This is a genomic window from Sphingomonas zeicaulis (assembly GCF_050433225.1).
Classification (GTDB): domain Bacteria; phylum Pseudomonadota; class Alphaproteobacteria; order Sphingomonadales; family Sphingomonadaceae; genus Sphingomonas_D; species Sphingomonas_D zeicaulis.
In genome coordinates this window covers 226,576-341,260 of the sequence record NZ_JBNPXQ010000007.1, presented here as the reverse complement: position 1 = coordinate 341,260, position 114,685 = coordinate 226,576, and the positions used below count along the sequence as shown (strand labels likewise).

The 114,685-nt window shown below is 66.7% G+C and carries 100 protein-coding genes, 1 tRNA gene and 1 pseudogene (2 of these 102 running past the window's edge); 45 read left to right on the top strand and 57 right to left on the bottom strand.

Translation table 11 applies throughout. The features are described from left to right. A protein-coding gene (locus tag FHS96_RS21865) for a hypothetical protein (protein WP_429596815.1) crosses the window boundary here: on the top strand, nt 1-201 show its 3' portion. Its footprint begins 105 nt before the window's first position; only the last 201 of its 306 coding nucleotides appear in the window; the start codon falls outside the window, past its left edge; its stop codon occupies nt 199-201. Nucleotides 202-241: 40 nt separating this feature from the next. Here FHS96_RS21865 and FHS96_RS21860 read toward each other — a convergent pair whose 3' ends face one another. The 3 genes from FHS96_RS21860 to FHS96_RS21850 all read right to left on the bottom strand — a co-directional run bounded on the left by FHS96_RS21860 (nt 242) and on the right by FHS96_RS21850 (nt 5,823). Further along, nucleotides 242-1,450, bottom strand: a complete 1,209-nt coding sequence (locus tag FHS96_RS21860; RefSeq protein ID WP_429596812.1) for a DUF445 domain-containing protein — start codon at nt 1,448-1,450, stop codon at nt 242-244. 94 nt (nt 1,451-1,544) lie between these two features. Continuing rightward, nucleotides 1,545-4,613, bottom strand: a complete 3,069-nt coding sequence (locus FHS96_RS21855; RefSeq protein ID WP_429596810.1) for an efflux RND transporter permease subunit — start codon at nt 4,611-4,613, stop codon at nt 1,545-1,547. A gap of 31 nt (nt 4,614-4,644) precedes the next feature. Continuing rightward, a complete protein-coding gene (locus FHS96_RS21850) occupies nt 4,645-5,823 on the bottom strand; it encodes an efflux RND transporter periplasmic adaptor subunit (RefSeq protein ID WP_429596807.1) in 1,179 nt (392 codons plus the stop codon). 430 nt (nt 5,824-6,253) lie between these two features. Between FHS96_RS21850 and FHS96_RS21845 the strand changes: the two genes are divergently transcribed. Beyond that, the gene (locus FHS96_RS21845) at nt 6,254-6,991 is read left to right on the top strand and encodes an SIMPL domain-containing protein (RefSeq protein ID WP_429596804.1); all 738 of its coding nucleotides are present in this window, start codon (nt 6,254-6,256) and stop codon (nt 6,989-6,991) included. A gap of 4 nt (nt 6,992-6,995) precedes the next feature. On the opposite strand, the gene FHS96_RS21840 is transcribed toward FHS96_RS21845, so the two are convergent. Both FHS96_RS21840 and lgt read right to left on the bottom strand, forming a co-directional pair. Beyond that, the gene (locus FHS96_RS21840; RefSeq protein ID WP_429596801.1) at nt 6,996-8,048 is read right to left on the bottom strand and encodes a class I SAM-dependent methyltransferase; all 1,053 of its coding nucleotides are present in this window, start codon (nt 8,046-8,048) and stop codon (nt 6,996-6,998) included. Nucleotides 8,049-8,058: 10 nt separating this feature from the next. After that, nucleotides 8,059-8,922, bottom strand: coding sequence for a prolipoprotein diacylglyceryl transferase (gene lgt, locus FHS96_RS21835; protein ID WP_429596798.1), 864 nt, complete (start codon nt 8,920-8,922; stop codon nt 8,059-8,061). Between the two features lie 69 nt (nt 8,923-8,991). Here lgt and FHS96_RS21830 point away from each other — a divergent pair, with 69 nt between their 5' ends. The 6 genes from FHS96_RS21830 to FHS96_RS21805 all read left to right on the top strand — a co-directional run bounded on the left by FHS96_RS21830 (nt 8,992) and on the right by FHS96_RS21805 (nt 18,087). Further along, the gene (locus FHS96_RS21830; protein WP_429596795.1) at nt 8,992-10,689 is read left to right on the top strand and encodes a class I adenylate-forming enzyme family protein; all 1,698 of its coding nucleotides are present in this window, start codon (nt 8,992-8,994) and stop codon (nt 10,687-10,689) included. Between the two features lie 78 nt (nt 10,690-10,767). After that, nucleotides 10,768-13,014, top strand: coding sequence for a molybdopterin cofactor-binding domain-containing protein (locus FHS96_RS21825; RefSeq protein ID WP_429596792.1), 2,247 nt, complete (start codon nt 10,768-10,770; stop codon nt 13,012-13,014). After that, nucleotides 13,011-13,991: a ferrochelatase gene (gene hemH, locus FHS96_RS21820; protein ID WP_429596789.1), complete on the top strand. Its 981-nt coding sequence runs from the start codon at nt 13,011-13,013 to the stop codon at nt 13,989-13,991. The genes FHS96_RS21825 and hemH overlap by 4 nt, the downstream gene beginning before the upstream one ends. A gap of 81 nt (nt 13,992-14,072) precedes the next feature. Beyond that, nucleotides 14,073-14,795 (top strand): acetoacetyl-CoA reductase, encoded by a 723-nt coding sequence (gene phbB, locus FHS96_RS21815; protein ID WP_429596786.1) that lies wholly within the window; start codon nt 14,073-14,075, stop codon nt 14,793-14,795. A gap of 339 nt (nt 14,796-15,134) precedes the next feature. Next, nucleotides 15,135-15,377: a ribbon-helix-helix domain-containing protein gene (locus tag FHS96_RS21810; RefSeq protein WP_429596783.1), complete on the top strand. Its 243-nt coding sequence runs from the start codon at nt 15,135-15,137 to the stop codon at nt 15,375-15,377. 394 nt (nt 15,378-15,771) lie between these two features. Then, complete coding sequence (locus FHS96_RS21805; RefSeq protein WP_429596780.1) at nt 15,772-18,087, top strand: TonB-dependent receptor; 2,316 nt, start codon at nt 15,772-15,774, stop codon at nt 18,085-18,087. A 96-nt stretch (nt 18,088-18,183) separates the two neighbouring features. Here the strand turns inward: FHS96_RS21805 and FHS96_RS21800 are convergent, their stop codons facing one another. The 6 genes from FHS96_RS21800 to FHS96_RS21775 form a co-directional block, all read right to left on the bottom strand. After that, nucleotides 18,184-19,107, bottom strand: a complete 924-nt coding sequence (locus FHS96_RS21800; RefSeq protein WP_429596777.1) for an FAD:protein FMN transferase — start codon at nt 19,105-19,107, stop codon at nt 18,184-18,186. A gap of 86 nt (nt 19,108-19,193) precedes the next feature. Next, a complete protein-coding gene (locus tag FHS96_RS21795) occupies nt 19,194-20,021 on the bottom strand; it encodes a DUF4198 domain-containing protein (protein ID WP_429596774.1) in 828 nt (275 codons plus the stop codon). 19 nt (nt 20,022-20,040) lie between these two features. Then, entirely contained in the window at nt 20,041-20,571 is a 531-nt protein-coding gene (locus FHS96_RS21790) for a DUF2271 domain-containing protein (protein WP_429596771.1), read from the bottom strand. 11 nt (nt 20,572-20,582) lie between these two features. After that, the gene (locus FHS96_RS21785) at nt 20,583-21,227 is read right to left on the bottom strand and encodes a PepSY-associated TM helix domain-containing protein (protein ID WP_429596909.1); all 645 of its coding nucleotides are present in this window, start codon (nt 21,225-21,227) and stop codon (nt 20,583-20,585) included. Nucleotides 21,228-21,441: 214 nt separating this feature from the next. After that, on the bottom strand, nt 21,442-21,738 hold the full coding sequence (locus tag FHS96_RS21780; protein WP_429596769.1) for a hypothetical protein: 297 nt from the start codon (nt 21,736-21,738) through the stop codon (nt 21,442-21,444). 118 nt (nt 21,739-21,856) lie between these two features. Next, nucleotides 21,857-24,769 (bottom strand): M16 family metallopeptidase, encoded by a 2,913-nt coding sequence (locus tag FHS96_RS21775; protein WP_429596766.1) that lies wholly within the window; start codon nt 24,767-24,769, stop codon nt 21,857-21,859. Nucleotides 24,770-25,062: 293 nt separating this feature from the next. Here FHS96_RS21775 and clpB point away from each other — a divergent pair, with 293 nt between their 5' ends. After that, nucleotides 25,063-27,642, top strand: a complete 2,580-nt coding sequence (gene clpB, locus FHS96_RS21770) for an ATP-dependent chaperone ClpB (protein WP_429596763.1) — start codon at nt 25,063-25,065, stop codon at nt 27,640-27,642. Nucleotides 27,643-27,689: 47 nt separating this feature from the next. Here clpB and FHS96_RS21765 read toward each other — a convergent pair whose 3' ends face one another. From FHS96_RS21765 to FHS96_RS21750, 4 genes are read right to left on the bottom strand one after another with little or no spacing between them, the layout of a single operon-like run. Beyond that, the gene (locus FHS96_RS21765; RefSeq protein WP_429596761.1) at nt 27,690-28,292 is read right to left on the bottom strand and encodes an aspartyl/asparaginyl beta-hydroxylase domain-containing protein; all 603 of its coding nucleotides are present in this window, start codon (nt 28,290-28,292) and stop codon (nt 27,690-27,692) included. A gap of 10 nt (nt 28,293-28,302) precedes the next feature. Beyond that, nucleotides 28,303-28,926, bottom strand: a complete 624-nt coding sequence (locus FHS96_RS21760; RefSeq protein WP_429596758.1) for a sulfotransferase family 2 domain-containing protein — start codon at nt 28,924-28,926, stop codon at nt 28,303-28,305. 18 nt (nt 28,927-28,944) lie between these two features. After that, entirely contained in the window at nt 28,945-29,898 is a 954-nt protein-coding gene (locus tag FHS96_RS21755) for an aspartyl/asparaginyl beta-hydroxylase domain-containing protein (RefSeq protein WP_429596755.1), read from the bottom strand. A 15-nt stretch (nt 29,899-29,913) separates the two neighbouring features. Further along, a complete protein-coding gene (locus FHS96_RS21750; protein WP_429596752.1) occupies nt 29,914-30,189 on the bottom strand; it encodes a hypothetical protein in 276 nt (91 codons plus the stop codon). 72 nt (nt 30,190-30,261) lie between these two features. On the opposite strand from FHS96_RS21750, the gene FHS96_RS21745 reads away from it, so the two are divergent. Next, nucleotides 30,262-31,035 (top strand): 2OG-Fe(II) oxygenase, encoded by a 774-nt coding sequence (locus FHS96_RS21745; protein WP_429596749.1) that lies wholly within the window; start codon nt 30,262-30,264, stop codon nt 31,033-31,035. Nucleotides 31,036-31,390: 355 nt separating this feature from the next. Continuing rightward, nucleotides 31,391-31,987, top strand: a complete 597-nt coding sequence (locus FHS96_RS21740) for a winged helix DNA-binding protein (protein ID WP_429596747.1) — start codon at nt 31,391-31,393, stop codon at nt 31,985-31,987. Nucleotides 31,988-32,284: 297 nt separating this feature from the next. On the opposite strand, the gene FHS96_RS21735 is transcribed toward FHS96_RS21740, so the two are convergent. The 4 genes from FHS96_RS21735 to purD form a co-directional block, all read right to left on the bottom strand. Beyond that, entirely contained in the window at nt 32,285-33,763 is a 1,479-nt protein-coding gene (locus FHS96_RS21735) for a hypothetical protein (protein WP_429596744.1), read from the bottom strand. 6 nt (nt 33,764-33,769) lie between these two features. Next, nucleotides 33,770-34,060, bottom strand: a complete 291-nt coding sequence (locus tag FHS96_RS21730) for a hypothetical protein (RefSeq protein WP_429596741.1) — start codon at nt 34,058-34,060, stop codon at nt 33,770-33,772. Between the two features lie 103 nt (nt 34,061-34,163). Next, nucleotides 34,164-35,831 carry a vWA domain-containing protein gene (locus FHS96_RS21725; RefSeq protein WP_429596738.1) on the bottom strand — a complete coding sequence of 556 codons (1,668 nt, stop codon included), beginning with the start codon at nt 35,829-35,831 and terminating at the stop codon, nt 34,164-34,166. An 81-nt stretch (nt 35,832-35,912) separates the two neighbouring features. Next, nucleotides 35,913-37,196 (bottom strand): phosphoribosylamine--glycine ligase, encoded by a 1,284-nt coding sequence (purD, locus tag FHS96_RS21720; protein ID WP_429596735.1) that lies wholly within the window; start codon nt 37,194-37,196, stop codon nt 35,913-35,915. Between purD and xseA the strand changes: the two genes are divergently transcribed. The 4 genes from xseA to FHS96_RS21700 all read left to right on the top strand — a co-directional run bounded on the left by xseA (nt 37,195) and on the right by FHS96_RS21700 (nt 43,007). Continuing rightward, nucleotides 37,195-38,574, top strand: coding sequence for an exodeoxyribonuclease VII large subunit (gene xseA / locus FHS96_RS21715; protein ID WP_429596733.1), 1,380 nt, complete (start codon nt 37,195-37,197; stop codon nt 38,572-38,574). The genes purD and xseA overlap by 2 nt on opposite strands. Nucleotides 38,575-38,604: 30 nt before the next feature. Further along, complete coding sequence (locus FHS96_RS21710) at nt 38,605-38,805, top strand: DUF2093 domain-containing protein (protein ID WP_429596730.1); 201 nt, start codon at nt 38,605-38,607, stop codon at nt 38,803-38,805. Nucleotides 38,806-38,819: 14 nt separating this feature from the next. After that, nucleotides 38,820-39,722, top strand: coding sequence for a M23 family metallopeptidase (locus FHS96_RS21705; protein WP_429596727.1), 903 nt, complete (start codon nt 38,820-38,822; stop codon nt 39,720-39,722). A gap of 372 nt (nt 39,723-40,094) precedes the next feature. Then, nucleotides 40,095-43,007, top strand: a complete 2,913-nt coding sequence (locus FHS96_RS21700; RefSeq protein ID WP_429596724.1) for a TonB-dependent receptor plug domain-containing protein — start codon at nt 40,095-40,097, stop codon at nt 43,005-43,007. A 92-nt stretch (nt 43,008-43,099) separates the two neighbouring features. On the opposite strand, the gene FHS96_RS21695 is transcribed toward FHS96_RS21700, so the two are convergent. Further along, nucleotides 43,100-43,624 carry a hypothetical protein gene (locus tag FHS96_RS21695; protein WP_429596721.1) on the bottom strand — a complete coding sequence of 175 codons (525 nt, stop codon included), beginning with the start codon at nt 43,622-43,624 and terminating at the stop codon, nt 43,100-43,102. Nucleotides 43,625-43,848: 224 nt separating this feature from the next. On the opposite strand from FHS96_RS21695, the gene FHS96_RS21690 reads away from it, so the two are divergent. Both FHS96_RS21690 and FHS96_RS21685 read left to right on the top strand, forming a co-directional pair. Further along, a complete protein-coding gene (locus tag FHS96_RS21690; RefSeq protein WP_429596718.1) occupies nt 43,849-46,908 on the top strand; it encodes a TonB-dependent receptor domain-containing protein in 3,060 nt (1,019 codons plus the stop codon). A gap of 71 nt (nt 46,909-46,979) precedes the next feature. Next, on the top strand, nt 46,980-48,968 hold the full coding sequence (locus FHS96_RS21685) for a sulfotransferase (RefSeq protein ID WP_429596716.1): 1,989 nt from the start codon (nt 46,980-46,982) through the stop codon (nt 48,966-48,968). Here the strand turns inward: FHS96_RS21685 and FHS96_RS21680 are convergent. From FHS96_RS21680 to FHS96_RS21670, 3 genes are read right to left on the bottom strand one after another with little or no spacing between them, the layout of a single operon-like run. Then, nucleotides 48,953-49,264 (bottom strand): hypothetical protein, encoded by a 312-nt coding sequence (locus FHS96_RS21680; protein ID WP_429596713.1) that lies wholly within the window; start codon nt 49,262-49,264, stop codon nt 48,953-48,955. The genes FHS96_RS21685 and FHS96_RS21680 overlap by 16 nt on opposite strands. Before the next feature lie 45 nt (nt 49,265-49,309). After that, nucleotides 49,310-51,841, bottom strand: coding sequence for an HWE histidine kinase domain-containing protein (locus FHS96_RS21675; RefSeq protein WP_429596710.1), 2,532 nt, complete (start codon nt 51,839-51,841; stop codon nt 49,310-49,312). After that, nucleotides 51,834-52,418: a biliverdin-producing heme oxygenase gene (locus FHS96_RS21670; RefSeq protein ID WP_429596707.1), complete on the bottom strand. Its 585-nt coding sequence runs from the start codon at nt 52,416-52,418 to the stop codon at nt 51,834-51,836. The genes FHS96_RS21675 and FHS96_RS21670 overlap by 8 nt, the downstream gene beginning before the upstream one ends. 146 nt (nt 52,419-52,564) lie before the next feature. On the opposite strand from FHS96_RS21670, the gene FHS96_RS21665 reads away from it, so the two are divergent. The 3 genes from FHS96_RS21665 to FHS96_RS21655 are packed head-to-tail and all read left to right on the top strand — an operon-like array spanning nt 52,565 to nt 55,803. After that, nucleotides 52,565-53,026, top strand: coding sequence for a (2Fe-2S)-binding protein (locus FHS96_RS21665; protein ID WP_429596704.1), 462 nt, complete (start codon nt 52,565-52,567; stop codon nt 53,024-53,026). A gap of 3 nt (nt 53,027-53,029) precedes the next feature. Next, the gene (locus FHS96_RS21660) at nt 53,030-55,186 is read left to right on the top strand and encodes a xanthine dehydrogenase family protein molybdopterin-binding subunit (RefSeq protein WP_429596701.1); all 2,157 of its coding nucleotides are present in this window, start codon (nt 53,030-53,032) and stop codon (nt 55,184-55,186) included. Further along, nucleotides 55,183-55,803 carry an Isoquinoline 1-oxidoreductase subunit gene (locus FHS96_RS21655; protein ID WP_429596699.1) on the top strand — a complete coding sequence of 207 codons (621 nt, stop codon included), beginning with the start codon at nt 55,183-55,185 and terminating at the stop codon, nt 55,801-55,803. Before FHS96_RS21660 ends, FHS96_RS21655 begins: the two co-directional genes overlap by 4 nt. A gap of 36 nt (nt 55,804-55,839) precedes the next feature. On the opposite strand, the gene FHS96_RS21650 is transcribed toward FHS96_RS21655, so the two are convergent. Genes FHS96_RS21650 through crcB form a run of 5 tightly spaced genes read right to left on the bottom strand, consistent with a single transcriptional unit; the run spans nt 55,840 to nt 58,925 of the window. After that, entirely contained in the window at nt 55,840-56,529 is a 690-nt protein-coding gene (locus FHS96_RS21650) for an ATP12 family chaperone protein (protein WP_429596696.1), read from the bottom strand. Then, a complete protein-coding gene (locus FHS96_RS21645) occupies nt 56,526-56,762 on the bottom strand; it encodes a hypothetical protein (RefSeq protein WP_429596693.1) in 237 nt (78 codons plus the stop codon). Before FHS96_RS21645 ends, FHS96_RS21650 begins: the two co-directional genes overlap by 4 nt. Further along, a complete protein-coding gene (locus FHS96_RS21640; RefSeq protein WP_429596690.1) occupies nt 56,759-57,415 on the bottom strand; it encodes an HAD-IA family hydrolase in 657 nt (218 codons plus the stop codon). The genes FHS96_RS21645 and FHS96_RS21640 overlap by 4 nt, the downstream gene beginning before the upstream one ends. After that, nucleotides 57,412-58,551 carry an RluA family pseudouridine synthase gene (locus FHS96_RS21635; protein ID WP_429596687.1) on the bottom strand — a complete coding sequence of 380 codons (1,140 nt, stop codon included), beginning with the start codon at nt 58,549-58,551 and terminating at the stop codon, nt 57,412-57,414. Before FHS96_RS21635 ends, FHS96_RS21640 begins: the two co-directional genes overlap by 4 nt. Beyond that, entirely contained in the window at nt 58,548-58,925 is a 378-nt protein-coding gene (gene crcB, locus FHS96_RS21630; RefSeq protein ID WP_429596685.1) for a fluoride efflux transporter CrcB, read from the bottom strand. Before crcB ends, FHS96_RS21635 begins: the two co-directional genes overlap by 4 nt. Before the next feature lie 104 nt (nt 58,926-59,029). On the opposite strand from crcB, the gene FHS96_RS21625 reads away from it, so the two are divergent. From FHS96_RS21625 to rplQ, 6 genes are all read left to right on the top strand, one after another. Continuing rightward, a complete protein-coding gene (locus tag FHS96_RS21625) occupies nt 59,030-60,223 on the top strand; it encodes a phospholipase D-like domain-containing protein (RefSeq protein WP_429596682.1) in 1,194 nt (397 codons plus the stop codon). A gap of 35 nt (nt 60,224-60,258) precedes the next feature. Next, entirely contained in the window at nt 60,259-60,531 is a 273-nt protein-coding gene (locus FHS96_RS21620) for a hypothetical protein (protein ID WP_429596679.1), read from the top strand. Between the two features lie 223 nt (nt 60,532-60,754). Further along, nucleotides 60,755-61,123, top strand: a complete 369-nt coding sequence (rpsM, locus tag FHS96_RS21615; protein ID WP_429596906.1) for a 30S ribosomal protein S13 — start codon at nt 60,755-60,757, stop codon at nt 61,121-61,123. Nucleotides 61,124-61,195: 72 nt separating this feature from the next. After that, nucleotides 61,196-61,585, top strand: a complete 390-nt coding sequence (rpsK, locus tag FHS96_RS21610; protein ID WP_025294989.1) for a 30S ribosomal protein S11 — start codon at nt 61,196-61,198, stop codon at nt 61,583-61,585. A 90-nt stretch (nt 61,586-61,675) separates the two neighbouring features. Continuing rightward, nucleotides 61,676-62,740, top strand: a complete 1,065-nt coding sequence (locus tag FHS96_RS21605) for a DNA-directed RNA polymerase subunit alpha (protein ID WP_429596675.1) — start codon at nt 61,676-61,678, stop codon at nt 62,738-62,740. A 122-nt stretch (nt 62,741-62,862) separates the two neighbouring features. Further along, nucleotides 62,863-63,285 (top strand): 50S ribosomal protein L17, encoded by a 423-nt coding sequence (gene rplQ, locus FHS96_RS21600; RefSeq protein WP_429596672.1) that lies wholly within the window; start codon nt 62,863-62,865, stop codon nt 63,283-63,285. 79 nt (nt 63,286-63,364) lie between these two features. Here the strand turns inward: rplQ and FHS96_RS21595 are convergent, their stop codons facing one another. From FHS96_RS21595 to FHS96_RS21575, 5 genes are all read right to left on the bottom strand, one after another. Next, entirely contained in the window at nt 63,365-64,465 is a 1,101-nt protein-coding gene (locus FHS96_RS21595) for a peptidoglycan DD-metalloendopeptidase family protein (protein WP_429596669.1), read from the bottom strand. 13 nt (nt 64,466-64,478) lie between these two features. Then, entirely contained in the window at nt 64,479-66,095 is a 1,617-nt protein-coding gene (locus FHS96_RS21590) for a sensor histidine kinase (protein WP_429596666.1), read from the bottom strand. Beyond that, nucleotides 66,092-66,799, bottom strand: coding sequence for a response regulator transcription factor (locus tag FHS96_RS21585; RefSeq protein ID WP_429596663.1), 708 nt, complete (start codon nt 66,797-66,799; stop codon nt 66,092-66,094). Before FHS96_RS21585 ends, FHS96_RS21590 begins: the two co-directional genes overlap by 4 nt. 11 nt (nt 66,800-66,810) lie before the next feature. Continuing rightward, nucleotides 66,811-68,472, bottom strand: a complete 1,662-nt coding sequence (locus FHS96_RS21580) for a DUF4153 domain-containing protein (RefSeq protein ID WP_429596660.1) — start codon at nt 68,470-68,472, stop codon at nt 66,811-66,813. Nucleotides 68,473-68,866: 394 nt separating this feature from the next. After that, the gene (locus FHS96_RS21575; RefSeq protein ID WP_429596657.1) at nt 68,867-69,256 is read right to left on the bottom strand and encodes a winged helix-turn-helix transcriptional regulator; all 390 of its coding nucleotides are present in this window, start codon (nt 69,254-69,256) and stop codon (nt 68,867-68,869) included. Between the two features lie 94 nt (nt 69,257-69,350). On the opposite strand from FHS96_RS21575, the gene FHS96_RS21570 reads away from it, so the two are divergent. After that, a complete protein-coding gene (locus FHS96_RS21570; protein ID WP_429596654.1) occupies nt 69,351-69,941 on the top strand; it encodes an FMN-dependent NADH-azoreductase in 591 nt (196 codons plus the stop codon). A 38-nt stretch (nt 69,942-69,979) separates the two neighbouring features. On the opposite strand, the gene FHS96_RS21565 is transcribed toward FHS96_RS21570, so the two are convergent. Then, nucleotides 69,980-72,019, bottom strand: a complete 2,040-nt coding sequence (locus tag FHS96_RS21565) for a beta-propeller domain-containing protein (RefSeq protein WP_429596651.1) — start codon at nt 72,017-72,019, stop codon at nt 69,980-69,982. 27 nt (nt 72,020-72,046) lie between these two features. Next, nucleotides 72,047-72,277 carry a hypothetical protein gene (locus tag FHS96_RS21560; protein WP_429596648.1) on the bottom strand — a complete coding sequence of 77 codons (231 nt, stop codon included), beginning with the start codon at nt 72,275-72,277 and terminating at the stop codon, nt 72,047-72,049. Between FHS96_RS21560 and FHS96_RS21555 the strand changes: the two genes are divergently transcribed. Together FHS96_RS21555 and bglX are read left to right on the top strand one after the other, a co-directional pair. After that, nucleotides 72,276-74,417, top strand: coding sequence for a prolyl oligopeptidase family serine peptidase (locus FHS96_RS21555; RefSeq protein ID WP_429596645.1), 2,142 nt, complete (start codon nt 72,276-72,278; stop codon nt 74,415-74,417). The genes FHS96_RS21560 and FHS96_RS21555 overlap by 2 nt on opposite strands. A 126-nt stretch (nt 74,418-74,543) precedes the next feature. Continuing rightward, nucleotides 74,544-76,835, top strand: coding sequence for a beta-glucosidase BglX (gene bglX, locus FHS96_RS21550; RefSeq protein ID WP_429596643.1), 2,292 nt, complete (start codon nt 74,544-74,546; stop codon nt 76,833-76,835). Between the two features lie 26 nt (nt 76,836-76,861). On the opposite strand, the gene FHS96_RS21545 is transcribed toward bglX, so the two are convergent. Then, entirely contained in the window at nt 76,862-77,746 is an 885-nt protein-coding gene (locus tag FHS96_RS21545; protein WP_429596640.1) for a bestrophin family protein, read from the bottom strand. A gap of 20 nt (nt 77,747-77,766) precedes the next feature. Further along, nucleotides 77,767-78,006: a hypothetical protein gene (locus FHS96_RS21540; protein ID WP_429596638.1), complete on the bottom strand. Its 240-nt coding sequence runs from the start codon at nt 78,004-78,006 to the stop codon at nt 77,767-77,769. Between the two features lie 234 nt (nt 78,007-78,240). On the opposite strand from FHS96_RS21540, the pseudogene FHS96_RS21535 reads away from it, so the two are divergent. Both FHS96_RS21535 and FHS96_RS21530 read left to right on the top strand, forming a co-directional pair. Then, nucleotides 78,241-78,420 (top strand): annotated as a pseudogene (locus FHS96_RS21535) (helix-turn-helix domain-containing protein); the annotation flags it as partial. Between the two features lie 12 nt (nt 78,421-78,432). Beyond that, on the top strand, nt 78,433-79,176 hold the full coding sequence (locus FHS96_RS21530) for a LysR substrate-binding domain-containing protein (protein ID WP_429596903.1): 744 nt from the start codon (nt 78,433-78,435) through the stop codon (nt 79,174-79,176). 22 nt (nt 79,177-79,198) lie between these two features. Here FHS96_RS21530 and FHS96_RS21525 read toward each other — a convergent pair whose 3' ends face one another. The 4 genes from FHS96_RS21525 to FHS96_RS21510 all read right to left on the bottom strand — a co-directional run bounded on the left by FHS96_RS21525 (nt 79,199) and on the right by FHS96_RS21510 (nt 81,829). After that, a complete protein-coding gene (locus tag FHS96_RS21525; protein ID WP_429596635.1) occupies nt 79,199-80,062 on the bottom strand; it encodes a sigma-70 family RNA polymerase sigma factor in 864 nt (287 codons plus the stop codon). Next, on the bottom strand, nt 80,059-80,517 hold the full coding sequence (locus tag FHS96_RS21520) for a carboxymuconolactone decarboxylase family protein (protein ID WP_429596632.1): 459 nt from the start codon (nt 80,515-80,517) through the stop codon (nt 80,059-80,061). The genes FHS96_RS21525 and FHS96_RS21520 overlap by 4 nt, the downstream gene beginning before the upstream one ends. Nucleotides 80,518-80,613: 96 nt before the next feature. After that, nucleotides 80,614-81,360 carry an isocitrate lyase/PEP mutase family protein gene (locus tag FHS96_RS21515; RefSeq protein WP_429596629.1) on the bottom strand — a complete coding sequence of 249 codons (747 nt, stop codon included), beginning with the start codon at nt 81,358-81,360 and terminating at the stop codon, nt 80,614-80,616. 136 nt (nt 81,361-81,496) lie between these two features. Continuing rightward, a complete protein-coding gene (locus FHS96_RS21510; protein WP_429596626.1) occupies nt 81,497-81,829 on the bottom strand; it encodes a UrcA family protein in 333 nt (110 codons plus the stop codon). 109 nt (nt 81,830-81,938) lie between these two features. Between FHS96_RS21510 and FHS96_RS21505 the strand changes: the two genes are divergently transcribed. Then, the gene (locus FHS96_RS21505) at nt 81,939-82,865 is read left to right on the top strand and encodes a LysR substrate-binding domain-containing protein (protein ID WP_429596623.1); all 927 of its coding nucleotides are present in this window, start codon (nt 81,939-81,941) and stop codon (nt 82,863-82,865) included. Between the two features lie 28 nt (nt 82,866-82,893). On the opposite strand, the gene aac(3) is transcribed toward FHS96_RS21505, so the two are convergent. The 3 genes from aac(3) to FHS96_RS21490 all read right to left on the bottom strand — a co-directional run bounded on the left by aac(3) (nt 82,894) and on the right by FHS96_RS21490 (nt 84,980). Next, complete coding sequence (gene aac(3) / locus FHS96_RS21500; RefSeq protein ID WP_429596620.1) at nt 82,894-83,697, bottom strand: aminoglycoside 3-N-acetyltransferase; 804 nt, start codon at nt 83,695-83,697, stop codon at nt 82,894-82,896. Then, entirely contained in the window at nt 83,694-84,257 is a 564-nt protein-coding gene (locus tag FHS96_RS21495) for a hypothetical protein (RefSeq protein WP_429596617.1), read from the bottom strand. The genes aac(3) and FHS96_RS21495 overlap by 4 nt, the downstream gene beginning before the upstream one ends. A gap of 87 nt (nt 84,258-84,344) precedes the next feature. Continuing rightward, on the bottom strand, nt 84,345-84,980 hold the full coding sequence (locus tag FHS96_RS21490; RefSeq protein ID WP_429596614.1) for a VOC family protein: 636 nt from the start codon (nt 84,978-84,980) through the stop codon (nt 84,345-84,347). Between the two features lie 373 nt (nt 84,981-85,353). Between FHS96_RS21490 and FHS96_RS21485 the strand changes: the two genes are divergently transcribed. The 4 genes from FHS96_RS21485 (at nt 85,354) to guaA (ending at nt 90,335) form a co-directional block, all read left to right on the top strand. Then, nucleotides 85,354-86,373: a bifunctional nicotinamide-nucleotide adenylyltransferase/Nudix hydroxylase gene (locus tag FHS96_RS21485; RefSeq protein WP_429596611.1), complete on the top strand. Its 1,020-nt coding sequence runs from the start codon at nt 85,354-85,356 to the stop codon at nt 86,371-86,373. A 112-nt stretch (nt 86,374-86,485) separates the two neighbouring features. Continuing rightward, a complete protein-coding gene (locus FHS96_RS21480) occupies nt 86,486-87,898 on the top strand; it encodes a nicotinate phosphoribosyltransferase (protein WP_429596608.1) in 1,413 nt (470 codons plus the stop codon). 53 nt (nt 87,899-87,951) lie between these two features. Then, complete coding sequence (locus FHS96_RS21475; protein WP_429596605.1) at nt 87,952-88,707, top strand: hypothetical protein; 756 nt, start codon at nt 87,952-87,954, stop codon at nt 88,705-88,707. Nucleotides 88,708-88,772: 65 nt separating this feature from the next. Then, the gene (gene guaA / locus FHS96_RS21470) at nt 88,773-90,335 is read left to right on the top strand and encodes a glutamine-hydrolyzing GMP synthase (protein ID WP_429596603.1); all 1,563 of its coding nucleotides are present in this window, start codon (nt 88,773-88,775) and stop codon (nt 90,333-90,335) included. Between the two features lie 103 nt (nt 90,336-90,438). Here guaA and FHS96_RS21465 read toward each other — a convergent pair whose 3' ends face one another. Beyond that, complete coding sequence (locus FHS96_RS21465; protein WP_429596600.1) at nt 90,439-91,323, bottom strand: LysR family transcriptional regulator; 885 nt, start codon at nt 91,321-91,323, stop codon at nt 90,439-90,441. A 117-nt stretch (nt 91,324-91,440) separates the two neighbouring features. Here FHS96_RS21465 and FHS96_RS21460 point away from each other — a divergent pair, with 117 nt between their 5' ends. From FHS96_RS21460 to FHS96_RS21450, 3 genes are all read left to right on the top strand, one after another. After that, a complete protein-coding gene (locus FHS96_RS21460) occupies nt 91,441-91,902 on the top strand; it encodes a VOC family protein (protein WP_429596597.1) in 462 nt (153 codons plus the stop codon). A 30-nt stretch (nt 91,903-91,932) separates the two neighbouring features. Next, nucleotides 91,933-92,886, top strand: coding sequence for an SDR family NAD(P)-dependent oxidoreductase (locus tag FHS96_RS21455; protein ID WP_429596594.1), 954 nt, complete (start codon nt 91,933-91,935; stop codon nt 92,884-92,886). A gap of 193 nt (nt 92,887-93,079) precedes the next feature. Continuing rightward, nucleotides 93,080-95,674: a TonB-dependent receptor plug domain-containing protein gene (locus tag FHS96_RS21450; protein WP_429596591.1), complete on the top strand. Its 2,595-nt coding sequence runs from the start codon at nt 93,080-93,082 to the stop codon at nt 95,672-95,674. Nucleotides 95,675-95,722: 48 nt separating this feature from the next. On the opposite strand, the gene FHS96_RS21445 is transcribed toward FHS96_RS21450, so the two are convergent. The 9 genes from FHS96_RS21445 to FHS96_RS21405 form a co-directional block, all read right to left on the bottom strand. Further along, nucleotides 95,723-96,361 carry an FMN-binding negative transcriptional regulator gene (locus tag FHS96_RS21445; RefSeq protein WP_429596588.1) on the bottom strand — a complete coding sequence of 213 codons (639 nt, stop codon included), beginning with the start codon at nt 96,359-96,361 and terminating at the stop codon, nt 95,723-95,725. Between the two features lie 39 nt (nt 96,362-96,400). Continuing rightward, nucleotides 96,401-97,945: a nickel ABC transporter ATP-binding protein NikE gene (gene nikE / locus FHS96_RS21440; RefSeq protein WP_429596585.1), complete on the bottom strand. Its 1,545-nt coding sequence runs from the start codon at nt 97,943-97,945 to the stop codon at nt 96,401-96,403. Then, a complete protein-coding gene (locus FHS96_RS21435) occupies nt 97,942-98,724 on the bottom strand; it encodes an ABC transporter permease (protein ID WP_429596582.1) in 783 nt (260 codons plus the stop codon). Before FHS96_RS21435 ends, nikE begins: the two co-directional genes overlap by 4 nt. Continuing rightward, nucleotides 98,725-99,645, bottom strand: coding sequence for an ABC transporter permease (locus FHS96_RS21430; protein WP_429596579.1), 921 nt, complete (start codon nt 99,643-99,645; stop codon nt 98,725-98,727). It abuts the gene before it with no gap. 134 nt (nt 99,646-99,779) lie between these two features. Continuing rightward, nucleotides 99,780-100,196 carry a DUF3035 domain-containing protein gene (locus FHS96_RS21425; protein ID WP_429596576.1) on the bottom strand — a complete coding sequence of 139 codons (417 nt, stop codon included), beginning with the start codon at nt 100,194-100,196 and terminating at the stop codon, nt 99,780-99,782. Continuing rightward, nucleotides 100,196-100,696: a signal peptidase II gene (gene lspA / locus FHS96_RS21420; protein WP_429596573.1), complete on the bottom strand. Its 501-nt coding sequence runs from the start codon at nt 100,694-100,696 to the stop codon at nt 100,196-100,198. The genes FHS96_RS21425 and lspA overlap by 1 nt, the downstream gene beginning before the upstream one ends. Then, on the bottom strand, nt 100,689-103,544 hold the full coding sequence (gene ileS, locus FHS96_RS21415) for an isoleucine--tRNA ligase (protein WP_429596570.1): 2,856 nt from the start codon (nt 103,542-103,544) through the stop codon (nt 100,689-100,691). Before ileS ends, lspA begins: the two co-directional genes overlap by 8 nt. A 51-nt stretch (nt 103,545-103,595) precedes the next feature. Next, complete coding sequence (locus FHS96_RS21410) at nt 103,596-104,534, bottom strand: bifunctional riboflavin kinase/FAD synthetase (protein WP_429596567.1); 939 nt, start codon at nt 104,532-104,534, stop codon at nt 103,596-103,598. Nucleotides 104,535-104,590: 56 nt separating this feature from the next. Further along, a complete protein-coding gene (locus FHS96_RS21405; RefSeq protein WP_429596911.1) occupies nt 104,591-104,806 on the bottom strand; it encodes a hypothetical protein in 216 nt (71 codons plus the stop codon). A 35-nt stretch (nt 104,807-104,841) separates the two neighbouring features. Here FHS96_RS21405 and FHS96_RS21400 point away from each other — a divergent pair. After that, a tRNA-Thr gene (locus FHS96_RS21400) sits at nt 104,842-104,916 on the top strand. Nucleotides 104,917-105,026: 110 nt separating this feature from the next. On the opposite strand, the gene FHS96_RS21395 is transcribed toward FHS96_RS21400, so the two are convergent. Next, entirely contained in the window at nt 105,027-105,776 is a 750-nt protein-coding gene (locus FHS96_RS21395; protein ID WP_429596564.1) for an SDR family NAD(P)-dependent oxidoreductase, read from the bottom strand. Between the two features lie 128 nt (nt 105,777-105,904). Here FHS96_RS21395 and FHS96_RS21390 point away from each other — a divergent pair, with 128 nt between their 5' ends. After that, on the top strand, nt 105,905-106,807 hold the full coding sequence (locus FHS96_RS21390) for a LysR substrate-binding domain-containing protein (protein ID WP_429596561.1): 903 nt from the start codon (nt 105,905-105,907) through the stop codon (nt 106,805-106,807). Nucleotides 106,808-106,825: 18 nt separating this feature from the next. On the opposite strand, the gene FHS96_RS21385 is transcribed toward FHS96_RS21390, so the two are convergent. Continuing rightward, entirely contained in the window at nt 106,826-107,230 is a 405-nt protein-coding gene (locus tag FHS96_RS21385; protein ID WP_429596558.1) for an SRPBCC family protein, read from the bottom strand. Nucleotides 107,231-107,351: 121 nt separating this feature from the next. Then, the gene (locus FHS96_RS21380; protein WP_429596555.1) at nt 107,352-108,698 is read right to left on the bottom strand and encodes an FAD/NAD(P)-binding protein; all 1,347 of its coding nucleotides are present in this window, start codon (nt 108,696-108,698) and stop codon (nt 107,352-107,354) included. A 446-nt stretch (nt 108,699-109,144) separates the two neighbouring features. Here FHS96_RS21380 and FHS96_RS21375 point away from each other — a divergent pair, with 446 nt between their 5' ends. The 4 genes from FHS96_RS21375 to FHS96_RS21360 form a co-directional block, all read left to right on the top strand. Continuing rightward, nucleotides 109,145-110,182 (top strand): ABC transporter substrate-binding protein, encoded by a 1,038-nt coding sequence (locus tag FHS96_RS21375; RefSeq protein WP_429596552.1) that lies wholly within the window; start codon nt 109,145-109,147, stop codon nt 110,180-110,182. Nucleotides 110,183-110,274: 92 nt separating this feature from the next. Continuing rightward, nucleotides 110,275-112,698 (top strand): TonB-dependent receptor, encoded by a 2,424-nt coding sequence (locus FHS96_RS21370; RefSeq protein ID WP_429596549.1) that lies wholly within the window; start codon nt 110,275-110,277, stop codon nt 112,696-112,698. 14 nt (nt 112,699-112,712) lie between these two features. After that, a complete protein-coding gene (locus FHS96_RS21365) occupies nt 112,713-113,765 on the top strand; it encodes an ABC transporter substrate-binding protein (protein WP_429596546.1) in 1,053 nt (350 codons plus the stop codon). Nucleotides 113,766-113,833: 68 nt separating this feature from the next. Beyond that, a protein-coding gene (locus FHS96_RS21360; RefSeq protein WP_429596543.1) for an ABC transporter substrate-binding protein crosses the window boundary here: on the top strand, nt 113,834-114,685 show its 5' portion. It continues 282 nt past the right edge of the window; 852 of the gene's 1,134 nt are visible here — the first part of the coding sequence; its start codon is at nt 113,834-113,836; the stop codon falls past the right edge of the window.

The following is a 114,685-nucleotide window of genomic DNA, read 5'->3' as shown; positions in this document are numbered from 1 at the left end:
ACCGACCTTTCGGAAGAGAGCGAACATGGCGGCCGGCCCAATCCCGGCGCCGTAATTCCCGACGACACGCCCGATCTGGTCGACAAGATGAATGAGATGGTCCGCAGTGGCCGCATCGACAATGATGCCTATGCCGGCGAACCGCAGCATGATGACGAGGAAGATATCCTCGGCGAGACGGATGACGAGGATGAGGATTGAGTGAAGCAAACCCCCTCCCCTCCAGGGGAGGGGCTTGTTTTCACACCAACAACCCGATCGCGTGCAGCGTCAGCCCCACCAGTCCGCCGACCAACGTGCCGTTCACCCGGATATATTGCAGATCGCGCCCGACCGCGTTTTCGAGTCGGTTGGTGATCGTCTGCGCATCCCAGCCGCGCACCGTGTCCGACACGAGCCGGACGATGCCGTCGCCATAGCTGGCGGTCGCGCCCACCGCGGCGCGGCGGGCGAAGCGATTGATCGTGCGGCCGAGGTCGGCGTCCTGCTGCAGGGTCGTGCCCAGCTGGGCTAGCGCCTCACCGAGCTTGCCTGCCAGCGCCGCATCGGGATCACGCGCGGCCCTGAGCATCGCCTGGCGCGCCTGTTCCCACAATCCGTCGATCCAGCGTTGCATTGCCGGATTGGCGATCATCTCCTCCTTGATCGCGGCGACGCGCTCCCTGAGTGCCGGATCACGCTGCAGGTCATGGGCAAGGTCGGCCAGCGCGTCCTCGGCGCGGATGCGCAGCGGATGGCCGCTCTGCTCGCTCATTTCCGTCAACAGCCGTTGCAGCCCGTCGACGATCGCATTCGACAATTTTTCGTCGAGCCCGGTCCAGCGCATGATCGAGCCGGCACGGTCGTGTACCATCGCCCGAATCAGATGCTCATTGGCGTCGAGCGCGCGTGAGGCCCAGCGGATGAAGCCGTCGAGCAGCGGCACGTGGCGGTCGTCGGCGATCGCGGCGGCCAGCGCCTGGCCCAGCACCGGCGCTGCGTCGAATGCACTCAGCCGTTGCGCCAGCATCGATCGCACCATCCCGCCCAGCCGCGCCTGATCGAGCGCCTCGAGGATGTCGGCAGCCAGGCGAGAAGCGCCGCGGCGCAGCCGGCCCTCGCCACCGACATCGGGATTGGCGAGGAAGCGGCCGGCGGCGGCGGCGATATCCAGCTTCACCATCCGGCGCGCGACCACAGATGGGGTGAGGAAATTATCCTTGAGGAACAGGGCCAGCGTGTCGCCGATACGGTCCTTGTTCCGCGGAATGATTGCGGTGTGGGGGATCGGCAGGCCCAGCGGGTGACGGAACAGCGCGGTCACCGCGAACCAGTCGGCAAGCCCGCCGACCATCGCCGCTTCCGCAAAGGCGCGGACGAAGCCCCAGGCGGGGTGGCCGGCCTCGAGGCTGCGCGCGGCGACGTAGACCGCCGCCATCACCACCAGCAATCCGGTTGCCACCATGCGCATCCGCGTCGCCCCGTTCTGGGCGAGACCGCGCCGGTCGAGGCGGGGGGACGAGGATGCGCTCACGCGGTCAAGAATGAACCGCAGGCGAAATGGTTCACTCTGCGGGGTGGGCCTGCGGCGATTCTTCGCCGCCATTGGTCAGCAGCTTGCGCAGCTTCGGCCCCAGCCAGTTCTCGAAGCCTACGGCCAGGCTGAAACCGGCCGGCACGATCACCAGCGTGAGGAAGGTCGACAGGATCAGGCCGCCGATCACGAAGATGCCCATCGGCGCGCGCCAGCTGCCGTCTCCGGACAGGCTCAGCGCGATCGGCAGCATGCCCGCCACCATCGCGACCGTGGTCATCACGATGGGCTGCGCGCGCTTGTGGCCGGCATCGTTGATCGCGTCCTTCTTTGGCACGCCCGCCGCCATTTCCTCCAGCGCGAAATCGACCAGCAGGATCGAGTTCTTGGCGACGATGCCGAGCAGCATCAGGAAACCGATCATCACCGGCATCGACAGCGGGTTGCCGGTGATGTGCAGCGCGAGCAGGCCGCCGAGCGGGGCGAGCGCCAGCGATCCCATGTTCACCAGCGGCGGCAGCACGCGCTTGTAGAGCAGCACCAGCACCGCGAAGACCAGGAAGATGCCCGATGCCAGCGCGATGAAGAAATTGGTCAGCATCTCCGCCTGGAACTTGGCATCGCCCAGCTTGGCGCGTTCGACGCCCTGCGGCAGGTTGGCGACTGACGGCAGCGCATCGATCTTGGGCTGCGCGTCGCCGCTGACGAGGCCGGGGGCGAGGTCGGCACCGATCGAGATGCGGCGTTCCTGGTTGTAGCGGCGAATCGCGCTTGGGCCGGCGCCGAAGCCGATGTCGGCGACCACTTTCAGCGGCACCGATCCGCCGTTGGCGGTCGGCACCGGCAGGTTCTCGATCGTCGAGAGGCTGCGCCGACTGTCTTCCGCCAGCGCGACGCGGATCGGGATCTGCCGGTCGGAGAGCGAGAATTTGGCGACGTTCTGGTCGATGTCGCCCAGAGTCGCGATACGGATCGTCTGGCTGAGCGCAGAGGTCGTGACCCCGAGGTCGGCCGCGAGGTCGAGGCGCGGCTTGATCGTGATCTCGGGGCGCTGGACGTCGCCGTTGATCCGAGGCGCGCGGACCTCGCGCAACGTGCCGAGTTCCTCGACCACCTTCAGCGCGTGGTTATAGAGCTTTTCGGGGTCGCTGCCGACAAGCGTGATGTTCAGGTCACGCCCGTTGAAGCCGCCCTGCGACTGGAAATTCACGCGGGCATCGGGAATGTCGGCGAGCAGCGGCGCGGTCTCGCGCTCGAATTCCACGCTCGTCCGCTTGCGATCCTTGTGCAGGGTCAGGAAGATATTGGCCTCGCCGACCTCCTCGATGTCGGCAAAGGCAGCCGCGACCTCGGGCTGTTCGCGCAGCAGCGCGGAAACGCGGTTGGCGGTGTCGAGCGTCTGCTTGAGCGTAGAACCCGGCGGCATTTCGATCGACACCTGGCTGTAGTCGGTGTTGATCGAGGGCTGGAAGGTCATCGGCAATGTCGCGATCGCCGCCGCGGTAGCGAGCAGCGCGCCGACGCCGATGCCCATCGTCGCCCACCGGTAGCGCAAGGTCCACCCGAGCACCGCCATGTACCAATCCATCAGGCGGCCTTCGCCATGGCTGGCGCTGCCGTGCGCCTTCAGGAAATAGGCCGCGACCATCGGCGTGATCATGCGCGCAACGGCAAGGCTCATCAGCACCGCGACGACCACGGTGAGGCCGAAATTCTTGAAGAACTGGCCGGAGATGCCGGGCATCAGCCCCACCGGCAGGAACACCGCGACGATCGACATCGTCGTCGCCAGCACCGCGAGGCCGATCTCGTCGGCGGCATCGATCGAGGCCTGGTATGCCGATTTGCCCATGCGCATGTGGCGCACGATATTCTCGATCTCCACGATCGCATCGTCTACCAGCACACCGGCGACGAGGCTGAGCGCGAGCAGGCTGATGCCGTTCAGCGACAGCCCCATCAGGTCCATGAACCAGAAGGCGGGGATCGCCGAGAGCGGGATGGCGAGCGCGGAAATCACTGTCGCGCGCCAGTCCCGCAGGAACAGGAACACGACGAGCACAGCGAGGACCGCGCCTTCCCACATTGCGCTCATCGCGGAATGGTACTGGCTCTTCACATAGTCGACGGTGGTGAAGAGCTGGGTGAACTTGACCTTGGGGTTCTCCTTACGGAGCTTGTCGATCACCTTCATCGCATTGTCGTAGACGGTGACGTCGGAGAAGCCCTTCGACTTGATGATCGCGAAGCTCAGCACCTGGCGGCCGTTCATCGTCGAAAGCGCGCGCTGCTCCGCATAGAGATCGCGAACGTCGGCGATGTCCTTGAGCTTCACCGTGCGGCCGCCGCCGATCGCGATCTGCCGCTCGCCCAGCGCATAGGCATTCTCGGCATTGCCCAGCACGCGCACCGACTGCTCGGATCCCGCGATCTCGGCGCGGCCGCCGGCGGCGTTGAGGTTCATCTGGCGGAGCTGCGCATTGACCTCCACCGCGGTGATGCCGAACGATTGCAGCTTGGCGGGATCGAGGATGATGCGGATCTCGCGGCTGACGCCGCCGCCGCGGCGCACCTGCGCCATGCCCTCGACGTTGAGGAGCCGCTTGGCGACGGTATCGTCGACGAACCAGCTCAATTCCTCCAGCGTCATGTCGACGGCTTCCACCGACATATAGGCCAGTGGCCCGCCGGAGATATCGATGCGTACGACCTGCGGTTCGAGGATGCCGTCGGGCAGGTCACCCCGAACCCGCGACACCGCCTCGCGTACGTCGTTCACCGCACGGTCGACCGGGGTACCGATCACGAACTGCACGGTCGTGTTGGAGGTGCCTTCACCGACGTAGGAGGTGATCTCATCCACGCCGGTGATGCCGCGCACCGCCGCCTCGATCCGCTGGGTTACCTGCGTCTCGAGTTCGGTCGGCGCGGCGCCCGGCTGGCTGATGATGATCTGCGCGGCGGGGAATTCGATGTCGGGATTGTCGTTCACGTCCATCCGCATGAACGCGACGATGCCCGCCAGTGTCAGCGCGACGAACAGCACGATCGGCGGAACCGGGTTCCGGATCGACCAGGCGGAGATGTTACGAAAGTTCATGATCGACCGCCTTTGCCCCGCCTGTCGTTCTTCAACCCGCCGCCTTCGCGCGGACCGGTTCCACCTTGTCGCCCGGATTGAGGAAGGCGCCCGCGGAGAGCACCACCTTCTCTGTGCCGTTCAGCCCCGAAAGCACGGCGATGCCGGTGTCGGTAACGCCGCCGGTGGTCACGTCACGCCGGGCCACCGTGTTGTCTGGATTGACGATATAGACGTAATTGCCCTTCTGGTCGCTCAGCACCGCCGATTCCGGCAGCAGCGGCGCTTCGGTCGAACCGCTGCTGATCGAGGCATGCGCGAAGCCTCCCGGGCGCAGCGCCTGGTTGTAGGGCAGCGCGATGCGCACCGTGCCCTGCCGGGTCTGCGCATCGATGATCGGCGCGAGCTGCCAGATCTTGCCGGAAAAGCTGGTGCTGGTGCCGACGGGGGTGACGGTGGCGCCGAGGCCTACCGACATGCGCGCGAGATCGCCCTCGGCTAGCCGTGCGAGCAATTCCATCTCGCCGCCCTTCGCCATGCGGAACAGCGCGCCCGAGCCGGAGCTGACGACCATGCCCGGCTCGGTCGCGCGGGTCAGCACGAGGCCGGCGGCAGGCGCGCGAATGTCGAGGCGGCCGGTGCGCGCACGCGATTCGCCGAGCTGCGCGCGGGCGACGCGGACGCGGGCGACCTCGGCGTCGCGCGTCGCGGTCAGCCGGTCGACGTCGGCGGTGGAGATGAAGCCGCGCTTCACCAGCCGCTCGGCGCGTTCGAGGTTGGATTGGGCGAGGCGGGCATTGGCGTCCGCCACCGACACCGAGGCGGCAAGCTGGCTGTTCTGCTGGGCGAGTACCGCGCGGTCGATCGTCGCCAGCACCTGGCCGGCGGCAACCCACTGGCCGGGCTCGACATAGACCGCGGTCACCATGCCGCCTTCGCCCTGCACGCCCACCGGCATCTCACGGCGCGCGGCCAGCGTGCCGGTGGTCGAGATCATGCGATCGACGGTCTGGCGACCGGGAACGACCACGGTGACGGTGGGCACCTGCTTGGCGTTCGGCTTGTCCGCCGCGGTGCCATCCTTCTTGCCGGTGAACGCCATCACCGCCGCGATCACGGCGATCACCGCCAGCGCGGCGACGATCCATGGCCAGCGGCGACGCGGCCGTGGGCCTGCATCGACAGCATCGTCGCCACCGACCCCACGGTCGAAATTCCGCTCGAAATTCATGCCGCTCACTTCCCGCCCTGTCTAACCGGATGACGCTGGATCATCGGCGACTGTATTACCGTAATAACTCACCGGTCTCAAGCCGCCATCAAGCGCGCCATATTCGGCGTTCTTAAGCGGCTTGCCTACGGCAACACGGCCGCTCAAGCGTGGCTCGACGAACGACGGGCTTTTCTGCGAACGGCATTGGAGCGGCCGGGGCGGAACCGCACGGGGGCGGGGGCGTTGGCCAGGCGATGGTCGCGAATCGGGAAAAATCCGGATGCTGCTCTACCCGGATGGCACCGTCACAGGCGGGCGGCATCATGCGCATGCTATGGCTGAACGCCGGCCGACGAGCATGTTCAGAAAGGGTGCAGCACGCCGGCGCCACAGCGGGCCGGTGATCGCAACGGGGCCCGTCCGGGTCGAAACCGAAGGAAGTCATGCCATGAAGTCCCTCTCTTCCGCCTTGTTCGCACCCCTGATGTTCGGGGTCGCGGCGGTGTCTTTGGGCGCCGTTCCGGCGGCGGCGCAGACGGTGAATGTTCCGATCCAGACAATTTCCGGCACGCGGCTCGACGTCTCGGCGCGCGGTGCCGTCACCCGGGTGCCCGATCTCGCGACGATCAGTGCAGGCGTCGTTACCCAGGCGGCCACAGCCGACGTGGCGATGCGGGACAATGCGACAAAGATGGCGGGCGTGCTCGCCGCGCTCAAGAAGGCCGGCATCGCCGAGCGCGACGTCGCCACTGCGACGCTCAGCCTCAACCCGCAATATCGCTATGCCGAAAACCAGCCGCCGGTGATCACCGGCTACCAAGCCTCGAACAGCGTCACCATCCGCTTCCGTGACCTGACCAAGGCCGGCTCGATCCTCGACGCGCTGGTGCGCCAGGGCGCAAACCAGATCAACGGCCCGAGCCTGTCGATCGACAAGCCCGAGGCGGCGCTCGACGAGGCGCGCCGCGCCGCGATCAAGGACGCCCGCGCCCGCGCCGAGCTTTATGCGGCCGCAGCGGGTCTGCGGGTGAAGCGCATCCTGACGATCAGCGAATCGGCGGATTACGGCCCGCCGGTGCCGATGTACGCGGCGCGTGCGATGAAGGCCGAAGCTGCCGACACCCAGGTGGTTCCGGGTGAGCAGGACGTGTCGGTGGTCGTCAACCTGAGCTTCGAGCTGGAATAAGCCGCTAAAACCCCGCAGGCTGCGGCCATCCGGGGGCGGTGAGGGCGAGCGCCTTGAACAGCGTTCCCATCGCCTCCCCCCCGGTCAGCCGCGCGCGGGCGGCAGCGATCTCCGCCGCGCGTGCCGGCTGGGCGCGGCCAAGCGCGGCGCTGCGCGCACCGATTCCCAGCGCCTCCAGCCATCCGCCCTGGCTGACCACTCCGCTCGCCGTCACGCCAGCCCGGCGCGCGGCCGTGGCGAGCGACGCGAAATCGACATGCGCGGTCAGGTCGCGCTCGCCGGGCGCCTCGAACGGGTCGGCGAAGCGGTGCGCGCTCAGCGCCTGCAGCGTGTCGCCCGCCGCCGGCCCCTCATAGCCATAGTCGATCGCGATCATCGCGCCGCCCTGCGCGGCCAGCCGCCGCGCCAGCGCATCGATGATCGCCACCGCGGCGGGGCAGGATTCGACGATGCTGCCCTCGCCCGCGCCCAGCAGCCCGGCGGGCACCGCGCTGTCGAACGGCACCGTGCCGGGCAGCGGCACGAAGCGGCCTTCGCGGCGACCGACCAGCAGTTCGCGCCAGCCGGCAGCGGTGCGCATCAATTGGCGGATCGGCAGCGCGTCGAAAAATTCATTGGCGACGATCAGCAGCGGCCGGTCGTCGGGCAGGCTCTCCACCCCTTCGTGCCAGGTCGCGTCAGGCAGCCGGCTGTGTTGCGCGGCGATCAGGGTCGGGCTGGTCTCGACGAGATGGACGGGGGGCGCGAGCCCCGCCGCGCGCGCGGCGCGCAGCGCATCCACCGCCAGCGTGCCGCGCCCCGGCCCCAGCTCCACATAATGCGCCGCGGGGCGCCCGGCGCGATCCCACAGGTCGGCGAGCCACAGCCCGGTCAGTTCGCCGAACATCTGGCTGATCTCGGGCGCGGTGGTGAAATCGCCCGCAGCCCCCAGCGGATCGCGCGTCGCGTAATAATGGGTATTGGCCGCCGCCATGAACTGCGCAACCGGGATCGGCCCGGCCCTGTCGATCATCTGCGCCAGCCGGTCGGCCAGCGATGTGCCGCTTCCCGCGCTCATCGCCGCCCGATCAGGCGACGCTCGTCGTCCCGGCGACCGGCTCCACCCGCTTGCGGCGCCCCTTGGCGGTCACGATCAGGAAGAGGCCGCCCAGGATCATCGGCACGCACAAGGTTTGCCCCATAGAAAGGCCCCAGGAGAGATTCTCCAGCCCCGCGTCGGGCTGGCGGAAATATTCAACGAAGAAGCGGAACGCGCCATAGCCGGTCAGGAAGATGCCGGTGAGCTTGCCCGGCTGGTAGCGCGCGTCGGTCTTCCAGAAGAACAGCGCCAGGATCAGGAACAGCACAACGCCCTCCAGCCCCGCCTCGTAGAGCTGGCTGGGGTGGCGCGGGATCGGGCCGCCCTCGGGAAACACGATCGCCCACGGCACGTCGGTGGGGCCGCGGCCCCACAGTTCGCCGTTCACGAAATTGGCGAGGCGGCCGAAGAACAGCCCGAACGGCGCGCAGCAGGCGACATAATCATGCACGCGCAGCCAATCGAGCTTCTGCCGCCACGACATCCAGATGATCGCCAATGTCACGCCGAGCACGCCGCCGTGGAACGACATGCCGCCTTCCCACAGCTTCAGCACTTGCAGCGGATAGACCAGCATCTCGGGCTTGTAGAACAGCACATAGCCCAGCCGGCCGCCCAGGATGATGCCCAGCGTGGCGTAAAACACGAAGTCATCGGCATGGCGCCGCGTCATCGGTGCGCCGGGCTGCGCTAACAGCCTCAGCAGATACCACCAGCCGATGACGATGCCGGCGATATAGGCCAGCGAATACCATTTGATCTGGAAGATACCGAGATCGAGCGCCACCTTGCTCAGCCCCAGCGATTCGAACTGGATGGCGGAACTGGCGGCGGCGGTGAGCGACAGGATCAAGGCTTTTCCCTTCGATTTCGCGCCTTCATAGTGGCGCCAAACGACAAGACCAAGAGGAAGGAGAGGGATATGCCTTCTGCACTCGACCTGCGGATCGAGTCGGCTGCCGACGCGCTGACCGCGGCGGACGGCCCGCTGCCGGTGGCGACGCTGCCGACACGCTTCGGCGTGGCGCTGCCCGTGATCGCGGCGGCCCCGCCCACGCTCACCGCCTATTTCGCCCATTTCTGCGGGCTCCACGGCGATGCCGACTTCCTCGTCAACGGTGAGGAGCGGGTCAGCTTCGCGGCCGCTCATGCCGCCGCTAGCCGCGCCGCGCACGCGCTCGCCGGGCGCTTCGGCGTGCGCAAGGGCGATCGCGTGGCGATCGCGGCGCGCAATGGCAGCGCCTGGATCATCCTCTACATGGCGGCCCTGATGGCAGGCGGCGTCGCGACCTTGCTCAACGCGTGGTGGCAGGGCGACGAACTGGCCGACGCGATCGAGGATGCCGGCGCGGTGCTGCTGTTCGCCGATCCGGCCCGTGCCCGCCGAATTGCCGATGCCGGCCGTGGCGCGCCGGTGACCGTCGTCATCGACATGGCGCTGCCGCTCGATGACGCGCTCGCGCCGTTGTTCAACGGGGCAGACGCGGCGACTGCTGCATTGCCCGCGCTCGCACCGGAGGATGATGCGACGATCCTGTTCACCTCGGGCTCCACCGGGCGCAGCCGGGGTGCGATCAGCGACCATCGCGCGGTGGTGCAGGCGACCTTCTCCTACCTCGCGCAGACATTGATCGTGCTGCAGATCGCGACCGAGGACGGCGATGCGCCGACCCGGCCGCCCGCGACCCTGCTCAACCTGCCGCTGTTCCACGTCACCGCCGAGGTGCCGGTGATGCTGCAGAGCTTCGCGCTCGGCCGCAAGCTTGTGCTGATGCCGCGATGGGATGCTGCGGAGGCGATGCGGCTGATCGAGGCGGAGCGGATCACCTATTTTGTCGGCGTGCCGCTGATGAGCTTTGAGATCATGACGCATCCCAACCGGCATCGTTATGACCTGTCGTCCTGCCGCGATTTCGCCGCAGGCGGTGCACCGCGCCCGCCCGAACATGTCGGTCGCATCGCGCGCGAGATCGCCGGTGCACGCCCGCTGATCGGCTATGGGCTGACTGAGACCAACGCGGTCGGCTGCGGCAATTTCCGCAGCAATTATCTCGACAAGCCGCAAAGCACCGGCCGCGCCTCCCGCCCGCTGGTCGACATGGCGATCCTCGACGATGCCGGCCGGCCGGTGCCGCAGGGCCACCGCGGCGAGGTGTGCTTTCGTACGATCTGCAACATCCGCGGCTATTGGGGCGATGCGGCGGCGAGCGCGGCTCTGTTCACCGACGATGGCTATCTGCGCACCGGCGATATCGGATTCGTCGATCCGGATGGCTATCTATTCATCGTCGATCGCAAGAAGGACATCATCATCCGCGGTGGCGAGAATGTGAGCTGCCAGGAGGTGGAGGCCGCGCTTTACGGCCATCCCGACGTTGCCGAGGTGGCGGTGTTCGCGGTGCCCGACGAGCGGCTGGGCGAGGCGCCGGCGGCGGCGGTACATCTGCGCAAGGGCACCACAGTCGATGCGGCGGGGCTGGTCGCCTTCCTCGAACCCCGCCTCGCGGCGTTCAAGATCCCGTGCCGAATCTGGATCGAGCCCGATCCGCTGCCGCGTCTGGGCACCGAAAAGATCGATCGGGTGGCGCTGAAGGCGCGCTACGCCTCGGTTCCTGCCTGATCGGCAGGACAAGCGGCTTCATTTGCCCGGCGCATCCGCCTATCTGGCAGCGATGACCTCTCTTTTTCGCCGCCGCCGATGCCGATCGACCGCCGCCGGCTGCTGATCGGCGGCGGCGCGGGTGTTGGCCTGCTCGTCGGCTGGCTCGCCTGGCCGCGGCGCTATCCGCCCAACCTCACGGCCGGTCCGGGAGAGGCCGTGCTCAACGCCTGGCTGAAGATCGGCGTCGACGGGCGCGTGATGGTGGCGGTGCCGCAGGCCGAATTCGGGCAGGGCAGCTATACCAGCCTCGCGCAGATCGTCGCGGACGAACTGGGGGCGGACTGGCGGACGATCGGCGTCGAGGCCGCGCCACTCAACCCGCTCTATGCGAATCCGCTGCTCGCCGCCAGGTTCGGGCTCGTACCGGGCGCGGATCTCGCCGCCCGCCTCGGCAGCGCCGCGGCGGACGAATATGCCGAGACGGTGGCGGAGCGCGAACTGCTGATGCTGTCCGGCGCGGGTACCACCATCCGCGGGTTCGAGGCGCGCTGCCGCGCGGCGGGCGCCGGCGCGCGGGCGCTGCTCTGCAAGGCGGCGGCGAACCGCTGGAAGGTGGATTGGCAGGCTTGCGACACGCTCGAAGGGTTTGTCGTGCGCGGTGAGGATCGCATCCGTTTCGCCGATCTTGCCGCCGAGGCGGCGACGCTTGGCCTGCCCGATCCGATTCCTCTGCGCGAAGGCGATGAGAATCGGCTGACCGGCAAGCGCGTGCCGCGCATCGACCTGCCGGCGAAGGTCGATGGATCTGCCAATTATGCCGGCGATGTCCGCCTGCCGGGGCTGGTGCATTGCGCGGTGCGTCGCGGCCCGCGCGGCGACACGCGATTGGCGGCGATCGACAAGACAGCGGGCGAACGCATCACCGGTGTGCTCTCAGTGATCGAGCATGAGCGCTGGGTGGCGGCGGCGGGCACCAACTGGTGGGCGGCCAACCGCGCGCTCGATGCGATGCGGCCGCGCTTCGAAACGCACGGGCCTCTGGCGAATAGCGGCGCGATCGAGGCCGCACTGGCGACCGCGCTCGGTGGCGCCGGTCACCGCATTGCGGAGAAGGGTGATCTGTCGGCCGCCTTCCGGGGGCAGCAGGTACTGACCGGCGAATATCGTGCGCTGCTGGGGGTGCATGCCGCCGCCGAGCCGCCGGCGGCCACCGCCGAACTGGCCGATGGCACGCTGCGGCTGTGGATCGCCACGCAGGCTCCTGCCGCTGTCCGCCGCGCCGCGGCCGTCGCTGCCGGGCTTGCCGAAGAGGCGGTGGTCGTCCACCCGATGCTTGGCGCCGGCGGCTTCGGCGACGGTTATGAGGTCGAGCTCGCCGGCCAGGCCGCCCATCTGGCGCTGCAACTCAAGCGCCCGGTGCAGGTGCGCTGGTCGCGCGTCGAGGAATTTCTGCAAGACAATTATCGCCCCGCCGCGTCGGCGCGGATGGCGGCGCGGCTCGACGATCGGGGCCAGATCCTCGGCTGGCAGGCGAAGATCGCGATGCCGGCCACGGTGCGCCAGTTGCGCGCGCGGATGGGTGGCCTGCCGGCGCACGCTGCACTCGTCGAAGCCCGGACCAGGGCAGACGCGCTGGCGATCGAGGGCGCAGTGCCGCCCTATGCCATGGGGGCGTTCGCGATCGACCATCATCCGGCGGATATCGGTGTGCCGGCGGGCTATTGGCGTGGCGGCGGCCATGCGCTGACCAGCTTCTTCACCGAATGCTTCATCGATGAGCTGGCGCGGGCACGCGGGATGGACCCGTTCGACTTCCGCCTGCCGCTGCTCGCCGGGGAGCGGCGGCTCGCGCATTGCCTCTCCACCGTCGCCGCGCTGGGCGGATGGGATGGCGGCGGCGCGGGGTCGCACCACGGCATCGCCTGCCACAGCATGCGGGGCAGCCATGTCGCGTTGTTCGCGGAGGCGCATCTCGAAGGCGCGCGGCGTATCAGGGTGGACCGGCTGGTTGCCGTGGTCGATTGCGGACGGATGATCCATCCTGATCTCGTCCGTCAGCAGGTGGAAAGCGGGCTGGTGACCGGCATGGCCGACGCGCTGGGTATGGCGACCTATATCGAGGGCGGGCTGGCGACGGCACGGCGGTTGCGCGATCTCGCAATGCCGCGGCTGGCGGACATGCCCGAAATCCAGGTGGAACTGGTGATGAGCAATGCATTGCCGGGCGGCGTCAGCGACATCGTCGCCCCAGCGGTGGCGCCGGCGATCGCCAATGCGCTGCGCGCCGCAACCGGGCGGCGTGCGCGCACCTTGCCCCTGATCATGATGGAGAATGCGAAATGACGGCGGGCAAGATCGGGGTGCTGCTCACCAATCTGGGCACGCCCGATGCGCCGGAACCGGCGGCGGTGAAGCGCTATCTGCGCGAATTCCTGTCAGACCGTCGCGTCGTCGAGATCCCGCCGATCGCGTGGCAGCCGATCCTGCGCGGCATCATCCTCAACACCCGCCCGGCCAAGTCGGCACGCGCTTATCGGGAAGTGTGGACCGAGGCCGGCTCGCCGCTGGCGGCGATCACCCGCGCACAGGCCGAAGCGTTGCAGGCGATGTTCGGCGATGCAGTGGTCGTCGATTGGGCGATGCGCTATGGCCAACCGCCGATCGCTGCGCGGATCGATGCGCTCATGGCGAAGGGGTGTGACCGGATCCTGCTCGCGCCGCTCTATCCGCAATATTGCGCGGCGACGACCGCGACCGCCAACGATGCGGCATTTCGCGCACTCGGGGCGCTGAGGCTCCAGCCAGCGGTGCGCACGGTGCCGCCCTGGTATGACGATCGCGCCTATATCGACGCGCTCAAGGCATCGGTGGAACAGGAACTCGCCGCGCTCGATTTCGCGCCGGACCTGATTCTCGCCAGCTTCCACGGCATGCCCCAGCGCACGCTGGATCTCGGCGATCCCTATTATCATCAATGCGTCGAAACCACGCGGCTGTTGGCGGCAGCGCTCGACCGACCGGTGGAGATCGCCTTCCAGTCACGCTTCGGCCGCTCGAAATGGCTGGAGCCTGCTACCGACGCGACGCTGGAGGCGCTGCCCGCGCGCGGCATCCGCCGGGTGGCGGTGCTCTGCCCCGGCTTCGTCGCCGACTGCCTGGAGACGCTGGAAGAGATCGCGCTGCGGGGCCGCGACAGCTTCCTTGAGGCGGGCGGGGAACGCTTCGCCTATCTTGCGTGCATGAATGACACCCAGTTTGGAATGAATTTATTACACGCAGTGGTGATGCGTCAGCTTGAAGGCTGGATTGGTCCTTCGTAGAGCCGCGCTGCTGGGGGGAATATCGAAGGCGCGGAGACGGCAGGCCCTGCCGTTTTCGTGCACCATGCAGGAGGCAGACTGATGGCCAAAGTCGCGATCGTAACTGGTGGAACCCGCGGCATCGGCGAGGCGATCAGCCTCGCGCTCAAAGATGCCGGGGTGACCGTCGCCGCCAACTATGCCGGCAACGAGGAAAAGGCGAAGGCTTTCACCGAAAAGACCGGCATCGCTGCCTACAAATGGGACGTGGGCGATTATGACGCCTGCCAGGAAGGCGTGAAGCAGGTTCAGGCGGAACTCGGCCCCGTTGACATCCTCGTCAACAATGCGGGCATCACCCGGGATGGCACCATCCTGAAGATGACCTACGAAATGTGGGACGATGTGATGCGGATCAACCTCGGTGGTTGCTTCAACATGAGCAAGGCCGTGTTCCCCGGCATGCGTGAGCGCAAATGGGGCCGCATCGTCAACATCGGCTCGATCAACGGCCAGGCCGGCCAATATGGCCAGGTCAACTACGCCGCCGCCAAATCGGGCATCCACGGCTTCACCAAGGCGCTGGCGCAGGAAGGCGCACGTGCCGGCGTTACCGTCAACGCGCTCGCGCCGGGCTATATCGATACGGACATGGTCGCGGCGGTGCCGGCGGACGTGCTCGAGAAGATCGTCGCCAAGATTCCGGTCGGCCGCCTCGGCCAGGCACATGAGATCGCGCGCGGCGTTGCCTTCCTGTGCTCGGACGATGCCGGCTTCATCACCGGTACCACGCTGTCGCTCAACGGCGGCCAGCACATGTATTGAGGCCTTGGGGCGCGTGCCGCAAAGGCCGCGCCCCTTTGCCGCCGGCATATCATGTCGGGCACTGCCGCTGCGCTCGGGTGAACGCATGTGGCGCCAACATGTCCGTCATCCCGGGTTGAGCCGGGATCCCGCTTCTTCGATCTCTGAACGGATTGATCGCCCCCAATAAGTCGCGTCTGCGCGCATCCGCCCACTTTGCAAAACAGAAGAAGCGGACCTCGGCTGAAGGTCGGGGCAGCGAATTGGAGGTTTTGTATCCAGCTCACGCTGGTACTCACGGGCTTTCGTCGGCGAGCAACGGCACTGAAAGCTGCGCAAAGATGAGAGGATGCCGCCGTCATGACCGACTTTGACTGGCGCGGCCCGATCAAGCGCTCGGTGACGATTGCCGGCCACCAGACCTCGATCAGCCTCGAGCCGATCTTCTGGACGGCACTGCGCGATGCCGCGGAAGCCGAGGCACTTCCGCTCAACGCCTTGATCGCGCGCATAGATGCCGATCGCATCCGCGCCGATGATCCCCCAAACCTCGCCAGCGCGATCCGTATCTGGCTCTTGATTAAAGCGAACTCCTCGCAATAAGCGCTTGACGGATGTGCGAATAAGTATCAATAGCGGTGCTAGGCCTTACAGGCTTCTGACCCTGAACGGGGTGGATTGAGAGCCCCGCGTCGAATGGCTGGCGACGCGCTTGTTCTTATCCCATAGCTCCCGGGTCGTGGGGGCGGTCGGCATCCTGGGCCGGCCGCCCCTTTTTTTATGACCCCGCGGCCGCCCATCCAAGCATTTGGGAACGTCGGCAACGACGTCGCTCGGATAGTGGCCCTCGCAAGCAGGCGCTGCGCCGCATTGTTCTTCGAAAACAACAGCTGAATACAAAAGCGAAGCAGTCGCATTAGCTGGATTGACAAGGTTGCGAGTCACTATCAATAGCGCCCTCACGTCGACAGAAACACTATGAGACGAAGGGGAAAACATGCTTCGATCCGAACTTTGGGCGTCCGTGTCCGCTAGTGCGACTCCGGCCTTGCTCGCCCTCTCCTGCGTTGCGCTCGCCGCGCCCGCGCATGCCGAAGAGGCCGCCGCTCGGCAGCAGACTGAACAGGATCGTGAAAACCCCATCGTCGTCGACGGCGCGCGTGAGCGCGAAGTCGAATCGCCAAAGGCGACTGCGCCGCTGCTTGATACGCCGCAGACTATCACTGTGATCTCGGCGCAAACGATCCAGAAGCAGAACCTGCTTACGTTGCGCGACGCGCTGTCGACGGTGCCCGGCATCACCTTCGGCGCCGGCGAAGGCGGCGGCGGTTACGGCGACTCGATCAACCTGCGTGGCTATTCCGCCAACAATGACATCACGATCGACGGCATTCGCGATAGCGCGCAATATACGCGCTCCGATCCGTTCAACCTGCAGCAGATCGAAGTCTATAACGGCGCCAACAGCGTCAATAATGGCTCGGGCTCGCTGGGCGGTACCATCAATCTCGCCTCGAAGACGCCGACCTCGGAAAACCTCACGGTGATCCAGGCCGGCATCGGCACCGACAATTATTATCGCGGCACCGTCGATTCGAACATCGTCGTGAATGACCTGATCGCGGTCCGCCTCAACGCGATGTATCACCACAACGACATTCCCGGCCGCGACGTCGAGAAGAATGAGCGTTGGGGCGTCGCGCCGTCGATCACGATCGGGGTCGACGGGCCGACCAGCCTGACGCTGGCCTATGTCCACCAGTCCGACAACAATGTGCCGGTCTATGGCGTGCCCTATTATGCGGTTGCCGGCGGCCCGCTGCAGGGCGTCGACGACAGCAACTATTTCGGCATCGAGAATCTCGATTCGCAGAAGCTGCGGCTCGATCGCGTGACCGCGACCTTCAGCCATGAGATCAGCGACAATGTCACGATCCGCAACCTGACCCGCTACCAGCGCGTCTACCAGCCGACCGTGACCAGCGCCCCGCAGGGGACTTATTGCCTCGCCAACGGTCGGACGCCGCTCGGCGTCGCCTGTACCGCACCCGGCTTCTACACGCCCAGCGGCCCGCGCGGGCTGGTGCGCGACCAGACCAATGATCTGCTCTACGATCAGGTCGATCTGCGCGTCGTTTCGGGCTCGGCCGAAGGCATCCGCAACACGATGGTGATCGGCGCTTCCTACGCGCAGGAGGATTACAAGATCGAGAATGCGCAGCTCCTGCGCAATCCCGGCGGCGCGCTGCCCGTCCCCGTCCAGCCGAACATCTCGATCACCGATCCCAATACGACGTGGACAGGGCCGGTGAACCGGATTCTGACGGGCCAGTCCTTCGGCGACACTCGCAACATGGCGATCTACGGCTTCGACACGCTCGAACTGAACCAGATGTTCGAGGTCAATGTCGGCCTGCGCTACGAAGATGTCCGCACCGTCTTCCGCGCCGATACGGTTACAACGCCGGTCACGGGCTCGGTCTATACCCGTGGCGCCGACCAGATCAGCGATGAGAGCCTGTTCTCCTATCGCGGCGGATTGGTGTTCAAGCCATTGCCCAACGCCAGCCTCTACGTCTCCTACGCCAACTCGAAGACGCCCTCCTCGGCAACGGTGCGCGCGGGCTGCGGCACCAACTGCGATGTCGCGCCGGAAAAGGGCCGCAGCTACGAAGTGGGCGGCAAGCTCGACTTGTTCGGCCGCAAGCTACAGCTCACCGCAGCGCTGTTCCGCAACGAACGAACCAATTTCCGTATCGCTTCCAACGACCCGATCGCGCCAACCATTCAGGTGCTCGACGGCCATTCGCGCGTAGACGGCATCGCGCTCGGCGCGTCGGGCAACATCACCCCCAACTGGACGGTGTTCGCCAACTACACCTACCTGGATGCGTCGATCCGACAGAGCGTGTCGGACTTCTGCCTGGCCAATCCGGGCACCACGGGCTGCGCCAACAGCACGGCGAACCCCGACCCGCAGCGTGGCAATGATCTGATCCAGACGCCCAAGCATGCGGGCAGCCTGTTCACCACCTACAGCTTCCCGTTCGGGCTGCAGATCGGTTACGGCTTCACCTATCAGGGCAGCTTCGCGCTCAATCAGTCGACGCTCGCGGACAGCACCCAGTTCCGCTCCAAGGACTGGATGACGCACCGCGCCTTCGCGTCCTATGCGCTGGGCAAGGGCATCACCGCGCAGGTCAACGTCCAGAACTTCACCAACGAGCGCTATTTCACCAGCATCCGCAACAATGGCTGGGCGGCACCGGCCGAGGATCGCTCGGCGGTGGCGAGCATCTATTACAGCTTCTGACCCGATAAGGGCCGTCATCATCGACCAGCAGTCGGATCCGAACAAAGGGGTGGTCGGCACGGCGCCGGCCACCCCTTTTTTTCGTCTATGCGGCGATCAACCGCACATCGCGGCGAGCGCCGTCGACATGAACTCTTCCGGCCGCGGGTCGCGCACCAGCATGCGCACTGCCAACCCCCGCTTTTCCGCTAACGCCATGCCCGCCTCCGCGCCGAGCACGGTCAGCGCGGTCGCCCAGGCGTCGGCATACATGCAATGTCGATGGAGCACGGTGACCGAGGCGACGCCATTGGTCACGGGCGTGCCCGTGCGCGGATCGATGCTGTGCGCATGGCGCTGGCCGTCATGCTCGAACCAGCGGCGATAATCGCCCGAAGTCGCGATCGACAGGCCATGCAGCGCGATGCGCAGCGGCGTCGCCTCGGTGAAATCCGGATGCGGCTCGGCGTCGACCCACCATGGCTGGCCGTCGTCGCGAATGCCGGCGCCATTGAGTTCGCCGCCGATCTCAACCAGCGCATGGCCGATGCCAAGTCGCCGCAGCGCCTCGGCGACCGCATCGACCGCATAGCCCTTGCCGATGCCCGAGAAATCGAGCGCGACGTCCGCTGTGCGCCGGGCGAACTGGCCGCGCCGTTCGATCGCCCGCCAGCCGCGCGGCGCCAGCATCGCGGCAAGGCGGCGCGGTTCCGGCGGGGCGGGTTGGCGGCCTTCGGGGCCGAAGCCCCAGGCGGCGGCCAGCCGCCCGATCGCCGGGTCGAACGCGCCCGCGCTGGCATGCGCCACCTCCAACCCGGCAGCGAGCACGCGGTCGAGCGCGGGCGTCATCGCCTGCCAGGTGCCGGGGGCGGTGCGGTTGAAGCGACTGATCTCGGTATCGGATCGCCAATGGCTGAGTTCATCGACGACCCGCGCGAGCGTCGCCTTGATCGCAGCCTCGACATCGGCCGCGTCCATCCGGTTGCCCGGATAGGCCTTTACGGACCAGTTCGTCCCCATGGTTTCGCCGGCGAGCGCCATGACCGGGCCGGATGGCCGGTCAGCGAACGCACGCGGCGAAACGATCGGGGGAATCGCGATCCGTGGTTCGAGGCGCGGTCCGGGCGTCAGGGCGCCAGAACCTCCAGCGTCGTCACATAGCTCATCCGCCGCTCGGTCGCGCCGGGCAGCGTAGCGCCCTTGTCGGATGTGCTGGCGTTCAGCCAGTACATGCCCGGCTGCGCCCAGTTGACCTGCACCTTGCCTTGCGCGTCGGTCTTCAGGTCCATCTGGCCCAGATCGCTGCGATAGCGGATGCCACCGGGGATCACCGTCACCGCCAGCCCCGCGGCGGGCTTGCCGTCGACCAGGAACTGGAAGGTGGCGGCCTCGCCCGCGACAAGATCATTGGGGTGCGTGACCGGCACGAGCTCGAGTCCCTTGCCCGTCGGTTTGAGCACGGTGTCGGTGGGGGCGCCGACCGTCACGAACACCTCGTTGCGGTTGACTGTTTCCATCAGTTTCACGTCGGTCGCGCCCGCCGGGATCGCGCCCGCCAGCTTGTCCGCCGAAAGCCCGCGCGGCAGGCGTTTTTCCTCGCCGTTCAGCTTGTACGAACCGAACGCGCCCTGCCCGCCCGATACGATCTTGTAGGTGCCGGGCTTGGTCAGGTGAACGTCGAAGGTGGAGCGGTAGCGGCCGGTGGCGCCATTCTCGATCGCCACCTCGGTGCCATCGGGCGCAACCGCCTTCACATTGTTCAGCCGCATCGGCTGATGCTCGAAATAGAAGAGGTCATTGGAAACGGCGGCATCCACCGTCACCCACACATCATTGCCCGACAGCACTGTGGCCGAGGGCATCATCCATTGCCGGTGAGCCTGCAGCGCCACCGGCGTCACGAAGGCAGCACCTGCGGCGACCAGCGCCAGCGTCCGCATCATCCTGTTCTTCATCTCCCGCTTCCCTTCCCGCTCACTTTACCTTGAGAGTGACCGCACCGAGCTCGGTCGTGCCCGCGGCGCGCAGCACCTGCCCGGACTTGATCGGCCAGGTGAACGGCACCCTGACGAGCTCGCGGCCGCCCACCTCGCGCGCGGCCTCGATCACCAGCGTGTAGCTGCCCGGCGCGATCGGCCCGAAGGGCGGGCGCGCGGCGGGGAAGGCGATGGTCTGCACGCCCGGTGCACGCGTCGCACCGGTCACGCCGTTCGCCGGGAAGGTCATCGTGCGGCCCGAGACGCGCCACCACTGGCGCACGTCGCGCAGCCACTTGGTGCCCTCGTTGTTGCGCATGTCATAATCATACCAGACCGAGACGGTCTTCGCGGGCGTACCCTGCTTTTCCAGCCACATTGCCACATAGGGGCGGTGATATTCGGCCACGGTCAGCCGCGGGATGGTGACGGCGATCTCCACCGTCTGCGCCGCGGCCGGCACGGCGAGGCCGGCGGCGCCTGCGGCCAGCGCCGGTCCGGTGACCATGATCCTGTGTGCGATCTGCATGTCTCGACCCCCTAGTGGATGAAGATGATGGCGATGAGCGCCGGTATGGCGAGGCCGGCGGCGACCAGCGGCCAGGTGCTCGGTCGCTTCGCCGCGTGGAGCTGCAGCAGCACCAGCCCGGTAAGCGCGAACACCAGGCATGCGCCGGCGAAGATGTCGATGAACCATTTCCATGCGGTGCCGGCGTTGCGGCCCTTGTGGAGGTCGTTGAGGTAGGAAATCCAGCCGCGGTCGGTCGCCTCGCCGGTGACGTCGCCGGTGGCGCGGTCGATTGAGACCCAGCCGTCGCCGCCGGGGCGCGGCAGCGGCACGTAGATCTCGGCGGCAGACCATTCGGCGTCACCCGCCGGGCGCTGGCCATAACGCCCTGACACCCATATCGCCACCGCGTCGGGCAGCGGCTTCTTGGTGTCGGCTTCGTCGGGGCTAGCGGCCGCGATCGACGGGCGCAGCGACGCCGGCAGGGCGGCCTTCTGCTCGGTCACGATGGGCGCCGCCTCGATCTCGGCGGCATGGTTCAGCGTAAAGCCGGTAATCGCGAACAGCAGCAGCCCGATCAGGCTGATCGCCGAGCTGATCCAATGCCATGTATGGAGTTGCTTGAGCCAGAAGGCTTTGCGGGTGCGCGACTTCCTGCCCTGAACCGGCGCTTTCATACTGCTCATCAGGGGCTCAGCGATTCCCATACGGTTGATGGGCACGCTATATCGAGAACGATTCGCAGTTTCAATGTGAAGCGCGCGATGAAATGTCGCGCCCGTGCGCCCAATCGCGGGCTCATGCCGTGGGCGAATAAGGGAAATCCGCCGCGCTAATGGCAGCGGGTGCCGCCCCCCCCCCCCCCCCGCGGGGGGTGACGGGGCGCCAAGCTTACTGACGCGTTCCGATCATCGGAAAGCTGCCGAACGCACCGGCGCTCACGGTGCCTTTCAGGCTGTCGCCTTCCACCGTCGCAGTGCAGTCCAGAGTCATCGGGAAGGGCGAGGTCATCTGCATCTTCCAGCTCAGCTGGTTGCCGTCGACCTTGCCGTCCTGCACCTCCAGCGTGCCCGGATCGCCGGCATTGGTGCCGGAGAAACTGTCGCCATCGGTCACCACCGTGAACACAGACTTCATTTCGCCCATCGGGGACTTGGTGATGCAATCATATGCGCCGTCGAGCGACATGGTCTGTTCTCCTGCAGGGCGGCTTTCGTGCCGCCAGGGGGTTTTAGAGGGGGTGGGGCCGCGGCGAAAGGGGGGCGGAAGAGGGGTGAACATAGCCCCTTTTCCGCCCGTCCGATCCTTACTTGCCCTGGATTTCCACCACCTCGACCGGCAGCCCGAGCCCGTCGAGCTGCGGCTTCACCTTGGCGGCATCGCCCACGACCACCCACAGGAACTTGTCTGGCTTGATCGCGGCACGCGCGGCGGCGTCCATCTGCGCGGCGCTCATGCGACGATACTTGCCAGCCAGCGTGTCGTAATAATCGTCCGAGCGGCCATAGAGATCATTGGCCTGCATTGCGCCGAGCACCGCCGCCGAGGTCTCGAAGCTACCCGGAAGCTCGCGAGTCAGCCCGTTGATCGTGCGCTCATGCTCTTCCGCGCTCACCCCCTTGGGGCCCAGGAAGCTGGCAAGCTGCTCGCGCAGCGCCTTGATCGCATCGCCGGTGCGATCTGCCTGCACGGGCGCGCGGATGGCATACATCGGTTCGCCCACCAGCCGCGTGACGCCGCCAGCCACGCCATAGGACCAGCCCTTGGTCTCGCGCAGATCCATGTTCATCCGCGAGAGGAAGCTGCCGCCGAGCACATCATTGGCGGCGGTGAGCAGATCGAGATCGTCGGTGCCCTTCCCCGGCAGCAATTCGCCAGCATAGATCATCGACTGCGGCGAATCCGGCCGGTTGACCAGCACGATGCGCGGCTGTGTGGCCGGCGGAGTCGCACCGACATTCTTGGTGCCGGCGGTGCCCACGCCCTTCCAGCTGCCGAAGCTGTTCTCCAGCTCTGCCTTCACCTCGGCGATCGGCCGGTCGCTGGTCACGAAGATCTTGACCTTGTCCGGGCGGATCCAGGCGTTGTGGAAGGCGACCAGCTCGTCGCGCGTCACCGCCGCGACCGCCTTGGGATCACCGCTGCCAGTGAAAGGGATGCCATAGGGATGCTGCGTGCCGTAGAGCAAAGGCGGCAAGGTGCGCAGCGCCAGCGATCGCGGATCGGTCATTTCCTGCGCGATGCCGGCGAGTTGCTGGCCGCGCAGCCGCTCCACTTCGGCCGGCGCGAAGGCCGGGTTGCGCACGATGTCCGCAAAAAGGTCCAACGAACCGCCGAGATTGGCAGAGAGCGACGACATGGTGAGCGTGGTACGGTCCATCGACGCGCGCGGGCTGAACGACGCCCCCAACCGCTCGAGCTGTTCGGCGATCTGCACCGAGTTGCGCGTCTTCGTGCCCTCGTCCAGCAGCGACAGCATCAGCGCCTGCGTGCCGAGTCGCGCCTTGGGATCGGCGGCGTTGCCGGCGTCGAAGCTCAGCGACACCCAGCTCATCGGCACCGCGGTGCGCTGCGCATAGACCAACTCCACACCGTTGGAGAGGCGGGTGCGCTCGACCGCCGGGAACTGAAGATCGGCGATCGTGCCGACCTCGGGCAGTTTCGAGCGGTCGACCGCGGCAACCGGCGCGCGGCCGGCGCCGCCTTCCAGCGAGCCGCGGGTTTCCGCCGCGGCGTCGGCCGCCGGGATTTTGGACGGCGGCGCCAGCGGCTTCTCGCTCGGTGCGGGCACGCGATAATAGGAGGGCGCGAAGGAAGAGGGCTTCTTGTCCGCGGCCTCCTCATAGGCGCCGCGTTCGCCCGGGCTCACCGTCAGCGCATAGACCGGCCGCGAAAGCCACTTTTGCAGCGCCGCCTGCACCGTCGCCGGGCTGGTCGTGCCATAGGCGGCGAGGTTCTTCTTATAGAAGCCCGGATCGTTGGAATAGAGCAGACCCTGTGCCAGCGCGGTCGCCTTGCCGCCGAAGCCGCCCACCGATTCCAGCCCGCCGATGCGGCCGGCAACCTCGGTGGTCGCCACGCGCTTCACCTCGTCAGCGGTCGGCCCCTTTTTGATGTAATCGGCCAGGATCGCGTCGAGACGCTTCTCGACCGTCGCCGCGTCGACGCCGGGCTTCACGTCGACGGTGATTTCGAACATGCTGATCTGCGCGAACTGCTGCAGGCCAGCGGTGACGCCGACCGCGAGCTTGTCGTTACGCACCAGGATATTGTCGAGGCGGGAGCTGGCGAGGCCGCCGAGCACCGAGGCGCCGATGTCCAGCGGCACCGTATCCGTGTCGTTGAGGCCGGGCACGATCCAGTCACGATAAATCCGCGTTGTGGCGACACGATCCTTCATCTCCTCGCGGACCGGCGCGGGCAGGGTCGGCACCGGCGCGTTGACCGCGCCCTGCTGCGGACCTTGGGCGATGTCGCCGAAATATTTCTCGACCAGCGGGCGCGCTGTTTTCGCGTCGATGTCACCGGCCAGCACGAGGATCGCGTTGTTGGGGCCGTAATGCTGGCGGAACCAGTTCTTCACATCCTCGAGGCTGGCACCGTCCAAGTCCGCCATCGAGCCGATCGTCGAGTGGCGATAGGGATGGCCCTCGGGGAAAAGCGCCGCGAGCTGGGCATATTCGACGAGGCCATACGGCTGGTTATCGCCCTGTCGCTTCTCGTTCTGGACGACGCCGCGTTGGTTATCGAGCTTCTCCTGCGTCACTGCGCCGAGCAGATGGCCCATGCGGTCGCTTTCGAGGAACAGCGCGCGCTCCAGCGCGGGCGTCGGCACCGTCTCGAAATAATTGGTGCGGTCGAACCAGGTGGTGCCGTTGAAGTCGGTCGCGCCGACTTGCTGCAGCGGCTCGAAGAAGTCGCCCGGCGCATTCTCCGATCCGTTGAACATCAGATGCTCGAAGAGATGCGCGAATCCGGTCTTGCCCTTGGGCTCATGCTTCGACCCGACATTGTACCACACCGACACCGCGACGATCGGCGCCTTGCGATCGGTATGGACGAGCACCTTGAGCCCATTAGGCAGGGTGAACGCCTCATAGGGGATGTTCACCGCCTGCGCGAGCTGGCCGACCGGCGCCTGCGCGACCACGGGGGTCATCGCGCTGGTGCCGAGCAACAATACGGGTGCAAGCAGCAAAGCTGCGGCGGTACGACGCATGTACGGGGATCCTTCTGAAAGGCAGCCATGGGCAATGGCCCAGCATAGCCGTGACGGTTACGCACGCAACGATCGGCGTGCATAGCGGTTGCGGATGTCGCTGGGACGGGCATTGACGACAGTCAGCCAGGGATGTCGCAGACGCCTGCAATTGCCGTTCGACCAACGGCGCTTGGAGGTCGACGAAGGGCGGTTGCGGCGCCGGGCTGCGGGGCGTCACAAGAATTTCGCACCCAACCCCTTCTTGTTGCATAATTGCAACACTACATCTCGCCTAACCGAAGGGAGGCATGATGAACCTCGAGAAATTTACCGACCGGGCGAAGGGGTTCCTTCAGTCCGCACAGACCGTGGCGATCCGCATGAGCCATCAGCGGATCAGCCCCGAACATCTATTGAAGGCGCTGCTTGAAGATGAGCAGGGCATGGCATCCGGCTTGATCCGCGCAGCGGGCGGTTTGCCCGAAACCGCGCTGCGTGAGACCGACGCCGCACTGGCGCGCGTGCCCTCCGTCTCCGGCAGCGGCGCGCAGTCGACGCCGGGGCTCGACAATGATCTCGTCCGCGTGCTCGATCAGGCCGAACAGATCGCGCAGAAGGCGGGCGACTCCTTCGTCACCGTCGAGCGGCTGCTGCTCGCGCTGGCGCTGGCTTCCACCAGCACCGCCGGCAAGGCGCTGGCTGCCGCGGGCATGAAGCCCGAGGCGCTGAACGCGGCGATCAACCAGATCCGCAAGGGCCGCACCGCCGACACCGCGGGCGCGGAGGATCGCTATGACGCGCTCAAGAAGTTCGCGCGCGACCTCACCGAGGCGGCGCGCGACGGCAAGCTCGATCCGGTCATCGGTCGCGACGAGGAGATCCGCCGCACCATCCAGATCCTCGCCCGGCGCACCAAGAACAACCCGGTGCTGATCGGCGAACCCGGCGTCGGCAAGACCGCCATCGCGGAAGGGCTGGCGCTGCGCATCGCCAATGGCGACGTGCCCGACGGCCTCAAGGACCGCACCTTGATGGCGCTCGATATGGGCAGCCTGATCGCCGGCGCGAAATATCGCGGTGAGTTCGAGGAACGGCTGAAAGGCGTGCTCGACGAGGTGAAAGCTGGCGAGGGCGACATCATCCTGTTCATCGACGAGATGCACACGCTGGTTGGCGCGGGCAAGTCCGAGGGCGCGATGGATGCCAGCAACCTGCTCAAGCCCGCGCTGGCGCGGGGCGAACTGCATTGCATCGGCGCGACCACGCTCGATGAGTATCGCAAGCATGTCGAAAAGGATCCGGCGCTGCAGCGGCGGTTCCAGCCGGTGTTCGTCGGCGAGCCGACGGTCGAGGATACGATCTCGATCCTGCGCGGGCTGAAGGAAAAATATGAGCTGCACCATGGCGTGCGGATCACCGATGGCGCGCTGGTTTCCGCCGCCACGCTCTCCAACCGCTACATCACCGATCGCTTCCTGCCGGACAAGGCGATCGACCTGATGGACGAGGCGGCGAGCCGCCTGCGCATGGAGGTCGAATCCAAGCCCGAGGAGATCGAGAATCTCGATCGCCGCATCATCCAGCTCAAGATCGAGCGGGAAGCGCTGAAGAAGGAAAGCGACGACGCCTCGCGCGATCGCCTCGCAACCCTTGAAGGCGAACTTGCCAATCTGGAGCAGCAGTCGGCCGAAATCACCACCCGCTGGCAGGCGGAAAAGGAGAAGATCAACGCCGAGGCCAAGCTCAAGGAGCAACTCGACGCCGCGCGCGTCCAGCTCGAACAGGCGCAGCGGCAGGGCGATCTCGGCAAGGCCGGGGAACTCAGCTACGGCGTGATTCCCGGTTTGGAGCGCCAGCTTGCCGAGGCGGAAAACGCCGCGGCCGGCGCGATGCTGCGCGAGGAGGTGACCGCTGAGGACATCGCCTCGGTGGTCAGCCGCTGGACCGGCATCCCCGTCGACAAGATGCTGGAGGGCGAGCGCGAGAAGCTGCTGGCGATGGAGCAGATGCTCGGCAAGCGCGTGATCGGCCAGGCCGACGCGGTCTCCGCGGTCAGCCGTGCAGTGCGGCGTGCCCGCGCCGGCCTGCAGGATCCCAACCGGCCGCTCGGCAGCTTCCTGTTCCTCGGGCCGACGGGTGTCGGCAAGACGGAACTGACCAAGGCGCTCGCCGGCTTCCTGTTCGACGATGACAGCGCGATGGTGCGCATCGACATGAGCGAGTTCATGGAGAAGCATGCGGTTGCGCGGTTGATCGGTGCCCCGCCGGGCTATGTCGGCTATGAGGAAGGCGGCGTGCTGACCGAGGCCGTGCGGCGGCGGCCCTATCAGGTCGTGCTGTTCGACGAGGTCGAGAAGGCGCATGGTGACGTCTTCAACGTGCTGCTGCAGGTGCTCGACGATGGCCGCCTTACCGATGGCCAGGGCCGCACGGTCGACTTCTCGAACACCTTGATCGTGCTGACGTCGAATCTCGGCAGCCAGTATCTTGCGAACCTGCCGGACGGCGCGAGCGCGGACAGTGTCGAGCCGCAGGTGATGGAGGTGGTGCGGGCGCATTTCCGCCCCGAATTCCTCAACCGGCTGGACGAGATCATTCTCTTCCACCGGCTCGCGGCGGACCATATGGGCCCGATCGTCGACATCCAGGTGGCGCGCGTCGGCAAGCTGCTCAAGGATCGCAAGATCCGCCTCGACCTGACCGACGCCGCCCGCGCCTGGCTGGGCCGGGTCGGATATGATCCGGTCTATGGCGCGCGACCGCTGAAGCGGGCGGTGCAGAAATATCTGCAGGACCCGCTCGCCGACCTCATCCTGCGCGGCGACGTGCGGGACGGCGGCGCGGTGCAGGTTGACGAAGGTGACGGCGCTTTGATGCTGTCGCCGGAGTAAAGGCTAAACCCGAAGGGGCGGCGTGACGGGCTCGCGCCGCCCTTTTTCTATGCGGATGCGCGCGCCGAAGCGTCGACCCAGTCGGGCGCCGGCTGGTCGAGATCATAATATTCGAAGATCAGGTGGATGCGATCGGTGGTCCCCCGATTCTCCACCGAATGAAAGCCCATATTGTTGACCTCGGCGGCTTCTCCCTCGGGCAGATGGAAATGCGCGCCATCGACGGTGAAGCGGACATCCTGGTTGGTCAGCAGTGGCACATGGATCTTGTGCGGCCATTTCGCAGCAGGATTGGCATCCCGATGCGGCTGGATGATGCCACCGGCGCGCATCCGGGCGAGCATCACCCGCGGATACCCGCCACGGACATAGCCATAGGCCGCGGTCGCCTGTGCCAGTACGGGTTCGAGCAGGGCGCGCCATTCCGCCCAGAGCGGGCGATCATAGGATTGACGCCAGTCGCGATAGCCCGAGACGAAGCGGAAGACGATATGACGGGTGACGTCCAGCGCCTCGAAGCGGTTGGGCTTGTCGGCATTTTCGGCGTCCCACAGCGCCTCGGGGATGGCGAGCACCGCAGCGGTGAGCGCGGCGGCGTCGACGCCGCCGAGCCGGCGGATCGAAGCGGTCTTGCGCGGATTGGGAAACATCGCGCCCTCCCTAGAAATCATAGCCGAACAGTTCGAGGTCGCGCGCGTAGAGCGCGGCGACGCCATCGATCAGTTCCTGGTCATAATAAGCGCGATAGTCGCCGCGACGCGAACTATTCTCCCGCCCGAGCGTAGTGGTCGGAATGCTCAAACGGCCGCAAATGCCATCATAGCTCGCCTGCATCTCCTCCACCTTGCCCAACATGTCCGCCTGAAGGTTGCCGTTGGGGTCGACGAGGAAGCTGTGTTGCGGGCGGAACACCATGTGGTGATGGGGCGGCGCCACGAACAGGAAGTGGCGCATCACGCCTTGCGGATCGCGGTCGAAGCTGCCCTGTTTGCTGGTCGCGAAGGCGCAGTAGGAGATGAAGCGGTCGAACGGATTGCGGACGAAAGCGAACTTCAGATATCGCGCGAACGCCTCATCACCGATGAAGGGGCGCACCTCCTCGAAGCTCAAATGACCATGGCCGACGCGCGCCAGTTCAGGAAAGGGGAACTGTTTCTCAACGAATAGCCGCGCCTGCTCGATATCATCTGGGCCCATGTGCGCGCGCAGCGCATGGCGCACCGAATGGGTTCCGGTCTTGGGCACGGCAACGAAGATGAAGCGGTGGCGATGGGAAACGATCATTGGCTCAGGCTGCGGGATTCAACGATGCGCGGCAAGGGCAATCGAAGGTGGAACTGCTGGCACTGCAACCTGAAAGACGAGTTCGGCAAGCGCCCGATCGAGCGGCACGAGGTTAGGCAGAACGATGGTCGAGGCCCGCAACGCCTTCAATTCCTTGCGCACATCATCGATCAGCCGACGAAATTCGGCAATGCCCGCGTCGCTCCCGCCATGTTGCGCCCATGCGGCCATCCAGCCATGGGCGAAACGATCGAGCCGAGCAGATATCGCGTCGAGCTCAGCACTGGCGGGGGCCTGCCGGACAAGATAGTCGATATGGCTGCGCACCTCCCAGCCCGACATGATGTGCGGGAGGTTATGCTGTTCGAAGGCCAGTGGCGCCGCAGATAACGTCCCAGGCTTTACGAAGCGCACTTCCGGGGGGGCACTCGTCTGTGCTTCGGCAACCAGGTCCCACAATGTTTCACCGCCCACCGTATCAAGCACCAGATGGACGCGCTTGTCGTCGCCGCCGTTGCGCACGCAGTGCATCTGGAAAGTGTCAAACACCCAGCATTCGCCCGCCGCCATGTGAACGGTCTCGCCTGCGCAGGAGAAAGACACTGCCGGGCTGGTAATGATCGGCACGTGCACACGCACATGCGTTCGCCAGTAATAGCCGACATCGACATGCTCCGGCACTTCGGCCGCGGCCGCGAGCCCCATCAGTCGGCTGCGCCCCCAGACAGCGCCGAGATCCGCCATCACCTCCATGATATAGGGGCAGGCGAGCAATGCTTCGGTCGGCGCCATCGGGCCAGCGAAACCATTGACCATCTGGCCGCCGGGCGTGATCAGCGGTACCGCATCATTGCCGGCTAGGCGGCCCGGATGCGGTAGCCACGCTGCGCGCGGCAGTGCGGCGATTTCGGCGGCGAGCGTTTCGGCGCAATAGCGGCGCGGCAGCCGGAGCAGGGGTCGGTTGAGACGCATGTCGGGCGGTGGCCTTCAGCCCGGGTTGCCATCGCCGCTGCGTGTCTCGACGATGCCGCGGTTGATCTGCTCTGCTGCGGCACGGCGGCTGTCTTCGGCGATCTTCTCCCATTCGGCGGCGGTGCGGCAGGTCTGCTTCTTGAAGCGCGTGCCGGTCTGCGGCCGCGTCTTGCAGACGCGCTTCTCGCCTGCGGCCGTGGAATCGGCGGGAGCTTGAGCAAGTGTGGGTGTTGCAGCGATCAGTGCAGCGACCGTGAAGCCGAGGTGCATCGAACGGACGAGAAGAATCATGCCATACTCCGAGAATATTGATCGGTTTCTAACCATGCGTTGCTGCTGTATCAACGGCGCCGCATAACGATGATGGCAGAAGAGAAGCAGCCCCGCATGACGATGCCGCAAGACGGATCGGGACATCGTTTCACCGTCTCGCCGAACCTTGATATCATTGCGTTGCAAGCAGCGTTTCGCCGGACCGGTCGCGTGGAGATCGTCGATTTCATCGCGCCGGCCGACGCACAGGCGTTGCGCGCGCATTTGCAGGCACGGGCCGACTGGCGGCTGGTTCTTAATGCCGGCGTTGCCGTCTATGAATTTCCGCGCGCCGGTGTCGCCCAGTTTACCGAGGCGCAGCGGCGCGAACTCGATTCACGCATTGCGGTCGCAGCGCGCGATGGTTTCCAATATCGGTACGAGACCATTCGTGTACCCGATGCATCAGAAAATCGTGGCACGACGATGCTCGATTCTTTCGTCGCTTTTATGGGATCGCCACCGGTGCTAGCGGTGGTTCGCGCCATCCTGGGTGAGGACCGCGTTGCTTTTGCCGATGGGCAAGCCACGGCCTATTCACCTGGGGACTTCCTGACGCGGCACGATGACGACGTCTCCGGCAAGCATCGCCATGCCGCATACGTACTGGGGTTAAGCCCCGGCTGGCGCGCCGAATGGGGCGGGTTGCTGATGTTCCATCGCGATGACGGCAATATTGACGAAGGCTTTGTGCCGGCGCTCGGCGCGTTACGCCTGTTTGCGGTGCCTGCGCTGCACAGCGTCAGCTATGTTACACCCTCCGCCTCCGAACCCCGATTGGCCGTAACTGGATGGTTCCGTGAACATCCCGGTCTAAGCGATTGATCGCAGTGGGATTTCGCTATCAACATCTCTGATAGTTGAATCTGGGTATTTTACTGCCGCGATGAGATCAGCGCACGTATCATCTCAGGTAAAAGACGCTCTTTCCTTTCCCCTGATCTGTGTTAAATTGACTTCGCAGTTTGCGGAAAAGCCGCGGTGCGTATCGTCGAAGATGACATGGTGGATACCGCCACGCTTTCCGACGTTGTCGTAGCCGGTTTCGAGTCGAACAACGGAATCGAGATAAATCTTCCTCGGCTTAACTTTTTTAATAGGATCGGCGCGCGAGCCTTGGTGGATAACGATGTTACCGTGAAAAAAAAGGTAACGTAGGAAGGGACCTGGATTAATGGGGATGCAGACCATCCTGTCGCCGCAGGATTGCTCAAGGCTGATGAAGCTGGCCAGCACATTGGCGGCACGTCATAACGTGGGTTCGGCGGAAGCGGTCAATCTCATCGAAGCAGCACTCATGCAGGCTGAGGCTGCGCCGCGACGGCGCTCGATCGCCGATTTCGCGGCGGGAATGCTGGCCGTGCGCAGCCGGCGCAACGACGCTATCGGTGCCGACATATTTCGCGATCCGGCGTGGGACATGATGCTCGACCTGCTCGCGGCGGCACATCAAGGCCGGCAGGTCTCGGTATCAAGCCTGTGTTACGCCTCGGGCGTGCCCAATTCGACGGCGCTGCGCCATATCGAGCATCTCGATCAACTCGGCCTCGTCGAGCGGACGCCCGACCCCGAGGATCATCGGCGCGCCTTCATCCGTGCGACCGACACGGCGATCGAGCGGATGTCGGCGTTGCTTGCCCGCATGCAGGATGCCGCGGTCGGCATCGAACGCACGCGGCCGCATCCCACCGAAGTCCAGCCCGTGCAAGGCGAGCCAGCCGCGATCCAACTCGATGCGGCAATGCTGCAAGCGGTGATCGCAGGCGGCCGCGCCTGAGACGCGGGCCGGCGCAACCGGCCTGCTGACCTCCATTTCTGTTTAAGCGCGGCTTGGGGCAGAGCCTCGGCCAGGCAGCGCTCACTTACCCTCCGCCTCCTACCACGCGGCAGAACCCCGGATGAATGACGGAGCCACAATCCGTTCAGCGGCGTTGTGCGACCAACGCTCTACATTCTTGTCCCAAAGACTTGGGGAGTGGGGGCGAACTGGAGGGATTGGTTGCCAATGTCGAGGCTCCGTCACCATTTGCGCGCAACCGTCGCGCTGTCCGTCGCAGTCGCGGCGGCACTTTCGCTAGCCGGCTGCAACAAGGAGCCGGCAACGATCGAAGATCAGCTCGCGCTGGCCAACGAGTCGTTGCCGGCGTTGCCCAAGTCGCTGCCGCTCGAGGCAGGCACGCCGCCGGCGCCGCTTGTCGCCGCGCCCGCCGCTGAGGCGCTGCCGGCTCCAGCGCAGCCGATCGCGCATGGTCGGGTCGCGGACGCAGGCGACAGCTATGGCTATATCGATCGAGCCACCGCATTCGTCGATGCGATCGGCGATGCCCCGCCTGACTATGCCTATGATGACTCGAGCGATGTCGAACCTTGGGCGTGGGAGGGCAGTGACGACTCGGTCTATTTTGCCGAACCGGTCGACGACGGTTATCGCGGCTATTTCTATGAGGCCGGTGCGGACGAACCCTATCTCGTGCGGGATGATGATTATAGCTATGGCTATGACGATGGTCGCCTGGTTGCGGTCTATGACAGCTATGGGCAGGTGCTTCCCTATGATCGGTGGCCGCGCAACGACTATGCCGGGCGCTATTATGCGCGCGGGCGCGACCTCTATCGCCTGTCGCGCCAGCGCGAGCGTCGCGGCGTCTATGCGGGACGCTGGGCGGAGCGCCGCCGGACGCTGGCAGAGGACCGTCGGCGCTGGCAGCAGACTCGTCGCGAGAATGCGGCGTGGCAACGCTATCATGCGGCGCGGGCCGACCGCATCGACCGCCATTGGCGCGACGAGCGCGTGCTCCGTCAGGCCGAGGCACGGCGTTATGATGCATGGGCGGCGCGCGATTTCCGCGGTGACCGGCCGACGCTGATCGCTGCGGCGGCGCGCGACGACCGCAACAACGCGCTGATCGAACGCCGCGCCGAGCAGGAACGGCGCTATGCCGAACGCCAGCGGCTCTTGATCGAGCGACGCCAGCAGCAGGTTGCTGAGCAGCGGCGGAATGCAGAGCGGCAACAGCGCGAGGCGCTGGCCGGCCGGCGCGACGCCATTCGCGAGCAGCAGCGTGATCGTACCCAGGCGGTGCAGGCGCAGCGTGCTGCCGAGCAGCGCCAGCGGCAGGCCGAAGCGCGTCAGGCGCAGCAACAGCAACGTCGGGATACGCAGCAGGATCGCCAGCAAGCGCAGCGGCAGGCGCAGGTCGAACGCCAGCAGGCGCAACGGCAGGAGCAACTCCGCCAACGACAGCAGGCGCAACGCCAGACACAGGTCGAACGTCAGCAGGCCCAGCGCGAGGCGCAGGTCCGCCAGCGTGCCGAAGCGCAGCGTCAGCAGCAGGCGCAACGCGCCGAGGCCAGCCGTCAGGCTCAGCAGCAGCAGCGCGAACGCGCAGCGGCACAGCGTCGCGACGCGGCCCAGCAGCGTCAGCAGCAACAACAGCAGCAGCGCGCTGCCGCGACGGAACAGCGCCAGCGTCAGCAGGCGGAGTCGCAAGCCGCTGCGCGACGCCAGGCGACCGAGCAGCGCCAGCAGGCGGCTCGCGCCCAGGCGGAGCAACGCGCCTCAGCCGCGCGCGAGCAGGCGCAGGAACGCGCCCGGGCGCAGCAACAGGCGCGTGCCGAACAGCAACGCGCGCAACAGCAGGCACGTTCTGAACAGGCACAGCAGGCGCGTGCCGAGCAGCAGCGCGCCCAACAGCAGGCTCGCGCAGAACAACAGCGTGCGCAGCAGCAAGCGCGTGCCGAACAGGCGCAGCAGGCGCGCGCCGAGCAGCAGCGCGCCCAGCAACAGGCCCGGGCGGAACAGGCTCAGCAGGCACGGGCACAGGCGCAGCAGGCCCGTGCCGAAGCACAAGCCCGTGCGCGCCAGGCGCGTCAGGCGCCGAACTAAGCGCTGTCGACCTTGGTCGATCGTCGCGAGAGGGGCGCCCGCACCACGGTGCGGGCGCCCTCTTGCATCACCGCGCGCCGGCGCCAGCGCCAGGTTGCGCCTGCGTTTCAGCGAGGCTGGTGAGCCGCAGGAATTCCTGCCGCCAATAATTGCTCTGCGGCCCGGCGAGCGCGCGAATGTCTGCGAAGCTGAAGCTGCCGAGATATTTGTCGTCGCGCAGCCGCTGGCCGAACGCAGCCACCGCCACCGCGAACGCCATGTCGCCACGCGGCGCGCGCGCACCAGCGACGAGTCTGGCAGGCACCGCGCGCTCGATCAATGTCGAGTCGCTGGCAGCCGGCCGTTTGTAGCGCAGCTTGACGAAGGCCAGTTCGCTGCCCGTGCCTGCCGCAGCAGCGGGGCGATTGCCTCCATAGCGGCGCTCGGGCAACCAGCCGGGGGCACCAGCGGGGACGATCTCGTAAAGCGCCGTGACCTGATGGCCCGCGCCGATATCTCCCGCATCGACCGCGTCATTGGCGAAATCCTCTTCCGCCAGCGCGCGATTTTCATAGCCGATCAGACGATATTCGCTGACCTGCGCGGGATTGAACTCCACCTGCACCTTCACATCCTTGGCGATGGTGAAGAGCGTGGAGGCCAGTTCGTCGTCGAGCACCTTCTGTGCCTCGCTGGCGCTGTCGATATAGGCATAATTGCCGTTGCCGACATCGGCCATGCGCTCCATGCCGGCCTCGTTGTAATTGCCTTGGCCGAAGCCGAGCGCGGTCAACGTGATGCCGTCGTCGCGGTTGCGTTTGACGAGATCCTCAAGCTCCTTCGTGCTCGAAACGCCGACGTTGAAGTCGCCATCGGTCGCCAGGATCACGCGGTTGATGCCGCCTTCGATGCGATTGGCCCGCGCGGTGGCATAAGCAAGTTGGATGCCGGCACCGCCCGCGGTCGATCCGCCGGCCTGCAGCCGGGCGAGCGCCCCGCGGATCTTCGCTGGATCACTGGTCGGCTCCAGCACGACGCCCGCCGCGCCCGCATAAACGACGATCGACACGCGGTCGCGTGCCGTCACCTTGTCGGCAACCATGCCGAGCGCCGCCTGTACCAGCGGCAGCTTGTCCGGGCTGTTCATCGATCCCGAGACATCGACGAGGAAGACAAGGTTGGCCGCCGGCCGCTGATCGCGCGCGATATCATAGCCGCGAATGCCGATCCGCAGCAGCCGGGTGTTCGGGTTCCACGGCGTCGTCGAAAGGTCGGTGGTGACGGAAAAGGGCGTGTTGCGGTCCGCCGGCCGGGCATAATCATAGCGGAAATAGTTGATCATCTCCTCGGTGCGCACCGCGTCCACGGGCGGCAGCCGGCCGGCGTTGAGGAAGCGACGCGCGTTCGAATAGGCGCCGGTGTCGACATCCACCGAGAAGGTCGAAACCGGTGCGTCGGCGACGCTGGCGATCGCGGCGACCGCCTTGCCGTCATAGCGTTCGCGCGGCTGTGGGCGAGGCATCGGGATTGGCCGCCGCACCAGCAGTCGCGTTCCGTGCGCCGCGAAACTGTCGCTCTCGCGGGTCCGGCCGGAGGGCGGCGGAGGAGCGGGCGTGGGCGGCATCGCTAAGGGTTCAGCCGGCGGAGGTGGTGGTGGAGCTTCCGCCGCGGGATCGCTCGGCGTGGCCGCGCAGCCGGCCAGCAGCAGCGCCCAGGCGGCAGCAAGGGAAAGGCTGTGCTTCGTATCCCCAATCATCCCGGCACTCCCTCATGTGACGATGTCACATGAGGTACGAAGCGCACTGAATTATGGATGAACTGGCCGGGGAAGACGCGATCAGCCGTCCTCGCGCTCGCGCGCGACCTCACGCCAGCCGATGTCGCGGCGGCAGAAACCGGTCGGGAAATCGATCGCATCGACAGCGCGATAGGCGGCCGCCTGCGCCTCGGCCACGGTGCCGCCGGTCGCGGTCACCGCGAGCACGCGACCGCCGCTCGCGGTCAGCGCGCCGCCGTAGAGCGCAGTGCCGGCATGGAACACCTTGGCGCCATCCGCCTCGGCGGCGGCGATGCCCTCGATCGTGCCGCCCTTCGCAGGCGTGCCGGGATAGCCATTGGCGGCCATCACCACGGTCAGTGCCGCATCGGCGATCATCCGCGGCGCCTCGGCACCCGCCAGGCGACCCTCGGCGACAGCGCGCAGCAGCACCAGCAGATCGCCATCGAAGCGCATCATCAGTACCTGGCATTCGGGATCGCCGAAGCGGACATTATATTCGATCAGCTTGGGGCCGCTCGCGGTCAGCATCAGCCCGGCGAACAGCACGCCGCCGCAGGGCGTGCCTTCCGCCGCCATCGTCCGCACGGTCGGCTCGATGATCTCGGCCATCACCTGCGCCTCGATCTCGGGCGTCAGCACCCGCGCCGGGCTATAGGCGCCCATGCCGCCGGTGTTGGGACCGACATCGCCGTCACCCACCCGCTTGTGATCCTGCGCCGAACCGAAGCGCAGCGCGGAAATGCCGTCGGTCAGCGCGAAGAAGCTGATCTCCTCGCCTTCGAGGAATTCCTCGATGACCACCTCGGCGCCGGCCTCGCCGAAGGCGCCGCCGAAGATGGTGTGGCATGCCTCCTCCGCCTCCTCGGCGGTGGTGGCGATGATCACGCCCTTGCCGGCCGCGAGGCCATCGGCCTTCACCACCACTGGCAGCCCGAACTGCGGCAGCGCTGCCAGTGCCTCGTCCAGCGTGGCGGCGCGCGCATAGCCGGCGGTCGGGATGTTGGCACGGTCGCACAAACCCTTTGTGAAACCCTTCGACCCTTCAAGCTGTGCTGCCGCCTTGCCGGGGCCGAACACCGCGACGCCGGCGGCGCGCAGATCGTCCGCCACGCCCGCGACCAGCGGCGCTTCCGGCCCGACGATGACGAGGCCGATGTCATGCTCGGCGCAGAAGGCGGTCACCGCCGCCCCATCGGTCGGCTCGAGGGAGACGATCGTCGCATGGTCGGCGAGGCCGGGGTTGCCCGGCGCGGCGAACAGCGTATCGAGCAGCGGCGATTGCGTGAGCCGCCAGGCCAGCGCATGTTCGCGCCCGCCCGACCCAAGCAGCAGGACATTCATGGTCGACCCCTTTTTTCCCGACGAAACCGGGCGGCTGTTAGCCGACGTACCGCCGGGCGACAACGCAGCGCCGCTCAGCGTCAGTGAACTCTCGCAAAGTCTGAAGCGCGTCGTCGAGGATCGGTTCGGCCATGTTCGTCTGCGCGGCGAGATTTCGGGGTGGAAGCGCGCGGCCTCCGGCCATGCCTATCTGGCGCTGAAGGATGACCGTGCGGTAATCGACGCGGTGATCTGGAAGGGCAGCGCCAGCGGGCTTGCTTTCTCGCCGCAGGACGGCGTGGAGGTGATCGCCAGCGGGCGGCTGACCACCTATCCGGGTCGCTCCAAATATCAGATCATCATCGATCGCATGGAATTGGCCGGCGAAGGCGCGCTGATGGCGCTTCTGGAAAAGCTGAAGGCGAAGCTGGCGGCCGAGGGACTGTTCGACCGCGAGCGCAAGCGCCCCTTGCCTTTCCTGCCAAAGGTGATCGGCGTCGTCACCTCGCCGACCGGCGCCGTGATCCGCGACATCCTTCACCGGCTGGAGGATCGCTGCCCGACGCGCGTGCTGGTGTGGCCGGTGCAGGTGCAGGGCGAGGGCGCCGCAGCGCAGGTGGCGGCGGCCGTGCGTGGCTTCGATGCGATCCAACCGGGCGGGCCGGTGCCGCGTCCCGACCTCGTCATCGTCGCGCGCGGCGGCGGCTCGATCGAGGATCTCTGGGCGTTCAACGAGGAGGTCGTCGTCCGTGCGGTGGCCGCCTGTTCGATCCCGACGATCTCGGCGGTCGGCCATGAGACCGACACCACCTTGTGCGATCATGCCGCCGACGTCCGTGCGCCGACGCCGACCGCCGCCGCCGAGATCGCGGTGCCGGTGCGCGCCGACCTGCGCCAGCAGTTGCGCGAGATGGGGCTTCGCTCCGAACGATGCGCGCGCCGCTATCACCAGCGCGGGCAGGAACGGCTGACCGCGCTCGCCCGGTTGTTGCCGACGCCCGACCGGCTGCTCCAACCGCAACGCCAGCGCGTCGACGATCTGGGGGACCGGCTGCGGCGCGGGCTCGGCCGGCGATTGGCGGATGCGCGCGGCGAGCTGGCACGCGCATCGGGCGCGCTGCGGCCGGCGATGCTCGACCAGCGGCTCGATCGCGCGCGGGAGCGGCTGAACGCGACTTGGCGGCTCGTCCAGTCGCTCAACCCGGAAAAGCCGCTGGAGCGCGGCTATGTGTTCGTCACTCGCCGGGTGGGCGGTGCGGTGGTCAAGGATTCCACCGACGCGCGCGCCGCGGGCGCGCTCGTGCTGCACTTCGCTGACGGCCCCGTCGACGCGAAGGTTGAGCGGCCGGGGGGGGGCGCCTATGTTCCGCAGGGAGACCGGCAGCCCAAGCTGCTCTAGCGCGACACCGGTTCAATGGGATTGTTCGATATGCTGATGTCACAGGCCAGCCGCCCGGCGCGGCTCCACTATATGGCCAACGGGTTTCGCGTGCTGGCAGCGGGCGACCATGTCGTCTGCGCAGTGAGCGGTGATAAGATCCCGCTGGAAGCGCTCCGCTACTGGAGCGTCACGCGCCAGGAGCCCTATGCGTCCGCAGAGATCTCGGTTCAGCGCGAGCTTGCGCAGTGAGGCATGGCGGCTGGTTGCTTGCCCACTGGCCGCTGATCCTGTTGACACTTTGGCCTGCGATCCCCGCAGCCGCACAAAATTCGCCGCGCATCGAGGCGGGGGTTCTGCCGCCGACGCCGCCGACTCTGTCGCAGCGGGCCACCGAGGGGCCGGAGACGGCCGACTTTGCGCTTGAGGGCGCGGTTAGCCAAGGCGGCGTCGTACTCGGCACCGCGCCCGCCGGCACCACCGCGCTGACATTGGACGGCAAACCGATCCCGCTGGCGAAGGACGGCCGCTTCCTGATCGCGTTCGGCAGGGATTTCGGCACCAGCGCCGAACTGGTCGCAACCACCGTCGCCGGCCGCACCCTGCGGCAGACGCTTTCCGTCGCGCCGCGCGCATGGCGGATCGAGAACCTCTCGACACTGCCCAAGGTTTCGCAGCCCAGCGCAGAATTCCAGCGCCGCCGCCCACCGGAACTGGCGCGGATCAACGCCGCGCGTTCGGTCGATCATGATGTCGATGGCTGGCGCCAACGCTTCCTGTGGCCGGCGCGCGGGCGCATCTCCGGCCTGTTCGGGGCGCAGCGCATCTATCGCGGCGAGCCCGGATCCTTCCACAGCGGCGTCGATGTGGCGGGCGGCGCCGGCGCGCCGGTGGTGGCGCCCGCGGATGGCGTCGTCACGCTGGCGGCAGAGAGCGATTTTACGCTTGAGGGCCGGCTGCTGATGCTGGATCATGGCATGGGCCTCAACAGCGCCTTCCTCCACCTCTCCAAGATCGACGTGAAAGAGGGCGATGTGGTGCGGCGTGGTCAGAAGATCGGTGAGATCGGCAGCACCGGCCGCGCTACCGGTCCGCATTTGCATTGGAGCATGAAGTGGCGCGACGCGCGTATCGATCCACTGCTGCTGGCGGGACCGATGGCGCGCTGAGATCTGGCGCGGAATTTGAAGCAGAATTTGATCGATTTTTATCCACTTTGGATAGGAAGTTATTATTAATCCAGGATTGCGTTTATTTGCTGGTTCTAATTTGTTATACTTAAAGCGCCGGTCGCCAAGTGTTCAATGTGCACGTAATATAATTACAAAGATGCGCCGGTCCTGTTGCACATTCGTCACAGGTCGTAACCAATGTCACGGTTTTTGTTCGAAACCGTTTACAGCATGGAACCATTCCGCGCACACACCCCGCATCCGTGGTCTCCAACACAAAAATGTCGCAGCGGCCGCGGTCCGAAAGGGGGCGGCAGGTAAGCCGCGCCTCGGAACTATGTTTTGAGGGTTTAGCGTAGAATGAATGCTATGAGTTTGAAGGGCCGGCTGGGCGCGGGTGTTGCGCCGCTGGTCCTCGGTTTCGCGTTGGTTGCGTCTCCCGTTTTCGCCCAGGAAGCCCCGGCTTCGGATCCCGCCGCCACTGGCGGTGAGGAAATCATCGTCACCGGATCGCGCATCCGCCGCACGGATCTTGAATCGGCGTCGCCGGTTGCCGTGCTCGGCCAGGAAGCGCTGCGTTCAACCGGCGCGACCAACGTGCAGGATCTGCTGAACCAGCAGCCGCAGGTCGGCATCGGCAACAGCCGCACCAACTCCAACTTCCTCACCTCGGGCAACGGCGTCGCCACGATCGACCTGCGCAACCTGGGTGAAAGCCGCACGTTGGTGCTGGTCAACGGCCGCCGCTTCGTTGCGGGCCTCGCCGGCACCTCCGCGGTGGACATCAACAACATCCCGACCGACTTCATCGATCGCGTCGAGATCGTCACCGGCGGCGCCTCGGCCGTTTATGGGTCGGACGCGATCGCGGGCGTCGTCAACTTTGTCCTCAAGGATGAGTTCGAGGGCTTCTCGGCGCGTGCGCAATATGGCCTCACCAGCCGCGGCGACAATGCGCGCTACCTCGCGAGCCTGACCGGCGGCACCAGCTTCGGCGCCGACGATCGCGGCCATGTGATCGTGAACTTCTCCTACGACAAGGATGAGGGCCTGCTGTCGCGCAAGCGCCGTATCTCGTCGCAGGATTGCCTGTATGACCTCTGCGGCCCAGCAGCCTACAGCAGCTACTCGGCCCAGGGGCGCTATGAGTTCCTCGACAGCGCGGGTGATCCCGTCTCGCTGCTCAACGGTGGCTCGCTCTTCTCCTTCGACCCGCAGAACAATGTGGTCGCGGGCGGTGGTGCCGGCTTCAACCGCAATGGCGTGCGTCGCATTTCGACCCCGGTCGAGCGTTACCTGACCAGCGCGATCCTGAACTATGACGTGACGGACAACATCCGCGCCTATGCGGAAGTCACTTACGCCAAGGTGAAGTCGAGCTCGCAGCTTGAGCCGACCGCACTCGACTATACCGATCTCTATTCGGATGGTCAGGGCATTCCGATCACCAATGCCTTCATTCCCACCGAGATCCAGGCACTGATCGCGGCCCGCAACGGCGATGCGGATCCGAGCAACGACGTGACGTCGCTGGGCTTCCGTCGTCGCCAGAACGAGGTGTTCAACCGCAGCAACACCAACGATCGCGACACGTGGCGCGTCGCCACCGGCTTGACCGGCGACATCAGCGAAAGCTGGAAGTTCGACGTCGGCTATGTCTTCGGCCAGCTCAAGGATTCGACGCGCAGCCAGGACATCGACAGCGCGCGCTATCGCAACGCGCTCGATTCGATCATGGTCAACGGTCAGGCCGTCTGCCGCAGCGAAGCGGCGCGTGCCGAGGGCTGCGTGCCGATCAACATCTTCGGCTACAACACCGCGTCGGCGGCCGCCTCCTCCTATGTGCAAGCGGTGGTTCCGAAGTCCGAAGACATCAAGAACACCCAGCATGTCGTGACCGCCAGCGTCTCGGGCACGCTCGCCAAGCTGCCCGCGGGTGACCTCGCGGTCGCGCTCGGTGGCGAATATCGCCGCGAGTCGAGCGTCGACGATCTCGACATCCTGACGAACACCGGCGGCAATTCGGGCAACATGATTCCCGACACGCGCGGCAAGTTCGACGTCTGGGAAGCCTTTGGCGAAGTCAATGTGCCGTTGCTCGCGGATCGGCCCTTCTTCAACTATCTCGGCCTGACCGGCGCGGCGCGCTATTCCGACTATTCGACGGTCGGCGGCGTGTTCAGCTGGAATGCCGGTGCAGAATGGTCACCGGTCGAAGGCCTGCGCTTCCGTGGCAACTATGCCGAAGCAAACCGTGCGCCGAACATCTTCGAGCTGTTCTCCGCGGCCTCGGAAACCTTCCCGACCGGTATTTCCGATCCCTGCATCGGCGTGTCGGCGAATGGTCGCCCCGGCGGGACGACGGACGCACAGGCGGCGGCTTGCCGTGCCCTCCCGGGCTTTTCGGCTAACCTCGCACAGTCGGCCAATGGCACCTTCTTCTACAACCAGGCCGATCTGCAGAGCATCAACGGCTTCGACGGCGGCAACCTCAACCTGAAGGAAGAGACTGCCAAGACGCTGACTCTGGGTGCTGTCATCGCGCCGCGCGCGATTCCGGGTCTCAGCCTGACGCTCGACTATTTCGACATCAAGGTCGAGAACGCGATCGACACCGTGCCGCGCACCGTTTCGATCGGCAGCTGCCTTGAAACCGGCGATCCGGCGTTCTGCAACAACGTCATTCGCGACGCGCGCAATGGCCGCCTGCTGACGATCAACTCGCAGCTGATCAACGTGGCTGATCTGCGTACCAGCGGCGTCGACGCCAACCTGCGCTACATGCGCGGGCTGGGCCTCGTCGAGAACGACCGCATCGACTTCAACCTGGGCTACACCTACCTGATCAAGCTCGAAAAGCGTTCCTTCCCGGGTTCGCCGCTCGAGGAGAACAAGGGGCAGCTCGACGGGGACGGCCGTCTGGGCGCGGGCTTCAAGCACAAGGCGACGGCGCGGACGGTCTATTCGGCCGGCCCGTACACCGTCAGCTGGACCGCAACCTACCTCAGCAAGATCCAGGATACGCTGGGCGGCTATGGCGATGCGGCGCTCGACGAACTGAACAGCGTGAAGGCGAAGCTTTACAACGACGTGCAGTTCCGCGCCGGCATCGGCGAAGATCGCAAGTTCGAGTTCTTCATCGGCGTCGACAACCTGTTCGACGTCAATGCGCCGTTCCTGCCGAGCGGTTTCGCTTCGGACATCACCGGCACGGAAACCGCCGCGGATACTTATGATCCGTTCGGTCGCCGTTATTATGCGGGCTTCCAGGTCAAGTTCTGATCTGAACCTGCATAATCGAACTCCTGAAGGGAGGCGGCGTTGCCGCCTCCCTTTTTTGTTCACTGCGGCCGTTGCTCCGACTGGGGAACGTCTCAGCCAGTCCGGCGTGCGGGAATCAGTCGGCCACCGCCGACCTTGACGAAGTAGTTCGTCACTGCGCCGCGAGTGATCACGATCGACTGGCTTTTGCGCGGCACGAAGTTTGCAATATTCTCTGTCGTTTCCCACACGGCCCCGTCCTCGATGACGATGCGCCAGCGGCCGAAGCCGGTCTGCGAGACGCTCGTGATCTTCGACTCGATCTTCTTGGGCGTTTCCTTCTCGTCGTCGCCGTTGCCAAAGAAGGGTAGGCGAACCGTGCCAAAGCCGAACAGGCCGCGTCGGGTGCGGCGCATGTCCTCGCGATCGAGGATGACGACCTCCTTGCGGTCGCGCGCCTCAGTAAGCGCATCCCACGCACCATCATAGCAAGCGGCACGTTCTGCGACGTCTGTGATGGCGCGGCAGCGCGCCATCACGTCGATCAGCGGCGAGGGCTTTGCCGAATCTTCCGCAACCGCCGGAGACGACAGCGTCGCGCAAGCAATCAGCACCGTTCCGGCCAGCCTTTTCAGCATCATATCCTCCTTATCGGGGCGAATAGTTGTGCCGATCGGCCCCCGAAGCGCAATACTGTGGCAAACGCGCTACAGTCCCGCCGCTTTGTGCGGTGCAACCCTCGGGGATCATTGCCAAGCGCTTTCGGCAGACTCTAGACCTTAACCCATGACGAACGCGCGACTGCGTTCGACGAAATGCTTTGACCTAGGGGGGCAGCCCGTTGGTCGAAAAGGGGATGACAATGCTGAACAAGTCTCTGCGCGAGAAGCTTCTCGCGTCTACCGTCTTGACGTGCGCGATTCTGGGCGCGGCTCCTGCCGCCGCGCAGGAAGTCACGTCGCCCGAGGCGGCCGATGAATCGAGCGATACGATCATCGTCACCGGTTCGCGCATTGTGCGCCCGAACCTCGAATCCAACAGCCCGGTCGCTGTGGTGACTGGTGAGCAGGTCGTCGCCAACGCTGACATCACGCTCGACACCTTCCTGAATACTCTGCCGCAGGTGAATCCGGCGGGTACAACCACGTCGAACAACCCCGGCAACAACGGCCAGTCGAACATCAACCTTCGTGGCCTGGGTTCGAACCGCAACCTGGTGCTGGTCAACGGTCGCCGCCCGATGGTGTCGGCATCGGACCAGACGGTCGACCTCAACACCATCCCGCAGGGCCTGATCGAGCGCATCGACGTGACCACCGGTGGTGCCGGCGCCGCGTATGGCGCGGATGCCATCGCGGGTGTCGTCAACGTCATCATGAAGGATGATTTCGAAGGGCTCGATCTGCGTGCCACCTATTCGAACTCGATCCCGAAAACCGACGCGCGCGAATATCAGATCAGCGGCACGATCGGTGGCAACTTCGCCGATGGTCGCGGCAACCTCGCTTTCTCGGTCGAATATTCGAAGCGTGAATCGCTGATCAAGGCGCAGCGCGCCTTCGCCTCGCAGGCGACCTCGACTACGGGCACCTTCCCCACCGGCCGCTACACGGCGGTTGCCGGCAACCCGATCGCGCAGTCCGCGATCAACGCGCTGTTCGCCGGTTACGGCGTTGCCGCGAAGGACATTCCGACCGAGGGCCTGATCGGCTTCAACTCCGATCAGTCGGTGTTCGGCATCGGTACGTTCAACAATCCGCGCGATGTGGCGAACTTCCGGTATGACCTCGCTTCGGCAGCTAACCCGAACCTGAACTTCTTCCCGGATTTCTACACCTACAACTTCGATATCGTGAACATCCTGGTCCTGCCGCTGGAGCGCAAATCTGCGTTCCTGCAGGGCCATTATGAGATCAGCCCCTCGTTCGATTTCTTCGTCCAGGCCGGCTACACCGACTACACGTCGTTCAGCGCGCTCGCGCCGACGCCGCTTGGCACCAATATCAAGGCGCCCGGCGAGAATTCCGCGCTGCAGGCGAGTTCTGCGCTTGTGTTGCCCGGCGGTACGTTCTCGGGTCTTGTCGTCCCGACGACCAATCCGTTTATTCCGACCGATCTTCGCACGCTGTTGAACACCCGTACCGGCGATAACGCGTTCCTGGCCGGTTCAGGTGCGAACGAGGCTTTCCCGCTCAGCTACCGCTTCCTCGGCACCGGCCTGCGCGAGCAGCAGTTCGACAACGAGGTTCTCCAGGGCCTCGTCGGTCTGCGCGGCGAAATCGCCCAGGGCTGGCGCTACGAGGCGTATTACAGCTGGGGCGAAACCACGATCGACCAGCAGGCGAGCGGCAATGTCAACGTGCAGCGCGTGCAGGAACTGCTCGAGGCGCCCGATGGCGGTGCCAGCATCTGCGAAGGCGGCTTTAACCCCTTCGGTATCCAGCCGCTTTCGGCAGAGTGCGTTGCCTATGTCGATGAGACCGGCTTCACCTCTACGAAGTTCACCCAGAAGATCGCCCAGGCCTATGTCTCGGGTGAACTCGCCCAGCTTCCCGCCGGCGCTCTCTCTATGGTGCTAGGCTTCGAGCAGCGTCAGTTCCGCTACTCCTTCGATCCGGGTGCACTGTTCGGCCCGATCGCCGGCTTCAACACCAGCACGCCCGACCTCGGCACCAACAAGTTCACCGACTTCTTCGGCGAATTGCTGGTTCCGATCGCCAAGGACCAGAGCTGGGCCGACACGCTCGAACTGTCTCTGACCGCGCGCCATTCGAAGAGCGACTTCAACGACATCCAGAACGGTGTCGATGGCGCGCCCTCGAAGGATTGGGCTTACGGCGGCACGCTCACTTGGGCGCCGATCCGCGAGGTTCGCTTCCGCGGCAGCTACCAGCATTCGGTTCGCGCACCGAACTTCGGCGAGTTGTTCTCGGGCGGCGGTGGCTTCCCGCAGATCTTCGATCCCTGCTCGACCAACACCCAGTTCCGCCAGAATGGCGGTACGGCGGCCGCCGCGCTCTGCCAGGCGACCGGTCTCAACTCGTCCCTGCTTAGCAGCTTCGTTGCAACGCCGGGCGCGCAGGCGTTCATCACCACCACCGGCAACCCGAACCTTAAGCCGGAAACCTCCGATGCGTTCACCATCGGTACTGTGTTCACCGCGCTCGGCTTCACCGGCTCGATTGATTATTACAACATCAAGATCAAGGACACGATCTTCCAGCCGGACGTGAACGAGATCATCGCGTCCTGCTACGGGTACAACAACATCAACGCAGATCTTGATACCGAAAGCGACTTCTGCAGTGGTATCTTCCGTCAGGGTGGCAACATCGCTGCGATCTTCCTGCCGGAGGCGCTTGGCGGCGATCCGGCAACGGGTTACTTCCAGAATGTCAACCAGGGGTCGGTTAAGACCTCGGGTATCGACTTCCAGCTGGGTTATCGTCTCCCGACGGCTTTCGTGAACGAGGATTCGGCGCTGAACCTCAGCCTGATGGTCAACTACCTGATCGACTATAAGGTCGAGGGTCTGGGTGGCTTGAAGACCGACTATGCCGGCACCGCTTCCTACTTCGGCGCTGGTCTCGGCACGAGCTTCCCGCGCTGGCGCGGTACGGCGAACGTCGCCTGGGCGCTCAACCCGATCACGCTTAGCAGCCGCATCCGCTACATCGACTCGATGCAGAACCGCGCTGCCAAGCAGTTCATCGGGGAGAGCTTCGACGGACCTGGCACCGTCTGGTATTTCGACTTCGCCGCGGAGACGACGATCGACAACCTGACCTTCCGCATCGGCGTCAACAATGCGTTCAACCGCCAGCCGCCGACCTATGCGCCCAACGTGCAGTCGGGTACCGACCCGTCGCTGTACGACGTTATCGGCCGTCGCGGCTATGTGTCGGCGCGCCTGCGCTTCTGATCGCAGCCGGACGTGAATACCGTTGGGGGTGGGGACTGGTTCTCCGCCCCCTTTTTTATTAGGGCCGAAGCATGACATTGACTTCCGACCGGCTGACGGCGGCGATCGCAGCCTTCAACCGCGGCGATATCCGTACCGCCCGCATCGAGGGGGAGGCGGCGCTGCGTGATCGGCCTCGCGATGCTGCGGTGCTGCAGCTGCTCGGTGTTGCTTGTGCGACCGCTGGCGATGCCGCAGCGGGAATCGATTATTTTCGCCGCGCTATCGCTGCCGGCGCTGACACGCCCGACAACCGGATCAATCTCGCCAAGGCGCTCGCCGCGCTCGACCGCTTCGACGAAGCGCTTGCTCTTTGCCCGGTGACACCGGGTACATCGCCCCAATTGCTGCGGCTGCGCGCCGAATTGCTCAAGGCGCAGGGACGACAATACGAGAGCGCGGCCAGCTATGAACAGTTTGTCGATGCCAATCCAGGCGATGTAGAGGGCTGGAACAACCTGGGCAATGCGCGGCATGAGATGGGCGATCTGGAAGGTGCGCTGGCGGCGCTGAAGCAAGCGCGAGTTCTTCAGCCGGCATCGTCGCTGATTCATCTCAACATGGCGCGCGTGCTTGTTTCGATGGACCGGCATCAGGATGCGTGCCTCGTCTATGAGGAGGCTGCCAAGCTCGCGCCCAAGGATCCGGTGCCGTTGCTTGAACTCGGGCGGACGTTGATCGCGCTCGATCACGCGCCAACGGGGTTGCGTGCGCTCGGCGCGGCGGCGCGTCTCGATCCGCAGAACCCCAAAATCTTCCTGGCGATCGGCCTTGCCTTTGCGGACCTTTCGGATTTCGCCCAGGCCGAGAAGGTCTATCGCATCGCGTTGCAGTTCGCGCCGCGCTTCACGCCTGCCTATCTCAACCTCGGCATTCTGCTTGAACGGGGCAATCGCGTCACCGAACTCGACGCGCTGATTGCGCAGGCCGTGGCCGCAGGCGCCGTGGGTGGTGAGATCGACTATTTGCGTGCGCTGTCCTTGCGGCGGCGCGGCGCTCTTGCAGAGGCGCTTGCGCTGGCAAGCAGCATCCGCACAGATGCGCTCGATCCGACGATGCTGTTTCATTTCATTGGCGAACTCGCCGATCGTATGGGCGAGGTCGGTAAGGCCTATCAGGCGTTCGACGAGATGAACCGCGCGGCGGCGCAGAGCCCGCTCGGCATGGCGGTCGATCGCGGCGCCTATCAGCGCGATATCGAGCGGATCGAGCGACTGATCACACCCGAATGGTTCGGGTCATGGCAGCCCGCCGCACCGGCTGCGGTGCCGCCGTCGCCGGTTTTCCTCGTCGGCTTCCCCCGTTCGGGCACCACCTTGCTGGATACGATGCTGATGGGCCACAGCGCGACGCATGTGCTGGAAGAGGTTCCGATCCTCGACCATATTGCCGCAAAAGTGGACGACGTCAGCAGTATCCCCGCGCTGGATGCAGCGGCCGTCGCTTCGCTGCGCGCGAGCTACTTCACCGAACTGGAAAAGCGCGCGCCCGGTGCCTCGGCCAAGCTGGTGATCGACAAGAATCCGCTGTCGATGCTGCGGCTGCCGCTGATCCACCGCCTGTTCCCGGATGCCCGCATCATCCTGGCGTTGCGCCATCCTTGTGACGTCGTGCTGAGCTGCTTCATGCAGAACTTCAAGCCAACCGAGGCGATGGCGAGCTTCCTCGACCTTACCAACGCCAGCCGAACCTATGACCGTGTGTTCCGGCATTGGGAGACGTGCCGGTCGATCCTTCCGGTTGATGTCCATGTGCTGCGTTACGAGGATATGGTTGCGGATACGGAAGGCACGCTGCGGCCTTTGATCGACTTCCTCGGTCTTGACTGGGAGGAGCGGGCGATGAACCATCGCCAGACCGCGCGCGATCGCGGCCATATTCGTACGCCTAGTTACGCGCAGGTCACCGAGGCGGTCTACGCGCGCGCCAGCGGGCGGTGGACGCGCTATCGGGATCAGATGCGTTATGCGCTGCCAATTCTCGCACCCTGGGTGGAGCGTTTCGGCTACAGCCTCGACTGACCGCTACGGATCACCGGAACAGCCTCACGGCCACACCACTGCTCGACCGGTGCGCATCTGGGCCGCGCGGTCGGCGCTTCCGCAGCGATCATGTCGGCCTGTTCCTGCGTTGCGGCATCGTCGCCGCCATCGGAGTTGCCCCCATCGGGTTGGAGCGCCAATGCCCGCTCCAGCCCATAGGCCTCGACATCATCCGCCGATAGGCCGACCTCGTGCGGCACGGCGGGGCCGTGCCCCGTTTCGCTGCACGCCCCGAGCAGCACCAGCGGCGTCGCGAGACAGAGAATACGCACCATGCGGGAAGCCTACCGCCGACGGCGCGGCACGGCCGGTGATTCAGATCACAGCAGTGCTGCGATCTGTGTCGTGCCATAGGGTTTGGAGAGCGTCCGGACTCCGGGGAATCGCGTCTCGTCCGACACCGCCTCGCCATAGCCGGTGGCGAAGATGAAGGGCAGGCCCGCGGCCACCAGCCGCTCGGCGACCGGGGCGCTGGTCTCGCTGCCCAGATTATAGTCGAGCACGGCAAAATCGATGGTCTCCGTGTCGAGCACTGCCATCGCTTGGCGGACGTTGGCGGCGGTGAGCACGCGGGCGGCGCCCAGCGCGCGCAACGCATCCTCGCCATCGAGCGCGATGATCATGCTGTCCTCGATCAGCAGCACCGTCTTGCCGCCCAGCGGTCGCGCTACCGGTTGCGGCGCGGCCGGCGCGCGACGTACATCGGTTGCGGGAACGACGCCGGCGATGTGGCGCGGGGGGATCATGAACGATGCCTCCAGCCCCTGCAGCCGATAGGTCAGGCTGGCCTCGCCGCCGAGATCATAGGGCACCGACCGTTCGATGATCGTGCTGCCGAAGCCGCGGCGCTTGGGGGCCTGCACCGGCGGGCCATCTCGCTCGGTCCAGTCCAACCGCATCGCGCCCTCGCCGTCCACCGTCCAGCGGATCGTCACCGTGCCATTGTCGCACAATGCGCCATATTTGGCGGCGTTGGTCATCAGTTCGTGAATGACCAGCGCCAGCGTCGTGAATGCGGTCGGGTGGAGCAGCACGTTCGGCCCATCGAGATGGACATGGTCGCGCCGCAGCCCCGCATAGGCGCCCAGCTCGATCTCGATCAGATCGGTCAGCCGCGCCGGGCCCCAGCGATCGGCGGTCACCTGGTCATGCGCGCGCGCCAGCGCCTGCACCCGATGCTCCAGCGTCGCGGTGAACTGCTCGACCGTCTCGGCGCTGCCGCGGGTCTGCGAGATCAGCCCGCGGATCAGCGAAAGAATGTTGCGCACGCGGTGGTTGAGTTCGGCGATCAGCAATTCCTGCCGCTCATGCGCGCGCTGGCGCTCGCTGCCGGCCTCCTCACTCATCCGGATGAGCACTTCGAGCATGCCGGTGCGCAAGGTTTCCGCCACGCGCCGCTCGGCGACAGTGAACGGTTGGCTGCTGCCGCGGACCAGCTCGCTCCACGCGTCGAAGCTTTTCCGTGGCGTCAGGCGCGGGCCGTTGGGGCCGAAGTCGAGCGCCTTTTCGGGCTTGCCCGCCCAACGAACCGAGCGGAGCCGCTCGCTGCGGAACAGCAGGATATAGTCGCGCGGGCTGCGTGACAGCGGGATCGCGATCAGCCCCGCGGCGACGTCCGCATAGTCCGCCGCTTCTGGCAGGATGGTCTGGATGCTGTCGGTGGCGAACACTTCGCCTGAGGCGAGCTGGTTGAGCCGCTGGATGAGCCGGGTGAACTGCGCGGCGTTGGGGGTGAGCCCGCTCAGCGCCGCGGCGCCGTTGAGATAGACGCCGACACCGTCCGAAGGGATCGTATCCGCCACGATCTCGCCCAGCCAGTCGGCGTTGGCGAGCAGATCGCCATGTTCGGCGACGGTCGCCATCAGCCGGTCGGTGACGCTGCGCGCGCGGGTTTCATAGTCCGCCGCTTCGCGCCGCTCGCGGCTCTCCAGCATCAGCGCGAACATCTGCCCGAACAGCTCGGCCGCCGTCCGGTTGGCAAAGCTGGGCAGGCGAGGGGCATGATGGTGGCAGGCGAACAGCCCCCACAATTTGCCTTCGACCACGATCGAGATCGAGAGCGAGGCAGCCACGCCCATATTCCTCAGATATTCGACATGGATCGGCGAGACTGCGCGCAGCACCGACAATGACTGGTCGAGCGGCCTGCCCAGCGCGTCCAGCGTTGGCGTGATCGGCGCCGGCGTGGCGCCGACATCTGCGATAATCCGGAAGATGCTGCGCAGATAGAGCGTGCGCGCCTGCGCCGGAATGTCGCTGGCCGGATAATGCAACCCCAGGAAGCTGTCGACACCGGGGCGCAGCGCCTCCGCCACCACTTCGCCGGCTGCCTGTTCGTCGAAGCGATAAACCATCACCCGGTCGAAGCCGGTGACCGCACGCACCTGTCGTGCGCCTTCGCGCAGGAAAGCGTTCATCCCATCGGCCTGCGCCAGCCGGCCCACCATGGCGCGTACCAGCCCGGCCGCCTCGACATCCTCGGGGATCGCCGGTTCGGCCTCTATCACGATCGTGCCGGCGGAAAAATGGATCGCGACGTCGAAGGGCGGCCGGTCCGCCGCGAACTCGACGTCGAACAGCCGCTCCACCGCGTCGGGCCCGCGCAGCATCGACATGCGGTTACGGATCGCGTGGATTGCCTCGGGCTCGATCACCGCGGTAACCGGCTGTCCGAGCACTGCTTCGGCATCGATGTCGAGAAAGTCGCCGATATTGGCGGAAACGCGCGCAACCAGCCAGTCAGCGGTGAGCGCGATCAGGAAACCGAAGGGCTGGACGAGCGCAGGGATGTGGATGGGCTCGCGGTCGCAATTGGTCAGGTCGACCTGGAAGCCGGCGGCAATCTCAGCCACTGAGATCATCCATCAGCGCGGCGCGGGCATATGCGCCGAACATTGCATGCGCGCCTCGGGTCGCGGCCGCGCGCCAAGCCGGGCCATCGTCCGCAGCGTCGAGCGTCGCGAGCAGGTGCTTCCAGCTGCCGGACGGGTGTGCGGCCGAGAGATAGGCGGCCGGCAAGCCTTCGGGCACCGATCGTGCCAGCATCACGCCGCCCAGCCGCGATCCCTCGATCACATAGAGCGCACCCCAGCGCTCGGCGGTGCCGGCGGGCGGCGGCAGATCGATCGGCGCGGGCATCGCGGCGCCCAGGTCGGCGAGATCGGCCGCGAGCCGATCGGCGCGCGGCTGCCAACCCGGCACCAGCGACGCGGGGTCTATCAGCCGTTCGGCGATGGGCAGGATGCGAGCATGCGCGATCAGGAAGCGGCGATAGGCGTCAGCCGTCTCGAACCCGAACGCGCCAAAGGCGGCATCCACCGCATCATGGTCCGCGCGGGTCGCCTGACGCAGGTGGAGGTGGCAGGCTATCGGGGCGGCATCCCCACCGTCATGTCCAGATCTGTTACGCGCCGCAGCCATCTCGTTCATCGCGGCGGACCCTAGCAGAGGCGCCTGACGTGTAAACCGCGGCGGCCTTGATCGTGATCAAGGGGGTAAACCGCGATGGCAGGATCATGCTTGTTCCGGAGCCTAGCTCCGGTTAACATCTTGCGACAAAGATCGGAGGTGCAGCCATGGCCTACACGATTCACGTAAATGGGACCGAACGGACGGTGGATGCGGAGGATGACACGCCTCTGCTTTGGGTGCTTCGCGATGAACTCGGGCTGACGGGCACTAAGTTCGGCTGTGGCGTTGCACAATGCGGTGCGTGCACCGTCCACCTCGATGGCAAGCCGTTGCGCTCCTGCGCGCTGCCGGTGTCGATGCTGGGCGATCGCAAGGTCATCACCATCGAGGGCGCGAAAGACAGGGAGGCCGAGGCGGTGAAGCGCGCCTGGGTCGCGCTCGACGTACCGCAGTGCGGCTATTGCCAGTCTGGCCAGGTGATGAGCGCTGCGGCGCTGCTGCGCCGCATCCCCAAGCCCAGCGACCGCGACATCGATCTCGCGATGAACGGCAACATCTGCCGTTGCGCCACCTATGTCCGCATCCGCGCCGCGATCCACGCGGCCGCGAAATCGCTGGAGGGCTGATCGATGCGCATGCTCATCGAAGCCGAACTCAGCCGCCGCGCGGTCATCGCGGGTGCGGGCGGGCTGGTCATCGCGCTCAGCCTGCCGCCGATGGCGGCGCGTGCGCAGGCGCCAAAGGCGCCGCCGCCGCCCGATCCCAACGCCTTCGTCCGCATCGGCACCGACGACAGCGTGACGGTGATCGTCAAGCATATCGAATTTGGGCAGGGCCCCTATACCGGCCTCGCGACCTTGCTTGCCGAGGAACTGGATGCGGACTGGTCGAAGGTGAGCGCCGTCTCCGCACCCGCCGATGTGCGGCTCTATGCCAATCTCAACATGGGCATTCAGGGCACCGGCGGCTCCTCGGCGATCGCCAACAGCTTCGATCAGATGCGCCGCGCCGGCGCGATGGCGCGCGCGATGCTGGTCGCGGCCGCTGCGGCGAAATGGCAGGTCGATGCGGCGTCGATCAGCGTCGCCAACGGCGTGATCCGCCATGCGGCATCGGGCCGCCAGTCCGGCTTCGGCAACTTCGCCGAGGCCGCGGCGAAGTTGCCGCCCCCGCCCCACGTCACGCTGAAGGATCCCGCGCGGTTCGCGCTGATCGGCAAGGATCGCACGGGCATCAAGCTGGACAGTGCGGCCAAGAGCGATGGCAGCGCAAAGTTCGGGATCGACATCCAGGAACCGGGCATGCTCACCGTGGTCGTTGCCCGGCCGGACCGCTTCGGCGGCAAGCTGGCGCGCTTCGATGGGGCCGCGGCGCTCGCGGTGAAGGGCGTCGTCGCGGTCAAGCCGATCCCCAGCGGCGTCGCGGTCTATGCCCGCAACAGCTGGGCGGCGCTGAAGGGCCGCGCCGCACTGACCGTCGAATGGAATGATGCTGCCGCCGAGACGCGGGACAGCGGCGCGATGTTCGCCGACTATTCCGCCTTGTGCCGCACCCCCGGCCGCCAGGTGAGCGCGCATGGCGATGTCGAGGCGGCGCTCGCCACCGGCGAGGTGATTGAGGTGGAATATCAATTCCCCTTCCTCGCCCACGCCCCGATGGAGCCGCTTGACGGCGTTCTGAACTGGGATGGCAAGCGTGCGCGTGTGCGCACCGGCAGCCAGCTCCAGACCGGCGATCAGGGCACGGTCGCCAGGGTGCTCGGGCTCAACCCGGAGCAGGTTGAGATCGAGACCTTGCTGACCGGCGGCAGCTTCGGCCGCCGCGCGCAGCCCGATTGCGAACTCGCGGCCGAGCTGGCGGAGGCGGCCAAGGCCTATGGTCCGGGCACACCGATCAAACTCATCCGCACGCGCGAGGATGACATCCGCGGCGGCTATTACCGGCCGATGTTCGTCCATCGCCTGCGCGGCAAGGTGGAGGGCGGCAGAATCGCCGCCTGGTCGAGCACGCTTGCCGGCCACAGCTTCATCAAGGGATCGCCCTTCGAGGGGATGATGAAGGACGGGCTGGATCCGACGATGACCGAGGGCGCCTCGAAGCCGCCCTATGCAATCCCGGCGTTCCGCTGCGGAGTCCACGCGCCGGAAACGAAGGTGCCGACGCTCTGGTGGCGTTCGGTGGGGCACACCCACACCGGTTACGCCGTGGAATGCTTCGTCGACCAGTTGCTCGCCGCTGCAGGCAGGGACCCGGTCGAGGGGCGGCTGGAGATGATGGCTGAGGAACCGCGCGCCGCCGGCGTGCTGCGCGCAGTCGCGAAGCTCGCCGGCTGGAAGGGCCCGAAGCGTGGTGAGGGTCGCGCGGCGGGGGTCGCGGTGGTCGAAAGTTTCGGCAGCTTCGTCGCGCAGATCGCCGAGGTGTCGCTCGACGCCGATGGCACCCCCAAGGTCCATAAGGTCTGGTGCGCGGTCGATTGCGGGATTGCGGTCAATCCGGACGTTATTCGCGCGCAGATGGAAGGTGGCATCGGCTATGGGCTCGGCCATGCGCTGTTTGGTGAGATCAGCCTCTCCAGCGGCCGGGTCGAGCAGGGCAATTTCAACGATTATCGCTCGCTGCGCATCCATGAGATGCCGGAGGTGGAGGTGGTGATTCTCCCCTCGACCGAGAAGCCGACCGGGGTCGGCGAACCCGGTGTGCCTTGCACCGCCCCCGCGGTCGCCAACGCAATGGCGGCGCTGGGACGACCGAGACCCAGCCGCCTACCGATGGTGAGGCAGGCATGATGGCGCCCCGCATCATCGCGCTCATGGCCATGACTCTTGGCCTGGGTCTCGCCGGTGCCGGGATCGCGCGGCAGGCGGCGGCGCCCGTTCCCGCGGCGGGGCTCAAGCCGGTCTCTGCCTTTTCCGGCATATCCGATCGCAAGGCGCGCTCGCTGGCGCTGTTCGAGGAGGCCGGCAAGGTCATCCAACACCCGCGCTGCGTGAACTGCCATCCGCGCACCGATCGCCCGCTGCAGACCGATGCCGGCACGCCGCACCAGCCGCTGGTGGTGCGCGGCGCGGACGGCCATGGCGCGCCCGGGCTGGAGTGCCAGACCTGCCACCAGGTCGCCAATGTCGATTCCGCACGCGTCCCCGGCAATCCGAACTGGCACCTCGCGCCCGCCTCGATGGCGTGGGAGGGCAAGTCGCTCGGCGACATCTGCCGCCAGATCAAGGATCGCGCGCGCAACGGCAACAAGTCGCTGGCGGAGATCCACCATCACATGGCGGAGGATTCTCTCGTCGGCTGGGGCTGGGATCCAGGCGCCGGCCGCACCCCGGCGCCGGGCACGCAGGCGGAGTTCGGGACGCTGATCAAGGCGTGGATCGATACCGGAGCGGTCTGCCCGGCGTGAGCCAATCCCCTCCCGCTAGCGGGAGGGGAGTAAGGGTCAAACCAACGCCAGAAACCGTGCGCCCGCGTCGAAATCGCCCCGCCGCGCGGCGCGGGCGCGGGTGGCGAGTTCGTCCTCGCCCCATTGTTCTTCCTGCCACAGTTCGTCGAGATGCGTGGCGTTCCACGCGCTTTCGGCGTCGATCACGCCCTCATCGAGCGCAAGCGCGGTCACCAGCGAGCCGCCGATCGTGATGATCGGGGAGAGCGCCGCGAGGCGGAAGGCATCGCGCGCGCGAATCGCGTCGGCGAGGCGCTCGACCGTGGCCGGCGGTTGCGCGCGATGGACGATGCCGGTCGCGCGCGTGAAGCCGATGTCGTAGCGACCCGCCGCCCAGTCGAGCAAAGGATCCCACACCGCTGCCTGTCGCGCGACGAGCGCGGCGGGGCTGTCGGCGCGGTAGCAGAGCAGGTCGGTCTCGGCATAGTCGGCGAGACCGTCGGCGAAGCTGCGCGGGTTGGGCGCAATGCGCTCGACCGCGGCGTTGGCGAGGCCGGTCAATCGCATCGCGCGTGGGTCGATCTCGCCGGTCACCGCGCGCCACTCCGCGGCGATCGCTTCGGCGAGGGCGGGGGTCGGCACGATCAGCGGCAGGCGGCCGGGGGTGCGCACCGGCCGGCCGTCGAGCCTGATGCCATGGCCGCTCTCGTCGGTGGCAACCGCCACGTCGGTCCAGAAGCGCTTCATGGCTGGCGCTTCCAGTTCCGGACAAGGATGGCGGGCAGCAGGATCACCTCGAATGCGCCCAGCGCGAGCATCAGCCCGCCGATGATTTCCGCGGGCTCGATCAGCCGCCGTCCGACCACCACCGCGCCGGCAAGCGCGATGATCGCGCCGCTGAAGCGGATCAGGCTGAGCAGCACGAAGCGCGCGCGCGCGCGCATCTCGGCCTCGGCGGCGGTGTCTTTCGGGCTGTTCATCGTTGGTCCAGCAGATCGGCGAGTTGGGCGGGATGGTCGGCAACGGCGTGCGCGCCGAGCGCGGTAAGTTCGGCGGGCGCATGATAGCCCCAGCTCACCCCCAGCGCTTGCGTGCCGGCGGCCAGCGCCATCAGCACATCATAGCTGGTGTCGCCGATCATCGCGCTCGTCTCCGGCGTGGCGCCGGCATCCGCCATCGCCTGCGCAATCATCGACGGATGCGGCTTGGAGGGGTGGCGATCGGCGGTCTGCAGCGAGATGAAGTGGCCGGTCAGGCCATGATGGTCGAGCACGTGCGCGAGGCCGCGATCGGACTTGCCGGTCGCCACCGCGAGCAGCCAGCCATCGTCGCGCAGCCGGTCGAGCAGGTCGGCGATGCCGTCGAACAGGGGCTCTTCCACCAGCCCCTCGGCGCGCAGCCGCCAGAACGCCGCCTTGTAGTCGGCGGCCAGCGCGAGATGCAGCGCATCCTCCGCATCGGGCAGCAGCGCCTGCATCGCCTCGACGAGGCTCAGGCCGACGATGCGGCGCGTTGCCTGCCGCGCGGGCGCGGGCAGGCCGGCGCTGGCGAAGGCTGCTTCCATCGCGAGGCAAATATTGGCCTGGCTGTCGACGAGCGTGCCGTCGCAGTCGAAAATCGCGAGCCGGTTCACTTCTTCCTGCCGCTCCCGGTCTCGCTGCCCGACCCGCGCGAGCGACGCTCGCCGCGCCGTTCCTTGCGCACCGTCTTGGCGTGCGCCTTGGCCTTGGCCTTCACCTGCGCCCGCGTGGGCGCCGGCGGCCCGTCGTCGAGCGGGATGTCGCCCAGCGTGATGTCGAAGCCCAGGCTGGACAGCGTCTCGGCGAAATGGTGCGGCAGATTCGCGGTGACGTCGACGCGGCCCTCATCGGGATGGTCGACGCGGATGCGGCGCGCATGAAGGTGCATCTTGCGGCTGATCGAGCCGCTGAGAAACGCTTCCGGGCCGCCATATTTGCCGTCGCCGACGATCGGATGGCCAATCGCCGCCATGTGGACGCGCAACTGGTGAGTGCGGCCGGTGAAGGGCTGCAGCTCCACCCAGGCGGCACGATTGCCGGCGCGCTCGATCACGCGATAGCGGGTGCGCGCCGGGCTGCCTTCCTTCTCGTCGACATGCATCTTTTCGCCGCCGCTGCCCGGCTGCTTGGCGATCGGGAGTTCGACCATGCCGTCCTCGATCGAGGGCACGCCGGTGATGATCGCCCAATAGACCTTGCGCGCGGTGCGGCTGGAAAAGGCCTTGGCGAAATGCGCCGCCGCGCGCGCCGTCCGCGCGATCAGCAGCGCGCCCGACGTGTCCTTGTCGAGCCGGTGGACCAGCTTGGGGCGGCCCTCGAGGTCATAGCACAGCGCGTCGAGCAGGCCGTCGACATGCTCATGCGTCTTGGTGCCGCCCTGGGTCGCGAGGCCGGGCGGCTTGTTGAGCACGATCGCCTGCTTGTCCTTGTGGATCACCATCGACTGCGCGAGTTCGATCTGCTCCGGACTCAGCGGCGTGCGTACACGCTTTGGCCGTGCGCTCCCCGCGGCCGCGACGGGCTCCGCCGGGGGAACGCGGATGGTCTGGCCGGCCTCGATGCGGTCGCCTTCCTTGGCACGCTTGCCATCGACGCGAAGCTGGCCGGTGCGCGCCCAGCGCGAAACCGTGCCGAAGCTGATGTCGGGCAGATGCCGCTTGAACCAGCGGTCGAGCCGGATGCCGTCATCGTCGTCATTGACGGTGAACTGGCGGACGTCGCTGCTGTTCGGGGTCGTGGCGCCGCTCATGCCAGCGCCCTCGTCGCCTGAAGGCCGACGAACAGCGCGACGAGCGCGCCCGCGACCGAAAGCAGTGCATAGCCGATCGCGGCGCCGGTCTGCCCTCGCATGATCATGTTGGCAGTCTCCAGAGTGAACGCCGAAAAAGTGGTGAAGCCGCCGAGCACGCCGACGCCGAGCAGCAGCCGCCACGGTTCCGCCGCCGCCGTGCCGCGCGCGAGGACGCCCGCCAGCATCCCCATCAGCAGTCCGCCGATGAGGTTGGCAGCGAGCGTGCCCAGAGGATAGCCGGGGCCGAACCAGCCGAGCGTGAGGCGGCCGAGATGATAGCGGGCAGCGGATCCGATCGCGCCGCCCAGCATGACGAGTAATGTGGCCTGCATCCCTGGCCCTTAGAGCAAGTTGTGCAAGAAATGAACAAGCTCGGCGCACAAGCGTCGGTCGCGGCCTTGCCACCCGTGTCGTCAGCCGTCATTGCCTCGGTGCGATGGCGGTGGCGGACACATCCGAACCCGGGGGCGAACCTTGGTTCACGGTCGACGGCAACCGGCTGCGGCTGCTCGACAACGGGCCGTTGCGGCTAGCCGCGCTGCTGCGACTGATCGCCGGCGCGCGCGAGTCGCTGCGGATCCTCTATTACATCTATGAGGATGACGATGCCGGGCGGCAGGTGCGCGATGCGCTGTTCGAGGCCCGCAACCGCAACGTGCAGGTTTCGCTGATCGTCGACGGCTTCGGCAGCGATGCCGCATCGGATGCCGATTTCTTCGATCCGCTGCAGGAGGCGGGCGTCCTCGTCTGCCGCTTCATCCCGCGCTTCGGCCGCCGCTATCTGCTGCGCAACCACCAGAAGCTGGCGCTGGCCGATGGCGAACGCGTGATCGTCGGCGGGTTCAACATCTCCAGCGATTACTTCGGCACCCCCGAACAGCAGGCGTGGCGGGATCTGGGATTGTGGCTGGAAGGGCCGGCGGCGGGACGGCTGGCGGGCTATTTCGATGCGCTGGCGGATTGGTCCCGCCGGCCGAAGCCGCGGCTGCGGGATCTGGGCGCTGCGCTGGAAGGGTGGAGCGAGCCGAGCGGGCAGGTGCGCTGGCTGCTGGGTGGCCCGATGCGACGCCTGAGCCCCTGGGCGCGCGCGGTGAAGCGCGACATGAAGCGCGCGCGCCGACTGGACATGATCGCGGCTTATTTCGCGCCCAACCCGGCGATGCTGCGGCGGCTCGATCGGATCGGCAAGCGCGGTCAGGCACGGGTGGTGACGGCGGCGAAGTCCGACAACACCGCAACCGTCGCGGCGTCGCGCTTCACCTATGCGGGGCTGCTGCGCAAGGGCGTACGGATCTATGAGTATCAGCGCACCAAGCTGCACACCAAGCTCTTCGTGATCGAGAACGTGGTCTATCTGGGCTCGGCCAATTTCGACATGCGCAGCCTCTATATCAATCTCGAACTGATGCTGCGGATCGACGACAAGGTCTTCGCCGATCGGATGCGCGCCTATGTCGATCAGGAGATCGCGTCGAGCGCGCCGGTCGATCCGGGATGGATGAAAGCCAACGGCGGGCCGCTCAATCATGTCAAATGGGCGATCGCCTATTTCCTGGTGGCCGTACTCGACTACAATGTCACCCGGCGGCTCAACTTCCGGGTCTCCGGCAAGCCGGGGGATGAAGGCTGAAGCTCCTGCGGGAGCATGAGGTAAAGGTGTTGGTCATGAACGGAACTGGTCGTCGCATCCTGCCGCTGGCGGCGCTTGGCATTGCGGCCGTGCTGCTGTCCGCCTGCGTCGTGCGCACCGCGGCGAACGTCGTCACATTGCCGGTCCGCGCCGGCGCGAAAGCGGTCGACTGGACGACGACCAGTCGGGACGAGGCCGATCGCAATCGCGGCCGCGAGATGCGCAAGCAGGAAGAACGCGAGGCCAAGGAGCGCAAGCGCGCCGAGCGCGAAGCCCGTAAGGCGCGGGAACGTGACGAGGATTATTGACGCGGGCCGGCGAAGGCGGCACCATCGCTGGCTCCATCATCATTCGTCGCGTGGCGCTTGACAGACTCAGAACCGGGCTATAACGCCCCCTGACCCCGAAACTCCGGCCTACCCGGCGGCGACTCCGTGCGCCCGTCGGTCGTTCGTGCTGGATGGCTTCGGGGTGGCAAAGCGTCGAGATGGAGTGGTCGCCAACCGCTCCGTGGAGCAGGAGAAGTATACAGTGGCACGTATTGCGGGTGTCAATATCCCGACCAACAAGCGCGTTCTGATCGCGCTGACCTATATTCACGGCATCGGCCCGGCGAAGGCCAAGGAAATCACGGCGAAGCTGGGCATCACGCCCGAGCGTCGCGTGCAGGACCTGTCTGACCAGGAAGTCCTCCAGATCCGCGAAGCGATCGACGCGGGTTACACCGTGGAAGGCGACCTGCGTCGCCAGACCGCGATGAACATCAAGCGTCTGATGGACCTGGCCTGCTATCGCGGCCTGCGCCATCGCAAGGGGCTCCCGGTCCGCGGCCAGCGCACGCACACCAATGCGCGCACCCGCAAGGGCAAGGCGAAGCCGATCGCCGGCAAGAAGAAGTAAGCCGCCCCAGGGTGGCTTACTGCGCCGGACACAGGATTTCCGGCTCTCCAGAGATATAGGTAGGACCGAAAAATGGCACGCGAACCCCAGCGCATCAAGCGCCGCGAGCGGAAGAACATCACCTCGGGCGTCGCGCATGTGAACGCCAGCTTCAACAACACCATGATCACCATCACCGACGCGCAGGGCAATGCGATCAGCTGGTCGTCCGCCGGCATGATGGGCTTCAAGGGCAGCCGCAAGTCGACCCCGTACGCTGCGCAGGTCGCCGCCGAGGACGCTGGCAAGAAGGCCGCCGAACATGGCGTCCGCACGCTCGAAGTCGAGGTCAAGGGCCCGGGTTCGGGCCGTGAGTCGGCTCTGCGCGCGCTGCAGGCCGTCGGCTTCCAGATCACCTCGATCCGCGACGTGACCCCGATCCCGCACAACGGCGTGCGGCCGTCGAAGCGCCGCCGCGTCTGATCTGAACCTTGAGGGGGCCATGTATGGCCCCCATTTTCCCGTATCCGGCCGGTGTCCGCCCAACCCCGGCCCAACCCCAAGGGGAAGCCAATGTCCGTGAACGCCAAGAATTGGCAGGAACTGAAGAAGCCGAACAGCCTGGAGAAGAAGGCCGGCGGGGGTGATTCCCGTCGCAAGGCCACCTTCATCGCCGAGCCGCTCGAGCGTGGCTTCGGTCTGACGCTCGGCAACGCGCTGCGTCGCGTGCTGCTGTCGTCGCTGCAGGGGGCCGCCGTCACCTCGATCAAGATCGAGAACGTGCTGCACGAGTTCTCGTCGCTGGCCGGCGTGCGCGAGGACGTGACGGACATCGTCCTGAACGTCAAGCAGATTGCGCTCAAGATGCAGGGCGAGGGGCCGAAGCGGCTCCAGCTCTCGGCGACCGGCCCGGCCGAGGTGACTGCGGGCATGATCGCGGTTTCGGGCGACATCGAGGTGATGAACCCCGAACTGGTCGTCTGCCATCTCGACGAGGGTGCGACGCTCAACATGGAGCTGACCGCCGACATCGGTAAGGGCTATGTGCCCGCCGCTGCCAACCGCCCGGCCGATGCGCCGATCGGTCTGGTGCCGGTGGACGCGCTCTACTCGCCGGTGCGCCAGGTGGCCTACAAGGTGGAAAACACCCGCGTCGGCCAGGAACTGGACTATGACAAGCTGACGCTGACGGTCGAGACCGACGGCACCGTCACGCCGGAGGACGCGGTCGCCTATGCCGCGCGCATCCTGCAGGACCAGCTCCAGCTCTTCGTCCACTTCGACGACGCGATCGCGCCCGTCTCGCAGCCGGTCGGCGTTGCCGCGCAGGCTTCGGGCGAGACCGAAGGCGACAGCAACCAGCTCAACCGCTACCTTCTCAAGAAGGTGGACGAGCTCGAACTGTCGGTGCGCAGCGCGAACTGCCTCAAGAACGACAACATCATCTATATCGGCGATCTGGTTCAGAAGACCGAGGCGGAGATGCTGCGGACCCCGAATTTCGGCCGCAAGTCGCTCAACGAGATCAAGGAAGTCCTCTCCAGCATGGGCCTGCGCCTCGGCATGGAGATCCCCGGCTGGCCGCCCGAGAACATCGAGGAAATGGCCAAGAAGCTGGAACAGGACATCATGGCCTGATCGGATCGGACCGGAGGCCGCGCGTCCGGTCCGGTTCAAAAGGGGTTTGGGCGGCACCCCATATTGCCGCCTGGCCGGGCGTACCTGATACGGCTCCCGGACGAACGTGAAGGAAGAAGACCATGCGTCATCGCGTTGGCGGCCGTAAGCTGCAGCGTACCTCGTCCCATCGCGCGGCCCTGTTCCGCAACATGGCGGCGTCGCTCATCAAGCATGAGCAGATCACCACCACCGTGGCGAAGGCGAAGGAACTCCGTCCCTACGTCGAAAAGCTCGTCACCCTCGCCAAGAAGGGTGGCCTTGCCAACCGTCGCCTGGCCCATGCGCGCCTCCTCGACGACGCCCAGCTCGTGAAGCTGTTCGACGTCCTGGCGACCCGCTATGCGGACCGCGCCGGTGGCTACACCCGCGTCATTAAGGCCGGCATCCGCGCGTCGGACGCCTCGCCGATGGCGATCATCGAGTTCGTCGATCGTGACGTCAGCGCCAAGGGCCAGGATTCCGGCCCGGTGCAGAACGACGAGGAGCTGGACGAAGCGGCCTGATCCGCATCGTCGGCTTTACGAACAGGAAAAGGGGTGTCGCGAAAGCGGCGCCCCTTTTTCGTTGCGGAGCGCGGGGCATTCAATCCCCGAACCGGACCACCACATTCGACCCAGGTCGTTCCCCGTTTCGCACCGTGGAAACCCCCTCAACACCCTCCCATCGCCCCGTTCCAAGCCGCCCGAGATCGCGATAGCGGCCCTCCAGCCGGAACCGGTCGATCACGAACGGCAAGCCCTCGCCGCCCAACGGGTCCGCCCGGTCAGCGACGTGGAAATGCAGATGCGGCCCGGTTGAATCGCCGGTGAAGCCCAACGCCCCCATTATGGCCCCGCGCCGTACCCGATCGCCGACCCGAACGCGCGGGCTGCCCGGCTTCAGATGCTCGTAGATCGCATAGCGACCCGGCCCGATCTCCAGCGCGACATAATTGCCCGGAGCATCCTCCAGCGAATGCGCCGGGTTGGCGGAGACCGTCGCACTCTCCCGAACATCGCCGCGAACGGCGGCGACGACGCCATCGGCGACCGCGAGCACCGGCGCGCCATAGCCGAGCGCGGCATCGGTGCGGTCGACATCGCCCGCCGCGATCCGGCCATCGGCGTCGAGGCGGACCCAGTCAATCGCGAAGCGGCCGGGGATGCGCGCGCGGCCGTCAACGGCGTAGACGACGCGGCGATGGCCGCGCGGCCAGTCCGGATGATGGATCGCCACCCAGGGTCCGCCAGCGAGGGGCGGGCCGACGATGATCGGCGCGGCCTGCTCGACCGGGATGTCGGGCGGGGTGATGGACGAAGGGGAGGCCTCCTCGACGATGCTGTGGCGCAGCCGCCGGGGCGCAGTGCCTTTCGGTCGGTCGATCTCGATGTAGACAATCGCCCTGCCGCCCGGCGGGATCGCTTCGCCACCCCCCACCACCTGGATGCGCGCGGCAAGCGCCTTGCCCGCGAAATGCGCGAGCGGGGCGCCGCTGTCCGCGTCGCTCACGGTGAGGCTGCGCAGCCTCGCTGGCCGGTCGCCGAACTGGGTGACGTGAAGCTCGTAGACGAGCTGGTCGCGACCCTCGACCGTCACGGGTGCTGGGGGCTGGGGGACGGCGACATCCAGCGACTGGCGCACCTCCGCACCGGCGGGTGCAGCGAGCAATGCAATCGCCGGCAGCAGAAAAGGGCGGATCGGCATCGCGGGTCTCCGGTCAGGCTTGCTGCAACAGGATCTCGAATGCGGCGCCCGTGCCGGCATCGACCAGCCCGATCTCGCCGCGCGCCGCCTCGATCAGCGAGCGGGCGATCGGCAGGCCGAGGCCGGTGCCGCCACCGGTGCGGCGGCTGGTGAAGAAGGGTTCGAAGATGCGGTCGCGGTCGCCGGGCGGGATGCCGGGGCCATTGTCCGACACGGCGATCCGCAGCCGGCGGGGCAGCGCGGTCGCCGCGATCCGTGCTTCGGTGGCGCCCGCCTGCCGGCTGTTCTCGACGAGGCTGACCAGCACCGCGGAGAGCGCGCCCTCGGGGATCGCGGCCAGCGGCAGCCCGTCGTCGACGGCGAGATGCACGGCGAAGTTCGGCGTCGTACAGGCATCGGCGACGCGGTGGAGGACGGGGCCGAGCGCGGCTGCCTCGTCCTGCCCCGGCCGCGCCATGTCGGCACGCGCGAGGTCGAGCAGGCGGGTGACGAGCAGTGACAGCCGCTGCGCGTCGGCGGAGGCATTAGCGAGGAAACGCTGGCGATCGGCGTCGCTCATCGTGTCCTGATGGTCCTGCAGCAGTTCGATGGCGCCGGCGATGCCCGCCAGCGGCGTCTTGAACTCATGGCTCACCGCGTGGGCGAAGTCGCGGAGATAGCGGGAGCGGCGCTCGATAGCCGCCGCCATTTCGGCGAAATCGGCATAGAGCGCCCGGATCTCGATCGCGGCGGTGGCGGGGGGCGCGGGCACGGTGCCGCCGCCATGCGCCACTTCGCGCGTCGCCTGGCCAAGCACCTCGATCGGCCGGGCGATGGCGCGGCTGAGCAGGCCGGCGAGGCCGAGCAGCACGAGGAAGATGAGGACAATGCCGAGCAGGATCTTGCCGCGATCCTGATAGATGCCGACGAACAGCCCGCGCGGGCTGCGCGAGAGCAGCAGCACGCCGACCACCTTGCCATCGACGATCACCGGCCGCGCATGATGGACGCGGATCCCGGCGGCGCGGCTCAGCAACTCGCCCATATAGCGCGGCTGATAGCCGGCATTGGCGCGCAACAGGGTCAGGGTGCGGCCGGCGAGCGCTGCCTTCACCTCGGGCAGGTCGCCGAGCCGGATGCCGCGATCGGGGCCACCGGCGGCGACCACGCCGGCGCGGTCGAGGAGCCGGATCGAGGCGAGCGTCGTGCGGCTGGTGGCGCGCATCGAGGGGGCAACCTCTGCCGCCGCCGCCGCTGCATCGGGCGCAGGCTCGGCATCCGGGCGGCGGCGCGGGCGTTCGGGGAAGACGCGGCTCGATCGCAGGTCGATGGTCAGCGGCTCGGGGCGGTAATAGTCGGTCTGCAGACCGCGCCGGTCATAGGAAAGGCTGGCGGTTACCGGCACGGCGGGCGGGCTGGCCGGATCGGGGCTGGCGCCGGGCCAGCGGCTGGCGGCAAAGGCGCCGATCGCCGCCCCCTGCGCGATCAGTTCCGCTTCGGTCTGGCGGACCAGCGTGTTTTCATAGACCCGCAGGAAGACCGCGCCGACGCCGGGCAGCGCCGCGGCGAAGACGAGCACGGACAGCAGGATCATCCGCAGCCGGATCGGCGGCCAGCGCCGCTTCGCCCAGGCCTTGGCGGCGCGGATCACGGCACCTCGCCGACGCAGGCTCCCAGCCGGTAGCCGATGCCCGGGCGCGTTTCGATCAGGTCATGCCCGCCCGCGCGTGCGAACTTGGCGCGCAGGTTGCGGACATGGCTGTCGATCGTGCGGTCGGTGATCGCGAAGCCGGGGCCATGCAGCCGATCGATGATCGCGTCGCGGCTGAAGACCTTGGCCGGCATCGTCGCCAAGGTGCGCAGCAGCGCAAACTCGGTCACCGTCAGTGGCACCTCGCCCCCGGCCCAGTCGGCACGCCAGCCTTCGACATCGAGCTGCAGCAGGCCGTGGCGGATCGGTTGCGCGCCATCTTCCACCACCGGCGGCCGCGCGGCGGTACGGCGCAGGATCGCCATCACCCGCGCGACCACCTCGCGCGGGCTGAACGGCTTCACGACATAATCGTCCGCGCCCAGTTCGATGCCGAGCACGCGATCGATCTCGTCGTCGCGCGAGGAGAGGAACAGGATCGGGATCTCCCCGGTCGCGCGCAGCCGGCGGCAGACCTCCAGCCCGTCCATCCGCGGCATGTTGATGTCGAGGACAACAAGGTCGGGCGCGTGCGCCGCCACCTGCGTCAATGTCGCCTCGCCATCCTCCGCCTCGCAGATGTCTAGCCCGGCCTTGGCGAGCGCGAAGGCCAGCAACTGGCGGATGTGGGGATCGTCGTCGGCGATGAGGATCGTGCGGGGCATGGGGCACTGAATCATTGCCGCGGCTCCTGCGTCAACGGGCGATGGGCGGGCGACGGGGCTTCGCGCGGCGTGGCGAGGGTGGGTGGGGGCGCGGGCGTGACGGTTGGGGTTGGCGTTGCCGCTGGTTGCGCTGCCGGTGCCGGTGCCAGTGTCGATTGCGCAGGCGCGGGCTGCGGCGTGGGTTCGGTGCGCGATTCTTCTAGCCAGTCGAGGCACGCCGCGCGTGGGGCGACAGGCGCCGGGTCGGGGCCGAGCAGCGCTCGCGCCTGGGCGAGGCGGCGGGCATTGCGCCAGGTCCAGGTCTTCCAGTTTTCCTGCGTGCGTTTGAGGTTGGCGATGCTGATCACGCGCTGGCCGGCGACTTCGGTGCGAAAGCCGGTGCTCATCGCGCCTTGCTCGAGCCGGATTAGCGGCACCACCGCGGCGTCGCCGAGCCGGGCGAGATAGCAGATGTCGGCCGCGGGACCGTTGCCGCCGGCCTCGCGGGCGTGGCTGACATTCCAGTGCGCGGCGACGGCGCCGAGATCGACGAAGCAGGCGCCGGTCAGCAAAAGTCCCGCTGTGGCCACATTGGCGTTGACCAGCCACGCCACCGTTCTGCCGCGCAGGATCGTCCAGCAGATCAGCACCAGCCCGACCCCGACCAGCAGCATCCACAGCAACGCCGAGATGCGCAGTTCGGTGAGCGAGAAGGCTTGGACATAGTCGATCGTGCGCAGCATCGAGGAGGCGACGAGCAGCAGGTTCTGCACCACCCACAGCACCAGCAGTGCGCGCGCCTTGCCATTGGCGGCGACGGCGCTGCCCGGCCGCAGCATCCATAGCGAGAGGACGCCGGCGATGAGGGCGGTGGCGATCAGCGAATAGGCGCCGCGATGGGCATAGTCGGCCAAGGTGACTTTGCCCGGGAGCGGCGCGCCGCTCCACAGGAAGGCGATGTCGAGGCCGTTCTGCACCGCGAAGATCACGTTGAAGGTGGCCAGCGCGAGCAGGACGGAGGTCAGCGACGCGCTGGGCAGGTCGATCGCGGGCGCCGTTCCCGGTGCCACGCGCAGGCTGAATGCCCAGGGGCGCAAGAGCGGCCAAGCCGCGCAGAAGGCGGCCGCGATGAAAACGAAATGGACCGGGCCGGGCAGGCGGATGGTGCGCAGCCCGGTTTCGATCACCGGGTTGGCGATGGTGAACAGCGCGAGGAACAGCAGGCCGCCGACCACCGGCAGCGCCAAAGTCGCGACCAGCCGGAACGCGCCGGCACCGCGCTTGCGGCGGCGCAGCCGGGTCAGCGCGATCAGGTCGCGCAGCGGACGGAACGGGCCGGCGAGCGTGTGGACGAGCAGGGACGGGATCCAGCCCAGCGCACTGGCCGGCCGGTGCCGCACCGCCAGCACCGCAATCGACAGCGCCAGCCAGCCCAGCGCCCACGCGAGCGGGCCGGGGTTATCGAACAGGGCCGCGGCATAGATCAAAGCCAAGGCCGCGGCGGCAAGCACCGGGCGGTGGCGCAGGGTCGGCGCCCGGGCGAGCAGCACGAGCACCGTGCCGACGGCGGCAAAGGCGCCGAGCGTCGAGCCGGGGTTGGTGTTGATGAAGATCTGATCGGCGAGCAGCGCGATCAGGATGGCGGCGGCCAGCTTCAGGAACAGGCTGTGTCGCGCTGAAAGGCTCGGGAACATGAACGTCTCCTTCGCCCGCCGGTATCGCGGCGGGGCGTGGACGACGTGTCGTGATGGGGGTGAGGCTTTGGTGGGGCGGTCGTGCAGATTTGGTGCAGGGGCGTGCCGTCCTCTCACACGAATCGTGGATAGATTGAGAGGGGCTGCCGCCGCGCCCCCTCGCCCCTACGGGGAGAGGGACGGGGAGAGGGGAAAGTCGCGCGAGGCGTAATGGCTTGGAGGGCTCAGTAATGCTGCTCGGCCGGCTCGTTTTCAGAGCGAACGCGTCGGACCTTTACGCTTGGCGCGACTGCCCCTCTCCCTGGTCCGCTGCGCGGACCGGTCCCTCTCCCCGTAGGGGCGAGGGCAAAGGGCGTCGCGAGCGAGATGTATGAATGGCGGGAGGGACAGAAGTTCAGCCTTCCGCCCGCGCGTCGAACGCTGCCTGCGCGGCCTCGATCTCGCCGACATGCGCGCTGGCCCATTGACCGAGCGCGATTACCGGGCCGCACAAGGATCGGCCGAGGTCGGTCAATGCATAGTCCACGCGCGGCGGCACGCTGGGCGTTACCGTGCGCAGGACCAGCCCGTCGCGCTCCAGCCCGCGCAGCGTCAGGGTCAGCATGCGTTGCGAGATTCCGTCGATGCGGCGCTTGAGTTCGTTGAACCGGCAGGGCTCGCGGGAGAGCAGCATCACCACCAGCACGCTCCATTTGTCGCCGATGCGCGCCAGCACGGGGGCGACGACGCGGCAGCCTTGATGCGTCGGCTCATGCTCGAGCAGCGCGTCATCGGTCACATCCATGTGCCCCTGTATCAAAATTGTGCCTCCTTGCGGCCGATTGGGGCAGTCACATATCCCGCCCTGGTTACTATCCTATACCGGAAGGTCGGGTTCCATGAAACTGCTCCACATCGACTCCAGCATCCTCGGCGACAACTCGGTCAGCCGCACGCTCAGCGCCGCGATCGTCGGGCGGTTGCGCGGCGAGAACCCCGCGATAGAGATCACCCAGCGCGACCTCGTTGCTGCTCCGCTCGGCCATCTGACGCTCGCCGGCCTTCCCGCCGACGCCGCTGAACCCGGCACCGACAGCGCCGCCAGCCGCGACGTGCTCGACGAATTTCTCGCCGCCGACATCGTCGTGATCGGCGCGCCGATGTATAATTTCACCATTCCCAGCCAGTTGAAGGCGTGGATTGACCGCATTCTCGTTGCCGGCAAGACGTTCAGCTATTCCGCCGAGGGCCCCAAGGGGCTGGCGGGCGGCAAGCGCGTGATCCTCGCGCTCTCGCGCGGCGGCCTCTACGGCGCCGGCACCCCGGCGCAGGCCTTGGAGCATCTGGAAACCTATCTCGGCCATGTCTTCGGCTTCATCGGCATCCAGCCGGAGGTGATCATCGCCGAAGGCATCGCAATCAGCGCCGAAGCGCGCGAGGCCGCGGTCAACGACGCGCTGGACAGTGTCGCGGCCCTCAAGGCGGCGTGATGAAGCGGGGGCCCGCCGATGCGGGCCCCTGTTTTCGCTCAGCGGGTGAGCGGCGCCGTCAGATCGAGGCGACGGAGTTCGCGGATGCTACCCGCCTCCACCTTGGCTTCGACCAACTCGCTGCCGATCAAGCCAAAGGTGCGACCATCGGTGAAGATCGGTCGTGCATTGCCGTACCAATCGATGCACGACACCTCGCACTCATAATCTTCGTGGGTGTCCTGCTCGCCCTCTTTCATCCGTGCGACGATCTCGCCGACCGATGCCAGCTTCATGCGCCGGCTGAGCGACAGGAAACTGATGTCGGATGCGTTACTGTGCCAGGGCAACCGATCCGCATCGCCCCCGCGTAGCACCGTCGGGATTCCGATCAGCCCGTTGCCCTTCTCGTCAACATTGCTGTTGAAGGCATGGCTGCGGCTTTCGCTTTCGTAGCGCGATTTGAGGAACAGGCTCGCACCGAGCCGCGGATCGCCTGAGAGGTTGACCAGCGTCACCTTGAGGCCGCGATGGTCGCGATAGCCATTCAGGATGATATCGTTGCCCATCCGTTCCGTCCGGATGATGTTGTGCGGCAGGCTCAGTTCGACCGCGTCGGCCGGGTGATCGACAGGGACCGCGACGGCGGTCGTCGACAACGGCCGATCTCCTTCGTCAGGTACGCTGCCCGACCAACTGTCGCGGCCGCCATAGACCAGCCAATTGTCGGCAAACCTGTTCTCTACATAGCGATTGGGCAGGGATGGAACGGCAGTGATGCGGTGATCGGGAACCTTGAGGAATCGCGTGCCGAACGCCGACATGGGAAGATCGAGGAAGGCGGCGTGCCGAACCTCGTAGTCGGGATCGCAGCGAAACATTTGCCAGTTCGCCAGCGCATGAAGATTGCCGCCAAAATCGTCCATCGAGAATTGATCGAACGGCGCGCCGTTGACGCCGGCCACGGCCACGTCGCCGCTCTCGATCACCAGCCGGACAATCGCCGACGGTACGACATCGGTACGCCTGGGGCGGCGGTGATTGGTGCAGTCGCGATATGTGCCAGTTTCGTCCCAACCCGGTGACATCCACAGAAAGACGGCGTCCGGCGATACATACATTTCGGCTTCCGAAGGCCCGACGAATCCGGTCGTCCGGCAATTCAGATCGCGGCCGGCAGACCATTCGCCCAGTGGGCAGATCGAGACGGTGTGGATGGCCGGATCGGAGGTGCGAAGAACCGGCCGGAAAATATCCTTCGCGTTCAGGAGGTTTTTGCCGGTTTTGTTGGCCTCGTTGCGTTGGTCCTCGGGCAGCCAGCGCCGAATGGTGGGGCGATCGTCCGGATCTTCCAGAGAATCGATGTCATAGGGTGTGTAGATGACGAGCTTGTCGCCGACGATGCGCGTCGCATAGTTATCAGTATCATAATAATCGTCTGACGAGATGAGAAAGACTCCTTGGCCAGTCAGGCGGCCGGTGTCGCGCGCGAGCCGAAACACCGACACTTCGGTCGCATCTTCCTCATAGCTGTAGGCGGTGATGATCACATGGTCACCTTGGACCAGCATCTCGTCATACCAGGTGTCGCTGTCAGATTCTCGGTACACATTCACCCGATCGGCAAGGCGCAGGCCGTTGCGCGTATCGATCGAGAAAATTCTGCCGTCCTGTAGAACAAGCAGGAACGGACCGATCTGTTTGACGATGTCGCCTTCATCGACACCGGCGGTCTGATTGTTCGTGATCGATTTGGGCGCCGTCGCCCGAGAGCCGGTGACGATGACATTGCCGACGTCGGATTCGGTTTCTGGGCAGTCAATACCGGGCGTGCACGGCACGTCCTGTGCTTGCGCATAACGGAGTTCGCGGCGATTGCGGCCAACCCAGCGGTCCTTGCGTCCTCGCTGGATCACCCCAAGCATTTCGATGTAGCGTTCGAACGCGTCGTCATCTGAAAACCGCGACAGGATGGGCGCGGTCACAAGATCGAGCGATCGATCCTCAAAACTATAGATCTTTTCATCGCCGGCTGCAGATGCCGGCGTTGCCACCGCCCCCAGCAGCGCCAGCACCGTAATCGCAAAGCGCCTGATCATCTTTCCCCACTCCCTGTAGAGCGGACATTAGGGCAGGGTGGCGGCATAGAAAATCCATACGGCATGGAGTTTTAAAACCGCTTCGGAGCCAATCCCCTCCGATCCGGAGCAGCCCGCCGCCACCCGACGCTCGTCGAAACGGTGCTTATCGTCGGCGGATCGGGGGTCTAGGCTGGGTGCAATTTCCCTATCTTGCGGAGTCACCCCGTCCATGCGCAAGGCGCTGATCTTGTCCTCTCTTTCGATCGCAGCATCCATGACATTCGCCCACGCCGCTGAGGCGCAGACCGCGGCGACCGCCGCGGCCAAGCTCAACTATCCGGTCACCGCCAAGGGCGAGGTCGTCGACGAGCAGTTCGGCATCAAGGTGGCCGATCCCTATCGCTGGCTGGAGAATGACGTTCGCGTCGACCCGAAGGTGCGGGAGTGGGTGACCGCCGAGAATGCGGTGACCGACGCCTATCTGGCGAGCCTGCCGGGTCGTGACATCTTCAAGGCGCGGATGGCCGAACTGTTCAATTATGAGCGGTTCGGGCTGCCGGTGAAGAAGGGCAAACGCTATTTCTACGCGCGCAACGACGGGCTGCAGAACCAGTCCGCGCTGTTCGTGCGCGACGGGCTCAACGGTACGCCGCGGCTGCTGATCGATCCCAATCGCTGGGCGACCGACGGCGCCACCGCGGTGGGCGACTGGGTGCCGTCCGACGACGGCAAGCTGCTGCTCTATTCGGTGCAGGATGGCGGCACCGACTGGCGGACGGTCAAGCTGATCGACGTCAACACCGGTAAGGACCTGCCGGACATGCTGGAGTGGGTGAAATTCTCCGGCTTCTCCTGGGCGAAGGATGGATCGGGCTTCTATTATTCGCGCTTCCCGGCGACGAAGGAGGGCGAGAAGTTCCAGGCGCTGAACGAGAACCAGGCGATCTATTTCCACCGGGTCGGCGATCCGCAGAGCGCGGACAGGCTCGTCTATGCGACGCCGGATGCGCCGCGCCGCGGCCATGGCGGCACGGTGAGCGACGACGGCAAATGGCTGGTCGTCACCTCCACCGAGGGCACCGACGATCGCTATGAGATCACGCTGATCGATCTCGCCACGCCCGATGCGAAGCCGCGCACATTGGTGCCGGGGCTGGTCAACAACTGGTCCTATATCGGCAACCAGGGGAGCAAGTTCTTCTGGATCACCAACAAGGATGCGCCGCGGCTGCGGGTGGTGACGCTCGACATCGCCGAGGCGGATCCGAAGCCCATCGAGATCGTCGCCGAGGATAAGGCGACGCTGGATGGCGCCGCGATCATCGGCGGCACCTTGATCGCCAATTATCTGGTCGATGCCCGCACCGAGGTCCGCCAGTTCGCGCTCGACGGCACGCCGAAGCCCAAGCTGGCGTTGCCGGGGATCGGCACCGCGGGCGGCTTCAACGGCAAGGCCGACGATGCCGAGACCTTCTACAGCTTCACCAGCTTCGCGACGCCCACCGCGATCTACCGCTATGATGTGAAGAGCGGAAAATCGAAGCTGTGGGCACAGCCCAAGGTGGCGTTCGATCCGGCCAACTTTACTGTCGAGCAGCGCTTCTACACGTCGAAGGACGGCACCCGCGTGCCCATGTTCCTCGTCCACAGGAAGGGGCTGGACCTGTCTGCGGGCGCGCCGACGCTTCTGTACGGCTATGGCGGGTTCAACATCTCGTTGACCCCCGGCTTCTCGGCGACGCGCCTTGCCTGGATCGAGCAAGGCGGCGTACTCGCAGTCGCCAATCTTCGCGGCGGCGGCGAATATGGCAAGGCGTGGCACGATGCCGGCCGGCTCGCCAACAAGCAGAACGTGTTCGACGATTTCATCGCCGCTGGCGAATATCTGGTGAAGGAAGGCATCACCACCAAGGAGAAGCTGACCATCCAGGGCGGCTCCAACGGCGGTCTGCTGGTCGGCGCGGTGGTCAACCAGCGTCCGGACCTGTTCGCTGCGGCGCTGCCCGCGGTGGGGGTGATGGACATGTTGCGCTTCGACCGCTTCACCGCCGGGCGCTATTGGGTGGACGATTATGGCTATCCCGCGAAGGAGGCCGATTTCAAGGCGCTCTACGCCTATTCGCCCTACCACAACATCAAGGCGGGCACCGACTATCCCGCGATCCTGGTGACCACTGCGGACACCGATGATCGCGTCGTGCCGGGGCACAGCTTCAAATATGCAGCGGCGCTGCAGGCAGCCAACATCGGCGACAAGCCCCATCTGATCCGTATCGAGACGCGCGCGGGCCATGGCAGCGGCAAGCCGACCGACAAGATCATCGAGGAAGCGGCAGACCTGTGGGCCTTCGCGGCGCGGTGGACGGGGATGGTGGTGACGCCGCCGGCGACGGCGGCGGTGAAAGCGGTGCGGTAAGGGGGGCTGCTCCCTCTTCCCCGAGGGGAAGGGGGTTTTCGATCACCATCTGTCGCATGCCTGGGGCAGCTCGTGGCGCGTCGTGGTGCGTCGTGGTATCGGCAGCATTAGCTTCGATATCACCTCATGCCGCCCTCTCCTTCCATCGATCGTCGCTCCCTGCTTATCGGCTCGCTCGGCGGGGCGGTGGCGCTTGCCTTTCCGCGGCTGGCCTTCTCGAAGACCGAGGTTGAGCGCGTCGATGCGCTGATCGGGCGGATGACGGTGGAGGAGAAGGCAGGGCAGATGAGCTGCCTTGCCGACAGCTTCCGGCCGTACAATCCGCCCAATCCTGTGGTAGGCGTGCAGGACAAGGGGCGGCTGTCGGAGATTATCCGCACGTCGGGGGTCGGCTGCCTGTTCAACGGCATCGGCGCCGCCGGCGCGCGTGAGGCGCAGGATCTGGCGGTGAAGGAGAACCGGCTCGGCATCCCGATCCTGTTCGCCGGCGACGTGATCCATGGACTGCGCACGATCTTCCCGGTGCCGCTGGGCGAGGCAGCGAGCTTCGATCCCGAGCTGGCGCAACGCACCGCCCGCGCCGCCGCGCTGGAGGCGACCGCCGCCGGGCTGCATCTCACCTATGCGCCGGTGGTGGACGTCGCGCGCGACGAGCGCTGGGGCCGGGTGGTCGAGGGCGCCGGCGAGGATGTCTATCTTGGGCGGCTGTTCGCCGCCGCCCGCGTGCGCGGCTTTCAGGGCCGCAACCTGCGGCGCGACGACAGCCTGCTCGCCGCACCCAAACATTTCGCCGCCTATGGCGCGGTGCTCGCCGGGCTCGACTATAACAATGTCGACATCTCCGACGAGACGCTGCGCGAAACGCACCTGCCGCCGTTCCGCGCTGCCTTCGATGCCGGCGCGCTTGCGGTGATGTCTGCCTTCACCGAGATCAACGGCATCCCTGCTACCGCCGACCGCGCGCTGATGACCGACCTGCTGCGCGGCGAGATGAAATTCGGCGGCTTCGTCTGTTCGGATTACACCGCCGATGCGGAACTGATCGCGCACGGCTTTGCTGAAGACGAGCGGGATGCTGCGCGCCTTGCCATCCTCGCCGGCGTCGACATGAGCATGCAGAGCGGCATCTACATGCGCTATATTCCGGAACTGGTCGCATCGGGCGCGGTGCCGATGGCGGCGATCGACCTTGCCGTGCGCCGCATCCTCTATGTGAAGACCGCGGCGGGGCTGTTCGACGATCCCTATCGCTCGATCGACGAGAAGAAGGCGGCGGTCCACATCAGCTCGCCCGACAAGATCGCGCTTTCGCGCGAGGCCGGGGCGCGATCGATCGTGCTGCTGCGCAACGATGGCGACATCTTGCCGCTGCGGCGGGAGAGCCAGCGCCGGATCGCGCTGATCGGCCCCTTCGCGAACGATGTCGACAATGTGCTCGGCCCCTGGTCCTTCTACGCGGACACAAAGCTGAACGTCTCGATCGCGGACGGCATCCGTGCGCAGATGACCTATCCCACCCAACTCAATGTCGAGCCGGGATCGGGCATCGAGGCGCCGATCGACGGCGGCATCGAGCGCGCGGTGCAGGCCGCGAAGACCGCGCACATCGTCATCCTCGCAGTCGGCGAGGGCGAGGATATGTCGGGCGAGGCGACCTCGCGCACCGAGATCGTCATCCCGCCCGCGCAGCGCGCCCTGGCCGACGCGGTGGCGGCGGTCGGCCGGCCGATGATCGTGCTGCTGCGCCACGGCCGCGCGCTGGCACTGCAGGGCTCGATCGCCAGCGCCCCGGCGTTGCTCGCGACCTGGTTCCTCGGCAGCCAGTCCGGCAATGCCATTGCCGACGTGCTGTTCGGCACGGTCAATCCCTCGGCGCGGCTGCCGGTGAGCTTCCCCTGGGAATCAGGGCAGGAGCCCTTCTATTATGATCGCAAGTCGACTGGACGGCCGGTGATCCAGAACCAGTCGACCGAGTATAAGACGCGGTTCCGCACCACCGACAACACCGCGATGTTCCCGTTCGGCCACGGCCTCAGCTACACGCGTTTCGAGCTGGTCGACCTGCTGCTCAGCGCCGCCAAGCTGCCGTGGGACGAGAAACTGGTGGTGCGCGCCACGGTGCGCAACATTGGCCAGCGCGCCGGCAGCGAGGTGATCCAGCTCTATATCCGCGATCGCATCGCCAGCCGCACGCGCCCGATCCGCCAGTTGAAAGGCGTGCGCCGGGTGACGCTCGAACCCGGCAGCAGCGCCGAGGTGCGCTTCGAACTGGACCGTGAGGATCTGGAGTTCATCGGATCGGGCAGCCAGCCGGTGACCGAGCCGGGCATGTTCGACATTTGGGTCGGTCAGTCGTCGGTCGGTGGCCTCGCCGGCAGTTTCGAACTGCTGGGGGCGGGGCAGGCCGCGCCGCGCTGAGCGCGCCGGCGCGGCCTGCCCCGCCTTTACCAGAGGACGCCGTTCTCCGCTTCGGGGATCGTCGGCCCCTGCCGCCCGATCGCCTGGAGCAGATCGACCTCGATCATCGTCGTGATGTTGGTCAGCGGCAGATCGTGGATGGTGTTGGCGAAGGGATCGACCAGATCATCGCCGATCTGAAGCACCGCCAGATACATGAACCCCGCCACTGCCGAGCCGATCGGGGTCGCGACACCCAGCGTCTCCACCAGCCCGATCGGCAGCAATATGCAGAACAGCCGGGTGAAGAATTTGGGGAAGGAGCGATATTGCGCTGGCAGCGGCGTGTTTTTCAGCCGCTCCATCCCGCCCTGCGAATTCGCCATGTCGACGAACATGCGCTCGATTTGGGTCTGCTGGATGGTGTCGATCCAGCCGTTGCGGGTCGCCTCGGCCAGGCGCTGGTCCGAACCATCGAGGATGCCGTTGGCGGGGTTGCGCCGGTCGAGCTCGGGAATGTCCCCATCGCCGAGCACGCGGCGCACCTCGGTTGCCGGATCCTGCCGGCGGAGCTGGCGGCGTAGCGCGTGGACATAGGCGATCTGCCGTACGACCAGCTCATGCTTTAGCGCTGTGCCGGCCGCATCGCCGGGCAGGAAGGCCAGCACCGATCGCGTGTAGCTGCGCGACACATTGACCATCAGCCCCCACAGCCCGCGCCCTTCCCACCAGCGCTGGTAGGCCGAATTGACGCGGACGCCGAGGAACAACGCCAGCGCCGTGCCGAACACGGTCAACGGCAGCGCCGGCGCCCTGAACGGCGACAGATAGTAGAAGATGGTGACCGCGACATCCCACACGAACAGCGCGATCAGCGTCTGCCAGGCGAGGTTGTAGGTCAGCCGGATACGCGGCGTACGTCCAACGATCATCGGGGAACAACCCTATCCGATCAGGCCTGCGCTTCTGGCTCTTCGTCGAGCGTCAGCCAGGCATGGCGCAGCGCCACGCAGCCGAGGATGCCGACAGCCTTCAGCAGCATGAGCTGGAGAACGGGGGTAAGGTCGCTGATCGTATACCACAGGAAGAACAGGCCCATGGCGATCGCCGCATAGACGGGCAGCGCTTCGATGTCGTTCCACGCCAACGGCGGTTCGGCCTTGGTACGGGTCGCGGGGGCAGGGGCCGTCATGGCGGAATTCCTTTCGCGTTGTGAGAAGATCGACCGCAGTCGCCCCAAAAGTTGGTGCGATGCACAAGCTGGTCAACCGCGAGTCAAATTTCGCAACCCAGCCTTGCGACGAGGGAAAACGCAGCAAAATTCCGACATTTTTCATACACTCGCGAGAGGCATGGAAAGACTTTAACAAGGTTCGGCAACGCAGAACGTGTTGCGCCGCAGCATTCGCGCACTAGCTCTTCATGCATGCGTGACCGTTTTTCCGAGACGTTGTCGTTCATCCGAATCGCCGAGGCGCGGAGCCTTTCCGTCGCCGCGCGGCGATTGGGGTTGTCGCTTGCGGCGACGAGCAGACGTTTGTCGCAACTCGAAGCGCGCCTTGGCGTGCCGCTGGTCCGGCGCAACAGCCGGCACCTGACACTGACTGAGGAGGGACGCATGTTCTACGAACGCGCCGGCCGGGCGCTATCCGAGATGGAGGATGCCGAACTGGCGGTGATGCGCAGCGCCACCGATGCGGCGGGTGCGCTGCGTGTCGTTACCACCATCGCCTTCGGTCGGCGGCGGCTGGGGCCGCTGCTCCAGCATTATGCGATGCTGCATCCCGAGGTGAAGGTGCATCTGGAAACGACCGAGCAGAATGCCAGCGTGATCGAGGGCGGCTATGATCTGGCGATCTGCTTCGAGCCGCCCGCGGATTCGACGCTGACGATGAAGCGGCTCGCGGACAATCCGCGCGTGATGTGTGCGGCGCCTTCCTATCTCGATCGCCGCGGCCGTCCGCAATCGGTCGCCGATCTCGCGATGCACGATCAGATCGCGGTCGATGCCGGGCACCACAAGCTGTGGCGCCATGTGAAGACGGAGGATGTCACGCCACGCCGCACGCTCAGCACCAATGATGGCGAACTTGCGCGCATCTGGGCGATCGACGGTGCCGGCATCGTCGTGAAGACGCTGTGGGATGTGGCCGAGGATATTGAGGCCGGGCGTCTCGAAAAGGTGCTGCCGGCGCTCTCCCTGCCGAGTTCGCCCATCGTCGCGCTTTACACACCGGCGCAGGGCGATACCGCGAAGGTGCGCAACTGCCTGCGCTTCCTTGCCGAACAGTTGCGCGGCGATCGCGCGCGGCCCGCGGCGGCGGCGAACGATCAGCCCAACATCGCCCGGCTGGGGCGCTGACCATCCGCGCAAGGCCCCGCGATCAGTGCAGGTGGCGCAGCTTGTCCGGGTTGCGCATCACGTAGATCGCGTTGATCCTGCCGTCGGCAATGTCGAGCGCCGTCGTCTGGAGTTCGCCATCGCCCTCGCGCGTCACGAAGCCGGGCAGGCCGTTGATGAGGCCGACGTGGACGAGTTGCGAGCCGTGGCGGGCGAACAGGATCGCCAGCGCCTTGTGCACCTTCATCACATTGGACCGGCCGAGGATCGGCGCGGGTGCCGCCGGGCGCTTGCCGCCGCCATCGGAATGGATGCTGACGTCGGCGGCGAGCATCGCACCCAGCGCCGTCATGTCGCCGCTGCGCGAGGCGGCGAAGAAGGCCTCGGCCAGCTCCAGGCCGTGCCGGCGTTCGATCGCGTGGCGCGGCCGCGCCTCGCGGACATGCGCGCGGGCGCGTGCCGCAAGCTGTCGACACGCCGCGGGGTCGCGCTGGATCGTCGCGGCGACCTCTTCGAAGCCGAGGCCGAACACGTCGTGGAGCAGGAAGGCGGCGCGCTCCAGCGGGGTCAGCCGCTCGAGCGCGAGCAGCAGCGGCAATGTGACGTCCTCATCGGCATCCTCCTCCGTCTCGACGACGGGATCGGGCAGCCAGGGGCCGACATAGGTCTCACGCTGCGCCCGCGCCGATTTGAGCTGGTCGAGGCACAGCCGGGTGACGGTGCGCCGCAGGAAGGCCTCCGGCTCGCGCACCGCCGCGCGGTCCGCCCCCATCCAGCGGATGAAGGCGTCCTGCACGATGTCCTCGGCATCCGCGACCGACCCCAGCATGCGATAGGCGACGCGAATCAAGCGGGGGCGCAGCGGATCGAAGCTCGACGCGGCGTCGTCGGATGCCGGCAGGCTCATGCCGCCGCCCGCGCCTTGGCCGGTTCGATCCACAGCCCGAAGCCCACGGCCAGGCGGTTCCAGCCATTGATGATATTGATCATCAGGGTGAGGTTGACGCGTTCCTCCTCGCTGAACCAGGGCGTCAGCGCCGCATAGGCGGCGTCATGGTCGACGCCTTCGGACAGGCGCGTCAATGCCTCCGTCCAGCCGAGTGCGGCGCGCTCGCGATCGGTGTAGCATGGTGCGTCGCGCCACGCCGAAAGCAGGTAGATGCGCTGCTCGGTTTCGCCCTTCGCGCGGGCTTCCACCGTGTGCATGTTGATGCAGTTGGCACAGCCGTTGATCTGCGAGGCGCGGATCTTGACCAGTTCGATGAGGCTTGCTTCAAGGCTGGCGCCAACAGCGATGGATGTGCCCATCCAGCTCTTCATCAGGGCGGGCGCGGCGGTGAAGGGATCGAGCCTGGAAGTCATGGTTGCGTTCCTTTCGTCGGTTACGCTGCCATGACGAGACGCGATCCGCGGATGTGACATCGCCGTCGAAAAAAAAGGCCGCGGGTGGGCGCGGCGTCAGGGTTCGAACCCTCTCAGCTCGGCCGCCGCCACGTCGAACCCCTTCCACGCCGCGTTCGCAAGCGATCCGCCGACGCTGCAACGGCGCACGCCCAGCGCGGCATAGGCGGGAATGCTGTCGAACCTCTGCACCACGACGTTGACCGGCTTGGGGGCGACTGCCGCGACGAGTTCGGCGACGGCGCCATGATCGAGGATGAAGGGCACGAAAAGGCAATCGGCCCCCGCCTCGGCATAGGCGACGGCGCGGGAAATGCTGTCCGCAGCGCTCATCCCGGGCACGCGGAAATTCTCGCTGCGGCCGATCAGCATCACCGCCGGATCGCTCGCGTCGATCGCCGCGCGCGCCGCCGCGATCCGCTCCGCGGCGTGGCCGGCCTCATACATATGGCTGCCCGACCAGTCCTCGATCGAGATGCCGGCAACGCCGGTCGCTACCGCCAGCGTCACGTTCGCGGCGACGCCTTCGGCGTCGTCGGCGAAGCCATTCTCGAAATCGGCGTTGATCGGCAGGTCGGTCGCTGCGACCAGATCGCCGAGATGCGCGAGCACCGCGTCGCGGCCCAATTCGCCATCCTCCTTGCCCGCCGACCAGGCGGCACCCGCGCTGGTCGAGGCGATCGCCTTGAACCCCAGCGCCGCCAGCCGCTTCGTGCTGCCGACATCCCAGGCATTGGGAATGATGAAGAACCCGCTTTCGTGCAGCGCGCGAAACTGCGCCCTTTTGTCCGCAATCGTCGGCATCCCCTGCTCCTTCGCTTCGTCATCGGCGCGCGTGCCTGCGCACCATAGGGACTGCCTCCGACCGTCGCCAGCGATCATCCCGCCGGCGTCGGTCGGAGGCAGCCAGTTATCAGCTCAGCTTGCAATTCCATCCCGCTCAGCGGGCGGCGGCGACCTGGGTGCCGGCGCGGCTTTTCGCCACTGCCCGGTCACGCTGCGCGGCGACCTCCTGGATCTTCGCGCGGCGGCAGGCGGCGAATTCGGTGCGGCGCTTCAGCGTGTCGGCCGACCAGTTCGCGCAGGCGCGGTCGACCGCGGTGCGGATGCGGCGGTCGAGCAGTGCCACGCCCTGCGCGCTGGACAGGTTGAGGTCGCGATATTCGACACGGATCGGGGCGGCATGGTCCTGCGCGAGCGCGGGGGAGGGCAGCACCGGCAGCGCCGGCGAGGCGATCAGCAGGAGAAGGGTGGAGGCGAGAAACTTCGTCATCGGATCACTCCTTGAAAGATGTTCGTGATGCGCGGCTTTTGGCCGTCCGGCGCCAGAAGCACCAACAAAGCGATGGACGCGATCCGAAAGCTGACCTTATATTTCCCCGATGTCCCGCCTGCCGCCGCTCGCCGCCGTTCGCGTGTTCGAAGCCGCCGCGCGTCATGAGAATTTCAGCCGCGCCGCGGAGGAACTGGCGATGACGCAGGCGGCGGTCAGCTATCAGATGAAATTGCTGGAGGAGCGGCTGGGCGCGCCGCTGTTCGTCCGCCGCGGCAGGGGCATGGCGCTCACCGATCTCGGCCGGCGGATCGCACCGCGGATCACCGACGCGTTCAACGCGATGGGGGAGGCGTTCGCGATCGCCCGCGCGGAAAGCGATACGGTACTCAGCATCACCGCGCCACGCACCTTCGCCACCAACTGGCTGTCGGGCCGGCTGGGCGAGTTCCACATCGCGCACCCTGATCTGGCGGTGCGGCTGGATGTGAGCGACGCGATGGTCGACCTCGCGGCCAGCGAATTCGACGTCGCCATCCGCACGCTGCCGGCGCCACCCACCGAGTTCATCGGCCATTTCCTGATGCGCATGCCGGTGACGCCGCTTGCCAGCCCCGCCTTCCTCGCCCGCCATCGGCTGAACGAGCCGGCGGACCTGCTGCGCACGCCGCGGCTGTCACCCGATGACGAATGGTGGGATCTGTGGTTCGACTCGCTGACCGATCTCGACACCAAGGGGCGCGTCCACACCGGTATCCGCTTCGAATCGCAGGTGCTGGATGGCCATGCCGCGATCGCCGGGCACGGCATCGCCGTGCTGAGCCCGCCGATGTTCCAGACGGCGCTGGAAACGGGGCAACTCGTCCAGCCCTTCGCGCAGTTCGCGACCTATCGGAACGGCTTCTACCTCGTCTACGCCGAGCATAAGCGCAACCTGCCCAAGGTCCGGGCGCTGCGCGACTGGCTGATCGATGCGGTGCGCCGTGCGGCGGGGGACGATCCCTATGGCATGCTGGAACCGATGCCCGCGCGCTGACGCGGCGCGGATCCCGCCTCGCCGATGCTCAGGCGAGATCCTGCCGCTCGATCCATTGCACCGCGAACGCCACCAGCGGCGCCGCTTCCAGCAACAGCGACGGCGCCTTGCCGATCAGCCCCTCGCGCCCGCCGCCGGCCGCGACGAAATCATCGACGATCGTGCCGAAATAATCGTCGGCCAGCTCGATATGGACGGGATCGGCGGTGTCATATTCCTCGGTCATCCGCCATTCGGTGCCCGCCGGCGTCGCGAACGGTACCTCCAGCCGCCGGATCCGCTTGCGCGGAATGTCGGCGAGATGCTCGGCGTGGTGGAGCAGGGTCAGCGTGTCGCGCGGTGCGCCCAGCATCAGCACCTTGGCTTCGGCCTCCACCAGCTTCGCGAAGGGGGAGGCGGGGCCATAGCCATAGTCGATCGCATGGTCGGCGGTGAGCCACGCCGCCCGCGCGCCGCGCGCGACCACGCCGGCGCCGGGATTGGCGCTGCGCATCGTGCCGGGCCAGCCGCGCAGGAATTCGGGGAAGCTGCCATTGTGGCGGATCGCACGGGCGCAGGCCGGATCGAACGGCAATATGCCGGTGCGCCATTCGGCGGGCACCCGGCCGTCCGCATCGGCCAATTCCTCATAATCGGTGTTCCAGTCGGCATAGCCGACCAAGGTGCCCTCGGCGCCCAGCACGTCGAACAGCGCGGCGATCAGCGTGTCCGGCCCCTCGATCATCCGGCCGACACGGCTGACTGCGGCGTGGACCATCACCGTGTCGCCATGCCGCACGCCGATCGCGGCAATGTCCTGAGCCAGCCGCTCGCGGGCGATGAAGTCGGTCATTTCCAGCACCCCAGATATCTGCGCGCATATTTCGGGTCGGGTTCGTGGAGCACGAGGTCAAGTGCCGCCTGCCGTACGCGGGTCGCCTCTGCCTCGTCTTCGGCACGGTCGTGAAGCGCGCGCAGTACCATCTGGATGTCGAGCCGGATCAAGGTGGCATTCTTCTCGCCGGCGCAGGCGACGAAGCGGTCCGCCAGCAGCGCCGCGAGCCGCGCGCGAACCTCGGCCGGTGCCATGCCCAGGCGGGCCAGCGCCTGCAGGATATGGCGGCCGGTCACGAACTGCGGGTCGTGCGTCGCCGTGACCAGTCGGGGCACATCGGCAACGACCGTCGCAACCGCCACCGCAGGTGCGATCCGGGCGAGCAACTGCCCGGCAATCGCACGGGTGCGGTTGTTGCGGTGATCGAGCAGCGCCAGCAATTCGCTCCACACCGCCGGCGCCCATGCCGGCGGCACCTCGGTCAGCGCGCACAGCCGCATGAACGCCGCCCCCTGCACCTCCCGTCCGGCATCGGCAATCGCGTCGAGCAACGCGCGGATGTCAGGCGGTGGCGGCATATGCGCATCATTTCGAAGCCAAGCTACGCTGGCAAGCAGGGCTTGAAGGGCGTGCACCCCGACCATCGGACGTCGGGCGGCGTGTTCTTATGACTCGAACAGCTCGATGATCTCGCCATTGGGCCCCTCCACATGCGCAGCCCGCACGACGAAGGATCGTTGGAACGGCGGCCGCGCCTTGAGGCGGATCGTCGTCGGCCCGTCCCACACGCCGCCTGATCCGTCCTGGATCGGGTGGGGCTTTGCTCCCGCCGCCAGCGCCCGGACGTAGGTCTCTTCCAGGTTAGAAACGCGCAGGCCGATATGGTTGAAACTCGACGCGCGGTCGTCGGGGCGTATGGCGGCGTCAGGCGCGGGGATCAGCTCGAGGATTTGCCCGTCGCCCATGTCGAGATGCGCGCCGCGCAAGGGGTTACGGAAATAGACCTGCCCTTCCCGCATGGCATCGACGCCATCCCAGCGGAACAGAAGGCGGAATCCGAACGCCTGCTCGTAGAATGCGATGGTCTTGTCCATGTCGAAGGCGCGCACATTCACATGGTGAAGGCCCGAACCATGGAGGAGGTGGATATCCCTGCCACTTTCCGAAGCGGGAACCTGCCGTGTTCTGGGCGCGTCCCGCTGAGGGGCGCCATCTGCGGCCTCGACCACCGACGGGCTGACCATCGCAAGCGCCGCAAAGAGATGCGTGATCTGCCTGTTGATGTTTCGATGAGTGCTCATGATCGGAATGCACGCCTTTCGCTGTCAGGAATCCGCTTGCACTCGGGGTTCAATCCGGCCGTGTCGCCTTCGGGCTGCGCGACCGGTTGCCGTGCAAAGGCGCCTGGCATCAGCGCCACCTGCAAGTTCGCGCGTGCAGCCCGACAGGTTACAATGCGCGCCAGAAAACGCGCGAAATCCATCATAAGCTCACCGCCGGTCAACCGCGCCGCTCCGCGCGGCCTAAGTGGGTAAAAGCACGAGGGCTATGACGATCCCGCAGCTGTGACGGCGATCATATCCCTACGAGTTTCCGGGAACTATCCCGGCGCTGCGGCGTCGATACGTCGTCACCTGGGCAGACCGGGTGTGTCACGCATGAGGGAGCCTCATGATGCGCTACGATCACGCCGTCTACATCGGGCGGTTCGAACCACTGCATATCGGCCATCGCGCCGTCCTCGAACGCGCGTTGCGCGAAGCCGAACATGTCATCGTTCTCGTCGGTTCGGCCGGCGCGCCGCGCACCACGCGCAACCCCTGGTCGTTCGCGGAACGGCAGGTGATGATCCGCGAGACGCTGGGCGCAGATGCCGCGCGCGTCACGATCGCGCCGCTGGTCGATCATCTCTACAACGACACCGCCTGGATCGCCGAGGTGCAGGCGCAGGTCATGGCGGCGGGCGGCGACAGCGGCAAGGTCGCGCTGATCGGTCATCTAAAGGATGCCAGTTCCTATTATCTCAAGGCCTTCCCGCAGTGGGACCTGATCGATGCCGCCGCGGTGCCGATGCTGTCGGCCACCGAGATGCGCGGCCATCTGTTCGCGGGTGACGCCGGCGCGCTCGGTCTTCTGGAAGCCAATGTGCCGCCGATGGTGTTCGCGATGCTCGATGCGTTCCGCGCAACCGATGCCTTCGCTGCCCTGCTCGACGAGTATCGCCACCTCCAGACCTATCGCGCGGCGTGGGACGCGGCGCCTTATCCGCCCACCTTCGTTACCGCCGACGCGGTCGTGGTCCATTCCGGCCATGTCCTACTCGTGGCGCGCAAGGCCCAGCCTGGTCGCGGGCTGTGGGCGCTGCCCGGCGGCTTCGTGCGGCAGGGCGAGACGGTGCTGGAGGCGGCGCTACGCGAACTGCGCGAGGAGACCCGGCTGCGATTGCCCGAACCGGTGCTGCGCGGCAGCATCCGCGGCCAGCAGATCTTCGACCATCCCGATCGCTCGGCGCGGGGTCGCACCATTACCCACGCCTTCCACTTCGATTTCCCGTCCGGCGAACTGCCGCCGGTGCGCGGCGGCGACGATGCCGCGCGTGCGCGCTGGGTGCCGGTGGCAGAGGCGCGGCGGATGCGCGATGCCCTTTTCGAGGATCATTTCTTCATCCTCGAACATTTCCTCGGTGCCGCATGATGTGATGCACGGCACTGAAAAGCGCTGCCCGAATCGGCTTTAGGGGCAGCGTTCACCCGAACCCCGAGGGGAGAGACCCCGAGGGTCAATCCGACGAGAAGGAGCTTCCGTCATGTTCAATCCGATCCTGAATACCGACAGCTACAAGATCAGCCACTTCGTCCAGTATCCGCCGCAGACGAGCCGCGTGTTCGCCTATGCCGAAAGCCGTGGAGGCCGTTACGACGAGACCTTGTTCTTCGGCCTGCAGGCGATCCTGAAGGCGGAGTTCGGCCGGCCGATCACCCGCCGCGATGTCGATGAAGCGCATGACATGCTGCGCGACCATGGCGTGCCGTTCAACACGCGCGGCTGGGATCTGCTGCTTCACCGACATGACGGGCGCCTGCCCCTGGAGATTCGCGCGGTGCCCGAGGGCACGGTGGTACCGACGCACAATGTGCTGATGACGGTGGTCAACACCGATACCGACTTCGCCTGGCTGCCGAGCTATGTCGAAACCGCGCTGCTGCGCATCTGGTATCCGGTGACGGTGGCGACGATCAGCTGGCAGGTCCGCCAGATCATCCGCGACGCGCTGGTCGAGACCGCCGACGATCCCGAGGCCGAGCTGCCCTTCAAGCTCCACGATTTCGGGGCGCGCGGCGTCTCCAGCGAACAGAGCGCGGCGCTGGGCGGGCTCGCCCACCTCGTGAACTTCAAGGGCACCGACACCTTGTCCGCGATCGTCGCTGGCCGGCGCTTCTACAATGAGCCGATGGCGGGGTTCAGCATCCCGGCCGCCGAGCACAGCACGATCACGAGCTGGGGCCGCGACGGCGAAGCCGCCGCCTATGCCAACATGATCGAACGGTTCGGCAAGCCCGGCGCGCTCTTCGCGGTCGTCTCCGACAGCTATGACCTCTACAACGCGGTCGAGCATCTGTGGGGCGAGCAGCTCCGCCAGAAGGTGATCGACAGCGGGGCGACCCTGGTCGTCCGGCCCGACAGCGGCGATCCGGTCAGCGTCGTCTCCAAGACGATGGCGCTGCTGGGCGAGCGGTTCGGCACCGATCGCAATTCCAAGGGCTACAAGGTGCTGCGCAACGTGCGCGTGATCCAGGGCGATGGCGTCAATCCGGAAAGCATTGCCGCGATCCTCGCGCGGATCACCGCTGAGGGCTTCAGCGCCTCCAACATCGCCTTCGGCATGGGCGGCGCGCTGCTCCAGCGGGTGGACCGGGACACGCAGGGCTTCGCCTACAAGGCGAGCGCGGCGGAGGTGGCCGGCGCCTGGCGCGACGTGTTCAAGGATCCGGCGACCGATCACCACAAGAAGTCCAAGCGCGGGCTGCTGGGGCTGGTGGCGGACGAACGGCACGGCTTCGCGACCGCGCAGCTCGGCGCCGACTTCGTCCCTGTGGACGGCGGCACCAACCTGCTCCGCCCGGTGTGGCGCGACGGCCGGCTGCTGGTGGATGACAGCCTGGCGATGGTGCGCGAGCGGGCTGCCTCATTCAGCCTGCCGACAGCGGCCCTTGCGTAAAGAATCGCCCCAGGGTCTCGTTGCGAGGCCTGGGGTTTGAAGGACTGACGCAAATGCAGCGTGGTTTTGGTGGCATGATGAGCGGGGCGGTGATCGCCGCCCTGCTGGTGACGGGGACCGCACCGGCGATGGCGGCGGTGCCGGCTGTCGCCCAACCCGGCTGGCATCAGGCCGATCAGGACTATTGGGGCCGCGATCGCCGTCGCTGGGATCGCGGCCGCTGGGATCGGCGCCAGCGTGGCCGCGGCGGGATCGACGGCGGTGACGTGCTCGCCGGCGCCGCTGTGATCGGTGTGCTCGCCGCAGTGCTCAGCTCCGCCGACAAGAAGCGCAAGCGCGAGGAGGCGGAGCGCAATGCCCCGCCGCCCTCGCAGGATGGAGGGCGCTGGGACGACCGGCCTTACGATCAGTCGGCGGACAACAGCCGCAACGATTATCCCGATGACGGTGATTATGGCGCGGCGCCCTCGGGCGGCTGGAACGATGATGCCAATCGCGATGGCGATCGCGACCCCGCACCGGCGCCCGACGGCCCATATGCCGATGGCGCGATTATCTCCAGCGAATCGGCGGCGGTGGATGCCTGCTCGGTCGCGGCGGAACGCGAAGCCGAGCGCTTCGGCGGCAACTCGAGCGTGGGCGGGGTCGATCGCGTCGATGGCAGCGGCCGCGAATGGCAGATCGGCGGCACGATCGACGTGCGCCGCGACACGCGCATCCGCGCGCAGAGCCACCGCTTCACCTGTTCGGTCCGCTATGGCCGCGTCGATCAGGTCGACGTGGACGAGCAGATCCTGGCGGCCCGCTGAGGCGATGCAGAACTAATCCGGGTTGGGACTATCCCCGCGCGTCAATTTTGCTATGGCGCGCGGGCATGAGCGTGCAGCCCCAAGATTCCATCCTCATCGTCGATTTCGGCAGCCAGGTAACCCAGCTGATCGCGCGCCGCGTGCGCGAAGCCGGGGTCTATAGCGAGATCGCCCCCTTCAGCCAGGCCGAGGCCGCTTTTGCGCGGATGAAGCCCCGTGGCATCATCCTTTCCGGCGGGCCGGCCTCGGTGACCGAAGAGGGCAGCCCGCGCGCGCCGCAGGCGCTGTTCGAGGCGGGGTTGCCGATCCTCGGCATCTGCTATGGCCAGCAAGTGATGTGCGAGCAGCTCGGCGGCAAGGTCGTCGGCGGCATGGGCGAGGGTGAATTCGGCCGCGCCTTCCTGCGCGTCGACAATCGCTCGGCCTTGTTCGACGGCCTCTGGGCCGAGGGCGAGCAGCATCAGGTGTGGATGAGCCATGGCGACCGCGTCGAGCGGCTGCCCGAAGGCTTCGCGCCGATCGCGACGTCGGAAGGCGCGCCGTTCGCGGTGACCTCCGACGAGAAGCGCCGTTTCTACGGCGTCCAGTTCCACCCGGAGGTGGTCCACACCCCCGATGGCGGCAAGCTGATCGCCAATTTCGTCCGCCACGTCTGCGGCTGCGCCGGCGACTGGACGATGGCGAGCTTCCGCGAGACCAAAATCGCCGAGATCCGCGCCCAGGTCGGCACCGGCAAGGTGATTTGCGGGCTTTCGGGCGGCGTCGATTCGGCGGTGGCGGCGGTGCTGATCCATGAGGCGATCGGCGACCAGCTCACCTGCGTGTTCGTCGACCATGGCCTGATGCGCTCGGGCGAGGCCGATCAGGTCGTCGGCCTGTTCCGCGGCGCCTACAACATCCCGCTCGTCCATGTGAACGCCGAGACGCTGTTCCTCAGCGGCCTCGCCGGGCTCACCGATCCCGAGGCGAAGCGCAAGTTCATCGGCAAGACGTTCATCGACGTGTTCGAGGCCGAGGCGAAGAAGATCGGTGGCGCCGAATTCCTGGCGCAGGGCACGCTCTATCCCGACGTGATCGAGAGCGTCAGCTTCACCGGTGGACCTTCGGTGACGATCAAGAGCCACCACAATGTCGGTGGCCTGCCCGAGCGGATGAACATGAAGCTCGTCGAGCCGCTGCGCGAGCTGTTCAAGGATGAGGTCCGCCTGCTCGGCAAGGAACTCGGCCTGCCCGACATCTTCGTCGGTCGTCATCCCTTCCCGGGGCCGGGCCTCGCGATCCGCATTCCGGGTGAAGTCACCAAGGAGCGGTGCGACATTCTGCGCAAGGCCGACCTGATCTACCTCGAAGAGATCCGCAACGCGGGCCTTTACGACGCGATCTGGCAAGCCTTCGCGGTGTTGCTGCCGGTCAAGACCGTCGGCGTGATGGGCGATGGCCGCACCTACGACTCGGTGTGCGCCGTCCGCGCGGTTACCTCCACCGACGGCATGACCGCCGACATCTATCCCTTCGACGCCGGCTTCCTCAGCCGCGTCGCGACGCGGATCGTGAACGAGGTTCAGGGCATCAACCGGGTGGTCTACGATTATACGTCGAAGCCGCCGGGCACGATCGAGTGGGAATAAAGCGGATCCAGTGATCGTCCGGGGGACGATCACCCGCTTTACTCGGCGCCATAAGGCGCCGCAGGGGCAGACTGCCGAACCATGGATCCGGTGCTGCGCCCAATCACACCCGCAGCGCCTCGATCACCGCGCGTAGGCCGGCCGAAAGATATTTGCGCGCCGGATAATAGAGATAGAGCCAGTCCTCGGGCGGGCACCAAGGGCCGAGGCATTCGATGAGCGCGCCGCTTGCCACGTGCGGGCGTGCGCGATCTTCCCATACATAGGCGAGCGCTGCGCCCGATCGGGCGGCTTCGATCATCAGTTCATGATCGTCGAGCGAGAGCCGGCCGGTCGGCATGAACGCGGCAGTCTTGCCGCCGCGGCTGAACTCCCAGGGATAGGCGGTGCCGCTGGGATAGAGATTGCGGATGCAGACATGGTCGTCGAGATCGGCCGGCGTGCGCGGCGCGGGGTGGCGCTCCAGATAGGCGGGGGCGGCGACGACGATCATCCGCAGCCTCGGCTTGATCTTCACCGCGGTCATCCCTTCGCGCAGGCTTTCGCCAAGCCTGATGCCGGCATCGAAGCCTTCCTCGACGATGTCGACGAGGCGGTCGGTGGCGACGATCTCAAGTTCCAGATTGGGGTTGGCGGCGATCAGCGGCGCCATCACCGGCCCGAACACGAAGGGCGCGATCGAGTTGGGCGCGTTGATCCGTACCTTGCCGAACGGGGTGTGGCGGAACTGGTTGAGCGCGTCGAGCGCCGAGCCGATCTCGCCGAAGGCGGGCGAGAGCTGGGCCAGCAGCATCGCGCCGGCGTCGGTCAGGGAGACGCTGCGCGTCGTGCGGTTGAGCAGGCGTATGCCGACGCGCGCTTCCAGATTGCTGACCGCATGGCTGATCGCCGAGGCGGTGACGCCGCGCTCCTCGCTCGCTCGGCGGAAGCTGCGATGGCGCGCGACCGCATCGAACGCGGCCAATTCGGAGAGGTCGGTAGAGCGCATTGCTGATCCCAATTCAGGATTGATGCGAAAACTATCGCTCTAATCGGATCAATCGAAAAGCCCCAATTTCCGTGTCGCAGGCCGACACCGACGCCGGCCCGAACACGGAGACCGATCATGGCAGACTTCATTCCACCAGCGCCCAACAGCGCCTCGCCCTTCGCCGACATGCACGGCCACCATGTCGCGGTGCGCACGCCGGACCTCGAGACCGCGAAGCGCTGGTATGTCGAGACGCTCGACTTCCGCGTCGTCGCCGAATGGGATTATGCCGACGAGAAGCTGGCCTATATCGCGCCCCCCACCGACGATCATTTCTATATCGAGATCCTCGGCGGCGGCACGCCGGCCCCGCAGGATGTGCGGCCCTACACCGACCTCGGCGACAGCCTGAAATATGCCGGCTACCATCATTTCTGCCTGAACGTGGCGAGCGTCGACGCGACCGTCGCAACGCTGCGCACCCGCGGCGTCACCATCGTCACCGAGCCGTTCGAGCTGGCGGCGATCAACCGCCGCCTCGCTTTCTTCGCCGATCCGTTCGGCAATCTGATCGAGCTGGCCGAAGTCATCGTCTGACCCCAGCCGCTTCTTTCAAAGGAGTTTCCCATGTCGCAATCGATCATGATCATTGGCGCGGGACCTGGCATCGGCCAGGCCGTCGCCGAGCGTTTCGGCCGCGAGGGCTGGAGCCTCGTTCTCACCGGCCGCGCCGCCGATCGCCTCGCCACGCTTGCCGCGGAGCTTCTGGCGGCTGGCATTACGGCCTACACGGTGGCCGCCGACGCCACCGACCCGGCAGCGCTGCGCGCGGCGATCGTCGAGGCTGACCGGCTGACCGGCGGTCTTTCCGCCATCCACTACAATGCCGCGATCGTGCGCCAGCAGGATCTGTTCAGCATGACCGACGATGAGGTGGCGGGCGACCTCGCGATCAGCATTACCGGTGGGCTCCAGACGATCCGTGCCGCGGTGGCGCAGTTCGGCGCACGCGGTGGCACCATCCTGGTCACCGGCGGCGGGCTCGGCGTGAACCCGCATGAAAGCTACGCGACATTGGGCGTCGGCAAGGCGGCGATGCGCAACATCGTTCAGGCGCTGGCCGAGCCGCTGGCGGCACGCGGCATCCGCATCGCGCTTGCCACGGTCGCCACATTGATCGCGCCCGGATCGCCCGAAGCGAAAGGCGTCGCCGACACCTTCTGGCATCTCGCCACCGATGCCAATGCAGGCTGGGAAGCGACCTATCCGGCCCCGGCCGGCCCGCCGCTGACCCTGATCGCGCGGCTGACCGCGAAGCCCGAACAGGCTGAGGCGCTGGGTGCGGGGCTGCGCGCGCTGATCGAGCCGACGCTCCGTGAGGACGGCGCGATCGGCTATACGCTCCACCGCGACAATGATGATCCGAACGCCTGGATCCTGTACGAGACGTGGCGTTCCCGCGCGGACCTCGATGCCCATTTCGAGCAGCCCTATACGAAGGCGCTGATGACGCGCTTTCCGGAAATGCTTGCCCGGGAGATGGAGCTGAGCTTCGCCACCGCGTTGGCGGCAAGCGGCTGATGCCTAAGGTCGCAACGGGCGGGGCTGCCATCGCGCAACCCGCCCGCCGCCGATTGAATCCTGCTCCCTAACGGCCCGGTGTGACGATCCTGCAACAAGGGTGATGAATTCTCCGGATATTTGCGGAGAATGGCTACGAAACGCGCTGCACCGCGTCATACTGACCCTGGGTGGAACAACAGGGATAGCGAAGATGCCTATGAAAACCAGCCATGTTTTCCGTTGTGCAGTTGCGGCAATGCTGGGTGGGGCTTCAGCCGTGCCGGTGATGGCGCAGGAGATTGCCGATGCCCCGGCGCCCGCGGGTGAGGCGGGCGCGCAGGACCAGATCATCGTGATCGGATCGCGCCGCCAGGATCGCACCGTTGCCGACAGCCCGGTGCCGATCGACGTGATCGGCGGTGAACAGATGACCAACAGCGGCTTCACCGAGACCAACAAGATCCTCGGCCAGCTCGTTCCCAGCTTCAACTTCCCGCAGCCCGCGATCACCGACGGCACCGATGCGCTGCGCCCGGCGACGTTGCGCGGCCTGTCGCCGGACCAGACCCTGGTGCTGGTGAACGGCAAGCGCCGCCACACATCGGCGCTGCTCAACATCAACGGATCGGTGGGGCGCGGGTCGGCTGCGGTTGATCTCAACACCATTCCCACCATCGCGATCGATCGTATCGAGGTGCTGCGCGATGGCGCGTCGTCGCAATACGGCTCTGATGCGATCGCGGGGGTCATCAACGTCCAGCTGCGCCGCGCGACCGGCCTGCATGCTTCTGCCACCTGGGGCAAATATGTGACGACGATGGACGGCGTGCCCGACTTCAGCGGCGTCGTGACCGCCGCCAATGGCCAGCCCGTGCTCGATGGCACTGCCGGAGCTGGTGGCGTCTATCAGCTTGCCGGCGGGGAGCGCGACCGCAAGCGGCGCGATGGCGAGATCCTGACGCTCGCCACCAATATCGGCCTGCCGGTGGGGGATGACGGCTATCTGAACTTCACGGCGCAGTATCAGGACCGCGACCCGACCAACCGTTCGGGCGCGGACCCGCGTCAGCAATATCCGTCCGTCGGCGGGCTTGCCGACCCGCGCGAGCAGAGCGTGAACCGCTTCAACCACCGCTATGGCGACGCGGGCACGGTCGACTACAACTTCTTCGTCAACGCCGGTTACAACGTCACGCCTCAAGCCGAAGTTTATCTGTTCGGCAGCTACGGCATCCGCGATGCCGACAGCGCCGGCTTCTTCCGCCGCCCGAACGACGCCCGCAACCGCAACTGGTCGGCCTCCACCACCAGCTTCGTGCCCTTCTTCGAGGACGGCTTTTTGCCGCTCATCGTCTCGACGATCGAGGACGTATCGATCGCCGGCGGCATTCGCGGCGACATCGCCGGCTGGAACTACGACCTGTCGGCGGTCTACGGGCACAACTCGTTCCAGTTCTTCGTGGAAGACAGCTTCAACACCTCCTTCGGAGAGCGCAGCCAGCAGCGGTTCGACGCGGGCAAGCTTTCCTTCGGCCAGACCACCGTCAATCTCGACCTGCAGCGCAGTGTCGATGTCGGCTTCACCGACCTGTCGATCGCGTTCGGCGGCGAGTTCCGCAACGACAATTTCCGGATCGATGCGGGCGACCCGCAATCCTATCTCGGCGGCCCCTTCGCGGCGTCGCCGTTCAACGCGCCGGCAGGCGCGCAGGTGTTTCCGGGCTTCCGCCCTGCCAACGAAGTGGATGCAAGCCGGCACAATTTCGCAGGCTATGTCGAGGTGGAAGGCGACATCGCCAGCATCCTTACCCTCCAGCTGGCGGGCCGCTACGAGCATTACAGCGATTTCGGCGACACGCTGAACGGCAAGGCGGCGGCGCGGCTCGAGCCGATCAAGGGCGTCGCGCTGCGCGGTTCGATCTCCACCGGATTTCGCGCGCCATCACTGCACCAGCAATATTATGCGACCACCTCGACCAACAACGTCAATGGCACGCTTGTGGAGATCGGCACCTTCCCGGTTTCGGATCCGGTTGCGATCGCGCTGGGATCGCAGCCGCTCGATCCGGAGGAGTCGCTTAACCTGTCCGGCGGCGTTACCTTCTCGATGATCCCCCGCCTGTCGATCACCGCGGATTATTACAACATCAAGATCAACGATCGCATCGTCATTACCGAAAATCTGCAGGGGCCGGCGGTAGTCGCGCTTCTGCAGCAGGCGGGGTTCAACAACATCACCTCGGCCCGATTCTTCGTGAACGGCATCGACACGCGGACGCAGGGCGTGGAAGTGGTCGGCAATTATCGCGTGCCCGATACCGGCTTCGGCCGCTTCACGCTGACTGCGGGCTACAACTACAACAAGACCAAGATTACCGACTATGCGGCGCTGCCCAGCCTGCCTGGGCTGAGCCTGTTCGGCCGACAGGAATCGCTGCGGCTCAGCCGCGGCCAGCCGCGCGACAAGATCAATCTCGGGCTGGACTGGGACTATGAGATGCTGGGGCTCACCGCCCGCGCCAACCGCTATGGCAAGGTGACGATCCCCGGTGTCGACGAGCCGCGCGACCAGGAGCTCGGCCGCCAGTGGGTCGCCGACCTCGAGGTGCGGGCGCGCTTTCAGGAGCATTTCGAGTTCGCGGTCGGCGCCAACAACCTCTTCGACAGCTATCCGGACACAGTCTACGCCGGACTGCGCGACGGCCAGAATTTTGGCCTCAACGGCTATTTCATCCCCTATAGTGCCTTTTCGCCGACCGGCTTCAACGGCCGCTTCCTCTACGGGCGGCTGAGCGTCGATTTCTGACGTATGCGATGGTGGCCGCCAGCTCCGATCCGGGACTGGCCGCCGCCGTCAATCGCGCTGTTCTTCCAAATGCTCCATCAGCGCGGCCATGGGGGAGGCGGCATCGTCAGCCTTCAGCCCCGCGATGACGCCGGCGCGATTGGCCGCGGGATGGTTCTGGCTTGCCTTCCATTTGCCCTCGATCCGATCGACCAGGATCTCGACGCCGGCGATCCCCTTGAGCTGCCCCTCGATGAACCCGGCGGGGGCATCCTCCACCGACCAGGGCAGCGGCTGGCCGCGTTCCTTTTGCGTGGTCAGCGCAACGATCTGGCGGCGCAGCCAGCCTTGATCTTCGATCACGCGTGGGACGCCCCACGCCTGCACCGTGACATAGTTCCAGGTAGGGACGACGCGGCCGTTCTCCTGCTTGGTCGGATACCAGTTGGGCGAGACATAGGCGTCCGGCCCGCGGAAGATCAGCAGTGCCTCGGCCCCGGCGCGCAGGTCGGCAAGTTGCGGATTGGCGCGGGCGAGATGCGATTGCAGCAGGGTCGCGCCGGCATCGTCGGTCACCAGCAGGAAGGGCAGCAGGTTGGCGCTGAGCCCGCCAGCACCATGCGTGACAAGGGTCGCAAGCGGATATGCGCGGATCGCGGCGTGGAGATGATCGGGGCGATCTTCGCGAAAGGCTGGCGGTCTGTACATCGTCGATCCGTGGCGCGTGGGGCAGTTCCTATAACTGTGTCAGCCGCTCGCCGCGACCAGTCGCTGCGTGGCTGGATGATCAGGTGCGGTCACGATGCGTTCGGCCTCGCCCTGTTCCACGATCCGGCCGGCCTCCATCACCGCGATGCGGTGACACAGCCGGCGGGCCACGGCGAGGTCGTGGGTAATGAACAATATGGCGAGGTCGCGCTCGCGCTGCAGCCGTTCGAGCAGATCGAGAACATGACCGGCGACGAGCACGTCGAGCGCCGAGGTCGCCTCGTCGAGCAGCAGCAATTCGGGGTCGCAGGCGAGCGCACGCGCGATGGCCACGCGCTGCGCCTGCCCCCCGGACAGCTCGGCGGGTTTGCGATCGGCGAAGGTGGCGGGCAGCTCGACTTCGTCCAGCACCGATTTCACACGCCCCGCGCGCGCGCCATCGCCGAGATCGGGGCGGAGATGCTTCAGCGGTTCGGCAACGATCTCCGACACGCGCCAGTGCGGATCGAGGCTGGCGAGCGGATCCTGGAACACCGGCTGGAGGAGCCGGCGATGCGCGGGCGTCATATGCTTGCGCTCGGGCAGCGCCTCGCCGCGCCAGCGCACCGTGCCGCCGGTCATCGGCCCGATCCGGCCGATCGCGCGGGCAAGGGAGGATTTGCCCGACCCCGATCCGCCGACAAGCGCCACCGCCTCGCCCTCGCCGATCGCGAGCGACGCGTCGATCACCGCCGGCACCGAGCGTGGCCGCCAGCCTTCGCCGCGATGCGAGACCGATACGCCGTCCGCCCTGATCAGGCGGGAACCGACTTCGGGGAGGTCGGGCGCGGGCATGTCGAGGCGCGGCACTGCGGCGACCAGCCGGGCGGTGTAATCCTCCCGGGGGGCGGAGATCAGTCGTGCGGCCGGGCCGGCTTCGACCATGCGCCCTTCGCGCAGCACCACGGCGCGGTCGGCATGGCCGGCAACGCTGGCGAGATCATGGCTGACCAGCAGCATCGCCATGCCCTGTTCGCGCTGCAGTCGGTCGAGCAGCGCCATCACCTCGTGCCGCAGCACCGCATCGAGCGCGCTGGTCGGCTCGTCGGCGATCAGCAAGGATGGGCCATGTGCCACCGCCATCGCGATGGCCACGCGCTGGCGCTGGCCGCCGGAAAGCTGGTGTGGGTAGCGGCGCAGCAGTTCGGGAGAGAGGTCGACACGGTCGAGCATCGCAGCCAGTGCGTCGCGGTCCGGCCTTGCGCCGCCCGCCTGCATCGCCGCCTCGGCCAGCAATTGCGCGACACGGAGGTGCGGCGTGAGCGCGGTCGCCGGCTGCTGGAAAACGAAGCCGGCGTGGCAGGCGCGCAAAGAGCGAATCTCCGCGTCGCTCCGCCCGATCAGTTCGGTGCCGCACAGTCGCGCCGATCCGCTCGGCGTGCCGGGCGAGAGCCCGAAGGGGGTGAGGCAGCTCAGGCTCTTGCCCGATCCCGAGCCCCCAACCAGTGCGACGCATTCCCCCGCCTCGATCGCGAGGCTGAGGCCTTCGACGAGGCAACGCCCGGCGACGCTGACGCCGAGCCCGTCGAGCGCATAGACGGTCATGCGGTAAAGCGGTCCCGCACGCGTTCTCCGGCCAGGGTGAGGCAGACGAGGACCGCGATCAACACGCCGCCGGGCAGCACCAGCGCAAAGGGGGTGATGTCCATGTCATCGGCGCCCTCCTTCACGAGGATGCCCAGCGAGGTGAGCGGTTCCTGCACGCCGAGGCCAAGGAAGGAGAGGAAGCTTTCCACCATCACCACCTGCGGCACGGTGAGCAGCAGATAGGCGATGGCGACGCCGGCGATGTTGGGGATGATGTGGCGCAGGACGATGCCGGCGGGCCGTGCGCCGGCGGCCTCGGCGGCGGTCACGAACGGTCGATGCTTCAGCGCCAGCACCTGCCCGCGCACGACGCGCGCCATCGTCAGCCACTCGACCACGCCGATGCCGAGGAAGACGAGCAGGATCGATCGGCCGAACAGCACCATCAGCAGGATGACCACGAACATGAAGGGCAGGGCGTAGAGCCCGTCGACGATCCGCATCATCCCCTCGTCGATGCGGCCGCCGACCCAGCCCGCGATCGCGCCCCAGGCGACCCCGATCACGAGCGCGACCAGCGCAGCGGCGGCGGCCACCGCCAATGTGATGCGCGTGCCGATCAGGGTACGGGCCAGCAGGTCGCGCCCGACGCTGTCGGTGCCGAGCAGGTGGCCGGGGCTGAACGGCGGCACGCGGATCGCATCCCAGTCGATCGCATCATGGCTCCACGGCAGCAATGGGGGCAGCAGCAGCGCGGTGGCGACGATCAGCAGGAGGATGGCGACCGGCCAGCGCATTCAGGCGCGCACCCGCGGATCGAGCCAGCCATAGAGCAGGTCGGCGACGAGGTTGAAGGCGACGATCAGCCCCGCATAGAGCAGCACGACGCCCAGCACGAGGGGATAGTCCCGGTTGAGCGCGCCCTGCACGAAATAGCGGCCGAGCCCCGGCAGCGCGAACACCGTCTCGATTACCACCGCCCCGGTCAGCAGCCCCGCCGCCGCCGGGCCGAGATAGCTTGCCACCGGCAGCAGCGCCGGGCGCAGCGCGTGACGGATCAGCAGGCGGGCCGGGGTCAGGCCGCGCGCGCGGGCGGCGAGGATATGATCCTTCGTCAGCACCCCGGCGAGGCCGGCGCGGGTCAGCTTGGCGATCGCGCCGGCCACGGGCAGCGCAAGCGCGATAACCGGCAGGATGAGGTTGGCGGGGCGGCCCTCGCCCCAGCCGGAGGCGGGCAGCCAGCCGCCCCACAGCGCGAGCAGCAGCACGAGGATCGGCGCGACGACGAAGCTGGGCAGTGCCGTCAGGATCGTCGATCCCAGCATCAGCACCCGATCGCGCCATCCGCGCGGGTCCGTCGCGGCGCCAATGCCCGCGGCGACGCCGAGCGCGACCGCAAGGACAAGCGCCAGCGCGCCGAGCGTGAGCGAGACGGGCAGGCCCTGTACGATCAGATCGGTGACGGTGAAGTCACGATAGACCAGCGACGGACCGAAATCGCCATGCGCCAGTCGGCCGAGATAGAGCAGGATCTGTTCGGGCAGCGGCTTGTCGAGCCCGTACGCGGCGTTCAACGCGGCGCGGGTTGCGGCGTCGAGCGGGCGTTCGCCGTCGAACGGGCCGCCGGGCGCGAGGCGCATCAGCACGAAGGAGAGGATGACGACGCCGAGCAAGGTCGGAATCGCGGTCAGCAGGCGGCGGATGAGGAGGTGGAGCACCGCCTACTTCCTCTCCCCCATGAAGAGAGGGCAGGGGAGAGGGGGCTGAAAAAGGATGCGCGCGGCGCTCACTGCCCCTCTCCCTGCCGCGCTTGGCGCGGCGTCCCTCTCTCCAAAGGGAGAGGGTTGAGCTCTTACTGCGGCGTGGAAACGCGCGCGTCTTCGCCATCGCCTTCGGGGGCGGCGATGATGTCGCGGGTGGTCGAGCCCTTGTTGACGGTGGTGGTGGCGGGATCGCCGGCTTCCGAACGGATGCCGGGTTCGGCGCGGGCGCCGCCGGCCTGGTTGATCGCGGCGGTTTCCGCGGCGCTGCGTTGCGCCGGGCCGCCGAACATCGCCTCAAGCGCCTGGGTGCTCGAATCCGCTTCCTGCGGGCGCGGGGCGCCCGGCTTGGGCGGGGTCAGCGAGAAATCGGGCGGGATCACCAGCGGCGCCTGCCGCTGCACCGCGAACTCGTCCGGCCGCGCACGGTTCAGCCCGCCGCTGCTGCCGCAAGCCGAAAGCGCCAGCGCGATCAGCGTCGCACCTGCCGGAATAACCACCTTACGCATCAAATTTTCTCCGCCGGGGCCTGTTTTTCACGCAGCAGCAGCGCCCGGAGCAACAGGATCAACACGCCTATCGTAATCGCCGCATCGGCGACATTGAAGACCAAAAAGGGACGCCACTCACCGATGTGAAGGTCGGCGAAATCGACCACATGGCCCAGCCGCATCCGATCGATGATGTTGCCGAGCGCACCGCCGAGCACGAGACCGAGCGCGGTGACATCGCTGCGGTTGCGCTCACGCCACATCCACACCGTCACGCCGATGCTAATCGCCGCGGTCAGCCCCACCAGCGCCCAGCGCGAAACCTCGCTGTCGGCGCGCAGGAAGCCCATCGAGACGCCGTAATTCTCCACCCAGGTCAGGCTGAAGAAGGGCAGCAGGTCGATCGAGCCGACCTGCTCCAGCTTGAGCCGGTGGGTGACGAGCCATTTGACGAACTGGTCGACCAGCAGCACCAGCGCTGCCACCGAAAGGCCGAACCGACGCATCGCGTTACGCATCGACCACCTCGGTGCAGCGGTCGCACAGCGCGCCGTCTTCCTTCACCTCGGGCAGATGGCGCCAGCAGCGGCCGCATTTCTCATGCCCCGTGCGCGACACGGCGAGCGCGTCGCCCGCGGTGACCGTCGAGCTGATGAACACCTCTTCGAGCAGCACCTGGTCGAGCGGCAGTTCGGGCACCGTCACCGCCGCTTCGAGGCTGGACCGGATCGTCTTCTCGCGCCGGAACGGCTCGATCGCCTCGGTCACCTGCTCGCGCAAGCCCCGCACGCCCTGCCACTTCGTCGCCAGCGCCTCATCGCGCCAGCCGGCGTCGACCTCCGGCCATTCGAGGAAATGGACCGAGTCATCCTCGCTCGGGAAGCGGCTCTGCCACACTTCCTCGGCGGTGAAGCAGAGGATCGGTGCGGCATAGCGGACGAGCGCGTGGAACAGCGTGTCGAGCACGGTGCGATAGGCGCGGCGCTTGGCCGAACCCGGCGCATCGCAATAGAGGCTGTCCTTTCGGATATCGAAGAAGAAGGCCGAGAGATCGTTGTTGGCGAACTCGGTCAGCGCACGCGCATAGCGGTTGAACTCGAACGCGTCGGTCGCGCTGCGCAGTTCCGCATCCAGCTCCGCCAGCAGATGGAGCATGTAGCGCTCCAGCTCGGGCATCTCGGCGGCCGGCACGCGCTCGGCCTCGTCGAAGCCTTCGAGCGCGCCGAGCATGTAGCGGAAGGTGTTGCGCAGCTTGCGATACGCGTCCGACGTGCCGGCCAGGATCTCCTTGCCGATACGGACGTCCTCGAAATAATCGACCGAGGCGACCCACAGCCGCAGGATGTCGGCGCCGCTTTCGCCGATGATCTTGAGCGGATCGACGACATTGCCGATGCTCTTGGACATCTTGCGGCCGGTGCCGTCGAGCGCGAAACCGTGGGTCAGAACCGCATCATAGGGCGCGCGGCCGCGGGTGCCGCTGCTCTCCAGCAGCGAGGACTGGAACCAGCCGCGATGCTGGTCGGACCCCTCGATATAGAGGTCGGCGCGAACACCCTCGCCATAGCGCGCCTCGACCACGAAGGCGTGGGTCGAGCCGCTGTCGAACCACACGTCGAGGATGTCGTTGATCACCTCATAGTCGGCGAGGGCATGGTCGGACCCAAGGATCGCCTGATGATCGGCGCCGAACCACGCGTCGGCGCCGCCCTGCTTGAAGGCGTCGACGATGCGGGCGTTGACCGCAGGGTCACGCAGATAGTCGCCGGTCTGGCGGTTGACGTAGAGCGCGATCGGCACGCCCCAGGCGCGCTGGCGGCTGATCACCCAGTCCGGGCGGCCCTCGACCATCGCGTGGATGCGGTTGCGGGCCTTTTCCGGCACCCAGCGCGTGCGCTCGATCGCGTCGAGCGCGGTTTCGCGCAAGGTGGCGCCGTTGGAGGAAGCAGCGGGGGCAGAGCCAGTCCCGGGTTCCGCCGACGCGCTGCGGTCCATCGGGATGAACCACTGCGGGGTGCAGCGGAAGATGATCTTCGCCTTCGAGCGCCAGCTATGCGGATAGCTGTGCAGGAAGTCGTCGGAGGCCGCGAGCAGCGCGCCGGCTTCGCGCAGGTCGGTGCAGATCGGGCCGTCGCTGGCGACGAACTTCTTGTTGATCACCGAGCCCTGGCCGCCGAGCCACGCCCAGTCCTCACGATACATGCCGTCGGCGGTGACCGCGAACACCGGATCGAGGCCATTGGCCTTGCACAGCAGGAAATCGTCCTCGCCATGGTCGGGCGCCATGTGGACCAGGCCGGTACCGGCATCGGTGGTGACGAAGTCGCCGGGCAGGAAGGGGCGGGGCTTGGCGAAGAAGCCGCCCTTTTCGTGCATCGGATGCTGCGAGACGGCACCGGCGAGTTGGGTGCCTTGTACCGTGCATTCGACTTCGGCGTCGTCATTATGCGCTCTGAGCACACCGGCCTGCACGTCATTCTCGACGCGCACGTTCACGCCGATGCGCTTTAGAAACTCAAGATAGCGATCCGCAGCGACAACATATCGCTTTCCGGCTTTATCACCATTGGTGAGCCGGAATACGACATACTCGATCTCCGGCCCATAGGCCAAAGCCTGGTTGACCGGGATCGTCCAAGGCGTCGTCGTCCAGATCACCGCATGCGCGCCGACCAGTTCGGGCGCGTTGGGGGCCTCGACGATCTCGAACGCGACGTCGATCTGGGTCGAGACGATATCCTCATACTCGACCTCCGCCTCGGCAAGCGCGGTCTTCTCGACCGGGGACCACATCACCGGCTTGGCGCCGCGATAGAGCTGGCCGCTGGCCGCGAACTTCAGCAGTTCGCCGACGATCGAGGCCTCGGCCTCGAACTTCATGGTGAGGTAGGGGTCTTCCCAGTCGCCCATCACGCCCAGCCGCTTGAACTGGTCGCGCTGGATCGCCACCCAGCGCTCGGCATAGGCGCGGCATTGGGCGCGGAACTCGGCGGGGGGGACCTCGTCCTTGTTCAGCTTCTTCTTGCGATATTCCTCCTCGATCTTCCATTCGATCGGAAGGCCGTGGCAGTCCCAGCCGGGCACATAGGGCGCGTTCTTGCCGAGCAGGCTCTGGCTGCGGACGATGATGTCCTTCAGCACCTTGTTCATCGCATGGCCCATATGGATGTCGCCATTGGCGTAGGGAGGGCCATCGTGGAGGATGAAGCGGGTGCGGTCGGCGCGCTGTTCGCGCAGCCGATCATAAATTCCGATCCGCGCCCAGCGATCGAGAATCTGCGGCTCCTTCCCCGCGAGCCCGGCTTTCATCGGAAAGTCGGTCTTGGGAAGGAATACGGTGTCGCGATAGTCGGGAGCGTCGGTCATAAGGCGATGGGCCTTAGAGGGTCCAAGGCATACCCGCAATATTATCGGGTGTCAGACTTCCAGAGGCTGGGCGAGCAGGCGGCGGGCCTCGTCGCAATCGCGCGCGATTTGCGCGGTCATCGCCTCGATCGTGTCGTACTTGGCCTCGGGGCGGATGAAATGGTGGAACTCCACCTCGATCATCTGGTCGTAGAGATCGCCTGTGAAGCCGAAGAAATGCGGTTCCAGCAATTCCTTGGGCGGATCGAAGGTGGGACGGATGCCCATGTTCGCCGCGCCGTCGAACATCCGTCCATCGGGCAGGCGGCCGCGAATCGCGTAGATGCCGTAGCGCGGGCGCAGATAATTGTTGAGCGCGAGGTTCGCGGTGGGGAAACCGATCGTCCGGCCGAGCTTGTCGCCGTGGAGCACGCGCCCCTCGATCGAGAAGGGCCGGGTCAGCAGCCGCGCCGCGGTCACGCAGTCGCCTTCCTTCAGCGCGTCGCGAATCCGGCTGGAGGAGACGACTTCGCCATCCAGCGTTACCGCCGGCACCGCCTCGGCGGTGATGCCATGGGTGGAGGCGAGATCGGCGAGCACCCCCACCGTGCCGCTCTTGCCGCGGCCGAAGGTGAAATCCTCGCCGGTCACCACGCCCGAAGCGCCAGCCAGTTCGGCAAGCCGCTGGGCGACGAACTCTTCGGCGGTCAGGCTCGCCAATGCCGCATCGAATCGGAACACGAGCATCGCATCCGCGCCCGCTTCGGCGAACAGCCGCTCGCGCTGGGCGAGCGTGGTCAGCCGGAAAGGCCTCGCGTCGGGCTGGAAATAGCGCACCGGGTGCGGATCGAAGGTGGCGACCAGCACCGGCCGTCCCTCGGCGCGACCACGCGCGACGGCGCGGCCCACCACGGACTGGTGGCCGGCATGGAATCCGTCAAAGTTTCCGAGCGCGACGATGCCGCCGCGAAGTCGCGCCGGGACCGCCGAGCCGCCGTCCAGCCGCTCCATGCGCCGCGCTATAGAGAGCGGTTCCACGCTTGCCAATCGCTGCCGATTCGGATCGATCAATCGCGACGATCGAACGATGATTCGCCATCGTCCGCCTGCTGCGCCGGCGAATCATCACCGCGCGCCTGCGCCTTGCGCCGCCGCAGATTGTCCCTGAGCGCCTGCGCAAGCCTTGCCTGCCGCTCTTCTTCCGCCTTCGTCATGGAGGTTGGATTAGCCGCAGCGACATTCCTGTCGCAAGCCGCCTTGACCTGCGTCGCAGCATTCGCCATAGGGCCCGCCTCTGTCGCGGCCAACGCCCGATAGTGCTGCCGTAGCTCAGTGGTAGAGCGCATCCTTGGTAAGGCTGAGGTCGTGAGTTCAATCCTCACCGGCAGCACCATTTCTTCCCGCCCGTAGAATGAAACACCCCCCTGAGGGGACGAAAACGGCGGTTCCCGCCGCCCGCGTATAACGCTGGGCAGCGGGAAGCCATCACCCGTGCATGGGCCGTCAGATCTGCGTCATGCCGCCATCGACGAAGAATTCGATGCCGTTGATGAAGCTTGCCGCGTCCGACGAGAGGAACAGCACCGCGTCCGCGATGTCTTCGGCGCGGCCGACCCGACCGGCAGGAATGCCCGCCAGCATTGCCGCCTTCGCCGTTTCCGATTGCGCGCCGCCGCCGAACAGTTCGTTGAGGCCGGCGGTGTCGATCAGCCCCGGGCTGACGACGTTCACGCGAATCGCTCGATCCTTGAGGTCGAGGATCCAGCTCCGCGCGAAGTTGCGCACGGCCGCCTTGGTGGCGCTGTAGACGCTGAACGCCGGCGTGCCGGTGGTTCCGGTGACAGAACCGGTCAGCACGATCGAGGCGCCGTCCTTCAGCAGTGGCAGCGCTTTCTGCACCGTGAACAGCACGCCGCGGACATTGGTCGCGAAGGTCTGGTCGAAATGCGCTTCGTCGATCGCGCCGAGCGGCGCGAAGCTGCCGCCGCCGGCATTGGCGAACAGGACATCGATCTGGGCGTGCTGCTGCTGGACCGCGTCATAAAGGCGATCGATGTCGCCAAGGTCGGCCATGTCGGCACGAACGCCCGTCACCTTGCCGCCGATCGCCTTCACCGCCGCGTCGAGCGTATCCTGGCGCCGGCCGGTAATGAACACCGAAGCGCCTTGCGCCGCGAACGCCTTCGCGGTGGCGAGGCCGATACCGCTGGTGCCGCCCGTTACCACCACCACTTTGTTCTGGAACATGCCCATTGTCTGTCTCCTTGAGGCGCGGAGAGGTTGGCTCACCGCATGGGATCGAGATAGAGCTGGAACGATGTTGGCTGTAGCCGGTCATTCTGGCACTTAGCGTTCCATCAATGGAACGATGGCGGATCGCTATGCCCGATCTCAACGACTATGTCTTCTTCGCCGAGGTCGTGAAGCATGGCGGTTTCGCGCCGGCCGGCCGGGCGCTCCGCATCCCCAAGTCGACGCTCAGCCGCCGGATCGCCGCGCTCGAGGCGCGACTGGGCGTGCGGCTGATCGAGCGATCCTCACGCCGCTTTCGCGTGACCGAGGTGGGGGAGGCCTTCCATGCCCGCTGCCGCGCGATCGTCGATGAGGCCGAGCAGGCGGAGGCACTGGTGGTGGAGGCGCAGAGCGAGCCGCGCGGGCGGGTGCGCTTCAGTTGCCCCGAAGGTCTGGTCGATTCGCTTTCGCCGGGATTGCCCGCTTTTCTCGATCGCTATCCCAAGGTCCGCCTGCAGTTGATCGCCACCGACCGGCCGGTCGATCTCATTGCCGAGCGGATCGACGTGGCGCTGCGCGTCCGCGTCGATCCTGCGACCGACGCGTCGCTGACGATGCGCACGCTGGCGCGGTCGCGCCGCATCCTCGTCGCCTGCCCCGCGTTGGCGAACAGGGTGGCGGCCTCCGGCATCGAGGCGCTGGGCACGCTGCCGACACTCGGTTCGAACGACGAGCCGGGCGAAATCCTGTGGGACCTGTCCGGGCCGGATGGCGCGCGCCACGCGCATCGCCACGAGCCGCGCATGACCTGCGGCGATTTCGCGGCGTTGCGCGATGCCGCCGCGGCAGGGATCGGCGTCGCGCTGCTGCCCGACCATGTCTGCTGTGATGATCTGGCCAGCGGGCGGCTGGTGCGGATCTTCGCCGGCTGGGGCGGGCAGATGGGCATCGTCCACATCGTCTTCACCACCAGGCGCGGGTTGCCGCCCGCAGTCCGCGCCTTCATCGATCATCTCGCGGCAACCTTCGCCGCGTTCACCGCGGCGGCATGAAGGCGCGTGTCGCCAGGCTCAGCCGACGTTTTCGAGCAGTGCCTTGAGCGCCGCGAGATCCGCGGTCACGCTGGCGGCGTCGCGCTCGAATTCGTCGTCATCCATCTCCGGCTGGCGGAAGAGGGTGAGTTCGACCTCCGTGCCGCTGCCATTGGCGATCATTCTGAGTGGGATGTAGATCTCCGGCTTGTCACCGATCCGCACCCAATGATCGAGCACGCCATAGGGGTTCGGATCGCTGAACCGTACGATCGCCTTCCCCGCGGGGGTGTCGGCCACCCAACCCTCGTCGGTGTCGTGCAGCGATTGCGATAAGCCGGCCGCCCATTTCGGGAAGTTGAGCGGCTGGCTGGCGAAGGCATAGGCACGTTCCAGCGGAACGACGATCGTCGTGCCGAGGGTGCGGACCTGCAGGGTCGTCATGCAGCAAATCTCCTCAGATCAGCCCGCGTGCAGGTTTCAGCAGTGCCAGCGCAACATGGCCGCAAGGGATAGCCGGAAATGCCGGTCAGAAACATGCTGTCCAAGGCGGCGAGCCCGATCGTCACAACCCCTCGCCGCCGACCCACTGCGCATTGGCGAGGCGGCGGGCGAGCGACCAGGTCTGGGTGCGGATGTCGGGTACCGCGACGATCTCCCAGAAGGCGCCGCGGGTCATCGGCCCCAGCGCGTAGAGCCAGTCGTTGCTGGCGTCGTCCGCGGCGATCGTGCGCGCAACGCCGTCCACGTCGATGCCCAGCCGGGCGATGTCGGCGCGGATCGTGCCGCGGGCGACGAGGCGCTGGAGCAGCGGCTCGGTGGTGCGGTGGAGGTCGCCGAGCGGGCCGGTGCAGTTGATCGCGCGCTGTGCCACCAAGCGCTCGGGTCGGTCGCTGCCGCGGGGGCGCCAGTCGAGCGCGATGCCCTCCGCCTGTTCGGCGAACGCGATCGTCTTGCCGGCGACCACGGTCAGGAAGCCGCGCGCCTGCATCGCCGCCAGCCGCTCGGCGACGGACGGGGCGAGACGGTGGCGGTGGACATCCCACCAGGGGCGCAGATGGCGCAGGAAGCGGCTGCGCTCGGCGACGCTGGCGCTGCCCCACATCGCCTGGGTGAAGGGGCGGAGTTCGTCGACCGCGTGGCGCCAGCCGATCGCGGCCGCACGCTCGCGCACCGACGCGAGCAGCGCGGAGGCAGTGGTGACCGGCCGCTCGTTGATCCGGTCTTGCGGGGCAAGGTGACCTTCATGCCGGCGCGGCAGCAGCCCGCGGCGGGAGAGCGCAACGATGCGGCCTGCGAAACCGCGCGCTTCCAGCATCAGCGCGACATCGATCATGGTCAGGCCGGTGCCGATCAGCAGCACGACGTCATCGGTGCCGAGCCCGTCGGAAACGCCGCTCCAGGGGTCGCGGCGGTAGCGGTCGGAGAGGGTGGCGGCGTCGAGCCCGGGCGGGTCGTGCGGCGGCAGGTTGCCGACCGCGAGCACCGCGGCATCGCTGTGCAGGCGCGTCCCGTCGGCGAGCGTCACCACCGCGCCATCGTCATTCGCGACGTCGACCACCTCGCCCCGGACGACGGTCAGCCGGTCCCCCGCGCGGCGGCATGCCTCGTCGAGCAGGCCGCGCAGATAGACGCCGTAGGTGACGCGCTCGACGAAGGCGGAGCCGGCATCGGGACGGCCATTCGCTTCCAGCCAGCGGACGAAATGGCCGGGATCGTCGGGAAAGGCGCTCATATTGGCAGCGCGCACGTTGAGCACGTGGCCTGGATGCGCGGCGCCATAGGCAAGGCCGGTGCCGGGGACAGACGATCGCTCGATCAATGTCGCGCGCGGCCCGTCATGCCGCAGCAGGTTGATCGCCTGCAAGGTGCCGGCGAAGCCCGCACCGACGATGGTCACGTTCCTGATCAATCGCGATCCCCCAATGCCATGCGCGCACTTTGCCGGCCGGGGTCGGGTGCGCAAGCGGCAAGCGCGCCAAGCAGGGATTGCATGGCGCGAAGCCGATCTTTTGTTGACTCATTCCCTACTAGGGAAATAGAAAATTGTGCAGGGGAACTGGTCGCACCCCGGGGGATGGCTCCACGATAGCGGCCCGCGGTCTTTGACGGAATGCAGCTTGCACCGCGTCATCAAAGCTAAAGCGCACGATGCCCGTCCTTCTGGGGCCGGCTTCGTGGTTCCTGACGAAGGAGACCGAGCGAATGCCGAACCGACCCTGTAGGCCCTGAGGCCAGCGCTCCGCCCCCCGTGAGGTGGGGCCCGAACCGCGGAATCAAATCACTGCCGGCGCGCATGATCACGCGCCGCACCCCAGACCGTGCTCGTGCCGACCGCATGGAGCCGAAGGAGACGCCATGTCCACCGCTCTCGACCATCTCTGGTATACCCGCTGCCCCGTGCCGACGCCGCTCGGCATCGCCGTCCAGCTCGGCTGGTTTGCCGACGAATTCGGCGGCGAAGGCATCAGCCTGCGTTCGATCCAGGAAACGCAGAACGAGGCCGCGCGGGAATCGCATTTCGATCACACATTGCCGCACAGCTTCCGCCAGGGCGGCAACATCCCGGCGATCTGGGCGCGCTCGCGCGGCGCCGATACGAAGCTGATCGGGCTGAGCTGGACCGACGAGTTCCAGGCCCTGCTCGCGCTGCCCGAAAGCGGCATCACCAGCGCGCGCGATCTCAGGGGGCGGCGCATCGCGCTGCCGGTCAATCCGGTCTCGATCGACTTCAACCGCGCCACCGCGCTGCGCGGCTTCGCCAAGGCGCTGGAGCTGGAGGGCGTGGGCCTGGACGAGGTCGAGCGTGTCGACACCGTCAATGACGGCAGCGGCACGAGCGGCATCGCCAGCGGCGAAGGGTTCCGTCGACGCGGCCGCCACGGCTATCGCGCGGAGGCGCTCGCGCTGACCCGCGGCACAGTGGACGCCATCTATGCGAAGGGGGCGCTGGGGCTCGAAACCGCCCGTCTGCTGGGCGCGCGGATCATCGCCGACATCGGCTTTCACCCCGATCCCAAGGTGCGGATCAACAATGGCACGCCGCGCACGCTGACGGTGGATGCCGGGCTGATCGAAAGCCATCCCGAGATCGTCTCGCGCTTCGTCGCGCGTGTCGTCGATGCCGGCGAGTGGGCGCGCGTCCATCCTGAAGAGACCTTCGCCTATATTGCGCGCGAGGCCGGATCCTCGGCGGACTGGGTGCGTGCCGCCTATGGCGAAGCGGCGCCGCAGCGGTTGGGCACCTTCTTCACCGAGGAAGCGATCGACGCGCTCGGCGACTTCAAGGACTTCCTGTTCGCGCACGGCTTCCTGCCCGCCGACTTCGACGTGCGCGCCTGGATCGACCGGCGCCCGCTCGACGCGATCGACCAGCACCGGCGCAAGGTCGCCTGATCTTCTTCCAGCCATCGTCCGCCTTCCCCGCAGAGCGCCCCGGCAACGGGTGTGGGGAGAGCGGACCAACATATGAAAAGTGGGGATTCATCTTGATTTCGTTGTCTTACCGGTCCGCCCTTCTCGCCTCCGCGGTCGCGCTTGCCGCGGTGGGAACCGCGCACGCCGAGACGCCGGCGGACGCGGCACCCGAGGCCGCCGCTGCACCCGCGCCGGAGGCGGGTTCCGACATCGTCGTGACTGCCAGCAAGCGCGCCGAGAATATCCAGGACGTGCCGATCGCGATCACTGCGGTCGGGGGCGATGCGCTGGTGCGGCAGGATGTCCGCTCCGCCGCGGAAGTGGTTCGCCTGATTCCCAACGCGTCGGCGGCGCAGACCGAGAGCCGCACCCGCCCGCGCTGGTTCATCCGCGGCATCGGCTCGAACGATCCCGCGGCGAACGTCGTCAACCCGATCGGAGTCTATTTTGACGAGGTCTACGTCAACTCGCCCTTCTTCCAGGCCTTCCCGGTGTTCGACCTCGAACGCGTCGAGGTGCTGCGCGGGCCGCAGGGCACGTTGTGGGGCAAGAATACCGTCGGTGGCGCGATCCATTACATCTCGCGCAAGCCGAGCTTCGAGCCCGAGGGCTATGTCCGCGCCGGCGTCGGCAATTATGGATCGGTGTTCACGCAGGGCGGCTTCGGCGGCTCGGTGATCGACGGCAAGGTCGCGGCGCGCGGCTCCTTCTTCTATGAGCGGCGCGGCGACGTCTATCGCAACGCGGGAAGCGGCGAGGACGGCACCGGCCGGTTCGACGATTATGCCGGCCGCGTCCAGTTGCTCTACACGCCCACCGACGATTTCGAGGTCCTGCTCTCCGGCCGCGTACGCAGCCTTGACGGTACGCCGATCCCGCGCTTCATCACGCCGGCCTTCCCGGATACGGCGGCCGCCAAGGGCGCATCCGCCCCGGCCGACGATTATGGCAATCTGCCGACGGGCCATGGCCGCACCTATTCGGCCAATGTCCCCGGCACCTCGAAGACCAAGCAGCGCGGCGCGACGCTGACCGCGACCTGGACACCCGGCGACTATACGATCACCTCGATCACCGCATGGGACAAGGGCGACAATCTCAGCGTCGGCGACGCCGACTATACCAATTTCGAAGGCTCCCGCTCGCGCACGGACCTGTCGAGCGAGCAGTTCACCCAGGAATTGCGCATCGCCTCACCGCGTGAGGACCGGTTCAACTGGATCGTCGGCGCGCATTATTTCTGGGAGGATTTCCATTCGGACGCGACGACCGCGACCGTGGGCACCACCGCCTATCGTGACCGCGGCACGGGGCCGCAGCGCTGGCGCCATTCCTACTACCAGAACGTGCTCTACGATCAGACCTCGAAGAGCTATGCGCTGTTCGGCAGCGGCACCTTCAACTTCACCGATGCGATCAGCCTCACCGCCGGCGCGCGCTACACCTCGGAAAAGCGCTCGGCGACGATCGACATCTGGAACCAGAATGGCGATGCCGCGCGCCGGCTGAACACCGTCGATCCGGCGACACCGGCCACGCTGGCACGGCCGCTCGTCACCTTCACCGATCCGACGACCTGGTGGCTGCGCAACTCGGTCGCGACCAGCCATCCAGTCACCGGCTTCATCTCCTCGCCGTCGAAGACGTGGAACCGCTTCACCTGGGATATCACTCCGCAGGTGAAGCTCGGCGGCGATGCCTTGCTCTATGCCCGGTTCGCGCGCGGCTTCCGCTCCGGCACCTTCCAGGCGAGCGCCAATGCCGCCGCGCAATTCGATCCGGGCGGCATCGCGCCCGAGGATCTCTATTCCTATGAGGCGGGCGTGAAGACGAGCTGGTTCGGCGGCAAGCTGACCGCGAACCTCGCCGCCTTCTATTACAACTACAAGAAGATCCAGGTGCTGGTGCAGGGCGTGCCGGTTTCCGCCGGCGGCACCACCGTGTTCACCGCGCGGCTGATCAACGCCAAGGGCTGGTCGAAGGGGCTCGAACTCGATGTGACCGCGCGGCCGGTCAACGGGCTGCGCTTCGCCGGCAGCATCGGCCTGCTCGACACCGAATATACCGACGACTTCATCCCCAACAATCCGAACACCGGCGCGCTGTTCGGCAAGGGCAACCAGTTCACCCGCGCCCCCCATTTTACCGGCAATATCGACGCCGAATATTCGGTGCCGGTGGGCGACTGGGCCGTAAGCCTGGGTTCCGACTGGAGCTATCGCACCAACCAATATTTCACCGTCAACGCGCAGGAGACCGACCCCGCGGCGAACGACTATCTGGTCAGCCGCTACCAGCGGCAGGCCGGCTATGCGCTGGGCAATGCCCGGCTGGTGCTCTCCGCGCCCGACGACGCGCTCGAGTTCCAGCTCTTCGTCCGCAACCTCACCGACAAGAATTACAAGATCCTGACCTTCGGCACGCAGCAGGGTGCCCGCCTCACCACGATGGGCGAACCGCGTACCTATGGCGCCTCGGTCACGGCCCGCTTCTGAGAGGAGACCGCAGCATGACCTCAGCCTATCCTTTCGAGATCTGGTATACGCGCTGCCCGGTGCCGACACCGCTCGGCATCGCCATCGGCCGCGGCACGATCGAGCGCGATCTCGAACCGCTCGGCATCCAGGTCAATTCGATCCAGGACACGGCCGACGCCGAAAAGCGCGCCAGCCATATCGATCATCATCTCCAGCACAGCTTTCGCCAGGGTGGCAGCGTGCCGGCGATCTGGGCGCGCGCGGCGGGCGCCGATACCCGCGTGATCGGCCTGTCGTGGGTGGATGAGAGCCAGGCGATCATCACATTGGACCCGGGCATCCGCGACGTCGCCGACCTCAAGGGAAAGCGCATTGCCTTGCCCCGTCGCGATGGGGCGAAGGTGGATATCTTCCGTGCCACCGCGCTGCGCGCGCTGCTCGCCGGGCTGTCGCTGGGCGGCCTCGGCGAAGACGAGGTGACCTGGGTGGACGTGGACGCCACCGACCCGCCGGGCCTGCCCGCGATCGGCACCACCGCGCGGGCGCGCTGGGGCGGCCGGCCGCTCTACACCGCCGAATTCCACGCGCTGGTGCGCGGCGAGGTCGATGCGATCCATGTGAAGGGCTCGCTCGGTGCCGAATATGCGTTCCTCGCTGGTGCGCATGTCGTGATCGACACCGGCTTCCATCCCGACCCGAAGATCCGCGTCAACAATGGCGCGCCGCGGCCGCTGACGGTCGATGCCGCCACGCTCGATCTCTATCCCGAGGTCGCCGAACGGCTGCTTGCCGCGGTGATCGACGCCGGCGACTGGGCCGAGGCGCATCCGGAAGAGACATTGCGCTACATCGAGAGCGAGACCGGATCCTCCGAACAGTTCGTGCGCGCCGCCTATGGCGGGGACACGCTCCACCGCCGGCTCAAGACCGACCTGTCCGACGCGTCGGTCGAGGCGCTCGCGGACTTCACCACCTTCCTGTTCGAGCGCGGTTTCCTGCCCCGTCATTTCGACGTGGGCGAATGGATCGACCGCCGCCCGTTCGAGGCGATCGCCAACAAGCAGGCCGCGCGCGCCGCGGCCTAAACCCGAGACGTGGGCGGTCGGGCAGCGCTCGTCCGGCCGTCCGCGACCGAGCAGCAGAAAGTTTCGACATGGCATCCGTGAAGAACTGGATCATCGCAGCGGCGGCGCTGGTCGCCGTGGTCGCCCTCGTCGCCTTCCAGTTCCGCGGCGGCAAGGAAGCGGAAAGCGCCGCGGCGCTGCCCAAGACGGTGACGATCGCCAGCATCGCCTATCCCTACAAGGGCAAGCAGACTTTCAACGGCCTGACCGGCACGATCATCGAGCAGGGCTGGCTGAAGGCCGAACTGGCGAAGCGGGGCGTCGCGCTGGAATATTTTCCGGTGCCGACCGCGGTCGGTGGCCCGCTGATCAACGAAGGCTTCGCGGGCAAGCGCATCGACTTCGCCTCCTATGGCGATTTCCCGGCGATCATCGCGGTGGCGGGTGGGGTGCCGCTGAAGCTCGTCGTGCCGGTCGGGCGCGGGCAGAATGCCTATCTGGTCGTCCGCAAGGGGCTTGAGGCGAAGAGCATCAAGGATCTGGTCGGCAAGCGCATCGCGCTCCACCGAGGCCGCCCGTGGGAACTGCCCTTCACCAAGCTGCTCGACGCCAACGGGCTGAAGCTCACCGACTTCAAGATCCTCAACATCAACCCGCCGGCCAGCCACGCCGCGCTTGCCTCTGGCGATGTCGATGCGGTGTTCCTGCTGTCCGACGCGATCCTGCTCGAACAGAAGGGCGCCGGCCGCATCGTGTGGTCGACCAAGTCGGCGCCGGAGGACTGGAAGATGCGCGCGGAGCTGTTCGGCCGCGCCGATTTCGTCGAGCGCTATCCCGAACTCACCCAGATCATCGCCGAGGCCTATGTCCGCGCCGCGCATTGGTCGTCGCTCCCTGAGAACCGCAGTGCGGTGGTCGACCAGGCCGCGCGTGGAGAGACT

Bases quoted from the DNA above. Each gene is read 5' to 3' on its own strand.
- FHS96_RS21800 (WP_429596777.1), bottom strand. From the start codon at position 19,107: ATGGCGCTCGCCGGCGAAACCATGGGGACGAACTGGTCCGTAAAGGCC.
- FHS96_RS21560 (WP_429596648.1), bottom strand. From the start codon at position 72,277: ATGGATGCTGCGATCGAAAGAGAGGACAAGATCAGCGCCTTGCGCATG.
- FHS96_RS21385 (WP_429596558.1), bottom strand. From the start codon at position 107,230: ATGACGACCCTGCAGGTCCGCACCCTCGGCACGACGATCGTCGTTCCG.
- FHS96_RS21435 (WP_429596582.1), bottom strand. From the start codon at position 98,724: ATGCGCTGGCCGGTCGCCATCCTCCTGCTGATCGTCGCCACCGCGCTG.
- FHS96_RS21645 (WP_429596693.1), bottom strand. From the start codon at position 56,762: ATGAACAGCCCGAAAGACACCGCCGCCGAGGCCGAGATGCGCGCGCGC.
- rplQ (WP_429596672.1), top strand. From the start codon at position 62,863: ATGCGTCATCGCGTTGGCGGCCGTAAGCTGCAGCGTACCTCGTCCCAT.
- FHS96_RS21790 (WP_429596771.1), bottom strand. From the start codon at position 20,571: ATGCAGATCGCACACAGGATCATGGTCACCGGACCGGCGCTGGCCGCA.
- FHS96_RS21665 (WP_429596704.1), top strand. From the start codon at position 52,565: ATGGCCTACACGATTCACGTAAATGGGACCGAACGGACGGTGGATGCG.
- FHS96_RS21530 (WP_429596903.1), top strand. From the start codon at position 78,433: ATGTTCTACGAACGCGCCGGCCGGGCGCTATCCGAGATGGAGGATGCC.
- FHS96_RS21580 (WP_429596660.1), bottom strand. From the start codon at position 68,472: ATGTTCCCGAGCCTTTCAGCGCGACACAGCCTGTTCCTGAAGCTGGCC.
- FHS96_RS21410 (WP_429596567.1), bottom strand. From the start codon at position 104,534: ATGGAGCGGCTGGACGGCGGCTCGGCGGTCCCGGCGCGACTTCGCGGC.
- FHS96_RS21810 (WP_429596783.1), top strand. From the start codon at position 15,135: ATGACCGACTTTGACTGGCGCGGCCCGATCAAGCGCTCGGTGACGATT.
- xseA (WP_429596733.1), top strand. From the start codon at position 37,195: ATGGTCGACCCCTTTTTTCCCGACGAAACCGGGCGGCTGTTAGCCGAC.
- FHS96_RS21635 (WP_429596687.1), bottom strand. From the start codon at position 58,551: ATGAGCGGCGCCACGACCCCGAACAGCAGCGACGTCCGCCAGTTCACC.
- FHS96_RS21485 (WP_429596611.1), top strand. From the start codon at position 85,354: ATGCGCTACGATCACGCCGTCTACATCGGGCGGTTCGAACCACTGCAT.
- FHS96_RS21660 (WP_429596701.1), top strand. From the start codon at position 53,030: ATGCGCATGCTCATCGAAGCCGAACTCAGCCGCCGCGCGGTCATCGCG.
- FHS96_RS21425 (WP_429596576.1), bottom strand. From the start codon at position 100,196: ATGCGTAAGGTGGTTATTCCGGCAGGTGCGACGCTGATCGCGCTGGCG.
- FHS96_RS21840 (WP_429596801.1), bottom strand. From the start codon at position 8,048: ATGAGCGCGGGAAGCGGCACATCGCTGGCCGACCGGCTGGCGCAGATG.
- FHS96_RS21395 (WP_429596564.1), bottom strand. From the start codon at position 105,776: ATGGGCATGTTCCAGAACAAAGTGGTGGTGGTAACGGGCGGCACCAGC.
- FHS96_RS21650 (WP_429596696.1), bottom strand. From the start codon at position 56,529: ATGAAGCGCTTCTGGACCGACGTGGCGGTTGCCACCGACGAGAGCGGC.
- FHS96_RS21690 (WP_429596718.1), top strand. From the start codon at position 43,849: ATGCTGAACAAGTCTCTGCGCGAGAAGCTTCTCGCGTCTACCGTCTTG.
- FHS96_RS21375 (WP_429596552.1), top strand. From the start codon at position 109,145: ATGTCCACCGCTCTCGACCATCTCTGGTATACCCGCTGCCCCGTGCCG.
- FHS96_RS21670 (WP_429596707.1), bottom strand. From the start codon at position 52,418: ATGAACGAGATGGCTGCGGCGCGTAACAGATCTGGACATGACGGTGGG.
- FHS96_RS21545 (WP_429596640.1), bottom strand. From the start codon at position 77,746: ATGATCGTTGGACGTACGCCGCGTATCCGGCTGACCTACAACCTCGCC.
- FHS96_RS21570 (WP_429596654.1), top strand. From the start codon at position 69,351: ATGAAACTGCTCCACATCGACTCCAGCATCCTCGGCGACAACTCGGTC.
- FHS96_RS21695 (WP_429596721.1), bottom strand. From the start codon at position 43,624: ATGCTGAAAAGGCTGGCCGGAACGGTGCTGATTGCTTGCGCGACGCTG.
- rpsK (WP_025294989.1), top strand. From the start codon at position 61,196: ATGGCACGCGAACCCCAGCGCATCAAGCGCCGCGAGCGGAAGAACATC.
- FHS96_RS21700 (WP_429596724.1), top strand. From the start codon at position 40,095: ATGAGTTTGAAGGGCCGGCTGGGCGCGGGTGTTGCGCCGCTGGTCCTC.
- FHS96_RS21585 (WP_429596663.1), bottom strand. From the start codon at position 66,799: ATGCCCCGCACGATCCTCATCGCCGACGACGATCCCCACATCCGCCAG.
- FHS96_RS21825 (WP_429596792.1), top strand. From the start codon at position 10,768: ATGCCGATCGACCGCCGCCGGCTGCTGATCGGCGGCGGCGCGGGTGTT.
- FHS96_RS21710 (WP_429596730.1), top strand. From the start codon at position 38,605: ATGCTGATGTCACAGGCCAGCCGCCCGGCGCGGCTCCACTATATGGCC.
- FHS96_RS21750 (WP_429596752.1), bottom strand. From the start codon at position 30,189: ATGATTCTTCTCGTCCGTTCGATGCACCTCGGCTTCACGGTCGCTGCA.
- FHS96_RS21565 (WP_429596651.1), bottom strand. From the start codon at position 72,019: ATGATCAGGCGCTTTGCGATTACGGTGCTGGCGCTGCTGGGGGCGGTG.
- FHS96_RS21685 (WP_429596716.1), top strand. From the start codon at position 46,980: ATGACATTGACTTCCGACCGGCTGACGGCGGCGATCGCAGCCTTCAAC.
- FHS96_RS21605 (WP_429596675.1), top strand. From the start codon at position 61,676: ATGTCCGTGAACGCCAAGAATTGGCAGGAACTGAAGAAGCCGAACAGC.
- hemH (WP_429596789.1), top strand. From the start codon at position 13,011: ATGACGGCGGGCAAGATCGGGGTGCTGCTCACCAATCTGGGCACGCCC.
- nikE (WP_429596585.1), bottom strand. From the start codon at position 97,945: ATGACCGTCTATGCGCTCGACGGGCTCGGCGTCAGCGTCGCCGGGCGT.
- FHS96_RS21460 (WP_429596597.1), top strand. From the start codon at position 91,441: ATGGCAGACTTCATTCCACCAGCGCCCAACAGCGCCTCGCCCTTCGCC.
- FHS96_RS21365 (WP_429596546.1), top strand. From the start codon at position 112,713: ATGACCTCAGCCTATCCTTTCGAGATCTGGTATACGCGCTGCCCGGTG.
- FHS96_RS21850 (WP_429596807.1), bottom strand. From the start codon at position 5,823: ATGAATTTCGAGCGGAATTTCGACCGTGGGGTCGGTGGCGACGATGCT.
- FHS96_RS21620 (WP_429596679.1), top strand. From the start codon at position 60,259: ATGAACGGAACTGGTCGTCGCATCCTGCCGCTGGCGGCGCTTGGCATT.
- FHS96_RS21805 (WP_429596780.1), top strand. From the start codon at position 15,772: ATGCTTCGATCCGAACTTTGGGCGTCCGTGTCCGCTAGTGCGACTCCG.
- FHS96_RS21465 (WP_429596600.1), bottom strand. From the start codon at position 91,323: ATGCGCTCTACCGACCTCTCCGAATTGGCCGCGTTCGATGCGGTCGCG.
- FHS96_RS21745 (WP_429596749.1), top strand. From the start codon at position 30,262: ATGGCAGAAGAGAAGCAGCCCCGCATGACGATGCCGCAAGACGGATCG.
- FHS96_RS21475 (WP_429596605.1), top strand. From the start codon at position 87,952: ATGCAGCGTGGTTTTGGTGGCATGATGAGCGGGGCGGTGATCGCCGCC.
- FHS96_RS21740 (WP_429596747.1), top strand. From the start codon at position 31,391: ATGCAGACCATCCTGTCGCCGCAGGATTGCTCAAGGCTGATGAAGCTG.
- FHS96_RS21575 (WP_429596657.1), bottom strand. From the start codon at position 69,256: ATGGATGTGACCGATGACGCGCTGCTCGAGCATGAGCCGACGCATCAA.
- FHS96_RS21510 (WP_429596626.1), bottom strand. From the start codon at position 81,829: ATGACGAAGTTTCTCGCCTCCACCCTTCTCCTGCTGATCGCCTCGCCG.
- FHS96_RS21450 (WP_429596591.1), top strand. From the start codon at position 93,080: ATGCCTATGAAAACCAGCCATGTTTTCCGTTGTGCAGTTGCGGCAATG.
- lspA (WP_429596573.1), bottom strand. From the start codon at position 100,696: ATGCGTAACGCGATGCGTCGGTTCGGCCTTTCGGTGGCAGCGCTGGTG.
- FHS96_RS21515 (WP_429596629.1), bottom strand. From the start codon at position 81,360: ATGCCGACGATTGCGGACAAAAGGGCGCAGTTTCGCGCGCTGCACGAA.
- FHS96_RS21480 (WP_429596608.1), top strand. From the start codon at position 86,486: ATGTTCAATCCGATCCTGAATACCGACAGCTACAAGATCAGCCACTTC.
- FHS96_RS21845 (WP_429596804.1), top strand. From the start codon at position 6,254: ATGAAGTCCCTCTCTTCCGCCTTGTTCGCACCCCTGATGTTCGGGGTC.
- FHS96_RS21680 (WP_429596713.1), bottom strand. From the start codon at position 49,264: ATGGTGCGTATTCTCTGTCTCGCGACGCCGCTGGTGCTGCTCGGGGCG.
- FHS96_RS21760 (WP_429596758.1), bottom strand. From the start codon at position 28,926: ATGATCGTTTCCCATCGCCACCGCTTCATCTTCGTTGCCGTGCCCAAG.
- FHS96_RS21390 (WP_429596561.1), top strand. From the start codon at position 105,905: ATGCCCGATCTCAACGACTATGTCTTCTTCGCCGAGGTCGTGAAGCAT.
- FHS96_RS21795 (WP_429596774.1), bottom strand. From the start codon at position 20,021: ATGAAGAACAGGATGATGCGGACGCTGGCGCTGGTCGCCGCAGGTGCT.
- ileS (WP_429596570.1), bottom strand. From the start codon at position 103,544: ATGACCGACGCTCCCGACTATCGCGACACCGTATTCCTTCCCAAGACC.
- FHS96_RS21520 (WP_429596632.1), bottom strand. From the start codon at position 80,517: ATGACTTCCAGGCTCGATCCCTTCACCGCCGCGCCCGCCCTGATGAAG.
- FHS96_RS21445 (WP_429596588.1), bottom strand. From the start codon at position 96,361: ATGTACAGACCGCCAGCCTTTCGCGAAGATCGCCCCGATCATCTCCAC.
- bglX (WP_429596643.1), top strand. From the start codon at position 74,544: ATGCCGCCCTCTCCTTCCATCGATCGTCGCTCCCTGCTTATCGGCTCG.
- FHS96_RS21540 (WP_429596638.1), bottom strand. From the start codon at position 78,006: ATGACGGCCCCTGCCCCCGCGACCCGTACCAAGGCCGAACCGCCGTTG.
- FHS96_RS21655 (WP_429596699.1), top strand. From the start codon at position 55,183: ATGATGGCGCCCCGCATCATCGCGCTCATGGCCATGACTCTTGGCCTG.
- clpB (WP_429596763.1), top strand. From the start codon at position 25,063: ATGAACCTCGAGAAATTTACCGACCGGGCGAAGGGGTTCCTTCAGTCC.
- FHS96_RS21830 (WP_429596795.1), top strand. From the start codon at position 8,992: ATGCCTTCTGCACTCGACCTGCGGATCGAGTCGGCTGCCGACGCGCTG.
- guaA (WP_429596603.1), top strand. From the start codon at position 88,773: ATGAGCGTGCAGCCCCAAGATTCCATCCTCATCGTCGATTTCGGCAGC.
- crcB (WP_429596685.1), bottom strand. From the start codon at position 58,925: ATGCAGGCCACATTACTCGTCATGCTGGGCGGCGCGATCGGATCCGCT.
- purD (WP_429596735.1), bottom strand. From the start codon at position 37,196: ATGAATGTCCTGCTGCTTGGGTCGGGCGGGCGCGAACATGCGCTGGCC.
- FHS96_RS21595 (WP_429596669.1), bottom strand. From the start codon at position 64,465: ATGCCGATCCGCCCTTTTCTGCTGCCGGCGATTGCATTGCTCGCTGCA.
- FHS96_RS21625 (WP_429596682.1), top strand. From the start codon at position 59,030: ATGGCGGTGGCGGACACATCCGAACCCGGGGGCGAACCTTGGTTCACG.
- FHS96_RS21405 (WP_429596911.1), bottom strand. From the start codon at position 104,806: ATGGCGAATGCTGCGACGCAGGTCAAGGCGGCTTGCGACAGGAATGTC.
- FHS96_RS21765 (WP_429596761.1), bottom strand. From the start codon at position 28,292: ATGTTTCCCAATCCGCGCAAGACCGCTTCGATCCGCCGGCTCGGCGGC.
- FHS96_RS21855 (WP_429596810.1), bottom strand. From the start codon at position 4,613: ATGAACTTTCGTAACATCTCCGCCTGGTCGATCCGGAACCCGGTTCCG.
- FHS96_RS21860 (WP_429596812.1), bottom strand. From the start codon at position 1,450: ATGCGCATGGTGGCAACCGGATTGCTGGTGGTGATGGCGGCGGTCTAC.
- FHS96_RS21525 (WP_429596635.1), bottom strand. From the start codon at position 80,062: ATGAGCCTGCCGGCATCCGACGACGCCGCGTCGAGCTTCGATCCGCTG.
- FHS96_RS21505 (WP_429596623.1), top strand. From the start codon at position 81,939: ATGTCCCGCCTGCCGCCGCTCGCCGCCGTTCGCGTGTTCGAAGCCGCC.
- FHS96_RS21785 (WP_429596909.1), bottom strand. From the start codon at position 21,227: ATGAAAGCGCCGGTTCAGGGCAGGAAGTCGCGCACCCGCAAAGCCTTC.
- FHS96_RS21490 (WP_429596614.1), bottom strand. From the start codon at position 84,980: ATGAGCACTCATCGAAACATCAACAGGCAGATCACGCATCTCTTTGCG.
- FHS96_RS21775 (WP_429596766.1), bottom strand. From the start codon at position 24,769: ATGCGTCGTACCGCCGCAGCTTTGCTGCTTGCACCCGTATTGTTGCTC.
- FHS96_RS21755 (WP_429596755.1), bottom strand. From the start codon at position 29,898: ATGCGTCTCAACCGACCCCTGCTCCGGCTGCCGCGCCGCTATTGCGCC.
- FHS96_RS21455 (WP_429596594.1), top strand. From the start codon at position 91,933: ATGTCGCAATCGATCATGATCATTGGCGCGGGACCTGGCATCGGCCAG.
- FHS96_RS21725 (WP_429596738.1), bottom strand. From the start codon at position 35,831: ATGATTGGGGATACGAAGCACAGCCTTTCCCTTGCTGCCGCCTGGGCG.
- phbB (WP_429596786.1), top strand. From the start codon at position 14,073: ATGGCCAAAGTCGCGATCGTAACTGGTGGAACCCGCGGCATCGGCGAG.
- FHS96_RS21495 (WP_429596617.1), bottom strand. From the start codon at position 84,257: ATGCCGCCACCGCCTGACATCCGCGCGTTGCTCGACGCGATTGCCGAT.
- FHS96_RS21555 (WP_429596645.1), top strand. From the start codon at position 72,276: ATGACATTCGCCCACGCCGCTGAGGCGCAGACCGCGGCGACCGCCGCG.
- FHS96_RS21780 (WP_429596769.1), bottom strand. From the start codon at position 21,738: ATGTCGCTCGACGGCGCATATGATTGCATCACCAAGTCCCCGATGGGC.